Raw genomic sequence first — 115,343 nt, 5'->3', positions numbered from 1 at the left:
AAGATCCCCGTTCACAACCACTTGGTTGTCTCTACGATAAAGCACTTCAACATTAACCATTTGCAGACGGGAGTTATCGTCCATTAGATAAATTTTATCACCATGCAATGCTCGCTCTGGAACCACCCAACTTAGATTCGCGACACCTTCAATTTCAGCTTTAACAAACATGCCATTGACCAAAGGTGTCGCACTGTCTGGTTGCAGTTGTGAGTAGTCTTGAGCGATCTCAAGAATGATCCCTGCCGTCGCTTGGTTTTCATCAACGGTTTCACTGATTCTCGCTACCTTTGCAGGCCAGCTCAGATTCAGACTGCCACTGTTCAGTTGAACACTCGCTTTGATTGGCGCTTGATCAGGCGTTGGAATTCCAGCAGCGTCACGGGGAAATTGAGTAAAACTTGAGGCTAAAGTTTGCATATCGTGAATAGAAAGTTGCGCCTCAACTTCCATAATATTAATCCCATGAGCAACAAACATTTCTTGCTGAAGATTAACTACTTGGTTTTGTTCGATATCGACTTGAGCAATTCGCATGGCTCTAGGTAACGTGATGGTCGTCTTATCCAAAGAACGTTGTGCCTCTTTCACCTTAGAGACATTAACCTTAATCACGGCCTCCGCGACGCGTTTTTCATCAGGCATCAAGGTAATTTGGTTAGCAATATCTAACACCAACTTCTGCTGAGACAATGCGCTTTGCTGCTGCAGATCGACATCAGATTGAGAAGTTAACCCTTTCTTACGTAGATCTTGTTTACGTTGTAGCTCTTTATTGCTGATCACTAAGCGATTCTTTTCGATCTTTAGAGTCTGATTCAGGTTGTCTTCTTCTTGATTCAATTTCGCTAGCGAGGTTTGGCTTGATTTAAGATCAGCTTCCGCTTGTATCAGCTTCAGTTCGTAATCCAATGGATCAATCTTGAGCACGACCGTTCCCGCAGGGATCACCTGACCTTTCTCAAGATCCGGATGGCGATAAACGATCTGTCCTGTCACCTCGGCAATCGCTTTCCATTCGACTTTCGGCACCACTTTGCCAAAACCAACCGCTAACGGTGCTATCAGTTGTTGCTCTAGGCTTACTGTGTCAACTAAGCGAGCTCTATCACCCGCAGGCTTGGTTGGAAGATCCGGCTTCAAGTTAATCGCAACCACAAGGCCAATGACACCAACCGCAAGTGCCGGAAAGAAGAGTAGTTTTTTATTTATTTTCATTATCTTTGGTCCTGCACGGAAGAAGGGCTAGGCGTGTTTATAAAGCCTTCTGTCATCAATTGAATGTTGTGTTCGATTAAACGGTTAAGAAATTCTTCATTAATCTCAATACCATGGATTGCTAATAGAGGGGGCGGTGCAATGAATGGAAATACCATCAAGCTTATATACGACACGCGGCAGAGCTTGGGATCCATCTCTTTTCTCAAGACACCTTGTGCCACCAACTTTTCAAAAATGACATCTTGGGCTGGCTTCGCCACATCGAGGAAAACCTTTTCGAGCAACTCTCTTTGCACTTCCGAGGGAGGCATATTCATCACTTGGGCAATCAAGCGAGGAAACTTGGGCACCTTGACCATCTCTTTGTAGTAAGTCCGCATTAAATCGAGAAAGTTTTCATGACTGCTCTCTTCAACTAACTTCTGCATTTGTAGCTGCATCGGTCGTAGGGTTTCACGTAGCATCGCCTCAAATAATCCAGCCTTACTGCCAAAGTAATAACGGATCATCGCAATGTTCACACCCGCACGCTCGGCGATCAGGCGTGTCGAGACCTTGTCGTATGGCTGAACAACAAACAGATCGCGAGCATGCTCAATCAATAACTGTCGAACATCTAAGTTCTGCTGAGGCCGCCCCGCTTTTCGTGCCGTCATGGCAAAAATCCATCTCTATAATTAATCATCCGATTAATTATAGAGATAAACAGACGTAACAGTAGAAGATTAATTACTCACTATTTAATCAAGTGATTAATTAATTGGGTCACACTTATAATTTTTTTGGTGAATCGTTCCATCAAAAAGATTTACTACAAAGTTTTAACCTACACATCAGCCAAACGATAAACTAACCCGCCAATACAAAACCACCAATCAGTCGATTTAGCCAACGAAGAGATAAAAAACAGCACAAACCAAACCAAAACACTGCCAATGTACGCTGATATTGGATTTTCTTGTTTGACGCTCAGAATAAATTACGGTAAATATGGTGTTAACAGTTTATTTACGGATATTTGTGTAATGATTTTTTCTTCTTCTCTACTGCTGAAACTTCTCCTTATCGTGAACCAATCGCGCGGGTAAGTTGTGGGTCAAGAACTACACAAATATTAAAACCCGCACTGAGCGGGTTTTTTTGTAACTGGCACTTTTAAAAGAACATCATTCTTAATAATAATTTGGATAGCAATCGATTCATTATCGATATAAGGAAGCACCCATGAACGATCAAGTAATAATTTTTGATACTACCTTACGTGACGGCGAGCAAGCATTGGCAGCAAGCCTTACGGTAAAAGAGAAGTTACAGATCGCTTATGCTCTTGAGAGACTGGGTGTCGATGTTATCGAAGCTGGCTTCCCTATCTCTTCTCCAGGTGATTTTGAATCGGTTCAAACGATTGCAAAACACATCAAAGGCAGCCGTATTTGTGCACTTTCTCGTGCAGTTGCTAAAGATATCGACGCCGCTGCAGAAGCACTAAAAGTAGCGGACCAATTCCGTATTCACACTTTCATTTCAACATCGACGGTACACGTACAAGATAAGCTACGCCGCAGCTACGACGATGTTGTCGAGATGGCAGTGAAAGCCGTCAAACATGCGCGTAACTACACTGACGATGTGGAGTTTTCTTGTGAGGATGCAGGTCGTACCCCTATCGATAACCTATGTCGCATGGTTGAAGCCGCGATTAACGCGGGCGCGAAAACCATCAACATTCCAGACACCGTTGGCTACACAGTACCGAATGAGTTTGGTGGCATTATCAAAACGCTATTCGATCGCGTACCCAACATCGATCAAGCGATCATCTCTGTTCACTGTCACGATGACTTAGGTATGTCGGTTGCGAACTCAATTGCTGCTGTGCAAGCGGGCGCTCGCCAAATTGAAGGCACAATCAATGGTATTGGAGAACGTGCGGGTAACTGTTCTTTAGAAGAAATCGCAATGATCATCAAAACTCGTCAAGAGCTTTTGGGGGTTCACACCGGCTTGGATCATAAAGAGATTCACCGTACCAGTAAGTTGGTTAGCCAACTTTGCCACATGCCAATTCAAGACAATAAAGCCATCGTTGGTGCAAATGCATTTAGCCACTCTTCAGGTATCCACCAAGACGGCATGCTTAAGAACAAAAACACTTACGAGATCATGACACCTGAGTCGATTGGTTTGAAAAACAAAGCCTTGAACCTAACCAGCCGTAGTGGCCGTGCGGCAGTTAAGAGCCACATGGACGCAATGGGTTATAAAGATAATGAGTACAACCTAGATTCATTGTACGAAGACTTCTTGAAGCTTGCTGACCGTAAAGGACAAGTCTTCGATTACGACCTAGAAGCATTAATGCACTTCGCGAATCTACGTGATGAAGATGACTTCTATAAACTTAACTACCTAAGCGTACAATCTGGTAGTGTTATGTCTACCACCAGCATCAAGCTGCAATGTGGTGATGAAGAGAAATGCGAAGCGGCTGTCGGCAACGGTCCTGTTGATGCTTTATACCAATGTATTTACCGCTTAACAGGCTACGAAATCGCGTTGGATAAATTCGACCTTACTGCGAAAGGTGAAGGCGAAGATGGCTTAGGTCAAGCTGACATCATTGCTAACTATAAAGGCCGTAAGTACCACGGTACGGGCGTTTCAACGGATATCGTTGAAGCTTCTGGTCAAGCGTTGCTACACGTTATCAATAGCATTCAACGCGCAGACACTATTGCTGAAATGAAGCAGCAAAAATTCGCGACAGTTTAAGCCCCCAATAACAGAGCCCTAGAGCCGATGTTGTTGGCTTTAGGGACAAAATTTAAAACGAGCCAAACCGCTCAGTAACAAGAATTAAAGGATTAACATGACAGATAAATCATACAAAATTGCCGTACTACCTGGTGATGGCATTGGCCCAGAAGTAATGCAACAAGCACATAAAGTGTTAGACGCGATCGAAAAGAAGCACGCGATTAGCTTTTCTCGCGAAGAGTATGATGTTGGTGGTATTGCAATTGATAATCACGGCTGTCCACTTCCAGAAGCGACAGTCACGGGCTGTGAAGAATCTGACGCGGTACTTTTTGGCTCAGTTGGTGGTCCTAAATGGGAACACCTTCCACCAAACGATCAACCAGAGCGTGGTGCCCTACTTCCTCTGCGTAAGCATTTCCAACTGTTCTGTAACCTACGTCCAGCGCAAATCCACAAGGGTTTAGAGTCTTTCTCTCCTTTACGTGCTGATATTTCAGGTAATGGTTTCGACATCGTTGTTGTTCGTGAACTAACAGGCGGTATCTACTTCGGCCAACCTAAAGGTCGTGAAGGCGAAGGCGCAACTGAAAAAGCCTTTGATACTGAGGTTTACCACCGTTACGAAATCGAACGTATTGCAAAGATTGCGTTTGAATCTGCACGTCTACGTAACAAAAACGTTTACTCAATCGATAAAGCGAACGTTCTACAAAGCTCTATTCTATGGCGTGAAGTGGTTGAAGAAGTAGCGAAAGACTACCCAGATGTGAAATTGAGCCACATGTACATCGACAACGCGACCATGCAGCTAATCAAAGACCCATCTCAGTTTGACGTGATGCTTTGTTCGAACATCTTCGGTGACATCATCTCTGATGAGTGTGCAATGATCACCGGCTCTATGGGCATGCTTCCTTCTGCAAGCTTGAACGAAAGCAACTTCGGCCTATACGAACCTGCAGGTGGCAGCGCACCAGACATCGCAGGCAAGAACATCGCGAACCCAGTAGCGCAAATTCTTTCTGCAGCGCTAATGCTTCGTTACAGCCTAGGCGAAGAAGCCGCAGCTCAAGATATCGAAACAGCGGTATCTAAAGCACTTTCTGCAGGCGAGCTAACCGCTGACCTTGCAGGCAAAAACCAAGCGCTGACTACCTCTGAAATGGGTGACAAGATCGCTGAGTACATCTTAGCTTCATAAGCTAGATGCTTAGATTAGAAGTAAGTACATAAGAATAATATCAAGCCAAGTCAGCTTAAACAGTATGACTTGGCTAGAAACAAACACTGGGACTGATGCTCCCAAGGAAGAAAAGCTATGTCGACAAACCAGCAAGCAAAAACCTTATACGAAAAAGTTTATGACGCTCACGTTGCGGTTGCAGCAAAAGGCGAAACGCCAATTCTTTATATCGATCGCCACTTAGTCCATGAAGTAACGTCGCCACAAGCCTTTGATGGTCTGCGTGAAAAAGGCCGTAAAGTTCGCCAAGTAGGCAAAACTTTTGCGACCATGGATCACAACGTATCGACACAAACCAAAGACATCAACGCTTCTGGTGAGATGGCTCGTATCCAAATGGAAACGCTATCGAAAAACTGTGAAGAGTTTGGTGTCACGCTTTACGACCTAAACCACAAATACCAAGGTATTGTGCACGTAATGGGCCCTGAACTAGGTATTACTCTGCCAGGCATGACCATCGTATGTGGTGACTCACACACGGCAACACACGGTGCATTTGGTTCATTAGCATTCGGTATCGGTACTTCAGAAGTTGAGCACGTTCTAGCAACTCAAACGCTAAAACAAGCGCGTGCTAAAACCATGAAGATCGAAGTAAAAGGCAAAGTCGCTGAAGGCATTACCGCAAAAGATATCGTACTGGCGATCATCGGTAAGACAACAGCCGCTGGCGGTACAGGCTATGTGGTTGAATTCTGTGGTGAGGCAATTACTGACCTTACAATGGAAGGTCGTATGACGGTATGTAACATGGCGATCGAGCTTGGCGCTAAAGCGGGTCTAATTGCTCCAGATGCAACAACATACGAATACATCAAAGGTCGTAAGTTCTCTCCACAAGGCGAAGACTTAGAAGCAGCAATTGAATACTGGAACACATTGAAAACCGATGCTGATGCAGAGTTCGATGCGGTTGTAACGCTAGAAGCGGCTGACATCAAACCACAAGTCACTTGGGGTACTAACCCAGGTCAGGTGATCTCAGTAGACACACCAATCCCAGCACCAGGAAGCTTCGCAGACCCTGTTGAAAAAGCATCGGCTGAAAAAGCGCTAGCTTATATGGGTCTTGAAGCGGGTAAGTCGCTATCGGATTACAACGTCGATAAAGTCTTCGTAGGTTCTTGTACTAACTCGCGTATCGAAGACATGCGTGCAGCTGCTGCCGTAGCAAAAGGCCGCCAAGTAGCGAAACATGTTCAAGCATTGATCGTTCCAGGCTCTGAGCAAGTAAAAGCGCAAGCTGAAGCAGAAGGCCTAGATAAGATCTTCATTGAAGCAGGTTTTGAATGGCGCCTACCAGGCTGCTCTATGTGTCTTGCAATGAACAATGACCGTCTAGGTCCACAAGAACGCTGTGCTTCTACATCAAACCGTAACTTTGAAGGTCGCCAAGGCCGTGATGGTCGTACGCACCTAGTTAGCCCAGCAATGGCAGCAGCAGCAGCAATCGCTGGTCACTTTGTCGATATTCGTGAACTTTAATTAGAGGATTTAACATGTCAGGTTTTCAACAACACACCGGATTAGTCGTTCCTCTAGATACGGCCAACATCGATACTGATGCGATCATTCCAAAGCAGTTTCTACAGAAAGTGAACCGTATCGGTTTTGGTAAGCACTTATTCCACGATTGGCGCTTCCTAGATGATGCAGGCCAGCAGCCAAACCCTGAGTTTGTAATGAACGCACCACGCTATAAAGGCGCTTCAATTCTACTGGCTCGTGAAAACTTTGGTTGTGGTTCATCTCGTGAACATGCACCTTGGGCGCTTGCAGATTACGGTATTCAAGTGATGATCGCGCCAAGCTTTGCAGACATTTTCTACGGTAACTCGATCAATAACCAGATGGTTCCTGTTCGTCTTACTGATCAAGAAGTTGATGAGATTTTCCAATTCGTTGAAGCGAATGAAGGTGCTGAGATCGACGTTGATTTAGAAGCAATGGCAGTCAATGCTAATGGAAAAGAGTACTCATTTGAAATTGATGAGTTCCGTCGTCACTGTTTGCTGAATGGTCTAGATAACATAGGCCTAACGCTTCAACACGCAGATAAGATTTCAGAGTTTGAAGCTAAGATTCCTAGCTTCCTGAAATAGCATCACACAGTTTTGTGTACATATAAAAGGTTGGCCTAGTGCCAACCTTTTTTATTTGGCTGAGCTTTTAGCTTAACTTAATGTGCTTATTAAGCTCTGCCCTTTATTTAGAGCAGTTCCACTATTTAACTGAAGAGCTATGAAAGAAAATCGTAAAGCATAAGGTCTAAGTAGTCAGTCATCAGGAGAATGCCATGAAACAACTACTTTTTATTGTCAGCCTACTTTTCTCAACCTTAGCTTGGTCTGCGCCTAAACCTGATCTTTGGCCATACTGGAACCAAAGCAATGAAACCAACCAAGAACAGGTATCTCATCAAGACTGGCAGCAATTTATCGATAGCTACTTAGTTAAACAAGGGCAAAACACCCTAGTTCGCTATCAAGCTGTGAGCACTGTAGATAAGACAAAGCTCAAGCAATACATCAAGAGGCTAGAGCAGTTGAATCCACTCGACTACTCAAAAGCGGAACAATATGCCTACTGGGTTAATCTATATAACGCCGTGACTGTCGATCTAATTCTCGATGCTTACCCAATAAAATCCATCACCAAGCTCGGCGGACTGTTTAGTTTTGGGCCATGGGGAGATGATGTGGTAATCGTTAACGGGAAGTCACTAACACTCAATGATATTGAGCATCGAATTTTAAGACCGATTTGGCAAGATCCGCGCACGCATTATGCAGTGAACTGTGCGAGTTTAGGTTGTCCTAATTTGCAGCCTGAAGCTTTTACCTCTGACAACACTGGAGCCTTGTTAGAACAAGCTGCTAGTGATTTTGTAAATAGTGATAAGGGCGTGTTAATTGAAAACAATAAACTACAACTATCATCGATTTACGATTGGTTTGCTGTGGATTTTGGTACAGAGAAACAACTCATTCAACACTTAGACCAGTATCGAACAAAGCCGGTGACGAACACTGAAAAAATCAGTTATGACTATGATTGGTCGCTTAACCAAGCAAACTAGTTTTAACGCGAGAGTTAATCACTAAAGCTAAACAAAAAAAGAGGCTAGAGGTTTTATTAACCACTAGCCTCTTCTCAATTCTTTGACCGTATCTCCACAATTAAAAGCTTGAGTCTGGTTGCTGTAAGAACTCAATTTCCTCAGGAGTTGAAGTTCGACCTAGTACTTCATTGCGGTGTGGGTAACGACCAAAACGCTCAATGATCACCTTGTGCTTAAACTCAAAATCAAGGTTATTCTCTAGCCCTGTCTGAGAAAAAAGCAGCACCGCTTGTTCATGCATCAGCAAAGATTCACTGTGCATATAAGGCATATACAGGAAGCTTTTCTGTTGTTGATTGAGTTGGTGATCAAAGCCACCCGCTACCGCTTCTTGAGCTAGAACCAACGCCATAGGATCTGCAGTAAACGCATCTGGACTATTTCTACCAAGATTCCGAGAAAACTGGTCAAGCACGATAATCTCAGCCAAGCGACCCTCTGCTGTCTGACGCCATTCAAATAACTCACCTTGAATGGCGGCTTTGTGCAGTTCAGAAAAACGAGACGCTATCAAAGCGTCAATCTCGGCGCCGCCAGTAAACCAATCTTTAAGCGTCAATTCATCGAACCAAAACTCTAGAACATTCTGATACGTTACCGTCATATAATTCCCTTTAATAAAAAAAACCGAGTAATTTTGTTATTACTCGGGTTAGTGTTCGATTACTTAAAACCTTTGACCTTCTTTATCAAGTCATAAGCATTTTGAATTTCTTGCGACTTTTCTTTCGCGACATTCATCATTTCTGGTGGTAAGCCCTTCGCCATCAACTTATCAGGGTGGTGTTCATTCATCAGCTTACGGTAGGCTTTCTTCACCTCTTTACCATCGGCACTTTCACTCACTCCTAACACCTTAAAAGCATCTGCCAACTGGTTTTGCTGTGAAGCTTGTTGCCACCCCGATGAGTGTCCGTGACCTTGATGCCCACCAAAGCTTCCACCTTGCTGTTGAAAACGAAATGCTGCTTCTTGCATCTGTAAACGGCGCTCTAGCTGTTCCGCAGAAAACCCAAGACCTTGCGCTATCTTATGCAAAACCTGACGCTCACTTGGGTGCAAGCTTCCATCGGCAAATGCTGCAGATACTTGTAGCTCAAGAAAAAACTGCAGAAGATCAAAACGACCACCCGATGAGATTTTCACACGCTCAAGTACATCACTTAATGGAAAGTCACTCTCTTTGCCATCGCGGAAAGCATCTTGAGCCGCTTTACGTTGTTCACCATGCAGGTTCATACGCTCCATCATTGTAGAAGCGAGCTGAATCTCTTCTGGTGTAACCTGCCCCTTAGCTTTAGCAACGTGTCCCATAACTGCAAAAGCAGATTTGAAAAACTCGTTTTGTCTTTCAGCTTGGCTTGGACCTCGGCCAAAACCAGAGCTATTGAAGCCCGATTGGCTTAAACGTCGAGCCTTATCAAATTGATGCCCTAAAAACAGACCAAAAACTAAACCGAGCGGCCCTCCAAATAAAAAGCCAAAAAACGCGCCCAAAATTTTGCCAAATATTTGCATTATGTGTTCTCTATCTATGAATTTTATCTGAGTAACGCTGTCTGATGATGCTGAATGCTAATATTTCCTTTATCATAAGGAAAATGCTTTATTAATTGGATTGATACTAGATCAACCCTTCATCTAGTGACACAGGATAGTTCAACTTCATGCAATCTTTTTCCCGCACCTTGTTAGCCGCGTCTATAAGTACGGCATTATACGTGTCGACAACTCAAGCTGAAACAATCACCGATAGTAGTGTGCAGGAAATGCCCTCTATAGATCAATGCTTGATCGAGCCCGCTGCAGAAAACGAGACACAGCTACCCGCTCATGTTGAGTCAGATCGCTTAGAAGCTATCAATGGTGACAAGGCAATCTATTCGGGTGACGTAAGAGTTACGCAAGGGAACAAGATCATCCTTGCTGATAATGTGACCCTACACCAACAAGAAAATATCGTTGTAGCTGAAGGCAACGTAAACTTTAGTGATGGTCAAATAAAATCCATTTCCGATAAAGCGACAAATAATCTAAATACTGATCAAATCGAATTAGAGAACACTCAATATCAGTTTCTTTGTGAACCAGGCCGAGGAGATGCCCAATATATATCTCGCACTGGCAAAGCGGTTTATACCATGGAAGACGGATCTATCACATCCTGCCCACTAGGTGATAAATCATGGAGGTTAAAAGCTTCTAGTATTGAACTCGATCAAGATGAAGAAGAAGCCACATTCTACAATCCGCGTTTTGAAATTCTAGATGTTCCTGTTTTCTATCTACCGTATCTCACCGTTCCAGTGGGTGATAAACGTAAAACTGGCTTTTTGTACCCAACGATTTCATACGGCTCTAGTGATGGTTTCGAAACCGAAGTACCATTTTATTGGAATATAGCACCAAACTACGATCTACTTATCACAACTAAATATATGGCAGAACGTGGAACGCAACTGAATAACGAGTTCCGTCATTTAAGTAATTTTGGTGAAAGTAACTTAAAGTTTGAGTTCCTAGAAAGTGATGATAAATACCCGGAACAAGGCAGTCGTTGGGGTGGGCAGTTCAACTTTGAAGGGATCTATCAACAAGCATGGAAGTTTGACATCGACTATTCAAAGGTTAGTGATGTTAATTATTTTTCAGATGTGGATTCAAATATCGGTAATAGAGAAGACGGTCAGCTTTTACAATCAGGACAAGTTACTTACCGATCTCTAAACTGGGATGCATCCATCGCAGTTCGTGACTTCCAAGTACTTACCGATGGAGATAACCAAGCCTATCGTTTAATGCCGCAGCTAACATTTAACTATTACGCTCCTATTATATGGGACTCTGTAGAGGTGGATATGATTAGTCATATCTCTCAATTTGATACAGATGCAAAAGGAAAACCAACAGCAACACGATTGCACATAGAACCAGGGTTAAAAGTACCATTAAGTACAACTTGGGGTACATGGACAACCGAGGCTCGTCTACTTGGAACATACTATAACCAAGACCTGAGTGGCGTAGATACATCTGTAGCAGAGTATGCTGATTTAGAAGAAAGTGTTAGCAGAGTTATACCCGAATTTAGAAGTCATGCCGGTATTGTACTTGAGCGCGACACTACATTAATGAACGGGTACACACAAACTCTTGAACCACAAGTTCAATACCTTTACGTTCCCGAAGAAGAACAAAATAACATTGCTCGCTACGATACTACTCTTTTACAGACAGATTATTACGGCTTATTTAGAAGTAGGAAATACAGTGGGGTTGATTTTATAGCAGCTGCAAATCAGCTAAGCTATGGTGCGTCTTCTCGCTTCTTTGATGACGAGTACAAAGAACGTCTTAATATTTCTTTCGGTCAAATTTTTTATATCGATAAAGAAACAAAGCAATCAACTGGCAACAACGATTCAACAGAAAAATCTAATTATTCATCTTGGGCAGTTGAGGTCGACTTTAATTACGATGACTACCTTTTTTACCATGGTGGCGTTCAATACGATATCGACTCAGCGGAAATGCAACTAGCTAATAGTACAATTGAATATCGAATAGACAGTAACGGTTTTGTGCAAGCAAACTACCGCTACGTCACTAAAGAGTACATTGAAGATAATGTCGGCGAGACAATTACTAATATTGATGAGATTACACGGGAAGGTATCTCACAAGCAGGTTTAGTCACAGGTTATCAATTCACTCCGAAATGGTACGCCAGCGCCCAGTACTACCATGATATGAACGAAAACATTGCTATCGAGTGGTTAGCTAACCTGCGCTATAAAGATGATTGTTGGTACGTGGGAGTTACCTATAGCAACGAACTCCGAAGCTGGACTGGTAGCGGCTATTCAGACATTAATGCAGACCCTGTCTACGAAAACAACTTTAGTGTCAATTTTGGTATTGTGGGCTTCGGTACATCGGCGGGATCGGGATCAAACGTTTCAGGCTTTGATAGCTCTGGAAACTCTTTAGAATACGGCCGCCCATTCTTCTTAAACAACTAATTTTCTTTACTGATAAAACATCAGTAAATTTAAAGGATTACACATGACATTGTGGAAACGCACATTAATTGCCATCGCAGCGGCTTGTACTGTATCAGTAAGCTACGCAGCGCCGGTAGAACTAGACAGCGTAAAAGTTATCGTTAACGAAGGCGTTATCTTACAAAGTGACATCGATGCTTCAATGAAGACGCTGCGCGCAAATGCTAAGAAAAGCGGCCAAACACTACCATCGCAAGACGTGCTCAATGAGCAAGTGCTTGAAAAGCTAATCATCGATACCATTCAAACACAAGAAGCAGAGCGTATTGGCGTTCGTATTGATGATGCTCGACTTGATCAAGCAATCGAAGGCATCGCGAAAGACAACAACCAGACTGTAGAACAATTAACAGCATCGGTTGCTGAAGAAGGCCTTAGTTACAATGCATTTCGCGAACAAGTAAGAAAAGAGATTGCGGCAAGTGAAGCGCGTAACGCCTTAGTGCGTCGTCGTATAAACATTCTTCCAGCTGAAGTCGATAACCTTGCGGATATCTTGGCGCAAGAGACTAACGCGACCGTTCAATACAAAATCGGACACATCCAACTTCGCTTTAATGATGACCAAACCAAAGAAGAGCTAGAAGCTCAAGCTAAAGAAGTGGTTGAGGAGCTTAACTCAGGCAAAGATTTCAGCACCATGGCTTATACTTATTCAAAAGGCCCTAAAGCGCTACAAGGTGGTGACTGGGGTTGGATGCGTAAAGAAGAGATGCCTACCATTTTTGCAGACCAAATCAAAATGCAGAATAAAGGCAGCATCATCGGTCCTTTCCGAAGCGGCGTTGGTTTCCATATTTTGAAAATTGAAGATGTGAAAGGCTTGGAAACGGTAGCGGTAACGGAAGTTAATGCTCGTCATATCCTAATTAAGCCGACCGTCATCTTAAGTGACGACGGTGCCAAGGAGCAATTAAAGGAAATCACGCGTCGTGTTAACGCGGGTGAAGCGAGCTTTGGTGAACTTGCGCAGCAATACAGCCAAGATCCAGGCTCTGCAGTGCAAGATGGTGAACTAGGCTACCAAACACCGGATTTGTATGTACCTGAATTCAAGCACCAAGTAGAAACACTACCTGAAGGTAAAATCAGTGCACCATTCAAAACCGTGCATGGTTGGCATATTGTTGAAGTGCTTGATCGCAGAGAAGTAGACCGTACAGACTCTGCTTTGAAAAATAAAGCATACCAAATTCTATTTAACCGTAAGTTCAACGAAGAAGCTGGCGCTTGGCTACAAGAAGTAAGAGCGAGTGCTTTTGTTGAAATGGTTGAGGATGACCAAGATGACAACTAAACGCCTTGTTATTACGGCAGGTGAACCCGCAGGAATTGGGCCAGATTTAACTCTCGCCTTATCCCAAGAAAGCTGGCCACATCAGCTCGTGGTGTGTGCGGACAAAACCCTACTAGCAGAGCGAGCTCAAATGTTAGGGATCGAGGTGGAGCTGTTGGATTACGATTCAACCGCGTCCAAGCAACCTCAACGCTCTGGAACATTGGTTGTGAAACATGTTCCACTCGCTGAAGTCGCCGTTGCGGGTCAACTTAATGAAGCGAACGGCCACTACGTATTAAATACATTAGAAACCGCAGCAATTGGCTGTATGAATGATGAATTTGATGCTATTGTCACCGGCCCTGTTCACAAGGGTGTAATTAACCGAGCTGGCGTTGCTTTTAGTGGCCATACCGAGTTCTTTGCAGAGAAGTCCAATACACCGCTCGTGGTGATGATGTTGGCAACAGAAGGGCTGCGTGTTGCGCTAGTAACAACGCACATCCCACTAGCTTATGTATCTCAAGCAGTGACCGAAGACAGATTAGAGCAAATTATTGCAATTCTGAATAAAGATTTGGTTGAAAAATTTGCTATTGAGAAACCAACTATCTACGTGTGTGGCTTGAATCCACATGCAGGTGAAGATGGTTGCTTGGGACGTGAAGAGATAGAAACCATCACCCCGACGCTAGAAAAAATTCGCCAAAAAGATGGCATCAATTTAGTTGGCCCATTGCCAGCAGATACCATCTTTAATGAAAAATATTTGCAAGATGCAGATGCTGTTTTAGGTATGTATCACGACCAAGTACTCCCAGTATTGAAATACAAAGGGTTTGGTCGTTCAGTGAACATCACGCTTGGCTTACCGTTTATTCGAACATCAGTCGACCACGGTACCGCCTTAGACTTGGCAGGGAAAGGCCAAGCCGATACAGGGAGCTTTAGAACAGCGCTCACGCACGCCATTGAATTAGTAGAGAAAAAGCAATGAGAAATGATGTCCACTTAGGGCACAAAGCGCGTAAACGTTTTGGTCAAAACTTCCTTAACGATCCATACATTATTGATGGCATCGTATCTAGCATTAACCCACTACCAGGTCAAAACTTGGTAGAGATCGGTCCTGGTCTAGGCGCAATTACTGAGCCAGTGGGTAAGCTTGTCGATAAATTTACAGTTATCGAATTGGATAGAGACCTGGCTGAACGTCTTCGCAACCATCCCGATCTGGCTGATAAGCTAACGATCTATGAAGGCGATGCAATGAAATTCGATTTCGAACAACTTGTTAAGCCAAACAACAAGCTACGTATTTTCGGTAACTTGCCATACAACATCTCGACACCATTGATGTTCCACCTTTTTGAGTTCCATAAAGACGTGCAAGACATGCACTTCATGCTTCAAAAAGAAGTGGTTAACCGATTAGCGGCCGGCCCAGGTACTAAAGCTTATGGTCGTCTTACGGTAATGGCTCAATACTACTGTAAAGTGACGCCTGTGCTAGAAGTGCCACCAACGGCCTTCGTTCCGCCACCGAAAGTAGATTCTGCAGTAGTACGCCTACAGCCATACGAAGTGCTACCTTACCCGGCAAAAGATCTGAAATGGCTAGATCGTGTATGTCGTGAAGGCTTTAACCAGCGTCGTAAAACGGTTCGTAACTGCTACAAGAGCCTAATCGACAAGGAAGTACTTGAAGAGTTGGGTGTTAACCCAGGCATGCGTCCTGAAAATTTAACGCTCGAGCAGTTTGTCGACATGGCAAACTGGTTGTACGACACTCACAGCGCTGACAAATAATTCTAAAAGGCTCCTACACTTCGGTGAGGAGCCTGTTTTTTATGTAATACTTTAAAGTATACCAACAACAAAAGGTGCGAATATGGATATATCTACGCCTTGTATCAAATGTCAGGTTCACTCTAAATACATAGAGGAACAATCTGAACCAACGAAGAACCGCTACGTCTTCGCCTACATTATTACCATCAAAAATCTCAGTAAAACAACGGTTCAACTAATGTCTCGCCGCTGGCTGATTACCGACTCCAACGGCAAACAACTCACCATAGAAGGTGATGGCGTGGTTGGGCAACAACCCGTGATTGAAGCCAACGACGAATACACTTACACCAGTGGTACCGTCATCGAAACTCCTGTGGGTGTTATGCAAGGTCATTATGTGATGACTGATAACAAAGGCATCGACTTCATAACTGAAGTTGATCCATTCAGACTCGCAATCCCTAATATTCTTAATTAGTCGTACATCCGTATCTACAGGAAATTATTGTGTCGAATTATATTGTCGGAGACATCCAAGGGTGCTTCGACGAACTTCAATTACTGCTTAAAACCGTCAATTTTGATAAGCAGCAAGATACCTTATGGGTTGCTGGTGATTTAGTCGCCCGTGGTCCTAAATCATTGGAGACGCTACGCTTTATTCGTAGCCTAGGTAACGCTGCTAAGGTTGTATTAGGCAACCATGACTTGCATCTACTTGCGGTTTCCTTAGGGCTATTTCCAGCTAAAGCAAAAGACAAGACTCAACCCATTCTTGATGCAGAAGACCGAGAACAGCTGCTCGAATGGTTAAGACAACAGCCTTTGATTCAAGAACATCCAGAGTTCGTAATGTCTCATGCTGGCATCTCACCTCAATGGGATCTAGAGCGAGCGCGTATTGAAAGTCTGGAAATAGCTGATTTATTAAAATCAGAGCAGTGGCAATGGCTTATCGAAAACATGTACAGCAACACGCCTGACTCATGGTGTCAAAATTTAGAAGGGATTGAGCGCTATCGCTATGCGATAAACAGCCTGACTAGAATGCGCTTCTGTTTTACTGATGGCCGACTCGATATGGCCTGTAAACTTCCGCCAAGCGAAATTGCCACTGAGCCGTTAGTGCCTTGGTTTGACCTACCACAACGTATAAAGCTGGATAAAACAGTTATTTTTGGACACTGGGCTGCGCTAGAAGGTTACTCAGGAAAAGATGTGATTGGACTTGATACTGGGTGTGTGTGGGGGGGAGACTTGACGATACTTCGCTGGGAAGACAAACAGTTTTTCACTCAAAAAGCGCTATAGAAACACGAGATACGAGATACGAGATACGAGATACGAGATACGAGATACGAGATACGAGATACGAGATACGAGATACGAGATACGAGAAGCTTGCGCTAGCTGTGCACAGTAACGCAAGCATTTTCAGAGCCTAACTCTTAATAACCACCGTTAACGCTCGAGAACCACAAACTCCATATCGTGCTTGTTTTTCTCATCCGCTTGATAAGTATCATTAAAGCTCTGCTTCCAACCTTCTCCCCAGTCTGGGAATTGAGTATCACCATCCACATCAAAATCGATATAAGTCAGGTATAACTTGTTCGCTCTTGGTAAGCAGGTTTCATAGATTGAACCACCACCGATGATCATCACTTCATCAACATCACTAACCAGCTCTAGTGCTTTTTCAATCGAAGTTACCGTCGTTACACCTTCGATTTCTAAACTCTCGTCACGGCTGATTACAACGTTCAGCCTCCCCGGTAAAGGACGTCCAATTGAATCGTAAGTCTTACGTCCCATCACGACAGGTTTGCCCATCGTTGAACGTTTAAACCATGCGAAGTCTGCAGGTAAATGCCAAGGCATCTGATTGTCTTTACCAATTACACGGTTGTTCGCCATTGCCGCTATCATGCTGATGATCATAAATCGAAAGTCCTGTCCTTACTTGAAAATGAAGTTGAAGCTAGACGATAGGTCTACGACGGTAGAATAACAGCCCAGGTACTGCTAAGCCAACCGCAAGCCCTGCGATAATGAACATCGATTTTAAAAAGTTCTCCATCAACAATGCCAATAGTTCTGGGTTGTATCCGGCTCGGTTAATCTCAACCATGGCAATCATCGCCTTAAAGGCAAACACGCCAGGGACCATCGGAATCAAGGCTGCAACCGTAAATACTTTCGGGTGTGCTAACAATTTATGCGACCAATGCACCCCTATCATGCCTACCAATGTAGCAGCAAAGAACGTCGCCCATTCAATAGGAATACCAAAGTGCATCATCAAATAACGGCTACCGTGACCAATGGAACCTCCCAGCGCACAATAAATTAACGCTCGTTGCGGGACGTTAAACACCAATGCAAAACCAACCGCAGGAATCGCAGCAAAAAACATGTCGTTGAGTAACCCAACAAAAAGTTCAAAAATAGTCATCAGTTCACCCACCCCCATACGTCAGATAGGCTCATCGCTGCGACAATACCTAAGCTTGTCGCTAGAGTTAATAGACTGGCCATGGTAAAACGCGCTAACCCCATATTAATGTGGCCTTTAAGCATATCTGCTACAGAGTTAATCAAAGGAAAACCGGGCACTAGCATCAATACTGACGAAGCCATCACGATGGTGGGCTGACCTCCAATATTGTAGAGCACCGCCTGAGCTGAGATGGTGGTGGTGACAAAAGCGGTAATAGCGAAATTTAATAACGGATTGAAATGACGATGACCGATCTCTTGTCTCACAATCATACCGCAAGCCGAAGCTATAAACGTCATCATAAAGACATGCCAATCTCCGCCAGCAAGACGGCTAAAAGAAGCACACGATAGCCCTATCATTACGACAACTAACCAACGGTTGTAGCGTTCAGGACTGATCCCTTGGATCTTATTATAAGCTAAATCATAATCTAGAATCCCTTTCTCCATCATGATACACACGCGTTGAATCTCGGTTATCACCTGCATATTAATGCCACGATCAGCGCAACTTCGAGTCGTCGTTATGCAATGATCATCCATTACTGTTGTCACAACCAACGCATTGGCTGACAGTGCAACTTCAACCTCATTCACCCCACAAGCAATACCGATGCGGCGCATAATGTCACCGACCAATGTGCTCTCGGCGCCATGAGCTAATAACATTTGTCCTGATTGAGCGACTAACCTTGAGATCGCTCTTTGTTTTGATGCCATGATTTCCTTCCCATAGGCGTTAATTATCTAAAGATAAATTTTGCATAAAAAACAGCAAGACGTCATGATTTAGATACAAAAAAACCGCAATTTTCATTGCGGTTTAATAAAACTATCAGCGTATCTTAGAAAAAGCGACCAAAGTGCTTATAAGAAACTACGAGGATTATTAATCACGAACATAGATAACATGACCGTCATCTTCTTCGTCATCCCAATCATCCCAGTCGTCGTCATCTTCAGTAACGACATTCTTACCGGCCATCGCATCTTTATGGTAGTCATCCCACATAAAGTTAACTTTTTCTTCTTCTTCAATTGCTTCAACTTCACGAGGTAGGTTCTCCATGAACTCACCCAGTTTAAAGCAAAGATCTTTGGTACCGATCTTGTTTACAGCAGAGATCTTGAAGTACTCGCCTTCCCAACCCAAAGCTTCAACGATTTCTTGAATCTTTTCGTCAGCTTCTTCTTCAGGCATTAGGTCAACTTTATTGAATACTAACCAACGAGGTTTCTGTGCAACTTTCTCACTGTATTGCTCAAGCTCATCGATGATCGTCAGTGCATTCTGAATAGGATCAGAACCATCGATCGGCAAAATATCGATCATATGCAGAAGAACGCGACAACGCTCAAGGTGCTTCAAGAAACGAATACCAAGACCAGCGCCATCAGCTGCGCCTTCGATCAAGCCAGGGATATCGGCAACTACGAAACTCTTCTCAGGGACAACACTTACCACACCTAAGCTAGGGATTAGCGTCGTAAACGGGTAATCAGCCACTTTTGGTTTCGCAGCAGATACTGAGCGAATAAACGTAGATTTACCAGCGTTTGGCAAACCAAGCATACCAACATCCGCTAGCAGAAGAAGCTCTAAACGTAGTTCGCGAACTTCACCTTTAGTACCCATTGTCTTTTGACGAGGAGCACGGTTAACAGACGACTTAAAGCGCGTGTTACCAAGACCGTGCCAACCACCTTTACCAACCATAACTTTCTTGCCATGCTCAGCAACTTCAGCAACGATTTCATTCGTGTGGATATCAACAGCGCGAGTACCTACCGGTACTTTCATCGTCATATCTTTACCACGTTTACCAGTACAGTTACCACCGCGGCCATTTTCGCCACGCTCAGCATTGTAAAAACGTTGGAAACGGTAATCGATCAGTGTGTTTAAGTTTTCATCCGCTTGAATGTAAACATCACCGCCATCACCGCCATCACCGCCGTCAGGACCACCTTTAGCGACGAATTTTTCGCGCCAAAAGCTTACTGTACCATTACCGCCATCACCGGCTTCTATTTTTACTGATGCTTCATCAACGAATTTCATTTTTTAACTCCGCACTTACGTTGCGTTACCACTCATCAAGGAGTGATATAAATTCTAGCAGATCCGTGTTTAGATCGATCACCTAAGATCTAGATCGATCTGCAACCAAGGAACAAATAAGGAGAGGTTCTTTGCTTTCTGTATCTTAAAAAACAAACGGCTTCTTAATAAAACCAAACTGTTTTTCAAAAATAGAACGGCTTATCAAAACCAAAACAAGAGCGTCTACTTTTTTATTCTCGCTATAAATAAAAAACCCTGCCGAATCGGCAGGGCTTTTGAATTCAGCTTGAAAGCTAGTATAAATAATCTAATAAAAGATTAAATTACTCAGCTTCGATGCTTACAAACTTACGGTTTTTAGGACCTTTTACTGCAAATTTCACTTTACCTTCAGTAAGAGCGAAAAGAGTATGGTCTTTACCGATGCCAACGTTTGTGCCAGCGTGGAACTTAGTACCACGTTGACGAACGATGATGTTACCTGCAAGAACAGATTCACCACCAAAACGCTTAACACCAAGACGTTTGCTTTCTGAATCGCGGCCGTTATTAGTAGAACCGCCAGCTTTTTTATGTGCCATTGTTAAACTCTCCTAATACTTAAGCGTTAATGCCAGTGATTTTCACTTCTGTGAACCACTGACGGTGACCAGCTTGCTTACGCGAGTGCTTACGACGACGGAACTTAACGATTTTTACTTTATCGCCACGACCGTGTTGTACTACTTCTGCAGTAACTTTGCCACCTTCAACAAGAGGTGCACCAACAGCGATTTCTTCGCCGTTAGCAACAAGAAGAACTTTATCAAATTCTACAGTTGCACCAGTTTCAACGTCTAATTTCTCTAAACGAAGTGTTTGACCTTCGCTTACTCGGTGTTGTTTGCCACCAGATTGGAAAACAGCGTACATATTTTACTCCGCTTTTTCCGCACAGCCTATGGTTGTTAATTCTACAACTCGGGTGTGCGCTAAACTAATCAATAGGGCGCAGATTCTACGGGAATCATGCCGCTATGACAAGCCATATTTTTAAAATATTGGCGAAAACATGTTCGCCAAAGAAAAGTGCGGCAATGATGCCTTTAAGTGATGTATTAATCAACGTTTTTTAGTGTATTATTCAACAATTATATACAACGTATAAGCCTTACAGGGTCTAACTTCAGCCGGATGAACAATGGATTTTAAAGCTATCCAAACGCTTACTGCCAATGATATGGCAAAAGTGAATGAAACAATTCAAGCCCAACTTAATTCTGACGTAAGTTTAATCAACCAGCTTGGTTTTTATATCGTTAGCGGTGGTGGCAAACGCCTACGTCCTTTGCTTGCTCTTTTATCTGCTCGTGCACTTGGTTATCAAGGTGAAGCTCATATCACCTCTGCAGCTTTTATCGAGTTTATTCACACCGCAACCCTTCTCCATGATGATGTCGTCGACGAGTCGGACATGAGACGCGGTAAAGCGACAGCCAACGCAGCTTTTGGTAATGCCGCTAGCGTTTTGGTGGGTGACTTTATCTACACTCGCTCGTTCCAGATGATGACAACGCTAGGATCCTTAAAGATCCTTGAGTTAATGAGTGAAGCAGTTAACGTGATTGCCGAGGGTGAAGTTCAACAATTAATGAACTGTAATAACCCAGACACCACAGAAGAAAGTTACATGCAGGTCATCTACTCGAAGACCGCTCGCTTGTTTGAAGCTGCAACGCAAATCGGTGCAATTCTTAGCGAATCATCACCTGAAATCGAAACGGCTATGCAAAACTACGGTAAATACCTAGGCACTGCATTCCAATTGATTGATGATGTGATGGATTACACTGCTGATGGTAAAGAGATGGGTAAGAACGTTGGTGACGATCTTGCAGAAGGCAAACCAACACTGCCTCTACTTTACGCAATGCATAATGGTTCTCCTGAACAAACCAGTATGATTCGAGAAGCGATTGAAAAAGCCAATGGTATGGAGCGTCTCGACGACATTATGGCTGTGATGAAAGAGACAGGCTCGTTAGAGTACACAACAAATAAAGCCTATGAAGAAGCAGATAAAGCGATTGCTGAGCTTTCTGTACTTCCTGATTCAGAATATAAGCAAGCGCTAACCACGCTCGCACACTTAGCTGTTAAACGTAGCAAGTAAGCAGGTTAATAGACAACTCGCTTCTAGCTTCTAGCTTCTATATAAATAACAAAAAAGGGCCTCAGGGCTCTTTTTTAGTTTTGAACAAATATTTGTAAGAGAATCAAATTCAATATCGGCTCGCTTCTAATGACAGCGGCAGTTGTACTTCAATTTCTTCAAGTTCTTCCATTGGCACTGCGTATTGCTCATGCCCATTGTAAGTCTCTACCAAGGCGTACTGCTCTTGCTCATCAATGACCAATATTTTTCCTAAGCGCCCCAAATAGTGGACATTCATACCCTTTTCAACAGTAGCCATAAACTTTACCTCGACCTTGGTTATATAGACAGATACGAGCAACTTGAATTTTAGGATCAAAAAAGCCGATCATAATGATCGGCTCTTATTAACTATCTTTTGGCTGAGTTAAATGGTGTCCCGCTTATTTAGCGAATTCAACACCGATCTCAATATCGCCATTTAGCGTTTCAAGCATGCTATCTAAAGCATTACGTTCGAAGTCGCTCAGTTCACCGTAGCTAAGAATCGCTTCTGCGCCCTCTTTGCCTAGCTTAACTGGCTGTGCAAAGAACGGTGCGTGCTCGCCTTCACCTTCAACGTATGCACATTCAATTACGTTCTCTTCGCCTTGAAGCGCTTTCACTAGAGCAAGACCGAAGCGACAAGCCGCTTGACCCATCGATAGTGTTGCACTGCCGCCGCCAGCTTTAGCTTCTACTACTTCAGTACCCGCATTTTGGATACGAGTTGTTAGCGCTGCGATTTCTTCATCAGTAAACTCTACGCCTTCAACTTGAGAAAGTAGAGGAAGGATCGTTACACCTGAGTGACCGCCGATAACAGGAACACGGATGTTGCTTGGATCTTTATCTTTCAGCTCAGCAACAAACGTTTCAGAACGAATAACATCAAGAGTAGTAATACCGAATAAACGACGCTTGTCGTAAACGCCCGCTTTCTTAAGTACTTCAGCAGCGATTGGTACTGTTGTATTTACTGGGTTAGTGATGATACCAACACAAGCAGTAGGACAAGTAACTGCGATTTTCTCTGCAAGAGACTTAACAATGCCAGCGTTCACATTGAAAAGATCCGCACGATCCATACCAGGCTTACGAGCAACACCCGCAGAAATAAGCACAACATCCGCACCTTCTAGTGCTGGTGTTGGATCTTCACCCGCGTAACCTTTGATCGAAACAGGTGTTGGGATATGGCTAAGATCGGCAGCAACACCCGGAGTTACCGGAGCGATGTCGTAAAGTGCAAGATCTGAACCAGCAGGCAGGCGGTTCTTTAGTAGTAGGGCTAGGGCTTGACCGATGCCACCAGCGGCACCAATAACAGCTACTTTCATTGTTATTCTCCTTGAGAGCTTTCTCTTATAAATTCTTGGTAGGGTAGTTCTTGAGCTAAATTATCGTTAAAAAAATATATTAATCACAAAGTGATTACAATCAATTAACGCCAGCTTTGCGACTTCGCGCAAGTCAATAAAACCGTGCTACACAGCAAGTTCGCATTATGGCGATAATCGACTGAAATAACAAAATAAGTCGACACTAATAACACATTATTCTATTAAATTTTTACAGTGATATGACTAACAAATTGCCGTGATATTTTAGCTAAAATTGAATATGTATGCGAGAATATGCAAACATCTTTGTTAATGAATAAGAATGACATATGCGCAATACAGAAAAACAAGACAACTTAGTTCGTGCTTTTAAATCATTACTAAAAGAAGAACGTTTTGGTTCGCAAGGCGAGATTGTCGATGCCCTCAAACATGAAGGTTTTGAAAGTATCAACCAATCTAAAGTTTCGCGTATGTTAACCAAGTTTGGTGCTGTTCGAACTCGTAATGCAAAAATGGAGATGGTTTACTGTCTTCCTGCTGAACTTGGTGTTCCGACAGTTTCTAGCTCTCTAAGAGAATTAGTATTAGATATTGACCACAACAATGCATTGGTGGTGATACACACTGGCCCAGGTGCGGCGCAACTTATTGCTCGTTTATTGGACTCACTGGGTAAGTCGGAAGGTATACTAGGTGTTGTTGCAGGCGATGATACTATCTTCATCACTCCCACCCTGTCCGTTACCACTAAGCAATTGTTTGATTCTGTGTGCGAACTGTTTGAATACGCAGGATAATTGGTCACTGTTTCATAACCATCAACCTGATTAATGGATCACGAACACCGATTCGCTTCGTGATCCAAATCACATCCTAGAATATCTATTACCCCCTCCTCAAACACCACTAAACCATTGATTTTAAAAAACTCAGTAGCAAATCAAACATAAGATCTAAGCGTCATTTGTTAGATTTTTTAGCTATATCTTTTAACATTTGAGTAATTTTCTGCCAATTTTTGATATTATTCAGCCACTTTTTCATCACATGGATTGAAAAAGGTGCCGTTTCCAAATAGGAAACTCCAGAAACGACTACACTTGTTTCAGGGTTAATAATGAATAAAGGAAGGGAAATTCATGGCATTTACCAAACTTATTAAAGTTGGGGCTATTGCAGCTGCTGTAATGGGCGCTGGCGCAGTTAACGCTCAAGAGTTCATCACAATTGGTACTGGTTCAGTAACGGGTGTTTACTACCCAACTGGTGGCGCTATTTGTAAGCTAGTGAACAAAGGCCGCAAAGACCACAACATTCGTTGTTCTGTAGAATCTACTGGTGGTTCGATCTACAACGTTAACACCATCCGTGCTGGTGAACTAGATTTCGGTGTTGTTCAATCGGACTGGCAATACCACGGCTACAACGGTACAAGTAAATTTAAAGATCAGGGCGAATACAAAAAACTTCGCGCTATGTTCTCTCTACATACAGAACCGTTCAACATCATCGCTCGTACCGATGCTGGTATCAACAATGTGTCTGACCTAGCAGGTAAGCGTGTAAACATTGGGAACCCAGGCTCTGGTGACCGTGCAACCATGGGTGTTGTAATGGACGCTATGGGTTGGACTAACGATAGCTTCAAGCTTGCTTCTGAACTTAAAGGTTCTGAGCGTTCACAAGCTCTTTGTGACAACAAGATTGATGCATTCATCTACATGGTTGGTCACCCGAACGGATCAATCAAAGAAGCAACGACTTCTTGTGATGCAAAACTAGTTTCAGCAACTGGTCCACAGATCGACAAGATCGTAGCTGAAAACCCATACTACGCATACAGCACAGTTCCAGCTGGCATGTACCGTGGTACAGATGCTGACGTAAACAGCTTCGGTGTTGCAGCAACTATGGTAACAACGTCTGACGTTTCTGATGAAGTCGCATACAACGTTGCTAAAGCGGTATTTGAAAACTTCTCTACATTCAAACGCCTGCACCCAGCATTTGCAAACCTGAAGAAAGAAGACATGGTTAAAGCGGGTATCTCAATCCCTCTTCACCCTGGCGCAGTAAAATACTACAAAGAAGTAGGCCTTCTAAAGTAATTCTACTTTAAGCCTGCTCTACCAATAAGGAGGCATGTCCTCCTTATTGGCTTTTCACGTTTTATAAAAATAACCCAAGTGAAAAGAGACAAACCTTTAAGTTTCTCCAATTTGGCGAACTTACCTTCGTATCAAGCCTAAGACAGAGACGAACAAAAAACGCATTTCCCTATCCATTCGCTACACTAGATAGGAAATAAATAACGTCTCGTTGTTCGTAAGAAAGGCAGACCATCAATAATAAGGATAAAGTACATGACGCAGACAACATCACCGTCTCCAGATGTGCAAGAAATGGTGGCACAATCAGACACTGGTGCGCGTAGCCCTCGCGGTATCCAAGGCCGTATTTTATGGTTTGTGCCTCTATGTTGGTCACTGTTCCAACTTTGGTATGCATCTCCGCTGCCGTTCATTTTTAACTTCGCAATTTTAAACGACACTGAAGCTCGAGCAATTCATCTTACGTTTGCCATCTTCCTAGCCTTTACCGCTTACCCAGCCATGAAAAATTCGCCTCGGGATAGAATTCCTGCGGTCGACTGGATATTAGCGCTGGTTGGTAGCTTTTCAGCTTCTTATATCTATATTTTCTATACTCAACTCGCTGAACGTTCAGGCGCACCAACAACATTCGATATTGTTGCTGCTGTATTTGGTATGGTTCTACTGCTTGAAGCAACACGACGCGCTTTAGGTCCACCTCTTATGGTTGTGGCTGCAGTATTCCTACTTTACACCTTTGGCGGTCCACACATGCCAGACGTTATCGCCCATAAAGGTGCAAGCCTGAACAAGGCAATGTCGCATCTGTGGCTAACAACTGAAGGTGTATTCGGTGTTGCTCTTGGCGTCTCTACGTCATTCGTATTCTTGTTTGTACTGTTTGGTGCAATGCTAGAACGCGCAGGCGCAGGCGCTTACTTCATCAAGGTTGCGTTCTCTTTACTTGGCCACATGAAAGGCGGCCCAGCGAAAGCAGCCGTTGTTGCATCTGGCCTATCCGGTCTTGTGTCTGGTTCATCTATCGCTAACGTGGTAACCACGGGTACTTTCACGATCCCTCTCATGAAAAGAGTCGGATTCTCAGGTGAAAAAGCCGGTGCTGTAGAAGTTGCCGCTTCAACCAATGGTCAATTAACTCCACCAATCATGGGTGCTGCTGCATTCTTGATGGTTGAATATGTGGGTATCTCGTATGTAGAAGTGATTAAAGCAGCGCTATTGCCTGCTCTTATCTCTTACATCGCCCTGATTTACATTGTTCACTTAGAAGCATGTAAAGCTGGTATGACTGGCCTACCTCGTCGCCACACACCAACTATCGTACAAAGCCTACTGTCTTTCACTGGTACCATTCTTGGGCTATGTGTCATCAGTGCTGCGGTTTACTACGGTGTCGGCTGGACGAAAGATGTCTTTGGCGATGCAGCGACACCTATTGTTACCGTTGCTCTATTGATCTCTTATGTAGCCTTGGTTCGAGTATCAGCAAAATATGCCGCTGAAGGTGGCATGGACATCGATGCCGAGCTAACAGAAGTACCCGATCCAGGCCCAACCATTAAATCTGGCCTGCACTTCCTACTGCCTATCGTGGTTCTTGTTTGGTGTCTAACTGTAGAACGTTTCTCTCCAGGTCTTTCAGCCTTCTGGGCAACGGTATTCATGATCTTCATTTTGATCACACAGCGTCCTTTGATGACTCTGATGAACAAATCGGACGATCTTGCAGAACAAACTAAAGCCGGTTTCGTTGACTTATTAGAGAGCTTGGTTTCAGGCGCGCGCAACATGATCGGTATCGGTGTAGCAACAGCTGCAGCGGGTACGGTTGTCGGCGTGGTGACTCTGACGGGTATCGGCTTGGTAATGACGGACTTCGTTGAGTTTATCTCAGGCGGTAGCATCATTCTTATGCTGCTATTCACTGCGGTAATCAGCTTAATCCTAGGTATGGGCTTACCAACAACGGCAAACTACATCGTTGTATCAACGCTGATGGCTCCGGTAATTGTTACCTTAGGCGCGGCGCATGGCCTGATCATCCCTCTGATTGCGGTTCACTTGTTCGTGTTCTACTTCGGTATCTTAGCCGATGATACGCCTCCAGTTGGCTTGGCAGCCTTTGCGGCCGCCGCGATTGCAAAATCAGACCCGATCCGTACTGGTATTCAAGGCTTTACCTACGATATTCGGACCGCGATCTTGCCATTCATGTTCATTTTCAATACCCAACTACTGTTGATGGGCATTGATTCTTGGTGGCATCTATTCCTCACTATTTTCTCTTCTGTAACTGCGGTACTTATCTTTGCCGCTGCAACGCAAGGTTGGTGGTTTACCAAGAACAAATGGTGGGAAACGATCCTATTATTGGTTCTAACTTTCTCTTTCTTCCGCCCTGGCTTCTGGTGGGACATGATTTATCCAGAGAAAGTTCTTTCACCTGGAGTTGAGATCGCTCAAATCACAGAAGGTCTATCTGTGGGACAATCTCTTGAGTTAAGAGTGGGTGGCGAAAACTTAGAAGGTGACTATTCTGAGAAAACGGTTCGCCTTCCATTTGAAGATTCTGCGACAACAAGTGAAGACCGCATTGCTTCAATGGGCTTAATGCTGACGAAATCTGAAGGCAAGATGATTGTCGACATGGTTGAGTTCGGTAGCCCAGCAGAAGCGGCTGGCATTGACTTTGATTGGGAAATTAAATCAGTTATCCAAGACGCAGAAAGACCAATGAAAGAGTGGGTATTCTTACCATCCCTACTGATTCTAATTGGCTTAGCGATGAACCAAAGAAGGCGTGCTCGTAAGGATGAGATTAGCGCGTAATGGATAGAGCCAAGTAGTGCTCACTCTATTTGGCTTTATTACATGGAAAGGATAATCACAGCGTTTGGTCAATACTAAGCGCTGATAAAAAAGAGAAAAACACATGTATAAACAAATCCTTGTTCCTGTTGATCTTAACGACAAAGGCTTTTCTGACAAAGCTGTTGAATTAGCGGTATGGCACGCAAAGCACAGTAATGCTGAAATCCACATCTTGAACGTATTGCCGGGCATTCACATGTCGATGGTTGCGTCTTACTTCCCGAAAGATGCAGCAAACCAAATGAAGCTCGATGTGAAAAATCAGCTGAAAGAGTTTGCAGACAAGTACATCGACGATGAAGTGGTTTATAAGGTTCACGTTGCAGAAGGTAAAACCTACACAACGATTCTAGATTACGCAGAAAAGCTTGGGGCAGACCTGATTGTGATGCCTAGTCATAAGCGCTCGAAAATCGACAAAGTGGTACTGGGTTCAGTGGCGAGTAAAGTCGTACAGAATTCACCAATCAATGTATTGGTCATCAAACCTCAAGGCTAATGGCTTCTGGCAGATAAGCTAAGTCGAACTAAAGACAAAACATCTAAAAAGGTTGGCCTCAAAGCCAACCTTTTTTATGTATGAAGCTGAGTGTATAACCGCTTACTGCGAATTAACTGACGAGATTCTGCGGCTTACCAGAAACAAAGGCATCAATGTTATCGATTAAGATATCAGACAGCTTTTGAATTGAGCTATCACTGCCCCACGCTACATGTGGCGTTAATAGTAAATTTGGCAAATGACTGTTAGCCAGTAATGGATTCGAGTTGTCAGCCGGTTCTTGTGTGAACACATCCATACCCGCGCCCGCAATCTCTTGATTTTTCAAAGCTTCAACTAAGGCTTGTTCATCCACGAGTCCACCGCGGCCAGCATTAACTAACACCGCATTTGGTTTCATCATGGCTAGCTCTCGCTCTGAGATCAGGTCTCGAGTCGCTTTGGTCAATGGGCAATGTAAGCTGAGTACATCTGCTTGTTGTAACACTGTATCAAAAGGCAGATACCCTTCTCGACAAGAGTCAGCCCCTTTACGCTCAGCAAAGATAACATTCATACCAATCGCTTTAGCCAATGCCGCCGTTGCTCGTCCTAAGCCACCACTACCGATTAAGCCTAATGTACTGCCTGCAACATCTTGAATCGGATGAGTAAAGAAGCAGAATTGCTGATCCTTTTGCCACTCGCCGGCTTCGATGTCTTGATGGTAACCAACGAGATTACGCTTTAACGCAAATAGCATCGCGATAACATGCTCAGGTACCGATTGAGTCGCGTAACCTTGCACGTTTGTCACTGCGATATTGTTACTCTTACAGTAGCCAACATCGACATTATTCACACCCGTTGCTGAAACGGCTATTAGCTTAAGCTGTTGTGCTTGAGCTAAATTCGATTCGTTGAGCACCACCTTATTGGTAATAACCACATCAGCGCCTTCAATTCGTTCAGACACTTGCTCCGGCGAAGTAAAATCATACTCAACCCACTGATGTTCAAAGCTGATAGGTTTTAAATGAATTTGAGATGGGATGGTGGCTCTGTCAAGAAAGACCACTTTCAACTTCGGCATTGTACGTCCTTGTATTGGTATTGATTTAACCATTCTAAGCTTTTAGCTTACTGTAGTCTGGAAGCTCTGGCGCAATTTCAAAGTGCTGTTCAATTTGCGGTGATGCTTGAGAGTAAAACTCACACGGAACAAAGGCTTTGAAAAGCTGATTATTAGCCGGATGATAAAAGCTCAGCTCACACGCGTGCAGAGCTAACCTATCACTATAGTTAAATGCATCTGACGTTGCATAAAACTCGTCGCCCACAATTGGATTCCCTAGTTCCATGCAGTGAACACGCAACTGATGAGAGCGACCAGTGATCGGCAGCAACTTCAATAATGTCGTTTGAGGCTCTTGTTGCTCCACCACATAGCAAGTCTGAGATGATTTGCCATCCTCGAAGCACACTTTTTGTTTTGGTCGATTTGGCCAATCACAAATGAGTGGCAGATCAATCAAACCTTCTGCTTCTTCTACTGAACCCCATACTCGCGCGTAATAGAGTTTGTGTGTCAGTCGATATTGAAACTGCTTCTTCAAATGACGCTCAGCTTGTTTGTGTTTAGCGAGCAGCATCAAGCCCGATGTCGACATGTCCAGTCGATGCACCACCTGAATATCCGGAAAATCCACAACCAACCGACTCCACATACTGTCGTAATGCTCGGGCAACCTTCCCGGAACAGAAAGTAGGCCTGCAGGCTTGTTCACCACAAGAATATCGTCATCTTGATAAACAATATCAATCCACGGTTCACACGGTGGTGTGTACTGTTCTAACGCCATTAAAGCCTCTTAATTACTGGTTAATAAATAATTTACGGTTGATTCGTTTATTAATAAATACAATTTTCAACATTTCCGTACATAAAAGTTGACGACCTTACAAAACATGGTATTGATAGGGTAACGGATAACAAGAAGTCAGCATCAAAGGAAAAATGATGGAAAGTACGGTTAAAACCACCAGCACAAAAACACTAACTTCAGCTCCCCTATCAAGTTTAATTAAGTCTCTTGGCCCAGGCATTATGATGGCCGCAGCAGCCGTAGGTGGCTCTCACTTAGTAGCCTCAACCAAGGCTGGTGCGATTTATGGTTGGCAGCTAGCCGCGCTTATTATCCTCGTAAACATATTTAAGTACCCATTCTTCAGAGCCGGTATCCAATACACACTAGGAACGGGTCAAAGCTTGGTGGAAGGTTACTCTAACCTAGGCCGCCCATACCTTGTGATCTTTTCGATACTGAGTGCTATTTCCGCAGTCGTGAATACCGCAGCCTTGCTGTTATTCAGTGCAAGCCTACTTAGCTACTTTATTCCTTTTGATTTAGCCACCAGCACCTTATGCATGATCGTTTTAGCGACCTGTTTGATCATTCTTTTTGCAGGTCATTATCGTGCTCTCGATACGCTATCTAAAGCGATCATGGCTGTCCTGACCATCACCACTCTAGCCGCTGTTGCGATTGCTATTGGCTCTCCAGTCGAACCTGATGCCGCTTTTGTGCCACCATCACCTTGGTCATTGGCTGCTATCGGATTTATCGTGGTGACTATGGGTTGGATGCCTGCGCCTATCGAGATCTCAAGCATCACTTCTATGTGGCTAAAAAGCCAAAAAGAGAAACAAGACGTGACCGCTCAATCAGCACTGTTCGATTTCAATGTAGGCTACATTGGTACGGCATTGCTTGCATTGGTATTCGTTGCTTTAGGTGCTCTGGTACTTCACGGCTCAGGAGTTGAATTGTCTCGCTCTGGCGTTGGCTTCACTCATCAGTTGGTCGGTATTTACGCCTCAACAATTGGTGAATGGTCTCGTCCACTGATCGCAATCGTCGCCTTCTTCTGTATTTTTGGCAGTACCATTACCGTTATCGATGGCTACTCACGCGTACTTGCTGAATCACAGCGTCTACTGCTTAAAAAAGAGAGCAGCCCAAGAATGCTACAAGGGTGGGTAATCATCGTATCTATCGCTGCGCTAGCAATCGTAATGTTCTTTAGTGCAGCCTTGATGCCAATGCTCGATTTCGCGATGATACTCGCCTTTATCACGACCCCATTCTTCGCATTACTGAATTTCATTTTGGTGAGCAAAGCAGAGCTACCTAAAGCGCTTGCGATTGGCACTAAGCTAAAATGGTTGTCTGTAGCAGGTCTGGTTTACCTATTTGGCTTCTTAGCTCTGTTCGTTTGGTGGAAATGGTTGATGTAATCAGCTCTCCAAATTATTAGCCAAACTGCTAACCGAACTCTGAACTAAACTGTTAACCAAGCTACAGATACAAATAAGGCCTTCGTGATGAAGGCCTTATTTCGTTAAAGCGTCAAGCTAGCGATATTCTAGTTCTGGCTTAGTTGTGAGAAACCACAATCAAGCGTAACGAATCCAGCTGAACCTGAGCTTTACTGATGTAACCGGTCAGTTCATTGATTTGAGCTTCGATAACTTCTAGCTCTTCATCACGAATGTTAGGGTTCACCGCTTTAAGCGCTTGTAGACGCTCTAGCTCACCGTTCAAGTTGGTTTGCATATCTTTCTGGGCTTGCTGACGAACTTCTTCAACCTTCGGCAGTACATGCGTCTCACCAGCTTCAATTAGCTTGTGAATTTCACCCTGTACTGAATTCACCAACTTGCTTGCCAAGTGACGGTTCACAGGGCTTAGCTGACGGTTAAAGCTATCGAACTCAACCTGAGCAGATAAATCGTTACCACGACCATCCATCATCAAACGAATCGGCGTCTTAGGTAAGAACTGGCTGATACCGCTGCGCTTTGGCGCTTGTGCATCAACAAGGTAAACCAGCTCAAGCAGGATAGTACCAACAGGTAACGCTTTGTTTTTCAATAGCGATACCGCAGACGCACCCACACCTTCGCTCAATAGCAGATCAATACCGCCCTGAATCATTGGGTGTTCCCAGCTAATGAAGTTCATGTCTTCACGAGACAGCGCAGTTTCACGATCAAACGTGATGGTTGCACCTTCATAAGGTAGGCCTGGGTAGCTTGGAACCATCATGTGCTCAGATGGCGTCACAACTAGCGCATTTTCACCCTTATCGTCTTGGTTCAAACCAATGGTATCGAACAGACTCAGTGCAAAAGACACTAGATTAGTATCACCGTCAGTCGACGCGATCTTTTCTGCAATCTCATGCGCTTTTTCGCCGCCATTTGAGTGCATTTCTAGTAGGCGATCTCGGCCTTTCTCTAGATCCGATTTCAGGCTTTGGTTTAGCTTGGCTGATTCTTCAATCACTTCATCAAGTTGCTCAGTGTTACCAGAAGCCAACATCTCAATAAGAACATCAGAGTACTTGTCGTAAACCGTGCGACCTGTAGGGCACGTCTCTGCAAATGCGTTCAGACCTTCATCGAACCAACGCGCTAGAATCGCTTGCGATGTGCCTTTTAGGTAAGGAACGTGAATGTCGATATCACGCAGCTGACCGATACGGTCCAAACGACCAATACGTTGCTCAAGCAAGTCTGGGTTGAATGGCAAATCGAACATCACTAACTGGTTAGCAAACTGGAAGTTACGACCTTCAGAGCCGATTTCGCTACAGATAAGAACCTGAGCGCCACCCTCTTCTTGAGCAAAGTAAGCCGCCGCTTTATCACGCTCTAAAATCGACATGCCTTCATGGAATACGGTTGCACGCACACCTTCACGCTCACGCAGAGCTTGTTCCAATTGCAGAGCGGTACTCGCACGCGACGCAATCACTAGGATCTTTTCGCTGCGCTTGTCTTGGATCTTTTCAATCAACCAGTTCACACGTGAATCGAACTGCCACCAGCTTGAGTCTTCACCTTCAAACTCTTGGAAGATCTCTTCTGGGTACAACATCTTCATCGCTCGAGCTTCTGGTGCCATCTTGCCACCGATCATGCCCGATACACGCATCGAGGTTGTGTACTGCGTTGGAATGTCCATCGGCAGTAGGTTTACATTACGCTTAGGGAAGCCTTTGATTGCAGCACGCGTGTTTCTGAAAAGAACACGGCCAGTACCATGGCGATCCATAAGGTTATCAATAAGTTCTTGGCGAGCTAAGGCTTGCTCTTCTTCGCTGCTATCACCTTCAATAACACGGAACAGAGGCTCAACATCTTGCTCAAACAGAAGCTCTGTGATCTGGTTCTTTGCGCTGTTTTCAAGCTTCACGCCAGAGAACAATGCCGTTACTGCATCAGCAACAGGGGCATATTGGTCCTCTTCTTCAACGAAAGCTTCGTAATCGTAAAAGCGATCAGGGTCAAGCAGACGCAGACGTGCAAAGTGACTCTCACGACCCAGCTGTTCAGGGGTTGCTGTCAGTAGCAGTACGCCAGAAGTATTTTCAGCTAATCCTTCAACCACTTGGTATTCGCGGCTCGGTTTATCTTGGCTCCACTCAAGGTGGTGCGCTTCATCGACAACCAACAAATCCCACTCACCTTCAAGTGCTTGCTCGTAGCGCTTACGGCTCTTACGTAGGAAATCTAAAGAACACAGAACGTATTGCTGTGTATCAAATGGGTTATCTGACTCCGCGAAGGCTTCAATACAACGCTCTTCGTCAAAGATAGAGAAGTGCAGGTTGAAACGGCGCATCATCTCTACTAACCATTGGTGTTGCAGAGTTTCAGGGACCACAATCAGAATGCGTTCAGCACGGCCAGACAACACCTGTTGGTGAATGATCATGCCTGCTTCAATGGTTTTACCTAGACCCACTTCATCAGCTAGTAAAACGCGCGGAGCGTGACGACGACCCACTTCATGAGCAATGTACAACTGATGAGGAATCAAACCAGCGCGCATACCACACAAGCCACGCATCGGGCTCTTATGTTGCTGGTATTGATTGCTTAACGCACGGTAACGCAGTACGAAGTTATCCATACGGTCGATTTGACCTGCGTACAGCTTATCTTGTGGTTTGTTAAAGCGGATCTGGTTGCTTAAGAATATTTCACGCAGAGTCACCTCTGTCTCTTGAGTGTCTTCACGAGTACCCAAATAAGTCAGTAGCCCCTTATCTTCGATAACTTCTTCGACAGATAGAGACCAACCTTCTTGGCATTCGATGACATCGCCAACATTAAACGTTACTCGGGTTACGGGAGCATCAGTGCGTGCATAGACACGATTCTCTTCTGATGCTGCAAACATTACTGTCACTGTTCGAGCGTCCATTGCTACAACGGTACCTAAACCTAAATCGCTCTCCGTATCGCTTATCCAGCGTTGCCCCAAAGCAAATGTCATGAATCGACTACCTCAATCTTATAGTTGGAATTTGGTCATGTTAACTGCAGTTTTAAACAAGAGCGTTATCGCGCTTGAACTAAAAATATAGCCAAAGATGCCTAGTTTGCAGCCACTTTTTAAGTGCGCTCTTAATAATAAATATCTCGAGAAAATGGTGCAGAAAAAGGTCGCTAATCTTACTCGATGCTGTGATTTAGGTCACGCCTAAAGGAGATGATTTCATACTTTTTTTCTGTTTTCGCCAGTGCAATCAAACTGTCAAAAAATCATGGGTAATCTATAGGTAGCAGATTGCTGCTCTCAAACGAATACACCATATTCATTCACAACGATATGGCGATATTTCTCTAGATGAAGTTTAGGTGAGTAGTTGACTATCACCGGAATGAGATACTAATCTTTATATGAGCTTTATCTACGTTCAATGAATGCAAGGCAAGCCGCACGTCGGCAAGGAGATGCTATGGGCGAGACCAACCGGAAGCTATTTGTTTTAGACACTAATATCCTACTTCACGAACCCTTCGCTATATTTTCTTTCCAAGAGCACGATGTCGTTATCCCCATGACGGTGCTAGAAGAACTCGACAGAATCAAAGACAGTAAAAGAGACGTTGCTCGAGATGCGAGAATTGCGATTCGAACGCTCGAAGACTTGTTCAGGGAAGCCACACCAGACCAAATATCGGAAGGCATTCCTTTTTCTAAAGACATAAACGCATCTGGCAGTATTTCAATACTCGCTGATTACGAACTTCAAGAAAGCATCAAAGCCTTCGCCGATGACAAGGCAGGCGATAACCGAATCCTCAACGCAGTCCTCTACCTTCAAAACAAACGCGCGCCACGCGAAGTGGTTCTTATCACTAAAGACATCAACATGCGCTTACGAGCCAAAGGCGCTGGGGTCCGCTTTGTTGAAGACTATCAAACCGACCAATTGATTGATGACATCCAATACCTCACTAAAGGCTTTCAACAACTCGAAGGCTCATTCTGGGATGGCGTCGATAACGTCGAGAGTAGAAGTTTAGGCGGAAAAACGCTGCACACGCTAGCAAGAGCACCTTTCGATCCAACCTTCCTCAACCAATATGTGATTGACGAAGAAAGTGACTTTGCTGGTCGTGTAGAAGAGATTGAGGCCGAACGCATTACGCTGAGAGATCTCAGTCGAGAAAGGTTAATGAACCGCAAGACATGGGACATTACACCTAAGAATGTCTATCAAGGGATGGCGATTGATGCACTGCTCGACCCTGATATTGATCTGGTGATTCTCACCGGCGCAGCAGGTAGTGGTAAAACACTGTTAGCCATGGCTGCCGCACTTGAACAAACCATAGAGCGCAAACAATTCGATAAGATCATCGTAACCCGAAACACACCCGATATCGGTGAGTCGATTGGGTTCCTTCCCGGCACTGAGGAAGAAAAAATGCTGCCTTGGTTAGCGGCGGTGACCGATACACTGGAAGCTCTGCACAAGAACGATCACTGCACCGAAGGGTCAATGAAGTACATCTGTGACAAAGCCAATATCCAGTTCAAATCGATTAACTTCATGCGAGGCCGCTCAATTCAAAATGCCTTTGTCCTTTTGGATGAGTGTCAGAACCTCACCGCTTCACAAATCAAAACCATCATCACCCGCTGTGGTGAAGGCACTAAGATCGTCTGTTCAGGAAACCTAGCTCAGATAGATTCATCCTACTTAACCCCTGTGACTTCAGGCTTAACCTACATGGTCGAGCGTTTTAAAGACTTCGAAGGCAGTGCCAATATTCACCTCAATGGTGTGGTACGAAGCCGACTGGCCGAGTTTGCTGAAGAAAATATGTAACTGTTCGGTTTAGTAAATAGCGCTCCAGAAACAGAAAAGCGCCTCACATTGGAGGCGCTTTTAACTTTTAACTTTTAACTTCTAACTTCTAACTTCTATTTTCTATTTTCTAAGAAACTGAAACTCTAATCAAACGGGGTTAGCCTGAATTACTCAGTACCACCTACTGTAAGAGAGTCTAGCTTCAATGTTGGTTGACCAACACCGACTGGAACGCTTTGGCCGGCTTTACCACACACACCAACACCACGGTCTAGGCTAAGGTCGTTACCCACCATAGACACTTGCTGCATCGCTTCGATACCCGAACCGATTAGCGTTGCACCTTTCACTGGGTGAGTGATCTTACCGTTTTCAATCATGTACGCTTCAGAAGCGGAGAACACAAACTTACCAGAAGTAATATCAACCTGACCGCCACCGAAGTTTGGCGCGTAGATGCCTCTTTCAACCGTTGAGATAATCTCTTCAGGAGTATGTTCACCCGGCAGCATGTAAGTGTTTGTCATGCGCGGCATAGGAAGGTGCGCGTAAGACTCACGACGACCATTACCTGTAGGCGCTACACCCATTAGACGAGCATTAAGCTTATCTTGCATGTAACCTTTTAGGATGCCGTTTTCGATTAGTGTGTTGTACTGACCATTAACGCCTTCATCATCGACGTTCAATGAACCACGCAGATCCGTTAATGTACCGTCATCAACAATCGTACATAGGCTTGATGTGACTTGCTCGCCCACTTTGCCAGAAAATACTGAAGACTCTTTACGGTTGAAGTCACCTTCCAAACCGTGGCCTACCGCTTCATGCAGAAGAACGCCCGGCCAACCCGAACCAAGAACGACAGGCATTGCACCAGCAGGTGCAGCAACCGCTTCAAGGTTAACTAACGCTTGGCGGATTGCTTCATCAGCAAATTGGTAAGCAACCTGAGAGCCATTAGCATCGCTTAGGAAGAAGTCGTAACCAAAACGACCGCCACCGCCAGCACTGCCGCGCTCACGACGATCGCCTTTTTGTGCCAGTACGCTGATAGACAAACGAACAAGCGGACGAATATCACCCGCGAAAGTGCCGTCAGTAGCAGCAACAAGCATCTGCTCATGCACACCGCTTAAACTCACTGATACTTCAGTAACCATAGGCTCTTTGGTACGAATGTAAGCATCAAGCGCTTTTAGTAATTCTGTTTTTTGTTGTTTTTCCCAGCTTGCTAGCGGATTAACAGCGTCATAGTAAGCTTGGTTCGAATTGCGTTTGAAAGCGTGAACCTTGCCGTTTTGACCTTGCTTCGCAATACCACGAGCAGCAATCGCACTTTGCTTCAGACCCTCTAATTGGATTTGATCAGAGTACGCAAAACCGGTTTTTTCGCCAGATACCGCTCGAACACCAAGACCGCAGTCGATGTTGAAAGAACCGTCTTTAATGATGCTATCTTCTAGCACCAAAGATTCATGCCAGCTTGACTGGAAATAGATATCAGCATAATCAATTTGGCGGGTAGCAATGCTCGCCAATGTATCTGCGATATTTTGCTCCGTAAGCCCTGTCGGGTTCAGTAGTGCTTCTTCAATTTGATTAATGCTCATAAATGGCTCTTGTTTGTAATTAAAATTGATTGGTGAATCGAGAATGTTGCGCTATTGGCATATTTTGCCTAATTGACTCACAACTGGATGTGTCTATCTCAACCACCATACTTTTAGGCTCTTGGTCCAATTGTGCGACCACTCGTCCCCATGGATCAACCACCATTGAGTGTCCCCATGTTTCTCTTTGGCAAGGATGTTTGCCACCTTGCCCTACCGCGACAATCCACGATTGTGTTTCGATCGCACGGCACCTTAATAAGGCTTCCCAATGCGCTTGACCAGTCACTGCTGTAAACGCCGCTGGAACGATAATGATCTGCGCACCTTGCTTACGTAACTCTGAATACAAGTGTGGAAAGCGCACATCATAACAAATACTCAAACCTAAGCGACCAAAAGGCGTTTCTGTCGTCACAACTCGGTCACCCGGAGTGAAAATATCGGACTCTCGATAACACTTATGCGCATCGGCCACATCAACATCAAACATATGTAGCTTGTCGTAATGAGCCACTAAGCTGCCAAAATCATCAATCACCAATGTTGTAGTAGTCACGCCTTTAGTCATACTTATCGGCATGCTACCGACAATAATCCAGATTCGATGAAGCGTAGCTAACTCAGACAGTTTCTTCTGTAATGGGCCATCATTTAAGGGCTCTGCATACTGGTGATAATCGGCTTTGCTACCAAAAACTAATGCGTTTTCAGGGCAAACAACCCACTTAGCCCCTAACGCTTTGCACTTTGCTACTTCTTGAGCAAGGTAAGCAAGGTTCAATTCAGGGCTAGGGCCAGATGTCATTTGAATCAACCCAACACTATCCATGTGTCTCGCTCCTCTATTCATTATGATTCAGAAATCGGCATTTGACCGTATATTAACCGACTGGCTTGTTAACAACTACTCAGCTAGTTTTCTCAATTTTTCGGGTAGCTGGAACTCGCCAGAACTACGAGAAAGCTCACTCACCGTAGGTGAATCCAATGGGCCTTTTACCGAGTAATTCACTTGAGTAAAGACTTCAACCACCGGCGATATAACCGTAGTCACCGCCAATACATACAGCGCCGTTTGAGGCGTTACCGCAAAGGCCGTCAATACTGGAATGCCCGAGGTAATATCAGGAGTAAAGTTCACTTCAGCATCAACCTGACGCGTATTCAGGTTAGCGATACCTTTGATCTGCATCTCGCCTGCGACGGCATCCATGTTTAAGTCATTCGTCAGGAATATGCCATTTTGAATTTTACCCGTACCTGTGATGCTGTTGAACGCCATGCCTTTATCAAACACATCAGAGAAATCGAGCTGCATCTTACGAATGATTGAATCTAGACTAAACAAACCAAGCAATCGAGCAGCACCACTTACGTCTGAAATAATGCCTTTGCCAAATTTGGTTTCAACGTTTCCATCAAGGGTATCCATTTTAATACCCCAAGGAGATCCATCCCACTGCAGTTGACCTTCCAGCGCGAAAGGCGCTTTTTGAATCCCTGAAGTAATACCAAAACGTTCCATTAATTCACTGTTGTTTTCGCCTTCAACATCAACGGCGAGCGATGAATGACTCTTATCGCCTTTCAATTCCCACCAGCCACTCACATCCGCTTTGTTTCCGCCGCTTCGAACCTGAATCTTCTTCCACTCAATACGATCGTCTTGCCTAGCCAGTTCAACATCGACCTTACCGACCTTATAGCCTTGCAACCAAAAATCGTTAAGGGTCAATTTTAGATTTGGCATCGCATCATGGATCTTTCTATCCAATTCAGAGATCAATGGGGCTTCTTGCTCTTTTCGTTGAAGCAATTGTTCTTGGTTTTTCTTGTCACTCCACTCAGGAACGAACAAATGTAGGCGATCCAGCGAAACCGTTAAATCGTATGGAGGCAGATAATTAATATCCCCTTCGATCTCTTGGCTAGACACTTCCATCTGCCACGCCTGTTTGTTCTTACGAGCGCTAAAATCGACATCATTCCAAGGAATACCACCTAAGATCAGCTCCTTACTCTCGAACGTAATGCGACTTGGTGCAGGAATGGTTGGCGTGTTCATTTGACTGAGCACAGCATCTGAAGGCTTCACCGGTTCCATAACAACCGATAACCAATCATCGGCATTGAACTTGTCAGTGCGAATTAACGCATGATGGCCAACGACAGGACTAATTTTATAACCACCCCGACCAAGCACTAAGTTAGTCGCCGTTAACTTGGGAACATCGCCTGTAATATCAATTTCAGCCTGATACTTGGTGCTAGGGAGCTGTAAACGTGCAGTAATCGCTTCTTGGTTACCCGATGCTTGTAGCCTTGCTGAGCCACTTTCTAATGATTTTTTCGCCAATGGGTATGGGTAATCACTGGCCAAATACTTAAGATCTGACTGCAAATCCAGTTGGTAACTAAAACCGATATCGTTGAGCTGAATATCAATCTGACTTTGCCACTGAGCATGACCCGATAAACGGCTTAACCATTGCTCGCCAATATAAGGCTCTAGAGGCTTAACGTCCCAATCGCCCAATACATCGATATCAACGGTATATCCAGGCCCATCATTGAGCCCTTTAAAGTCAACGGAAATACCTTGCTTTAATAAATCGGCAGCGAGACCGTTGGCCGTAATCACATCATTATCAAATTCAATACGCCCAGTGGTATTTTCAAGCACCATTGGCGGCGCTTCAATCTCTACATGGTTATCTTTGAGATCAGCATAACCCCACGCTCTTGGCTCTTTTTCGGAATCAAAAGGAATATTGAGTTGGAATTCAGACGATACATCGCCACTCACTTGCAGCGCCGTTAAGGCGGCACCCACAGAATCAACCAATGGTGAAGCCGTCATGTAATCACGAACCGCATTACCTGACGCCGTCGCTTTAGCTTCAATTTCAATATGGCCGCCTTCCCCTAAATAAGGAATGCGTCCTGTGATTCGGTCGGCTGTCACATCCATCAGTTGAGCGGAACGAGAATCCAGATGCATCGCATCATTTTCAAACAACAGATCAAGTTGAAGATCGGTAATCAATGGCCATGCGGTATCAAAACTGAACTTAGCGTCCTCTAAGCCAACCCAAACTTGGAAAATGCCATCGTGGTTGGTGTAGGGGTACTGGGCTAATTCACCATGCCAAAGTAACTTAACAGTGTCGGCTTTACCCGCTTGAATCGCAGTAGAAAGGTAGTCGGTGAGATCTTGTCCAAGTGCCAATGTGGGTAAGTAACGCCATGTTTCGCCGACATTGTAAGCATCAGCTTCGCCGTAGAACGATAAGAATGGGCTAGCATCCTTTGGGAAGTCCAAGCGAAATGCGCCTAGGACTTGTAAATCTGGCGTGGCTGCTGTGATTTTATCTGACCAAAGCTTCCAACCGTTTTCATCTTGCTGCCAAACAATGTCAACCTGACCTTGTTTGATATTCAAAGGCGCTTGAAAGACGTCACCATAAGGAAACACATCATCAATCACATGCAGACTGGCTTTCGCTTCAGATGCAGAGCCAAACACACTGCCTGAAACTTGGCTAAAGCCCGGAACCAACTCCCATTGCTCAATGGCAAGCTCACTAAAACTCGCTGAATAACGTAAGCTTTCGATGCCAGAATCCATTGAGACCCGAATATCAGAAACGGAGCCACCCGGCGCCAGTACGTTAATCATTTTGGTTGATTGCTCAGAATCCGGCAGCAACTTAATCAACGGCGTCAGAGTTTCGATATCGAGCTCAGAAACATTGAGCTCCCAAGGGCCGCTATTCCACTTGAAGGCAATATCAAGTTCAGGCCATGGTCTATCGTCGGTTCTTAGGTTAAGTGAGTGCCCATTTACTTGCCAACCTTCAGCGAGTGGAGACAGTTTAAACACCCCTGACTCAATCATCAGATCATGTTGGCCATCTTCGTTCCAAGTCAATTCAGAAGGTAACACCTCAACATACGCACTCACTGGTTGGCTGTTTCTCAAGGTCAGCCAGCTATTTAAACTCACAGTACCGGTTTCAACACCAGACTCAGCCTGCATGTAACGGGTTAGCCATGGTTTAACCGAAATGTTATCTGCACTCACATAGAACTCACCGGTTACATCGGTTAATGAGCCACCATCGATAAAGTTAGCACTTACTGACAACGAGTTAAGATTGGCGTCTTTAATGCTAACAACCCCTTCAGCAAGGTGATGTTTATCTGTGTTTTGCCATTTTAAAATGTCGATATCGAGCTGACGATCTTCGCCCGAGACTGAACGATAGAGAAGTGAAGAATCTTTAGCGGTCACATCCACCAAAGTTTTCAATAGTAAATTATCCAGCTCTTGCATCACTCGCTTCGAAGAGCCGGGGTCTTTAGGTTCGTCTGTACCGTTTTTTCCAGCAAACAGATCAATTGAGCGAATATCAAGGTACATTTGATTCATGACCAGATCGGCCACAACTGGACGCATCTGAACCAGCGATTGAATCAAGTCAAACTCGACTTCAACACGCTCAACAGAAAAGGTCACATCTTCTGCATTGGGAAGGCTAGCTTTAACGCCTTGCAGAGCAATAGAGGGGTGAGTGTTACGCCAAAAACCACCCACGTCTTGAATAGAAAAATCAAAACCGGAATGTTGGTTTACCCAAAGCTCAATTTCAGATTGATACTTATTTAAATTGGGTAAGGCTACACGCAGTGTAGTAACAGCAATGGCTAGCGTTACTAAGAGAGTAACCACTAACCATAGACATGCACGAAGAATCAGAGTAACGCTTGAACTCACAAAATATCCATTACATCATAACAACATCAAACTGCTCTTGTATGTACAGAGGCTCAGCTTGGATTTTAACTTGTTTACCAATAAACACTTCAAGCTCCGCAAGCGCATGTGACTCATCGCCCTCTAGCGCTTCGGCAACGGCAGCTGCCGCATAGACCACAAACTTATCAGCGTCATACGCACGATTCACTCGTGTGATCTCTCGAAGAATTTCATAACAAACGGTTTCAACTGTCTTCACACTGCCGCGGCCTTCACAGGCAGGACAACTCGAACACAGAATATGCTCAATACTTTCACGAGTACGTTTACGCGTCATCTCAACCAAGCCAAGCTGTGTGAAGCCATTGATATTGGTTTTCACACGATCTTTGTCTAGCGCCGCCTCTAAAGAAGTTAGTACTCGCTTACGATGTTCCTCAGACAGCATATCGATAAAGTCGATAATGATGATGCCACCTAAGTTACGTAAACGCAGCTGACGAGCAATGGCTTGCGTCGCTTCTACGTTGGTGTTGAAAATTGTCTCTTCTAGATTACGACGACCGACAAAGGCACCGGTGTTGATGTCGACAGTGGTCATCGCTTCCGTTTGGTCGATAATCAGATATCCACCCGATTTTAATTCGACTTTACGATCCAAAGAGCGTTGAACTTCGTTCTCGGTATCGTACATATCAAAGATAGGCTTGTCGCCTTCGTACAACTCAAGCTTTTCAGTCAGCTCTGGCACGTACTCAGAAGTAAATTCTTTTAGGTTTTCATATTCTAAACGCGAATCGACCTGGATTCGGCTCAACTCAGTACCAACAAAGTCACGTAAGATACGTTGGCTTAGGCAAAGTTCACCGTATAGACGAGTACGAGCTTTGTGTTTACCACGACGCTCTAACACTTTTAGCCACAATCGCTTCAAGAATGCCGCATCTTGTGCCAACTCATTCGAGTCTGCACCTTCTGCTGCAGTACGGATAATAAAGCCACCATGTTCGTCACAGTAACGAGACACCACTTTTTTAAGGCGGTTACGTTCAGACTCACTGTCGATTCGTTGAGATACGCCAACATGGCTTGCGCCCGGCATAAAGACCAAATAACGAGACGGTAAAGTAATATCAGTCGTTAAGCGGGCACCTTTGGTACCAAGAGGATCTTTGACGACTTGAACCACAATGTCTTGTCCTTGGCGAACAAGCTCAGAGATGTCACGAACCTGAAATTGCTTCTTTTCGTTTTCAGCGACACATTCAGTGTGTGGAACAATATCAGAGGCGTGTAGAAAAGCTGCTTTCTCAAGGCCTATATCCACAAAAGCTGCCTGCATTCCCGGAAGAACACGGCTTACACGTCCTTTATAGATATTTCCTACGATACCGCGTCGAGCATCTCGTTCGACATGGATCTCTTGAAGAGCCCCCCCTTCAATCATGGCCACGCGAGTTTCACTCGGGGTCACGTTCAGCAACAATTCAGCACTCATGGTGCACCTCAGATTAGTAATTATAAGAATTCTTGCAGTAGCTGGTCCGTTTCATATAAAGGCAAGCCGACAACGGCGTAATAACTACCTTCGATTCGGGTAACAAAGCGCCCACCCAAACCTTGGATCCCATAGCTACCGGCTTTATCGCATGGCTCCCCTGTTTGCCAGTATTGTTCTATTTCTTGTTCACTGAGGGGTTTAAACCATACGTCGGTAATAATGATTTCTGTTCTTTGTTTTTCTTCTGAAACCACAGAAACTGCCGTCATCACTTGGTGACGCTCGTTTGCTAACTGAGTAAGCATGCGCTTAGAGTCGGCAAAATCGGTGGGTTTCTCGAGCACTTGCCCTTGGCTTACGACGACAGTGTCAGAACCAAGAACGACTGTTTCAGAATCAAGAGAAATAGCATCAGAGTCAAGAGCTACGATGCCAGAGCCAACAGCTACATGATCAACACTAGAAACTACATTATCAGAACTAGGAACGACATGCTGCTTTTCAGAAGGGTTATCTTTCAATAAAGACAACGCAGCTAAGGCTTTATCTAAAGATAGTCGCTTAACGTACTCTTCGGCGGTTTCTTGGGCGTGTTTACACTCTTCAACATCAGTTACAAGGACAGAAAACTCATAACCAAGTTGAGATAGCAGTTCTTTGCGGCGTGGTGAACCGGATGCCAAAACTAAATGCTTCTTTTCCATTGTCACTCTACCTTACATGCCAATGACGACGTACGCGTCTCATTAATAGAAACATCCAAGGCCAAAGTATACAGTTTATCAATGCGCTCCATAACGATAATGGATTGAAAACGACATCTTGGATCAAATATTCACCAAAGAAGATCAACACCTCAAACAATACCGTTAACGCAGCAATAATCATCGCTTGTTGCCATAGCGCCATATTACGAATGACTAGGAAATTCATCGCAATAATGTACATAACGATTGCCATCATCATCCCGCGAATACCTAACGTCGAGCCTATCAATAGATCCCACAATAAGCCAAGAATCAAAGCGCTACCCACGTTAACACGGTGAGGTAGAGCCAAAACCCAATAACAGGTAACCAGTAGCAACCAAGATGGTCTAAATAGATCCAAGCTACCAGGCCAAGGAATCGTTTGCAGAATTAGTGCTACTAAAAATGAGCAGCCAATGACTACCTTGCTTCTTAAAACGCTATTGGCCATCTTCGCCCTCTAACAATGCTTGTTCTATGCTGGATTGATCCGCTTGCATCTGTTTGTTTTCATCAGGCCATACTAGCAGCAAGTATCTGAGCTTATCGAACTCAACCACAGGCTCCGCTTTGATAACGGCAAACTCACGTTTCGGGTCGTAATCAACGGCAGTAACGTAGGCGACTGGGTAACCTTCTGGATATACTCCACCGAGTCCAGATGTCACCAATAGATCTTCTTCTTGTATATCGGTACTGGTTGGGATGTGCTCTAGTTGGATCTCATCAATCATGCCATTGCCCGAAGCTATCACTCGAATATCGTTACGGATGACTTGAACAGGAATCGCATTGTTTGCATCAGTGAGTAGCAGGACACGACTATTGTGAGCAGCAACAAAAGTCACTTGGCCGACAATTCCTTTTTCGTTGATCACTGGTTGACCTTCATACACCCCATCAATCTGACCTTTGTCGATCACAACTTGATGACGATATGGTGAAGTGTCTACCGCCATAACTTCTGTGACGACTTTCTTCTCATCACGGATAAACGGAGATCCTAACAACTTACGGAGGCGCTTGTTTTCTTCTTGGTATTGCTCAAGCAGAATCAGCTCGCTCTTCAGGCGCAAGACTTCTCGTTTAATATTATGGTTGGATTCGATAAGGCCTTTACGAGTACTAAAACGGTCATAGACACCATCGAACATAGTACGAGGTAAATTGGCTGCATATTGAATAGGTGCAACCATGCTGTTCAATAGATAGCGTACATTTGAGAAAGCATCTAAACGACTATCAGCCAGCATAAGGCTGGCTGATAAAATTACAGCAAAAAACAGGCGCAATTGTAGAGAGGGACCTCTACCAAAAATTGGCTTCATTCTATATTTGGTCCTAGAGCTACATTTGATCCTATAGACAAGGTCCTAGGCTCTTTACATAAAACTAGATAAGAAAAGAGCCTAACACTAGATATTATTCTTCGCTGAACAGGTCGCCGCCGTGCATGTCGATCATCTCTAGAGCTTTACCGCCACCTAGAGCAACACACGTTAATGGCTCTTCTGCCACAACAACAGGGATACCCGTTTCTTCAGTAAGCAGACGATCAAGGTCTTTAAGCAGTGCACCACCACCTGTCAGTACCATACCGTTTTCTGAGATATCAGAAGCAAGCTCTGGCGGACACTGTTCTAGTGCAACCATCACTGCAGATACGATGCCAGATAGCGGCTCTTGAAGTGCTTCAAGAATTTCGTTTGAGTTCAGGCTAAAGCTACGAGGTACACCTTCAGCAAGGTTACGACCACGTACTTCGATCTCATCGACTTCATCGCCAGGGTAAGCTGAACCGATTTCGTGTTTGATCTTCTCTGCTGTCGCTTCACCGATCAAGCTACCGTAGTTACGACGAACGTAGTTGATGATCGCTTCATCAAAACGGTCACCACCGATACGTACAGAAGACGAGTAAACCACACCGTTTAGTGAGATAACCGCAACTTCAGTCGTACCACCACCGATATCAACAACCATTGAACCTGTTGGCTCAGATACACGTAGGCCAGCACCAATCGCAGCAGCCATAGGCTCATCGATTAGGTAAACCTCACGAGCACCAGCACCTAATGCTGATTCACGGATAGCACGACGCTCAACCTGAGTTGAACCACAAGGTACACAAACCAAAACGCGAGGGCTTGGTTTAAGCACACTGTTGTCATGCACTTGCTTAATAAAGTGCTGAAGCATTTTTTCGGTTACGTAAAAGTCAGCAATTACACCGTCTTTCATTGGGCGGATCGCTGAAATGTTACCAGGCGTACGACCAAGCATTTGCTTAGCAGCGTGACCAACAGCAGCTACACTCTTTGCAGACCCCGTACGATCTTGGCGAATAGCGACAACGGAAGGCTCATCAAGAACAATGCCTTGGCCTTTTACATATATAAGGGTATTGGCTGTACCTAAATCAATCGATAGGTCGTTTGAAAACATGCCACGAAGTTTTTTAAACATATTCTTCGCTCATCCTGCAAGAATTAGAAGACAAAAATTGCACTAAATGTACCAATGCCTTGCTGTCACGGCAAGGCATTGAAGTATAAACATGGACTGAAACCCGCAATTTCTTACAGATTCCTAACTTAAGGGGCAAAAATTATATTTTTACTGACCTGTTAACCCACTTTCACCTCGGTAGATCACTCGATCGTTACCGCGGTAGATGCCAAATGTGACGACGGTGGAGGGATCTTCATCACCTAGCTGTCTCCAGTTGTAGCGCAGCCATGGCTGATCTTGATCGCTGCCTGAGCATGCAACAGGATTCTCGCCAGATTTAGCCTGTGGTGTCGACGCATCCATTCTTAACCACAATCGTACCTGATCACGTGGCGCATCTGCACCAGCAGGCGTATTTTGATTCGCTGTTACTTCTTCTTCGCCATCATCAACACTTCCACTGCCATTGAGTGAAGCTAGTGTAGTTTTGACTGTATTACTGGTCCAAATGACTTGCTTACAGAAATTTGAACCATTAAAGGTGCTGCGATCATCATCGTCATTCACAACAAAGTCACTACCATCCCAAAACTCAGCACGAAGTGGAATCGTCAAAGTACTACCGGAGTTACCGCCAATATCATCAAGCGCCATTCGGCCATAGCGGGCAGGAGGTTGAACTGGGAATGCTGCCGAACTGGTAACAGGGTCAGAATCTGTAAATGACACAGGATCCGTTCCCTCGATCGTTAAACCAAAGTTTGTAATCGTCGAGTTAGCATCTGATGTATTAAACGGTGTATCTCTTCGGCTAACACCATCTAAATCCACAACTCGTTGAAGCTCAGCTGCATTGTCATTCAGCAACCAATGTTTACGATCAGTTGACCATGTTCCAGAGCCCGTATCTAACAAGAAGCCGTTATCAGTGTTGCTATCATCTAAAACACCAAACTTTGCTTGTAACTCTGCATTAAAGAACCGGTAATTATTAAGAACATTATCCGTATCATCTTCACCAGAAGCCATTGGATATACTTGGTGAACTGTAGAATCATAAGGTTGACTTAGGTATGCGATATCATTTTGATTGGCGACATTCCATTCCGGAGTAGCTTGCACAAAGTATTTAGGGTAAAAGCGACCTATCGATTTGCTGCCAGAGAAGCCACCAAGAATTTTGCCATAAAAGCTGTTCGAGTCTTCAGTCACTTCAAAATTAAAACTACCCGCTTCTGAGTACTTCAAACTATCGAACTTATAACCTTTACTCGCCTGGTCATTCGACGAAATTTGTTTAGTTAGCTGGGCTACAGGGGTTAAATCACCTAACTTAGCGTCAGGATAAACCGTAATTAGAGGTGTATCTAAAGTCGTTGTAACTTCGACGCTTGCTGTCGACTTAAAGTAGTTGTTCGTCAACAAGTTATCATTAGTGCAAACTGCAGATGAATCGGTATGCTTTATTGGACGAGCATAAACATCAAATGGCGCTCCGGCAGCAGCAAAACTATCTGAGTCTTTCTCGTTGCTGTTTCCATCTGAGCTCTTGTTGGTGCAAATAGCAAATTTCCAAGGGCGAGAGTAGACCGAGAAACTTCCCTCTACATCATAATTCCCATCTTCGGGACAACCAGCGAAACCAGTACAATCAAAGCTACTATCTTTTAAAGTAACATTGAAAAGACCTGATTCAGAAATAGTTAAGTCTGTTGAGGCGCTGCCTTTTTTGAACTCAGGTAAGTAAGTCAGCGAACCATCGGAACCACTCCAAGAGCTATCAAGCTCATGAGCAATAGTAACTTCATCCCCAGCTTCACCCACATAGTTTTCAGCAACTACGATTGAATCACCAGAATCACACGCTAAAACTTTAGTTACTGTCGGTGTAGCCTGCCCCGCAATAACGTCAAGGCGATTTGTTGGAGTATTGCCATCCACTAAAGAGAATTTAAATGGCACGAACTTGAACTGACTTTCGACCTCTTTGCCAGAATCATCGACTAATGTCGCTGTTAGCTTATAACCTGTATCAAAATCAATATTGGCAGTATCTTTAGCGACAACTTTTAAAGTTAATTCACCATCGTCATCTGAAACATAATTCGGGTAAGTACCTGAACCTTGTAGCAGAGAAACGTCGAATTCATCAGCGTCTGGCGTAATAACTACGGTAACGCCTAGACTTTCAGCCACACCATTATTAGAGGTATTAATGGTAAATTGAGGGGAGTCGTCGCCACACATCAAAGCTAAATCGGTTGCCGGGGAAATATCAATTTCATAGTCATCCGAAGGTTGAAAACAATGATTGTCAGTCGCAATAATCTGAGCTGAATTCGCCATATAAATTTCATTCGCAGTTACCGCACCGTAAACAATGCTCGAATTACTTAACCGTACAACAGATTCACTATAGATAAGCCCGGTAAACACGGCATTTTGACTTAACGTCAGGCCGCCACCTGACTTTGCATGGACCAAAAGAACGAACTCAGCTTCACCTAAAGCACTGAACGAGCTATTATTATTGCTCACGCTCACCTTACGTGCGTGAATCGTAACCTTATGCCCGTCAGGAATTTCAATATTACCCGCGTTATTGATATCAATCTCATCAATCCAATAAGTGCCAGAAGTAAAAGTTACGGTACCTTTACCTACACTTAACTGACCAATGATCTCATCATTAGAGAAAGTACGATCTTCTTGCCAAACATTAATGACCTCTGACGATACTTTAAAGCTTTCCAACTCCTGCTTATCAACCATCAAACCGGAGTCCCCAGAACACCACAAACCATCACACCCAGGGGTATTCTCATCGGTAATACTCTCCTGGCTAAAACCAACAAAGCGTTGCCCACCAGACATTGGAGCTCCAGAGATGTTTGATTGATTAGATAAACGCAATGCAGCTGAACTACTACTTGCCCATGTTTGGGCTGGAGATGGAAATAGCTCACAGATCTCAGATATAGGTGGCTTATCAAATAGGAAATAAGAAAAAGGTTCAACAACATGCCCTCTCTCAGGGTCTTTGGTCATATCCTCTTCGTTGATAAGAGAAACCCCTGCTTTGCTTACCGAACATCTACGTAGCCAACCACCATTGTTACCGTTCCGAGTTCTTTTAGATGCAAGTAAAGTCGGTGTAGAAGTAAAGCCTGATACTGAAAAAGGGCTAACAAGTTTGCACCCTTCAGTAATCGGTTTAATTATATTGTCATTCAAGGTTGTTGTTTGTTTAGTGGAACCTTGACCAAGCCAGAATTTACGACCATTAACAAAACCTTGTCCTAATCCTGCGACAAAACCAACCTTTTCTGGAGTTATTGAATCACTATTACGACTAACCTCAGATCGGTCAAGTACCAAAGAAAACGAAGAACGAGAGGGGTTTAATGCTATAGGAGTCAACCACAATGGAGAACCATTAGTGCGATTCTGAACTGTTTGAATTTGAACTAACACACCTGGAGAGCTATTAAAGCTTTGGTTTAATCCAAAATCACTAAAACGCACTGTCTTATTCTTATTTCCCAAGCCCCCGGCATTAGAATATGTTTTATCGTAGCTAACTTCACCCGCAACGATTTTTGCACCGTTATCGAACTCAAGCACTCCCGGTTCAATAACTAAATAATCGATATTTTCCATGGGTGCATCAACATAATTAACTACTTTATGTCCACTGTTATTAGGGTTGCCACATTTCCCACCGGGCTTCATTCTTACACACGCCTTCGTGGTAGGAGGGAGAAGTTGCTTCACAGATGCTCCAGATGTCGATACTGACATAACACGCAAATCTGAGGGATATTCAGTTGTGTTTGAATTAAAATTTGAGCGACTAGAATTGACAGTTGCCATAACAAAAACAAGCGGAGGTGACGTATAAGTATTACCAAAATCAAGGTTGCAACTTACTGACGGTCCTGAAATAGTACATTTATCGGTGGGAATCGTACCGAACTCAAACTGAGGGTTAGTATTAATATTAGCTTGAACTAATGGAGATAAAAAAAGCGCAACTAATAATATTGAAAAATGCTTTATCATAACTACTCCCTCACCCAAACTTCTTGAATTCGTTGCACTTGGTTAATACCCGAACCACAAATGGCTGTTGATTCTATTTTGAAAAAGCCAACGCCATCTAAAGTTCCAATCTGGTTACAAGTTAATTCTCCGACAGTACAGATAGTCGACATGCCGCTGCTCAATTGATTTGAATTTAAATTGCTACAGACAGCGCTAACACTTGTTGAAACCGCAGGTGATACCGTCAAAGGGTAAACTTGAGTAAGTGCCCACTCATTCGCTGAATGTGCTAATAGCCAAGCCTGTGTTCCAAGCTGTTTACGCGTTAATGTATCGTGATTTGACCACTGAACTTGTACTAAAGAGGTCGCAAGAAAGCCCATCACCACAATAACAAATATCGCGACGACCAAAACACTGCCTTGTTGAGATGATTTTCTATGGCGCATTGAGTACCTGCACATCTTGTTGGTAAACGCTTACTTCACTGTTTTGCTCAAGCACAAGATCGATGTGAATCACGCCACCTCGCTGCAAGCTTGGCTCTTCGTAGCGGAAGTTACTTTGAGCATAATTGATGCTATCCGCAACGGTGATTCCATTGCGCTGAATTAAGCCTTGATTCTGAACAGTATCATTCACTAAACAGTAACTCACCGAGGCACTACTATCATAAATATAGTGGCGTTGAGCAATTGACTGACTACTAAGGCTTACGGGAGAAGCGGTAAACACATTATTCGTGGAAACTAAACCTGAGACCGAAATCCGTTTAATCGAACCAGCTTCTAGCTCGGAGTAGTTGGTTGGGTTAATAATTAGGAAATCGTCTGCATCAAGTATTGGGGAGTCTTGCCCGATGATAAAATTGAGCTCATTGGTCGCTTCATCTAAATGATAAAAGCCCGAATACTTGATTGGATAGAACGTTAAACACTTTTGCGTATAAGCAGAGACAGGCGCGATGCTTGTATCAAAGCTGTTGGGAACTGCATGACTGATTTCTCGCGACATCTTTTCTACAACAAACTGCCCTTTAACCTGAACCTTTTGTCGGTCAATTGTTTCAACATACCCTTTCATGCCATATTCAACAAAACCTGCGATAGCGAGACCGATGACGGCAACCACAACAATGGTTACGATCATTTCTATAAGAGTAAAACCACGTTGTTTCATTAGTAGTTCCCCTTATAGGCAATCACGCTGTAGCGGTTATTACCACCAAAGATTTGTATTTCAACGCGCTTCATCGTGCCAATAGTATTATCGTTAGTTCCGTCCATGTTTTGATCATACGCCACCGAAATCTCAACACGAAAATTGGCATAACTGTCTTCAATATTTTCGTCTAGGATATTAGCGAGCGGGTACTTCGTTGATGAGACACACGCAGACTCCGTCGTATCGGTGTACCAACAACCGATATAGTCATCGACATCATTGAAAGCTGCGGGGGTTGCCTCTGAACCATCCACTCCGAGTTCATTGGGAGCAGAACAAGCGGTCGCACCTGCATCCCCACAGCGCACCAGGCCACCATCAAAGTCACTATGTTCGTCAAAGCCACGCGCCAAAATTTGATTCATCAAACTCTGCCCTAACGCCACTGAACGATTTTGATATTGCGGGTCGGCCGAGCTTGCCACTTGAGGTGCCAAAAAGCTGGTAATCGTGACCATCGCAATGCCTAATACGATAATCGCAACAATGCTTTCAATTAGAGTAAAGCCACGTGAGCGAATCATAGGCACGTACCTTCACGCACATAGCCTTGAGAATTAATACACACCTGAGCGCTATTACTGGAGGTATTTGAATTAATAGTAATATTAACCCCAGCTCTCACCGAAGGGTTACCCAATAGATCAAAGTCGATAATGGTATTCGCAGGGGAAAATGAGATGTCGGATTCTCTCACATAATCACTACGGGCATCGGCTTGTGCTTCTTGAGCGCTATTCGATAGATTCAAACTGCAAGCAGTTACTGAACCTAGACAATTACTATTAATAGCAAGACGAAAACTATCATTAGCAGCCGAAACATTCGATTGCATTCGGTTCACTTGAATTTGGCGAATAACGGAGATGGCCTGCTCTTGCGCAGTAAAAGTAGAATAGCTAGAAGTACCAGCGAAGCGACTCGCGGCAAAAGTTGAAATAATACCGAGGATAATGATAACGATGATCAGCTCTACCAGAGTAAAGCCTTTGGATATGGGGCTGTTATCCATAATGAGCCTCTAACTGCTTAGCGAATACTTATTATACAAGATAACGAAGCTTACGATATTATGTATGTGAATAGCTTTGATCTTTGTGTGCTTTGGATAGAAAAAAGGCCAGCAGGTGCTGGCCTTAACAACAATGACTATAAATTAATCACATGCAGTTGCTGGTTCATTATCATCACCAGGAACAACAATAATAGTTGTAGCTGGAGCATTGGCCGCTGTCGCTTCTGAGTATCTTACACAGCTACCATTGAAGTTTTGAATACCATAAACAAGCGTAGCGTTAGTACCGACAGTACCACCCGAGCTTAATTCTACAAACTCACCAGATTGATCAATAGTTGCGCCAATACCAGCTGAAGTTGCAATAGGGTAACCAAAAGAATGAGCAATCCCATCGATAGATGTTGCTGATGCGCTTGCCGCTACATATTGTTGACCTTCAATACCTTCAATTGCAGCCTTACCATAAGAGATCCCCATAGCACCAGAAATCGCCCCACGTAAACCTTGTAATGTCGAGTTCTTCGCATCATCTTGCAGATTTAGGAAACGTGGTGCTGCAGTTACAGCAAGAATACCTAGAATAACAATTACAACCACTAGTTCGATTAGGGTGAAACCGCCTTGTCTTTTCATAGTTAAGCTCTCTCTATGTTTAATTTTACGCAGACTTACTGCAAAGTTACGGTCACACGACCAGTTTTAATTTCGTAAACAAATTGGTGCTCGGTATTACCTTCTAATTGAATGTAAGTACACGTTGCATCACCTGAATTCGCTTGCGCTGAATATTTGTAATTTGAGTCGCTAGCAACATCTGAAACCGCACCTACTTTAGGTGGGTTTTGCAGTAAGTTTTCCATCAACTCAGAACAGGTTTCATCTGAAATATCTTGTGGTGCAGTGCTCGAATCGTTGTTCAGAGTCCATGGGTAGCCATCTCTAAAATCGGTATCGACATTGTTACTGTTCTTTGATCTTGTTAACCAAAAATCAACACCATCATAATTTACAGTATTGTATGTTTCAACACCTATATTCTCTGACGGCCTAGCTTCTGCTTCCCACTGTGCTCTTGCCGACAAAACGGCGGTTGCAAAACCACCTGCGACACCTTCAATACTTGATTTCTTGGCTGCATCCGTCACATCTAAGAAACGAGGTAAAGCAGCAACCGCCAATAAACCAACGACAACAATCACTATAACCAACTCGACTAGGGAGAAACCCTTTTGATTTTTAAGCATTTTCTACCTACTCATCTAATTGCTAACGCGCATTATACATTTGCACACGTATAAAACCACAGAAAAACTGTCAATATTCTCACAAAGCCAAAATATTGGCTTTTACACTAAATCTTTCTTTTTCGAGCAATATATCTATCTGATACTTATCACTATAATGATAACGACAATGAAACTGTATGTTATCACTTTTATCTTCAATACTCGGTGAACTGAGCCCTAAAATGCTCTCTTGAGGGTATAATTCCTCAAGCCAATAATGACAGTCTCGCTCATCTCCTTGAATCGGCATTATCCAGCCTGTTCGGCTATAACTTTTAGGATGTTCCGAGCTATTGTTTTGCTCAGCACCCGATAACAAATACTGTTGCTTGAACAAATTCGCTTGCTCTAAAATTCGCTTGCTCGCGACGATCAATGCCGTATTAGTCGCTTCTTCTTCTACCGTTTTAAAGGCAGAGAGCACCCCCACGATAAGAAAAAGAATAACGACACTCCAAATAACAAAACGTGAGCGTTGTAGGTTATTTAGCATTCCCTAGCCTTTGATTGCATCCAGCATTCCCCACATAGGTAGGAAAATACCCAGAGCTAAGATCAGCACCATACCAGCCACAACCACCAATAAAATAGGTTCGATCCTTGCGGTTAAGGTCTTTAAGTCATAATCGACTTCTCGATCATAAAAATCGGATACCTCAAGTAGCAGCTCATCAATACGGCCGGTTTCTTCACCCACCGAAATCATTTGTATCACCAGAGGGGTGAAAATTTCGCTATTGATCGCTGTTGAAGAAACCGTACTACCGGCTTCTATTGCGGCTTTCATAGCTTGTACTCTCAACTCAAGGAATCGGTTATCCAACGCTTCCGCAGACAACGACAGTGATTGGTTCAGTGGTACACCGGCTTTTAGCATCAAGGCGAATGTGCGTGAAAAACGCGAAAGTAGCGCTCGATTCACTACCCCACCAATCACGGGTATTTTTAAGCGTAACCTGTCCCACTTCTCCAATCCTTTGTCTGTCTTAACCCATGCTTTGAAAGCAAAAATAAGACCAAAGATAACCGCGAGCATTAAGCCCCAGTAATTAACAAAGAACTCCGACATACCAATTAAGATACGAGTTGGGAGCGGCAGGTCGACACCAAAGCGCGCAAACATACTAGAGAACTGTGGAATAACCTTAATATTGAGAATGAACATCGCGACCAAAATAAAGCTGATCACAAAGGTTGGATAACGCATCGCAGTCTTGATTCGTTTGCGAGTCTCTACTTCTTGCTCATAGTATCCAGCCAATTGCAGCAAAGCTTGGTCTAAACGACCGGTATTTTCACCAACCCCAATCATTGAGACGAACAGCGGACTAAATACCTTGGGATGCATCTGCATCGATGCGGCTAATCCACGGCCATTGGTTAGCTCAGCAACCACTTCTTCTAGCGCTGCTTTCAGCTGCTTGTTTTCACAGTTTTGAGTCAGGCCTTTCATCGACCTTAATAGTGGTACGCCTGCCTTGGTTAGGCTGTATAACTGTCGACAAAACAGAACCAAGACTTCAAGCGGAACATTGGGTGAAAACAGGCTAGATACATCCATATCCAAGACTGAACCACCACTTTTACCCAGCTTGATTGAGGTGGGAATAATTCCCTTACTCATCAAACTTTCTGCGGCAAGATCTTCGTTATTCGCCTCTAACTGACCCGTAACCTGGCTGCCATCAGAACTGCGACCTACATAACGATACGTTGGCATATCACTCTACCCCTACAGATAAATTGGGTCAGTGGCACCGGAAGCATCGCCTTCACCAAGGTGCATGATCTCATCGAGGCTCACGACACCTTGCAAAGCTAGCTCCATCGCAGAAGCCAACAACGGTTTGTAGTTTTTAGACCGCCTTGCCGTTTGAGCAAAGCCAACCGCATCATTCGCTCTGAGTGCATCCATCATGTCTTGCTCTAGCTCCAACATTTCAAATACACCAATACGCCCGCGATAACCGGTTAGGTTACAGTTCTGGCAACCACGACCTTTCATGAATGGCACAGCCACTTGATTAGGGAAACGTACGCTCAACCACTGCTTACGAGGTTCATCCAATTCATCCTCAACCTTACAATCAGTACACACTTTACGAACTAATCGCTGTGCCACCACCGCTCTCACGGCACTTGCCACGAGATAACCGGGAGCACCCATGTCCATCATACGCAGCGCACTGTCTACTGCATCGTTGGTATGCAGCGTACTTAAAACTAAGTGACCTGTCAGTGCGGCTCTCAAGCCAATCTCAACGGTTTCGTGGTCGCGCATCTCACCAATAAGGATGATATCGGGATCCTGACGAAGGAAAGTTCTGAGGATAGTAGAGAAATCGAGATTGATCTTAGGGTTTACCTGAACTTGGTTCACTCGAGGGAGGCGGTATTCCACCGGGTCTTCCGCGGTAATGATCTTTTTGCCCGGCTCGTTTAATTCGCTTAGCGCACCATAAAGGGTGGTTGTTTTACCTGAACCCGTCGGGCCAGTGACCAAGATCATGCCATGTGGACGGCGTAATTGTTGGCGAAGACGAACAAGAAGATCATTGGGAATACCCGATGCTTCTAGCTTACGTAAGCCTGCTGATTGGTTAAGCAAACGCATCACCACAGACTCACCATGTTGCACGGGCATGGTCGACATACGAATATCAACAGACTGGCCTTTGGCTCGAATATTAAAACGACCATCTTGAGGAAGACGCTTCTCTGAGATATCGAGGTTTGCCATTAACTTCAAGCGCAGTACGAGTGCAGAGGCAATATTGACTTCATTCAGCAGTGTTTCATGCAGCACGCCATCAATACGCTGACGAAGACGCAATACGTTTGAATCTGGCTCAATATGAATATCAGATGCACCGACTTGGATTGCATCTTCAAATAACGAGTTGATCAGCTTAACGACCGTCACTTCGTCACTGTCTTCACCAGCAATATCAAAATCAAAGGCGTCATTGACTTGGTGTTCGGCATGAAGCTGCTCGGCGAAAGACGCAATTTCTTTGGTTCGGCGGTAATAGCGATCAAAGCCATCCACTAATTGTCTTTCTTGAGCGACAACGAACTCAAGCGCGTAGTCACCTAGTTGCCCAAGTAATGATTCCTGAGCAAACAGATCCGCAGGATCACTCATGGCTACACGTAACGTATCGCCTTGGCGCCCAATCACCAATGCACGAAGGCGACGAGCATGTACTTCAGGTAAAAGCTGCACCGCTTCAACATCAACAACCGCTCGACTTAAATCAATGAGAGGAATAGCGAGTTGCTGGGACAAGAAACTCAACATCTGTTGTTCTGATAAGAAACCAAGTTCAATCAGCGCATCACCCAGCTTACGACCGGTACTTTTTTGAGCAGAAAGAGCTTGTTCAACTTGGGCCTCTGTGATGATTCCCTCTTCGACGAGCAAATCACCTAGCCTTTTTCTTAATCTAATTTGCATCGCCACTCTCCTCTAAAGCTTTGATTATGTTTAAGCGGTCACGCACAAAGTTTTGCGATTGAGATGAGATTCCAACTCTGGTTAAGGCACCTTGGTATGACTCTTTTGCAGCAGAAAAATCAAGTTGACGCTCTTGTTGAATCGCAAGGCCAAGCCACCAGCGAGCATTATCTGAATCAACCTCGACTAACTTTTGATAACTCTCGAGCGCGATGTCTTCTTGCTGAGATTTTTGACTCAATGCAGCACGCATTGCCAAATAATCTTGAGTAGGATTTGGTGGCATGTGGATTAACGGGCTTAAAGCCGCTTCTGCTTGGTTAGCTTTAACCAGCAGTTTAGATAAGCCCAACCGTAGCTTTTCGCTGTTGATATTAAGTTTGATACCAGATTGAAACAGCTCGTAGGCTTTGCGAGTGTCACCCTTGCCAAAATAGAGAATCGCGAGTTTCTGACGAACCTCTTCATTTCGTGGCGTATAACGCAAGGCTTCAGTGTAACCTTTCAAAGCACCAGTAAGATCATTCGCATCAAGTGCTTTCTGAGCTCGCCCTTGTGCATTCACTGATAATTGCTCAGGCGTTAGCTCTACCTGCTCAATCAACATTTCGCTATTTTCTGAACTGTCAGAAGATTCTTTCTCATTAGTGATAGGAGCCAGATCTTTTTTTGCCACGCTAGCAACGTAAATCGGCTTTGGAATGTCAGTATTAGTCGCTTTAGCCGTGCTTAACGGTTTAGGCGTAACGTTAGGGGTTGTCGTTTTAGAAGTACTCGACCTTGTCGTTGGCTTAGCTTGAACGTTATTGGCCACTACTGTGTTTTCTGCTGAACGGGGCGTTAAATCTAGCGTCACTAATTTCTTGGTTGGCGATGAGAGTGTTTGAGTGACAACATCCTGCATTTCTCCAGAACTCTCTACGACAGAGACCTGGACTTGAGCATCTCGAGTTGAGATTGAATGTTCAACGGCTGGGCCTTGTGATATTGCCCAACCGCCCATCGCTAAGCTCAAAGTGAAACCTGTCACTAACCAAACCAATGGGGAGCGTGTTTTCACTTTAGGCACCACTGCCGCTTCAATCGACGTCGCTGACTTTTTCTTTGCCAATTCAGACAAGGCGTTATTTATGACGCTCATAATTAATTCCAACCCCACAGTATTGGCGTTTTAAATTTAGGCTTACATACATCGTAAGTTTCATGCATGGCTGAAAACAGGTGCTGATTGTCGATACTTTTTTCATCTTCACTGAACGAGAGCAAAAGAGCCTTATGGCATAGTTGATTTATCAATCTTGGAATACCTAACGAGGAGCGACAAATCGCCTTTTTTTGATTCAAACTGAACAATTCAGGATTACCACCAGATTTAACAATCCGATTATCAATATACGCCACCGTTTCATCGAGAGTCAGCGGCCTCAGTGTTGAACTAAACGTGATTCTTTGACGAAACTGCCTAAGGTGATAAGCCTCTAATCGAGCATCCAACTCAGGCTGCCCTAATAAAACAATTTGCAGCAGTTTTTTATCTTCAGTTTCAAGGTTACCGAACAACCTTAATGTTTCGAGAGCTTCATCCGATAGAGCTTGAGCCTCATCAAGAATCGCTACCACTCTTAAACCTGAGTTGTGTAACTCAATGAGCTTATGCTGAATGTTATCAACTAAGGTTGCTTCATTATCGATAGTCAAACCCAGCTCTTTAGCAACGGCTTGGCGTAAATCAACACCAGAGAGCATAGGGTTTGGTAGGTAAATAAGAGCTGTACAATCATTTAGGTGATTGACCAACATCCGACAAACCATGGTTTTTCCAGTACCAACCTCTCCGGTGACCTTAATCACGCCCTCGCCCATTTCTAACGCCGAGATCACCGTTTGAATCGCTTCGAAATGAGGCGCTAAACCATAAAATAAATCGGTATTCGGCGTTAAAGTAAATGGCAGTTGTTCAAAACCAAAGTGAGCTTGATACATAAGTGACCTAGCTTAGTTAGATGCTGCCAATCTACATTGAGAAAATAAGCGATTACTCTTCATCAGGGAACCACTGCTGCAGCAGATCTCGAGAGCGTTCTAACTCAGTTTGCCAAGTATTCACGCCAACAATCGTTGGTTTTAGTAAGATCACTAACTCAGTTTTTTGCGTCAACTGACTGGTATTACGGAACAAATGACCGAGTGCTGGGATATCGCCAAGGAATGGTACTTTCGACGTGATATCACTGGTGTTTGATTTCATTAATCCACCAATCACCACAACATCACCATCTTGCGCACGAATCACTGAGTCAGATTCACGAATAGAGCTTTTTGCCAATGGAAGTGAAACAATACCTGTAGTTGAACCAAGGTTAAGCTCTTTCACCTCTTCTGCAACCTCAATAACGGCAGGATGGACATGCAAAAACACACTGCCTTTATCATCGATCTGAGGGGTCACATCCAGAGAAATACCAGAGAAGAATGGGGTTAACTCAACCTCAGGGGCCACATTCGCGTTATCACCACTACCAACTGCACTTGATAAGTCAGTTACGTAGTATTCGTCGGTACCCACTTTTATCACTGCTTTTTGGTTATTCGCAGCAGTCACCCTTGGGCTAGATAAGACGTTCAAGTCACCCTGTGTACCCATGAAACTCAATACCGCCTCAAAGCTACCACCAGAGACAACAAGGTTAGATTGACCACCTAAAGCAGCGCCGATTGGGTCCATGCCTGGCAATGTACTTGGGATAATCGCACCAGCGGCATCTTTAACAATAGAGCCCATACCTATCGTATAGTTAGTACCATTCGACGAGAACATCTTGGTCCAGTTGATGCCTTGTTGATAGCCATCACTTAAGGTCACTTCCATGATTTTGGCTTCCAAGATAACTTGGCGCTGCAAACGCTTCTGAGAAATACCTAAGAACTCTCGAACCTCACGAATTTCGTCAGGGTAAGCACGAACCGTAATCACACTGGCTTGCGGCGTTACCACTACACTTTGCCCATCACCAGAACCAATGAGGTGAGCAACTGCCGCTTCAAGCTGTGGCCAGAAATCACTTTCAGAGGTCGTTTCAATCTCTGTACCGCCGTTCGATGTAGAATTCGATGAGTTAGAAGAGTTGGATGAATTTGACGAGTTTGAGTTCGAGCTTGAAGAGCTCGATGAATTAGAGTCAGAAGTCGTGATCGTTCCGGTGGTGATGGTCGTCAATGAACGACCTGAACGCTTCACTTGTAAGTAATCAACTGGGATCGTCACTGTGCGTAGACCAGCAGGGTAAATCTGAATAACTTTGCCACGTTTTTCTATATCGTAGCCATACATATCCTGAGCAACAGCCAACACTTCATCTAACGTCACATCTGTCAGGTTTAAAGTCAGCTTCCCGGCAACGCTTGGGTGAATAGCCGCGCTGTATTCAGTGCCTTTTACCAAGCTAGCAAAAAAGGTTCTCGCTTCAACACCTTTAGCTTGAATACGAAAACGCTTAACGGTTTCCATACCCGGAGACATGGCATCCGTATTAAGCTGAGGCATCAGGTCATCTTGTACCGACGAAGGAAGATCACGAAGCGCTTTGCTATTCGCTTCATTAATTGATTCGTTTAAAGACTCTTTAATCTCAACGGGATCTCTATGTCCCATCGAACAGCCGACTAAAGATGACACTAGGATTGCTACTACAAGTTTACGCATGTCTTCACTCTAACCTTAATTATTCTTAACATCTAAAGAGAACATCTCTAATTTCCACTGCTTAGAGCTTCTCTGCAGAGTGACGTATTCTGGATCTATGTTCTTAACTCGGTACCCTCTGATCGTTTCTCCTTGACCGAGAATCTGACCATTCATAATGGCATAGCAAGGTGTATCGCCTTTGCACACAATGCTTTCTAGAGAAGGTAAGCGATAACGAGTTGGCGCCTTTTTAGCTGACGTTATTTTTTGTTGTGGCGTCAACCAGCCTAATGGCGCCGTAGGATCCTGTTCGGCCCAAGCCATTTGGCTACTAAAAAGTAATGACAACAAAAGAGTTCTAACCACCGATAAACTCCTGTCTAGTACCTAGTGTGTAAACCTCAAACACCAGTCGAGCTTTAGGATATTCTTCAACCGAATACTGAAATGTGCGCCAGTAATAACTGACAGGAAGAGACTCAAGCGCTTGAAGATAAGCGGAAATATCAAAGTAACTGCCCGTTAATTCCATTCTTACAGGGTGAAGAAAGTAGCCTGAATATTCACTGGTCTCTTGATTATTCGAAATTGCTTCTGGTTTTAACGACTCTAGCGATTCGAGCTTAAGTCCATTTCCGGCATTAAGAACACTCTCCAATAGTTGAGACATTTGAGAAGGCGTGATCAGTCCATCGACAATCTGGGAAAGCTGAAGTGACAGATCTTGGCTCTCCACCAGCAGTTTTTTGTACTCTCGATTAATGTCTTTGTCTGGATCTTTGTTTAACTTAGCTTGAAGAACGAGCAACTCACCTTGCTGTCTCTGGTTTGCCTGAGTCAGATTCATCGTCTTAGCATTTTTAGCCTGTAAATCGAGATACGCTGGCTCAACCAACAAGGTGAACAACAACATAGATAGGCCAACAAAACCACACACGAAAAGTAGCCACTTTTCTCTCTGACTTAATGCAAGAAACTTATCGCTGAGCTGGTTCCACTGCTGCATTATTTACTCTCCCTGCGAGTACTTAGCTCAAACGTCACCACATCCTGATCATTGCGCCCAATTTTTAGTTTTTCAAAAGCACGTCCAACTAAATTAAGCTCACTTTTAAACTGACCAATCCAGTTAGGAACCACATTTGCGTTACGAGCAAAGCCACTAAGATCTAAAGTATCGTGAGTCATGTAGATGTGCGAAAGAGAGATATCATTTCGGCCTAATTTAGCTAAGGAATTCATGACGCCAGAATACCCGACTTGTTGTGATTCGTCGTATTGTCCTACCGCCTTCAAAGCCTCTTTTTTAGCCTGAGTCTCACGTTTGAGACGCGCAACTGCCGCCACTTTCTCTGGAGACGGTTTATGCTGAGTTAACTTACTATTCAATTGGTTAACTTGCTTGTTAAGCTGGTTCGAGTCATGTTGCAAAGCTGTTAGGGTTTTATCTAGATTAGAAGCTTGATACTGCATTACAAAGTAACCACCAAGTAGCAGCACACAAACGAGCCCCCAGCTCGCAACAACATTCGTCAGCGTAAAATATTCTTTCTTAGGCTTGAGATGTTCAGGGTAAAGATTGACATTAAAAGCCTCTTTTTCAGCCGCAAGCTTAACCAACAAACTCTCTGAATTATCACGCTCACCTTCAACGAGCAGAGAAACTGTCGAACTCAATGTATTATTTAACGCGCCTTGTAGCTCAGACTCATCTTCCTCATCACAGCAGATTTTCAACTGATGAAGTTGAGTACCTTTAATTTGAGAAGAAAGGTAATCAATCGAGCGTTGGAGTTCTAGAGCAAGGCCATCTAACTGGAGAGCGCTTGATGCAACACCCGTTAAAGGTGGAACAACACTACGGATGGTTCTTTGAAAGCAAACGGTATTTTCAACAAACGCACCCAGCTTAAAGTGTGAATTGGCGCTGCGCTGTAAAAGGATGAAATTAGACAGTTCGCCAGCACTGTAACCCCAGATTTCATCTTCAGGAGCAACACCTATTAATTCAACCTGAACCGAATTAGCAATATTCAAAAGCTTGTCTAACAGTTTTTTAGGTAGAACATACACTTGCAGCTTATTCGACGTCGGTAACGCGACCGCACTTGCAATAATTTCGGTCACTCTTTCAGATACAAGATCTTTGAGTAAAAAAGGCAGGGCAACCGACCATTCACTCTCTGGAATATCCGGTTTATCAATTTGGTAGGTTTGGTAGTAGTTAGCACAGACAATCAGCTGGAGGCTATTACTAGTAAACGCCTCACTGCTAAGCGATTTTTTTAGCGCACTCTCCCAGTCCCCATTAACCACGGGAATGCTAGTTACTTGAGGTTCTTGTTCTGTCGATGAAATATAAATGGCATCGTTGCCTAACATGACAACTTGAGAGCTGCCTTTACTATTAGTTGGCTTTATCTTGTCTAAAATCGCTTTAAAATTCATTGTTAACTACTACTCTTACGCCATCGATTTCTTCGTCCAACTTTCACAACAGATTCCGCTTTCGCGACCTTTTCAGCTTGATTAGGCAAAGGGATAATTTGTTGTTCTTCGTCGAAATATCTCCCTTGATAGCCGTTAATGCCTAACTCTATCAAGGTGTTCTTTTCTTGTTTTGTCTCGACTCCAACAGCAATAACTTGAGTTGGAGAGTCACCGCATGCCCCAATTAAGCTTCGGACAAACAGTTGATTCTCATGCCTTTGATCGATTTTCTTTATTAAGCTTCGATGAAGCTTAATGTAATTGACCTTCAAGTCCTTTATATAGTGAGTGCTAACAATGGTTCGTCCAGCTTGGCCAACCACCACTTTACACCCTAAACCTCGCAGCATCTTTGCCACCGGTCTCATATAATCAAGGTGGGCAATCAAGTGCCCTTCAGGAAACTCAAACGCAAGCTGAGAGCGATGCTGAGCAGAGAGCTGTAATAGCTCGCTTCTAAACCACTTAAAATGCTGTTTATTCGCAAATGGAGTAACATTCAGATTCACCGAATAGTTGAGAGGCTGAGTTGACTCTTTCAGCGATTTCAACAAAACCTTTAGAACCGATTGGTCCATTTGAGCTTGATAACCCACTTGCTCTACCGCAGGCATAAATCGAGACGATTTCAATAAACCTTTATCAGGGTCCTGAATTCTAGTGAATATTTCTCTATGTAATTCATTGGCTTGACCAGATTCCGGCATAAGATAACATCGCTGAGCAAAGATTACTAAATTTTCAGGAAGCAGCGCTTTATCCAATAATGTTCTCCAACGAACACTGCCTCTATCCAACTCATTTGTATTCTGCTTAGGGTAACGGCTCCAGTTATTAATACGCTCCAGCTGGGCACTCTTTAATGCCGTTTCCGTTTCATCCATGATCTGACTGTGACGCTCACCTTCGGTATACATGGTTACGCCAATATGGCACCAATTATCAGAATCTAAAGGTTCCGGCGGGGTTATCTTGTCTAACTGCCTTAAACACTGAGCCGCCAAGGTAGCAATATCTTTAGCCCCTTGATGCGGAATAAATACGGCAAAATCAGCATCGTAATAACGAGAAAAAATAACATCAGGATAGCGTTGAACAATATTCGACAATACTTCGCCAACTTCGATAATAAAGCCGTCAGTGATTTGCTTGTCATTAGCATCACGGACTTGCTCCCATTCGTCGATACGTATCAATAACACACCACCTCGAGCACCGCTTTCATGCAAAGCCGATTCAAGCTTGTTATCGAATAAGACTCGATTTGCCGTGCCTGTGAGTTTGTCTAGGAAGGTATGGGTACGGATAAAGGTATCGAAGCGGCTTCTTTCTTGACGAGCATCTTGCAGCTCTTCGATCAAGACATCCAAGGCTTCACTTGCCGTGTATGGCCATTCAAGTTCATCTCCCTTTGCATGAGCCTCAACTTGCCCAGCGAGGATCATTCTTCCTCGCTCTTCCAAGATCTCAGAACCCATCAACTGTTCCTTCAACCAACGAACACCACGAGCCAGACAGAAAAGGATCAATGCAACCGCCAAAGTAATTGACCACATTGCTTCCATTGAGTAGCTATAACCAATATAAGGAGGCAGTGCTTTAAACTCGATTCGATAACCTTCATTGCGCTCTAGAATGAAGCTTCTTTCATAAAGACGATTGGGATCAATTTGTGGGGAGGTATCTTTGAAGCGATAAACGATGCCAGTCTGGTTCGAGAGTTTCATCTCAACAATATTGCTCGCCTGCAACATCTTAGGCATCCAACGCTGCATCGAATACGCGGCGTCAGGATCTTCCATCTCTTTATCTACAACGTCGACAATACCAACCAAATAATGGTCTAAATATTCCTGTCCGATACGCTTAAAGGAAAGTGTGCCACCAATAAAAAGAATGAACATCGCACTGATCACTATCACAGTGACAAATGCGACCAATCGAGTGCTCAATTTTAGTGTCGGGGTATATCTCATGAATAACGAAATCCTTTTCAACTCACATTATACCGTATTGCTACTTATACTATAAATTGACATTGTAAATAAAGCGTTAAGAATTCTAGGTAACAAAAAGCCGCGATAAACGCGGCTTTTTCCAATTTAATACTGTCTTTATAATATATTAAAAACAGGGCTTAAAATGGGATGTCATCATCAAAATCCATTGGCGGCTCATTATATTGAGGTTGAGCCTGCTGAGGAGCTTGTTGAGGTGCTTTCGGCTGCTGTTGAGCTGGAGCACTGTATTGTTGCTGTGCTTGTTGCTGTTGTTGTGGCTGTTGTGGCTGACCCCAACTACCTTGCTGTTGGTTGTTACCCATACCACCTTGAGCAGGAGCACCGCCTTGAGCACGACCGCCAAGCATTTGCATTACACCGTTGAAGCCTTGAACAACGACTTCTGTTGTGTAGCGATCTTGACCGCTTTGATCTTGCCATTTACGCGTTTGAAGTTGACCTTCAATGTAAACTTGAGAACCTTTACGTAGGTACTCACCAGCAACTTCCGCCAGCTTGCCAAACAGAGCAACACGGTGCCATTCTGTTTTTTCACGCTGTTCGCCAGTTGCTTTATCACGCCATGACTCTGACGTTGCAATGGTAATGTTCGCTACTGCACCGCCATTGGGCATGTAACGAATTTCAGGGTCATTACCTAGGTTACCCACTAATATAACTTTGTTAACTCCACGGCTAGCCATGATTTGCTCCGTCTAAATTCATAGTCTCAGAAAATTTTAGCGCACAAGAATAGCATGCTTTTCTGCAGTGATAAATCGCATTCCTATTCTCGCCTCACTACAAAGAATAAAAACGTAACAAATCATGATATTCAGAGCGATGTTGCTTTTTTCTCCACTTACAAACCACTCATTTACTTTGATAATTGATATTCAACGCAAGTCACTATTAAGGCGGTAGAGAAGCGAAGGCCTGCATGACAACGTGGAATCTAATTCTACTTAAACAGGACGTTTCAATGAGAAAATCTCGATACGCTCGCACTTTGCATTTTCTGTGCATCGACCCAAACGACACCTATCTACATGTAAAAGAGATAGAAAAGCACTTATCTATTATTCTCTACAAAATGACACCGGACGACTTGATGTTATTTGATCGTAAGCAGAGCAACCGAATTTTACTGGTTGATTACAAAGAGGTGCCTCGATTAATCAACCTTCATCCAAATCTACCTGTGATGTGGAAAAATCATGAGATCATTTTATTCAATGTCCCCAAAGCTCTTCCCACATCGGAGTTGATTACGTTTGGCGTATTAAAAGGTCTCTTTTACAACTCTGAAGAAAAAGCCAAAATAGCGAAGGGACTTGAAGAGGTCATTAATGGAGACAACTGGCTACCTAGAAAAGTGGCAAGCCAATTACTCTTCTACTATCGAAATATCGTGAGCACCAATACCACCCCAACCAATGTCGACTTAACCATTAGAGAACTGCAAGTAATTCGCTGCCTTCAATCAGGCTCATCAAACACGCAAATAGCCGATGACTTGTTTATTAGCGAATTCACCGTCAAATCTCATCTTTATCAAATATTTCGTAAGTTAGCCGTTAAGAATAGAGTCCAAGCTATTGCATGGGCAAACCAGAACTTGCTTGCATAATTGATCAGCCTCTTAAACTGACGATAATTTTGAGGAAAACTCTAGTGAACCATACGGATTGTTGCTGAATTTTCGACATAACTTATGCTAGAGTTGCCCTCAGAAATATCAACCATTCAGGTTGAATCCATAATTATTATAGATAAAGGGTCTTACCATGATCAAAAAGTGCCTTTTCCCGGCAGCTGGCTACGGTACACGTTTTTTACCTGCAACTAAGTCAATGCCGAAAGAAATGATGCCTGTCGTCAACAAACCTCTGATTGAATACGGTGTTGAAGAGGCGATCGAAGCCGGTATGGACGGCATGTGCATCGTGACTGGCCGTGGTAAGCATTCATTGATGGACCACTTTGATAAGAACTACGAGCTTGAGCACCAGATCAGCGGCACCAATAAAGAAGATTTGCTGATCAATATCCGTGAGACGATTGAAGCAGCAAACTTCACGTACATTCGTCAACGTGAAATGAAAGGCCTTGGCCACGCTATCTTAACGGGTCGCGAACTTGTGGGTGATGAACCTTTTGCAGTAGTGCTTGCTGATGACCTTTGTGTTAACGAACAGCAAGGTGTACTGGCTCAAATGGTTGCACTATACAAACAGTTCCGTTGCTCAATTGTGGCAGTCCAAGAAGTTCCAGAGGAAGAGACTCACAAGTACGGTGTTATCTCTGGCGAAATGATTAAAGATGATCTTTTCCGTGTTGATGACATGGTAGAAAAGCCAGAACCAGGCACTGCGCCAAGCAACCTAGCAATCATTGGCCGTTACATTCTGACTCCAGATATCTTTGAGCTTATCGAGCAGACTGAACCAGGCAAAGGCGGCGAAATCCAAATCACTGATGCATTGCTAAAACAAGCAAAAGCAGGTTGTGTATTGGCTTACAAATTTAAAGGCCAACGTTTTGACTGCGGTAGTGTTGAAGGCTACATCGAAGCAACAAATTACTGCTTTGAAAACCTATACAAAAAAGACCAGCAACAAATCGAGCTAGGTAAGCACTCAACAACAAAAGAAGCTTAATCGCTAATTTTGGCTTGCTCGCTGTTTAGCTATTTAGCTATTTAGCTATTGAGTTAACAGCAATTAGCGGTTGGTTAACAGCACATTAAATGATTCCAAGGGTGACTCAAAAGAGTCGCCCTTTTTTGTTTACTGTTTTTTTATCCAGTAAAACTTTGCACAAATCTCACTCTATGTAATACTTTAGCCACTTAAAATTACATGGTCTATTGAGATGGATAAAATAGAAATTAGAGGCGCTCGTACGCATAACCTCAAAGACATTAACCTAACCATACCCCGTGATAAGCTGACGGTTATCACCGGTTTATCAGGTTCAGGAAAGTCGTCACTTGCGTTTGATACTCTCTATGCGGAAGGTCAACGTCGTTATGTAGAATCTTTGTCTGCCTATGCTCGCCAATTTCTATCTCTTATGGAAAAACCCGATGTCGACCACATCGAAGGTTTATCTCCAGCCATCTCGATAGAACAAAAGTCGACCTCTCACAACCCTCGCTCAACCGTCGGTACCATCACTGAGGTCTATGATTACCTAAGACTGCTTTACGCGCGAGTTGGCGAGCCACGCTGTCCTGATCACAATATCCCCCTCGCGGCGCAAACCATCAGCCAAATGGTCGACAAGGTATTAGAACTGCCTGAAGGCTCAAAGATGATGCTGATGGCACCGATCGTCAAAGAACGTAAAGGTGAGCATGTAAAGACACTGGAAAACCTAGCTGCGCAAGGCTTTATCCGAGCTCGTATTGATGGCGAGACCTGTGATTTGTCCGATCCACCCACATTGGAACTTCATAAGAAGCACACCATTGAAGTCGTGGTAGACAGATTTAAGGTTCGTCCTGATCTTCAACAACGTTTAGCCGAATCGTTCGAAACCACATTAGAGCTATCTGGTGGCATTGCAGTTGTCGGTTGGATGGATGATAAAGAACAAGAAGAGATCGTGTTCTCAGCTAACTTTGCTTGTCCAAAGTGTGGCTACAGCATGCAAGAACTTGAGCCGCGCCTATTCTCATTCAACAATCCTGCAGGTGCATGTGGTACTTGTGATGGACTTGGTGTTCAACAATATTTTGATCCAAGTCGAGTGATTTTAGATGAGAACCTAAGCATTGCAGAAGGTGCAATAAAAGGCTGGGATCAGAAGAATTATTACTATTTTCAGATGCTAACGTCGCTATCAGACCATTATGGTTTTGATCTGTATGTGCCATTCAACTCTCTACCTAAAAAGACTCAAGAGATTATTCTTAAAGGATCAGGGCGTACTGAAGTGGAATTCAAATACATCAATGATCGTGGTGATATCCGAGTCAAGCGTCACCCATTTGAAGGTATTTTAAATACGCTGGAACGCCGTTACCGCGATACTGAATCTAGCGCGGTGCGTGAAGATCTTGCCAAGTACATATCAACAAAGTCGTGTTCTAGCTGTGATGGCACGCGTTTAAGATTAGAAGCTCGAAATGTCTTCATTGGCGATACCACACTGCCCGAAATCGTTGAGCTCAGCATTGCTGATGCACTCGAGTTTTTCCAAAACTTATCGCTCAGCGGTCAGCGTGGTCAGATCGCTGATAAAGTAATGAAAGAGATCAATGACCGTCTGCATTTCTTGGTGAACGTTGGTTTGAATTACCTTAATTTATCACGCAGTGCGGAAACACTGTCTGGTGGTGAAGCGCAACGGATTCGTCTCGCAAGTCAAATTGGTGCTGGTTTAGTGGGTGTTATGTATGTACTCGATGAACCATCAATTGGCCTCCACCAGCGTGATAATGAACGTCTACTGCAAACTTTGGTTCACCTCAGAGACTTAGGAAATACCGTGCTTGTTGTTGAACATGATGAAGACGCAATCCGTTGTGCTGACCATGTTATCGATATCGGCCCAGGTGCGGGTGTGCATGGTGGACACGTGGTCGCAGAAGGCACCATGCAAGACATAATCGAAAACCCGAATTCTTTAACCGGGCAATACCTCAGTGGCGCCAAAGAAATTGCGATACCAAAACAAAGAACGCCTATCGACAAGAAAAAGGTCGTCGAGATCGTTGGCGCAACGGGGAACAACCTAAAGAATGTCACTGCGACGATCCCTGTAGGCTTGTTCAGCTGTATTACGGGGGTATCGGGGTCAGGTAAATCTACACTAATCAATGACACCTTCTTTAAAGTTGCCCACACTCAATTAAACGGTGCTACAACCGCAGTTCCGGCGCAGCACAAAAAGATAAAAGGCTTAGAGCATTTCGACAAAGTGATCGATATTGATCAAAGCCCTATCGGTCGCACCCCTAGATCAAACCCTGCAACCTACACTGGTATTTTCACGCCAATTCGTGAGTTATTTGCCGGTACCCAAGAATCACGATCTCGTGGCTACAAGCCAGGTCGATTCAGTTTTAACGTTCGTGGTGGTCGCTGTGAAGCGTGTCAGGGAGACGGTGTCATCAAAGTAGAGATGCACTTCTTGCCAGATGTGTATGTGCCGTGTGATGTGTGTAAAGGTAAGCGTTATAACCGTGAAACTTTAGAAGTTCGCTACAAAGGCAAAACCATTGACGAAGTTCTAGAGATGACAGTGGAAGATGCTCGAGAATACTTCAACCCTGTTCCTGTTATCGCTCGTAAGCTGCAAACATTGATGGATGTTGGCCTTTCCTACATTCGCCTCGGACAAGCAGCGACAACCTTATCTGGTGGTGAAGCGCAGCGTGTTAAATTAGCGCGTGAATTGTCTAAACGAGACACGGGAAAAACCTTATACATTCTTGATGAACCAACAACAGGTCTTCATTTCCACGATATCCAGCAGCTATTGACGGTATTACATAGGCTGCGTGATCACGGTAATACGGTTGTCGTGATTGAGCACAACCTCGATGTCGTCAAAACAGCAGACTGGATCTTAGACCTTGGTCCTGAAGGTGGTCAAGGTGGTGGTGAGATTGTTGCAGAAGGTACACCTGAAGATGTGGCGTTAGTCGAAGGTTCACACACTGCTCGCTTCCTTAAGCCTATGTTAAATTTGAAGTAGGTGTAAAATAGCGCCCTGCGAGCAGACAGAAAAATGTTAAAGTAACAGAGCTTGTTTCAGAAGGAACAAGCTCTGTTTTTATAAGGTTAGGGATTTATGGCAACAATACACACTAGCGGTACCCAACTAGAAAATCAGGTAACTCAGCTACCACTCAATAAAGCATTTCTGGCTTCTTTAGCTGTTGTATTCTTGTTAGCCATGCATTTTTTCATGCCGAATCCTGGAGGCTCAGGCCTTGCGTTATCGTTTAACCCAACCACTTGGTTAGCTCTTAGCTTTACGTTAGCAATTGGCTTCTACCAACTCGCGACTAACCGAGTACTCAAATATTCCAAGTTAACCGTTGGCTTGCTGATCAGTTGCGTGATACTTACGCTACCCACGCTCTACAGTAACGCCTTTCCTCAAGCAGCATCTGGTCGACTACTTGGATTATGGGCGGGCTTTGCCTTATTCGTAGTCCTTCAACAATTCAAATTCAGCAATAAACACAAACAACGTATATTGTGGTTCATTGTGCTCGCTGTCGTCATTCAAGCATTGTTTGGTTATGTGCAATATTTTGTATTAGAACCAGGGAACCCATTTGGCTACAACACAGCAGCTAATCGACCTTACGGAATCTTCCAGCAACCCAATGTTATGGCCAGCTTCCTAGCCACTGGATTTGTACTTTCTGCTTATCTTTTGGCGAGGCAACCTGCGAAATATAACCATAAGATTAGCGAATCGATTTTACTTTATTTAACCCCAACCTTAACCGTACCGCTATTAATTATTATTGCATCACGAACTGGCTGGTTGGCCGCCGTAATAGGGTTAATATGTATTCTGCCTTACCTATACAAATTCTCGACTAAGAAGCGATGTTACGGATGGTGCAGTTCAGTTCTACTTGGGGTTGTTGTTGGTTTTACCATCATTAGCTTACAATCTGTAGATAGTTTAGCGAGCCAAAAAGCCAGTCGTTCTCATTTAGAAGATGCTCGAGGATATATATTCCCACAAGCGTTGGACATGATGATAGAAAAGCCATTTACAGGGTATGGCTACGGGAAATTCGAATCCGAGTACACGCTATACACGGCTCGCCAGCATCAACTCAACTCAAATTATCACCCCGGCCTTCCTTCAATGGATCACCCGCACAATGAATTCCTGTTTTGGGGAGTTGAAGGTGGAATAGTACCAATTATCGGGATCTTAATTGCTGCGTTTTTAGTCATGTCACGTATAGCAAGCTCAACGAAGGGAACACGTCTAGCACTGCTCGCACTATTTATACCGATACTCTTACATTCTCAGCTCGAGTACCCTTTTTACCACTCAGCGATTCACTGGATAACCTTTATCATTTTGATTTACTGGGTCGATCAACGAGCTTCTCGTCACTACCAACAGCCGTTTAGTATCATCAGTAAAACCCTATTTAGAGTATCGAGCTTAGTCGTCCCTATCTTGGTCAGTTTTTATATGTTGAGTGCCTTACACACCAATTATGTCCTGACTCAATTTGAACTTTCTAAACCCAGAAACCCGGATATTCTTAAGCAGGTAACGAACCCTGTAGTCTGGAAAGATCGCTATGATTGGGACGTATACAGCACCTATCTAAATATCGGCCTCTACAAAGCTGATCCTAGCTTGATCCAACCTTATATAGATTGGTCGTTAGAGATCATAAAACGTAAGCCAAGGCCTGCTTTCTACAGTAACCTGATTCTTGCGTATCAAGGATTGGGCGATCACAGTAAAGCAGAACAAATTCGTAGTGAAGCGAGCTTCTTGTTCCCAAATAGAGACTTTTCCAAGGTTCAATATAAGAAGATATCGGAAGCTGAAAATAATATTTCTTCTGCTAAATGACGCCAAGGAATCTAGAGTTAATTCACCATATTGACGTTTAGTCTAGACACAAAAAAGCGCACGATCTCTCGTGCGCTTTTCTTTTGAACTTGAGTTTATTGCCGCTATTTTAAAACGTCTTGCAACGCTTTTAAGCACAAAGCGACATTCTCTTTTCGAGCGCCATAACCCATTAAACCAATACGCCAAGCCTTGCCAGCCAAAGAACCAAGTCCCGCGCCAATTTCAAGGTTATATTCTTCTAGAAGTTGTGTTCTGATTTTGGCTTCATCGATTCCTTCAGGGAAATAAAGCGCATTGAGCTGCGGAAGACGACTCTCTTCATCAACCACAAACTTTAATCCTAGTGCTTCTACGCCTTCTTTAAGCTCTTGGTGCATCGCATGGTGACGTGACCACGCATTATCCAGGCCTTCATTTTTCAATAAAACCAACGACTCATGCAAAGCATACAGGCTATTCACGGGTGCCGTATGGTGGTAGCTACGCTTGCCTTCTCCACTCCAGTAACCCAGTACTAAGCTTTGATCTAGGAACCAGCTTTGTACCGGCGTTTGACGCGCCTTCATCTTCTCAACCGCACGTTGAGAGAAAGTCACTGGAGACAGGCCAGGAACGCAAGATAGACACTTTTGACTACCTGAATACACCGCATCGAGTTGCCATTCATCAACCAACAATGGCACACCACCTAATGACGTCACCGCATCCACAATCGACAACGCATCAAACTGACGAGCGACTGCTGAAATCGCTTGAGCATCCGATAACGCTCCAGTAGACGTCTCTGCATGCACAAAAGCGACAGCAACAGCATCAGGGTTTTCTGCCAATGCTTTTTCTACCTTTTCAACGGAAACGGGCTTGCCCCACTCGTCATCAACAAGGATCGCTTCACCACCACAACGCACAACATTCTCTCGCATACGCTCACCAAAAACGCCATTGCGACAAACAATCACCTTCTCACCGGGCTCAATCAAGTTAACAAAACAGGTTTCCATACCTGCACTGCCGGGCGCAGAAACAGCAATAGTAAATTCATTCTCTGTTTGGAATGCATACTTAAGAAGTTGTTTCAGTTCATCCATCATCGCGATAAATAACGGGTCGAGGTGACCAATAGTAGGACGGCTTAAGGCCTGTAAAACTTGAGGAGAAATGTCTGAAGGCCCCGGCCCCATTAACGTTCGGTGTGGCGGATAAAAGCTCTCGATAGCAGTAGTGAGTGTTAAATTAGACATGTACATCCCTTACGTTAATGTTGTGAACAATCCACCCTAAAGCAAATCGATACCGTCATCAATTAGCTAAAAGTATTGAGGTCACACCAGTGTCACATAATTGTTAAAATTATTTTTTAAATATCTCCAGTTACGGATTGACATTGTTACCGCAAACACGTTCAATGAAATGGCTATCTAGCAGAAGAGGAGCACTGCCCAGGCAGATGTTTTGTGGAACCGCATTTCCAATACAAAGCATCAAGGGGGAGCAGTGCCGAGATAATAAAAGGATGCAGGACCTTTATTATCGGTTGAGCGGGCTGAATCCCGGCAACTGTCGCCATTTCTATATGGTGAAGAGCTTCTGAGGTTACTATTCTAATAATTCCTCTCTTTTTGCTCTAAATACTCTCTTCGAAAAACATCGGACGTTGGATTACCCAACCGTAATTTTATTTTAGGAAGTCGTGGGAGATATATCGTGAGTGCATCTAATGTAGCTGGTTCTTTTAATGTCGCTAAGTTTGGTGGAACAAGTGTTGCCAACTTTGAAGCAATGAGCCGTTGTGCTGCCATTATTGAAAATAACTCGAATACGAAACTGGTTGTGAGCAGCGCGTGCTCAGGCGTCACCAACTTGCTGGTTGAACTAGCGAATGGTGTCCAAGACAAAACTCGTCGTCAGGAATTATTGACGCAATTGACTGACATTCATAACGCGATTCTTGATCAGCTAGCTGACCCAATTAGTATTGAAAAAGATGTGCACAGCATTCTCGATGACATTGCGAGTGCAGCCGAAGCGGCATCATTCCAAGCCAGTACTAAACTCACCGATCACCTAGTGGCATGTGGCGAACTAATGTCGACACATATCCTCGCTCAAATCATTCGCGAGCGTGGCACACCCGCTGTCCGTTTTGACATCAGAGAAGTGATGCGCACCAATGATGACTTCGGCAAAGCTGAACCACTGTTAAAAGATATTGCAGCCTTAGCTCAACAGAAATTGATTCCACTATGCCAACAGCAAGTTGTCGTTACCCAAGGCTTTATCGGCGCCGATAGCGAAGGTAACACCACAACGTTAGGTCGTGGTGGTAGTGATTACTCAGCGGCACTGATTGCAGAATCTGTACAAGCGATTGGTTTAGAAATCTGGACTGATGTTCCGGGCATCTACACCACGGATCCACGGATCGCATCGAAAGCATCCCCTATCCCAGAGATTAGCTTCAGCGAAGCATCGGAAATGGCAAACTTTGGCGCGAAGATCTTGCACCCATCGACTCTAGTCCCGGCACTACGCCACCAAATTCCGGTATTTGTCGGCTCGTCAAAAGCACCAGAGCTCGGTGGCACATGGATTCGTCAACAAGTTGAAAGCTCCCCTCTGTTCAGAGCGCTTGCCCTACGCTGCAATCAAACCATGGTTACGTTACGCAGCGCCAATATGTTCCATGCTTATGGCTTCCTCGCAAAAGTGTTCGAGATCCTGGCTAAGCATAAGATCTCTGTCGATCTTATCACTACCTCAGAGATCAGTGTCTCACTCACTCTCGATCAAACAGATACATCAGGTGGTGCTCCTCAGTTACCAGAAGCCGCTCGAATTGAGCTTGAAGAGCTGTGTTCTGTGGATATTGAACACGACCTATGCCTTGTTGCTCTTATTGGCAACAACATGAGTGAAAGCAAAGGCTATGCGAAGCAAGTATTCGGCACGCTTGAAGATTTCAACCTACGTATGATTTGTTACGGAGCGAGCCCACACAACCTGTGCTTCTTGCTTGATGAATCTGTCTCCAAGTTAGCGATTCAAAAGCTGCATCAAGAGCTGTTTGAATAAAACGATGGTTGCTCGATTAGTTTAAAATCACCAAACGACAGATACAAAAAGGGTTGCTCTTAAGCAACCCTTTTATTTTTACGAATCAAAGCCCGTCATAGATTCAAACTAGTTAATGTTTGGACCTAACCACTTCTCAGCTTCCAACATATCCCAACCTTTACGATCAGCATAGCTATCCACTTGATCCTGTTGAATCTGAGCAATCGCAAAGTATCGTGAATCAGGATGCGAGAAGTACATACCAGACACAGAAGCACCTGGCCACATCGCATAACTAGTTGTTAGTGACATGTCGATCGCTTTTTCAACATCCATCAACTCCCACAACGAACCTTTTTCAGTATGCTCAGGACAAGCTGGATAACCCGGAGCTGGACGAATACCTTGGTACTTCTCTCGAATCAAATCGTCATTAGACAAATCCTCATCAGGCGAGTAACCCCAAATGTCCTTTCTCACTTCTTTATGCAGGTATTCAGCGAACGCTTCTGCCAATCGATCAGCCACAGCTTGAATCATAATCGCGTTGTAGTCATCACCATTGGCTTTGTATTCATCAGCAAGTTCTCTCTCACCAATACCACCCGTCACCGCAAAGCCACCAATCCAGTCCGCTTTACCGCTATCTTTCGGCGCAATGTAATCTGACAAACAGTAGTTAAAACCTTTTGGCTTTTCGGTTTGTTGACGAAGGTTGTGCAGAACCTTTAATACCTCGGTACGAGATTCATCGGTATACACTTCAATATCATCACCAACACTGTTCGCTGGGAACATAGCGCACATACCACGAGCTTCAAGCAACTTCTCTCTTTGTACTCGATCCAATAAATCATTGGCGTCTTTAAATAAGCGCTTCGCCTCTTCGCCTACTTCTTCATGATCAAAAATTGCCGGGTACTTACCAACCAAAGACCACGTCATAAAGAATGGGGTCCAATCGATGTACTTACGTAAAGTAGCGACATCAAAATCCTTGAAGATGTGCACTCCTGGCTTAGCGGGTGCTGGCGGAGTGTAAGCATTCCAATCAATGGCCACTCTGTTAGCACGCGCTCTCTCAAGCGAGACTGGCTTAGTGCGCGGCTTCTTGCGGTTGTGTTGATCACGAACGCGGTCGTAATCTAGAACCAACTTCTCGACGAATGCGGGCTTCAATTCATTAGATAACAATGAGGTACATACACCAACAGCACGTGATGCGTTATTGACATAAACAACGGGCTCAGAATAGTTCTGTTCAATTTTAACCGCTGTATGTGCCTTAGACGTGGTTGCGCCACCAATCAACAAAGGCAACTTAAAGCCTTGTCTTTCCATCTCTTTCGCAACATGCACCATTTCATCGAGAGAGGGAGTAATCAGACCCGAGAGACCAATGATGTCGACGTTTTCTTCTTTGGCTACCTTGAGAATTTTTTCACATGAAACCATCACGCCTAGATCGATAATTTCGTAGTTATTACACTGTAAAACCACGCCAACGATATTCTTACCGATGTCGTGAACATCACCTTTCACTGTTGCTAACAGTATTTTCCCGTTAGTCGCACCGACGTCTTTAGTTGCATTAATAAATGGCTCAAGATGGGCGACAGCTTGCTTCATTACACGGGCAGATTTCACTACTTGAGGAAGGAACATTTTACCTTCACCAAATAAGTCACCGACCACATTCATACCATCCATCAAAGGACCTTCAATCACTTCAATAGGGCGAGAAGCATTAACACGAGCCTCTTCTGTGTCTTCAATGATGAAATCAGTAATGCCTTTCACCAAAGAGTGCTCTAAGCGCTTTTCTACTGGCCAGGTGCGCCACTCTAACGCCGATTTATCTTCAACCTTTCCAACTGCACGCTCTAAGTATGCAGTCGCAATATCCAATAAGCGCTCCGTCGAGTCATCACGACGGTTAAGCACCACGTCTTCAACAGCTTCACGTAAGTCTTCAGGCACATTATCGTAGATCTCAAGTTGACCCGCATTAACGATGCCCATATCCATACCGTTTTTAAAACAGTGATACAGGAATACCGCGTGAATAGCCTCACGAACGTAGTTATTACCGCGGAAAGAGAATGAAACATTCGACACACCACCCGAGATCATCGCATGAGGAAGATCACGTTTGATATCACTTACCGCTTCAATGAAATCCACCGCGTAATTGTTATGATCATCAATACCCGTAGCCACTGCGAAAATGTTCGGGTCAAAAATAATATCTTCTGGCGGGAAACCTACTTCATCAACAAGAATGTTGTAGGCATTAGTACAGATCTCAACCTTACGTTCTCGAGTATCTGCCTGACCTAGTTCGTCGAACGCCATCACGATGACTGCTGCGCCATAACGACGAACCAGTTTCGCTTGTTCGACAAACTTCTCTTTCCCTTCCTTCAATGAGATAGAGTTAACGATGCCTTTACCCTGAATACATTTCAGACCCGCTTCGATAACTTCCCATTTTGAAGAGTCGACCATGACTGGCACTTTCGAGATCTCAGGCTCAGACGCACATAGATTAAGGAATTTAACCATGCACGCCTCAGCGTCTAGCATCCCTTCATCCATGTTGATATCGATGATCTGAGCGCCGTTCTCAACTTGCTCTCGAGCAACACTCAAGGCTTCATCGTAAAGCTCTTCTTTTATCAATCGCTTAAATCGAGCAGAACCGGTAACGTTAGTACGCTCACCCACGTTCACAAATAGAGATTCTTTGTCAATCGTTAATGGCTCCAAGCCAGATAAACGGCAAGACACTGGCAAATCAGGTAGTTGACGCGGAGTTACGCCTTCAACGACATCGGCCATTTGGCGAATATGTTCTGGCGTCGTACCACAACAACCGCCAATTAAGTTCAAGAAGCCACTTTCAGCCCACTCCTTAACGTGTTCTGCCATCTCTTCCGGAGATAGGTCATATTCACCGAACGCGTTGGGTAAACCTGCATTAGGGTGAGCAGAAACATTGCATTCAGAGATACGAGACATCTCATTGACGTATTCGCGGAGTTCATCAGGACCTAACGCACAGTTCAATCCAAATGAGATAGGTCTAACATGACGAAGGGCGTTATAGAATGCTTCTGTTGTCTGCCCTGAAAGCGTACGGCCTGATGCGTCAGTTATGGTGCCGGAGATCATTACTGGCAATTTAATACCAATTTCTTCAAAAACCGATTCAACAGCAAAAGCACATGCTTTCGCGTTTAGCGTATCAAAGATAGTCTCGATAAGAATAAGATCCGAACCACCCTTGATAAGAGCACGAGTCGATTCAGAGTAAGCTTCAACCAATTCATCAAAGCTAACGTTGCGGTAACCCGGGTCATTGACATCAGGAGAGATAGAACAGGTTCGGTTAGTAGGGCCTAAAACACCGGCAACGAAACGAGGTTTGTTCGGAGTCTTTGCTGTCCACTCATCAGCAGCTTCACGTGCCAGTTGAGCAGCCGTAAAGTTAATTTCTTCGCTAAGGCTTGCCATATCGTAGTCAGCCATAGCGATGGTTGTAGAGTTAAAGGTGTTGGTCTCGAGGATGTCGGCCCCAGCTTCCAAATATTCCGAATGGATATCTTTGATAAGCTTAGGCTGTGTAAGTACTAAAAGGTCATTGTTGCCTTTTAAGTCACTATGCCAATCAGCAAAGCGTTCACCGCGATAGTCTTGCTCTTCCAATTTATAATCCTGAATCATGGTACCCATGCCACCATCGATCAGTAAAATTCGTTGCTTCAACAGAGCTTCAATCTTTTGCCTTACATTACTTCCCACAATACAACCTCATTCCTTTAATTATCTCTCCATCCTATCACACATTTAAAAGGAGTCTAGACGTCTAAAAAAGGAAATTGATTACCGACTCATAACAAAAAAATGTTTGCTATTTGAGCATGAGACAACGAAAATTAATATTCATACTTTGTTACATGTTGGGATCCCAATGTCGGTCTACTACACCTTATGCTTCTTGTCCGCTGCTGCCATGCTTATTGCTTTCGTGAATACCAAAATTGGTAAAATGCAGACAACCATCGCCATTACAGCTGGTTCAATGATGTTATCTCTATTGATTATCATTGCGGGACAAAACAATTGGTTTCAATTGGCTGACATCGCCTCAGAAACTGTTGCCAGTATCAACTTTGAAGATTTCCTCCTGAAAGGAATATTGGGATTCTTACTCTTTGCTGGTGGTCTTGGGATTAAGTTACCTAATCTAAAAGATCAGAAATGGGAAATAACAGTACTGGCTCTTGGCGCTACACTGTTTTCGACATTCTTTATTGGTTTTGTGCTCTATGGATTCTGTCAATTCATCGGCATTCAATTTGATTTGATTTATTGCTTACTCTTTGGCTCTCTAATCTCACCAACCGATCCCATTGCGGTGTTAGCTATAGTCAAAAAGCTCGACGCTCCCAGACGAATCTCTACTCAAATCGAGGGAGAATCTCTATTCAACGATGGTTTTGGCCTAGTGATCTTCGTTACCCTATTTACCATTGCGTTCGGTACAGAAGCACCGACCGTAGGTAGCGTGACCATGTTATTCGTCCAAGAGGCTATCGGTGGTATCGTCTATGGCTTTGTTCTAGGTTTAATATTCCATTACCTAATCAGCAACACCGATGACCACTCGATGGAGTTGCTATTAACCATAGGTATTCCGACAGCTGGTTATGCCTTTGCTGAAGTCCTACATGTATCAGGACCGTTAGCAATGGTGGTCTCAGGTATCATGATTGGTAACTGGACGCGCTTTATTGGATTCTCGAAAGAGAGTGAGGATCACCTAGACCACTTCTGGGAATTGATAGATGAATTCTTAAATGGCGTATTGTTCTTATTGATCGGTATGTCGATGTTGTTATTCAAATTCCACCAAGAAGACTGGATCTTAATGGCGTTCGCAGTACCTCTAGTGCTAAGCGCACGCTACCTAAGTGTTTTCTTGTCTTATATCGGATTCAAACGCTTTAGAACTTACAACCCTTGGTCAATCAAGATCTTAACTTGGGGTGGGTTGCGTGGTGGACTAGCTCTAGCCATGGCACTTTCAATCCCTTCAGGTATCTGGGTGATTGAAGACAAGGCAATAGATGTTAAAGAGATAATCCTCGTCATGACATACGCTGTTGTTGTGTTCTCAATCTTAGTTCAAGGTTCAACAATTACTCCGATGATAGAGAAAGCGAAACAAGCTGAGAAAGAGTTAGATTAACATCTCAAAATATTAAACTAGGCTGCCTAATATAGGTGGCCTTTTTTGTGTCTGATGAAAATCAGATTCACCAATTTCCTAACTGAAGCTCTAGCTGAAAGGTATATGTTACACATCGATCGTATCTCGACATTTGATGAACAATAATTAGAGTAGTCAAAGCTTAATCGGGGAATTTAGATTTGGCCTGAACCAAAGCGAAGACAAAGGATGTTTAATCATGATGCGAGCGACGTGATGAACAGCGATCTTAGCCAAAAATCTTACTGGCAGTGAAGCATACAAAGAACTCGTTCTTCTACAACACTAGCGAGTCTACCCACTAGAAAAGAGTTCCGTTGCATAAGCATTCCTTCCGGAAAAAATAATGAGACTCAAGGCCTAACAGCAATAGCTTTAGTCACTACCAGAAACTACGCAGCCAGATCAGTGCTGAACAGAAAGCTCTAGTGTTCGACTAAGTCTTCAAATACAGCAAGGTTGTATTCAATAGGTATTAAGCGATTCGACTAAATAGGGGGAGCTAAAGGAGCACTTAATACTTCTAGCGTTACATTAAAGGTGACAGGCATAAAAAAGGCTCTAGCATTTCTGCTAGGACGCGCAGTCTAGAGCCTTAAATATCGCAGGGGTGGACTGAGCCAGCACTCCGGAGATTAGACCGGGCTGGCGATCCAGCTCCCAACATTGCTCCGTAGAAGCAACAGATGCAAAAAAGCCTCAGCATTTCTGCTGAGGCTTCGTATATGGCAGGGGTGGAGAGATTCGAACTCCCAACACGCGCTATTTTGGTAAGTCGGAGAATCCGCTACTTTGCTAATAGCGTATATATTAGATTCAGAAAGCAAAAAGGCTCTAGCATTTCTGCTAGAGCCTTAAATATGGCAGGGGTGGAGAGATTCGAACTCCCAACACGCGGATTTGGAATCCGCTGCTCTGCCAATTGGAGCTACACCCCTAAAACTTTTTACTACGTCAGATTCGAAAAAACCTCGCACTAGGCGAGGTTATCGAATAAGTGGCGGAGTGGACGGGACTCGAACCCGCGACCCCCGGCGTGACAGGCCGGTATTCTAACCAACTGAACTACCACTCCGCAGTGGTCAACTCACTAAGTGAGCGTCCATATCTCCAGGTCGGTCAACCTAAAGATTTAATTTAAAGCCTGGCGATGTCCTACTCTCACATGGGGAAGCCCCACACTACCATCGGCGCTATTGTGTTTCACTTCTGAGTTCGGCATGGAATCAGGTGGGTCCACAATGCTATGGTCGCCAAGCAAATTTTAAAATTCGGAAAGCTTATCTAAAAGTATTTCTCTTCAAACTCATTCAAGGTCTGTCTTTCTATTGAGTCCACAAAACCCCTTGGGTGTTGTATGGTTAAGCCTCACGGGCAATTAGTACAGGTTAGCTCAATGCCTCGCAGCACTTACACACCCTGCCTATCAACGTCGTAGTCTACGACAACCCTTTAGGACACTTATAGTGCCAGGGAAAACTCATCTCAAGGCTCGCTTCCCGCTTAGATGCTTTCAGCGGTTATCGATTCCGAACTTAGCTACCGGGCAATGCCATTGGCATGACAACCCGAACACCAGAGGTTCGTCCACTCCGGTCCTCTCGTACTAGGAGCAGCCCCTTTCAATTTTCCAACGCCCACGGCAGATAGGGACCGAACTGTCTCACGACGTTCTAAACCCAGCTCGCGTACCACTTTAAATGGCGAACAGCCATACCCTTGGGACCGACTTCAGCCCCAGGATGTGATGAGCCGACATCGAGGTGCCAAACACCGCCGTCGATATGAACTCTTGGGCGGTATCAGCCTGTTATCCCCGGAGTACCTTTTATCCGTTGAGCGATGGCCCTTCCATTCAGAACCACCGGATCACTATGACCTGCTTTCGCACCTGCTCGAATTGTCATTCTCGCAGTCAAGCGGGCTTATGCCATTGCACTAACCACACGATGTCCAACCGTGTTTAGCCCACCTTCGTGCTCCTCCGTTACTCTTTGGGAGGAGACCGCCCCAGTCAAACTACCCACCAGGCACTGTCCGTAATCCCGATTCAGGGACCAACGTTAGAACATCAAAACTACAAGGGTGGTATTTCAAGGACGACTCCATCACATCTAGCGACGCAATTTCATAGTCTCCCACCTATCCTACACATGTAGGTTCAATGTTCAGTGCCAAGCTGTAGTAAAGGTTCACGGGGTCTTTCCGTCTAGCCGCGGGTACACTGCATCTTCACAGCGATTTCAATTTCACTGAGTCTCGGGTGGAGACAGCGTGGCCATCATTACGCCATTCGTGCAGGTCGGAACTTACCCGACAAGGAATTTCGCTACCTTAGGACCGTTATAGTTACGGCCGCCGTTTACCGGGGCTTCGATCAAGAGCTTCGTCCGAAGACTAACCCCATCAATTAACCTTCCGGCACCGGGCAGGCGTCACACCGTATACGTCATCTTACGATTTTGCACAGTGCTGTGTTTTTAATAAACAGTTGCAGCCACCTGGTATCTGCGACTCTCGTCTGCTCCATCCGCAAGGGACTTCACTGATAAGAGCGTACCTTCTCCCGAAGTTACGGTACCATTTTGCCTAGTTCCTTCACCCGAGTTCTCTCAAGCGCCTTGGTATTCTCTACCCGACCACCTGTGTCGGTTTGGGGTACGATTCCTTACAATCTGAAGCTTAGAGGCTTTTCCTGGAAGCATGGCATCAATGACTTCACTACCGTAGTAGCTCGACATCGTATCTCAGCGTTAAGAAAGTCCGGATTTACCTAAACTTTCCGCCTACATACTTGAACCTGGACAACCGTCGCCAGGCCCACCTAGCCTTCTCCGTCCCCCCATCGCAATTGTAAGAAGTACGGGAATATTAACCCGTTTCCCATCGACTACGCCTTTCGGCCTCGCCTTAGGAGTCGACTTACCCTGCCCCGATTAACGTTGGACAGGAACCCTTGGTCTTCCGGCGAGGGAGTTTTTCACTCCCTTTATCGTTACTCATGTCAGCATTCGCACTTCTGATACCTCCAGCAGCCCTTACAGACCACCTTCAACGGCTTACAGAACGCTCCCCTACCCCACATATCCTAAGATACGTAGCCGCAGCTTCGGTGTATAGCTTAGCCCCGTTACATCTTCCGCGCAGGCCGACTCGACCAGTGAGCTATTACGCTTTCTTTAAATGATGGCTGCTTCTAAGCCAACATCCTGGCTGTCTGAGCCTTCCCACATCGTTTCCCACTTAGCTATACTTTGGGACCTTAGCTGGCGGTCTGGGTTGTTTCCCTCTCCACGACGGACGTTAGCACCCGCCGTGTGTCTCCCGGATAGTACTTACTGGTATTCGGAGTTTGCAAAGGGTTGGTAAGTCGGGATGACCCCCTAGCCTTAACAGTGCTCTACCCCCAGTAGTATTCGTCCGAGGCGCTACCTAAATAGCTTTCGGGGAGAACCAGCTATCTCCAGGTTTGATTGGCCTTTCACCCCTAGCCACAAGTCATCCGCTAATTTTTCAACATTAGTCGGTTCGGTCCTCCAGTTGATGTTACTCAACCTTCAACCTGCCCATGGCTAGATCACCTGGTTTCGGGTCTAATCCTAGCAACTGTACGCCCAGTTAAGACTCGGTTTCCCTACGGCTCCCCTAAACGGTTAACCTTGCTACTAAAATTAAGTCGCTGACCCATTATACAAAAGGTACGCAGTCACACCACGAAGGTGCTCCTACTGCTTGTACGTACACGGTTTCAGGTTCTATTTCACTCCCCTCACAGGGGTTCTTTTCGCCTTTCCCTCACGGTACTGGTTCACTATCGGTCAGTCAGTAGTATTTAGCCTTGGAGGATGGTCCCCCCATATTCAGACAGGATATCACGTGTCCCGCCCTACTCGTTTTCACTGATTATGAGATGTCGATTACGGGGCTATCACCCTTTATTGCGGCACTTTCCAGAGCCTTCATCTGTCTCACTAAAAGCTTAAGGGCTAATCCAATTTCGCTCGCCGCTACTTTCGGAATCTCGGTTGATTTCTCTTCCTCGGGGTACTTAGATGTTTCAGTTCCCCCGGTTTGCCTCCTGTTGCTATGTATTCACAACAGGATACTTGCTTATGCAAGTGGGTTTCCCCATTCAGGAATCCCAGACTCAAAAGGTTATTACTACCTAATCTGGGCTTATCGCAAGTTATTACGCCTTTCATCGCCTCTGACTGCCAAGGCATCCACCGTGTACGCTTAGTCACTTAACCATACAACCCGAAAGGGTTTCTATTTACTTTCACTTTAAAAAGTGAAGACAAATAAGCGTATGGCAACTAACCAAGGTTTTTGGTTGTCATCAAGAAGGGTTAATTCTTGATAACTGTTTGCCGGACTCAATTGTGAATCAAACTAACGTTTGATTCGAATACAAGACACTTGAATGTGTTTGTTGTGTTTATCTAAAAGATAAACATTGAGAACTTTTAAATTTGATTTGAATTACTCGTAAGTAATCAAATCAGTCAGCTTTCCAAATTGTTAAAGAGCATAAAGCAAAAAGCTTTAATCAATAACTTACGTTATTAATTAAAGCTCTTGCTTTAACTAAATCTAAACCATCAATCTGTGTGGACACTCATCGTAAGTATCTTCGTATAAGGAGGTGATCCAGCCCCAGGTTCCCCTAGGGCTACCTTGTTACGACTTCACCCCAGTCATGAACCACAAAGTGGTGAGCGTCCTCCCCGAAAGGTTAAACTACCCACTTCTTTTGCAGCCCACTCCCATGGTGTGACGGGCGGTGTGTACAAGGCCCGGGAACGTATTCACCGTGACATTCTGATTCACGATTACTAGCGATTCCGACTTCATGGAGTCGAGTTGCAGACTCCAATCCGGACTACGACGCACTTTTTGGGATTCGCTCACTATCGCTAGCTTGCTGCCCTCTGTATGCGCCATTGTAGCACGTGTGTAGCCCTACTCGTAAGGGCCATGATGACTTGACGTCGTCCCCACCTTCCTCCGGTTTATCACCGGCAGTCTCCCTGGAGTTCCCGACATTACTCGCTGGCAAACAAGGATAAGGGTTGCGCTCGTTGCGGGACTTAACCCAACATTTCACAACACGAGCTGACGACAGCCATGCAGCACCTGTCTCAGAGTTCCCGAAGGCACACCTGCGTCTCCGCTGGCTTCTCTGGATGTCAAGAGTAGGTAAGGTTCTTCGCGTTGCATCGAATTAAACCACATGCTCCACCGCTTGTGCGGGCCCCCGTCAATTCATTTGAGTTTTAATCTTGCGACCGTACTCCCCAGGCGGTCTACTTAACGCGTTAGCTCCGAAAGCCACGGCTCAAGGCCACAACCTCCAAGTAGACATCGTTTACGGCGTGGACTACCAGGGTATCTAATCCTGTTTGCTCCCCACGCTTTCGCATCTGAGTGTCAGTGTCTGTCCAGGGGGCCGCCTTCGCCACTGGTATTCCTTCAGATCTCTACGCATTTCACCGCTACACCTGAAATTCTACCCCCCTCTACAGCACTCTAGTTCACCAGTTTCAAATGCAGTTCCGAGGTTGAGCCCCGGGCTTTCACATCTGACTTAATGAACCACCTGCATGCGCTTTACGCCCAGTAATTCCGATTAACGCTCGCACCCTCCGTATTACCGCGGCTGCTGGCACGGAGTTAGCCGGTGCTTCTTCTGTTGCTAACGTCAAGATGCGCAGCTATTAACTACACACCCTTCCTCACAACTGAAAGTACTTTACAACCCGAAGGCCTTCTTCATACACGCGGCATGGCTGCATCAGGCTTTCGCCCATTGTGCAATATTCCCCACTGCTGCCTCCCGTAGGAGTCTGGACCGTGTCTCAGTTCCAGTGTGGCTGATCATCCTCTCAGACCAGCTAGGGATCGTCGCCTTGGTGAGCCATTACCTCACCAACTAGCTAATCCCACCTAGGCATATCTTGACGCGAGAGGCCCGAAGGTCCCCCTCTTTGGCCCGTAGGCATTATGCGGTATTAGCCATCGTTTCCAATGGTTATCCCCCACATCAAGGCAATTTCCTAGGCATTACTCACCCGTCCGCCGCTCGACGCCCATTAACGCACCCGAAAGATTGTTAGTGTCGTTTCCGCTCGACTTGCATGTGTTAGGCCTGCCGCCAGCGTTCAATCTGAGCCATGATCAAACTCTTCAATTTAAGATTTTGTGACTCAACGAATACTGACTTCAAAACTATTCTTTATAAATAAAGAGTGTAATTTTAAAGCTATTACCATTCCAACAGAATGGTAATGAATTGACTGTGCCAAATAACCGAAGTTATTCGTATTGGTCACTCAGTTCATTGAAATCAAGTTTGTTACCGAAGTAACTGTTATTACGCTCTTTCGAAAAAGAACCAATAACGTTTTGATATTCATCAACGAGTGCCCACACAGATTGATAGGTTTAAATTGTTAAAGAGCTTTGCTTTCAGTACCTTAGCACTTAAGCAGGACGCGTATAATACGCTTTCCACTTTGAAAGTCAACATAAAACTCTAAGAAACTTAGAACTCTATGGTGACTTGTCTAGAAACTAGACAAAGTCGAAATTAAAGCCTGGCGATGTCCTACTCTCACATGGGGAAGCCCCACACTACCATCGGCGCTATTGTGTTTCACTTCTGAGTTCGGCATGGAATCAGGTGGGTCCACAATGCTATGGTCGCCAAGCAAATTTTAAAATTCGGAAAACTGTATTTAAAAGTTATTTCTCTTCAAACTCATTCAAGGTCTGTCTTTCTATTGAGTCCACAAAACCCCTTGGGTGTTGTATGGTTAAGCCTCACGGGCAATTAGTACAGGTTAGCTCAATGCCTCGCAGCACTTACACACCCTGCCTATCAACGTCGTAGTCTACGACAACCCTTTAGGACACTTATAGTGCCAGGGAAAACTCATCTCAAGGCTCGCTTCCCGCTTAGATGCTTTCAGCGGTTATCGATTCCGAACTTAGCTACCGGGCAATGCCATTGGCATGACAACCCGAACACCAGAGGTTCGTCCACTCCGGTCCTCTCGTACTAGGAGCAGCCCCTTTCAATTTTCCAACGCCCACGGCAGATAGGGACCGAACTGTCTCACGACGTTCTAAACCCAGCTCGCGTACCACTTTAAATGGCGAACAGCCATACCCTTGGGACCGACTTCAGCCCCAGGATGTGATGAGCCGACATCGAGGTGCCAAACACCGCCGTCGATATGAACTCTTGGGCGGTATCAGCCTGTTATCCCCGGAGTACCTTTTATCCGTTGAGCGATGGCCCTTCCATTCAGAACCACCGGATCACTATGACCTGCTTTCGCACCTGCTCGAATTGTCATTCTCGCAGTCAAGCGGGCTTATGCCATTGCACTAACCACACGATGTCCAACCGTGTTTAGCCCACCTTCGTGCTCCTCCGTTACTCTTTGGGAGGAGACCGCCCCAGTCAAACTACCCACCAGGCACTGTCCGTAACCCCGATTCAGGGGCCAACGTTAGAACATCAAAACTACAAGGGTGGTATTTCAAGGACGACTCCATCACATCTAGCGACGCAATTTCATAGTCTCCCACCTATCCTACACATGTAGGTTCAATGTTCAGTGCCAAGCTGTAGTAAAGGTTCACGGGGTCTTTCCGTCTAGCCGCGGGTACACTGCATCTTCACAGCGATTTCAATTTCACTGAGTCTCGGGTGGAGACAGCGTGGCCATCATTACGCCATTCGTGCAGGTCGGAACTTACCCGACAAGGAATTTCGCTACCTTAGGACCGTTATAGTTACGGCCGCCGTTTACCGGGGCTTCGATCAAGAGCTTCGACCGAAGTCTAACCCCATCAATTAACCTTCCGGCACCGGGCAGGCGTCACACCGTATACGTCATCTTACGATTTTGCACAGTGCTGTGTTTTTAATAAACAGTTGCAGCCACCTGGTATCTGCGACTCTCGTCTGCTCCATCCGCAAGGGACTTCACTGATAAGAGCGTACCTTCTCCCGAAGTTACGGTACCATTTTGCCTAGTTCCTTCACCCGAGTTCTCTCAAGCGCCTTGGTATTCTCTACCCGACCACCTGTGTCGGTTTGGGGTACGATTCCTTACAATCTGAAGCTTAGAGGCTTTTCCTGGAAGCATGGCATCAATGACTTCACTACCGTAGTAGCTCGACATCGTATCTCAGCGTTAGTAGTGGTCCGGATTTACCTAAACCACCCGCCTACATACTTGAACCTGGACAACCGTCGCCAGGCCCACCTAGCCTTCTCCGTCCCCCCATCGCAATTGTAAGAAGTACGGGAATATTAACCCGTTTCCCATCGACTACGCCTTTCGGCCTCGCCTTAGGAGTCGACTTACCCTGCCCCGATTAACGTTGGACAGGAACCCTTGGTCTTCCGGCGAGGGAGTTTTTCACTCCCTTTATCGTTACTCATGTCAGCATTCGCACTTCTGATACCTCCAGCAGCCCTTACAGACCACCTTCAACGGCTTACAGAACGCTCCCCTACCCCACATACCCTAAGGTACGTAGCCGCAGCTTCGGTGTATAGCTTAGCCCCGTTACATCTTCCGCGCAGGCCGACTCGACCAGTGAGCTATTACGCTTTCTTTAAATGATGGCTGCTTCTAAGCCAACATCCTGGCTGTCTGAGCCTTCCCACATCGTTTCCCACTTAGCTATACTTTGGGACCTTAGCTGGCGGTCTGGGTTGTTTCCCTCTCCACGACGGACGTTAGCACCCGCCGTGTGTCTCCCGGATAGTACTTACTGGTATTCGGAGTTTGCAAAGGGTTGGTAAGTCGGGATGACCCCCTAGCCTTAACAGTGCTCTACCCCCAGTAGTATTCGTCCGAGGCGCTACCTAAATAGCTTTCGGGGAGAACCAGCTATCTCCAGGTTTGATTGGCCTTTCACCCCTAGCCACAAGTCATCCGCTAATTTTTCAACATTAGTCGGTTCGGTCCTCCAGTTGATGTTACTCAACCTTCAACCTGCCCATGGCTAGATCACCTGGTTTCGGGTCTAATCCTAGCAACTGTACGCCCAGTTAAGACTCGGTTTCCCTACGGCTCCCCTAAACGGTTAACCTTGCTACTAAAATTAAGTCGCTGACCCATTATACAAAAGGTACGCAGTCACACCACGAAGGTGCTCCTACTGCTTGTACGTACACGGTTTCAGGTTCTATTTCACTCCCCTCACAGGGGTTCTTTTCGCCTTTCCCTCACGGTACTGGTTCACTATCGGTCAGTCAGTAGTATTTAGCCTTGGAGGATGGTCCCCCCATATTCAGACAGGATATCACGTGTCCCGCCCTACTCGTTTTCACTGATTATGATGTGTCGGTTACGGGGCTATCACCCTTTATTGCGAGACTTTCCAGACTCTTCACCTGCATCATTAAAAGCTTAAGGGCTAATCCAATTTCGCTCGCCGCTACTTTCGGAATCTCGGTTGATTTCTCTTCCTCGGGGTACTTAGATGTTTCAGTTCCCCCGGTTTGCCTCCTGTTGCTATGTATTCACAACAGGATACTTGCTTATGCAAGTGGGTTTCCCCATTCAGGAATCCCAGACTCAAAAGGTTATTACTACCTAATCTGGGCTTATCGCAAGTTATTACGCCTTTCATCGCCTCTGACTGCCAAGGCATCCACCGTGTACGCTTAGTCACTTAACCATACAACCCGAAAGGGTTTCTATTTGCTTTCACTTTAAAAAGTGAAGACAAATAAGCGTATGGCAACTAACCAAGGTTTTTGGTTGTCATCAAGAAGGGTTAATTCTTGATAACTGTTTGCCGGACTCAATTGTGAATCAAACTAAAGTTTGATTCGAATACAAGACACTTGAATGTGTTTGTTGTGTTTATCTAATGAAAGATAAACATTGAGAACTTTTAAATTTGATTGAATTACTCGTAAGTAATCAATCAGTCAGCTTTCCAAATTGTTAAAGAGCTAGATTTCTTTCGAAACCATTTTTAAATACTCTGATAGAAGAGAATACTTAAAGATGGTATCCCGTAGGGGAGTCGAACCCCTGTTACCGCCGTGAAAGGGCGGTGTCCTAGGCCTCTAGACGAACGGGACACTAGTATCTCTTTTACTTTCTAAACCTAATCAATCTGTGTGGACACTCATCGTGGTATCTTCGTATAAGGAGGTGATCCAGCCCCAGGTTCCCCTAGGGCTACCTTGTTACGACTTCACCCCAGTCATGAACCACAAAGTGGTGAGCGTCCTCCCCGAAAGGTTAAACTACCCACTTCTTTTGCAGCCCACTCCCATGGTGTGACGGGCGGTGTGTACAAGGCCCGGGAACGTATTCACCGTGACATTCTGATTCACGATTACTAGCGATTCCGACTTCATGGAGTCGAGTTGCAGACTCCAATCCGGACTACGACGCACTTTTTGGGATTCGCTCACTATCGCTAGCTTGCTGCCCTCTGTATGCGCCATTGTAGCACGTGTGTAGCCCTACTCGTAAGGGCCATGATGACTTGACGTCGTCCCCACCTTCCTCCGGTTTATCACCGGCAGTCTCCCTGGAGTTCCCGACATTACTCGCTGGCAAACAAGGATAAGGGTTGCGCTCGTTGCGGGACTTAACCCAACATTTCACAACACGAGCTGACGACAGCCATGCAGCACCTGTCTCAGAGTTCCCGAAGGCACACCTGCGTCTCCGCTGGCTTCTCTGGATGTCAAGAGTAGGTAAGGTTCTTCGCGTTGCATCGAATTAAACCACATGCTCCACCGCTTGTGCGGGCCCCCGTCAATTCATTTGAGTTTTAATCTTGCGACCGTACTCCCCAGGCGGTCTACTTAACGCGTTAGCTCCGAAAGCCACGGCTCAAGGCCACAACCTCCAAGTAGACATCGTTTACGGCGTGGACTACCAGGGTATCTAATCCTGTTTGCTCCCCACGCTTTCGCATCTGAGTGTCAGTGTCTGTCCAGGGGGCCGCCTTCGCCACTGGTATTCCTTCAGATCTCTACGCATTTCACCGCTACACCTGAAATTCTACCCCCCTCTACAGCACTCTAGTTCACCAGTTTCAAATGCAGTTCCGAGGTTGAGCCCCGGGCTTTCACATCTGACTTAATGAACCACCTGCATGCGCTTTACGCCCAGTAATTCCGATTAACGCTCGCACCCTCCGTATTACCGCGGCTGCTGGCACGGAGTTAGCCGGTGCTTCTTCTGTTGCTAACGTCAAGATGCGCAGCTATTAACTACACACCCTTCCTCACAACTGAAAGTACTTTACAACCCGAAGGCCTTCTTCATACACGCGGCATGGCTGCATCAGGCTTTCGCCCATTGTGCAATATTCCCCACTGCTGCCTCCCGTAGGAGTCTGGACCGTGTCTCAGTTCCAGTGTGGCTGATCATCCTCTCAGACCAGCTAGGGATCGTCGCCTTGGTGAGCCATTACCTCACCAACTAGCTAATCCCACCTAGGCATATCTTGACGCGAGAGGTCCGAAGATCCCCCTCTTTGGCCCGTAGGCATTATGCGGTATTAGCCATCGTTTCCAATGGTTATCCCCCACATCAAGGCAATTTCCTAGGCATTACTCACCCGTCCGCCGCTCGACGCCCATTAACGCACCCGAAGGATTGTTAGTGTCGTTTCCGCTCGACTTGCATGTGTTAGGCCTGCCGCCAGCGTTCAATCTGAGCCATGATCAAACTCTTCAATTTAAGATTTTGTGACTCAACGAATACTGACTTCAAAACTAATATTCATTCGAAAATGAACATGTAATTCTAAAGCTATTACCATTCCAACAGAATGGTAATGAATTGACTGTGCCAAAATTAAGTAAACTTAACTTTGTATTGGTCACTCAGTTCATTGAAATCAAGTTTGTTACCGAAGTAACTGTTTTACTTCTCTTAATAAAAAGGGAAGATAAAACGTTTTGATATTCATCAACGAGTGCCCACACAGATTGATAGGTTTAAATTGTTAAAGAGCGTGTTCTCTAAAAAGAGAACGCTTTCAGTGCCTTAGCACGTAAGCAGGACGCGTATAATACGCTTTCCACTTTGAAAGTCAACATAAAATACTAAGAAAACTTAGAACTCTATGGTGACTTGTCTAGAAACTAGACAAAGTCGAAATTAAAGCCTGGCGATGTCCTACTCTCACATGGGGAAGCCCCACACTACCATCGGCGCTATTGTGTTTCACTTCTGAGTTCGGCATGGAATCAGGTGGGTCCACAATGCTATGGTCGCCAAGCAAATTTTAAAATTCGGAAAACTGTATTTAAAAGTTATTTCTCTTCAAACTCATTCAAGGTCTGTCTTTCTATTGAGTCCACAAAACCCCTTGGGTGTTGTATGGTTAAGCCTCACGGGCAATTAGTACAGGTTAGCTCAATGCCTCGCAGCACTTACACACCCTGCCTATCAACGTCGTAGTCTACGACAACCCTTTAGGACACTTATAGTGCCAGGGAAAACTCATCTCAAGGCTCGCTTCCCGCTTAGATGCTTTCAGCGGTTATCGATTCCGAACTTAGCTACCGGGCAATGCCATTGGCATGACAACCCGAACACCAGAGGTTCGTCCACTCCGGTCCTCTCGTACTAGGAGCAGCCCCTTTCAATTTTCCAACGCCCACGGCAGATAGGGACCGAACTGTCTCACGACGTTCTAAACCCAGCTCGCGTACCACTTTAAATGGCGAACAGCCATACCCTTGGGACCGACTTCAGCCCCAGGATGTGATGAGCCGACATCGAGGTGCCAAACACCGCCGTCGATATGAACTCTTGGGCGGTATCAGCCTGTTATCCCCGGAGTACCTTTTATCCGTTGAGCGATGGCCCTTCCATTCAGAACCACCGGATCACTATGACCTGCTTTCGCACCTGCTCGAATTGTCATTCTCGCAGTCAAGCGGGCTTATGCCATTGCACTAACCACACGATGTCCAACCGTGTTTAGCCCACCTTCGTGCTCCTCCGTTACTCTTTGGGAGGAGACCGCCCCAGTCAAACTACCCACCAGGCACTGTCCGTAATCCCGATTCAGGGACCAACGTTAGAACATCAAAACTACAAGGGTGGTATTTCAAGGACGACTCCATCACATCTAGCGACGCAATTTCATAGTCTCCCACCTATCCTACACATGTAGGTTCAATGTTCAGTGCCAAGCTGTAGTAAAGGTTCACGGGGTCTTTCCGTCTAGCCGCGGGTACACTGCATCTTCACAGCGATTTCAATTTCACTGAGTCTCGGGTGGAGACAGCGTGGCCATCATTACGCCATTCGTGCAGGTCGGAACTTACCCGACAAGGAATTTCGCTACCTTAGGACCGTTATAGTTACGGCCGCCGTTTACCGGGGCTTCGATCAAGAGCTTCGTCCGAAGACTAACCCCATCAATTAACCTTCCGGCACCGGGCAGGCGTCACACCGTATACGTCATCTTACGATTTTGCACAGTGCTGTGTTTTTAATAAACAGTTGCAGCCACCTGGTATCTGCGACTCTCGTCTGCTCCATCCGCAAGGGACTTCACTGATAAGAGCGTACCTTCTCCCGAAGTTACGGTACCATTTTGCCTAGTTCCTTCACCCGAGTTCTCTCAAGCGCCTTGGTATTCTCTACCCGACCACCTGTGTCGGTTTGGGGTACGATTCCTTACAATCTGAAGCTTAGAGGCTTTTCCTGGAAGCATGGCATCAATGACTTCACTACCGTAGTAGCTCGACATCGTATCTCAGCGTTAATGAAAGTCCGGATTTACCTAAACTTTCCGCCTACGTACTTGAACCTGGACAACCGTCGCCAGGCCCACCTAGCCTTCTCCGTCCCCCCATCGCAATTGTAAGAAGTACGGGAATATTAACCCGTTTCCCATCGACTACGCCTTTCGGCCTCGCCTTAGGAGTCGACTTACCCTGCCCCGATTAACGTTGGACAGGAACCCTTGGTCTTCCGGCGAGGGAGTTTTTCACTCCCTTTATCGTTACTCATGTCAGCATTCGCACTTCTGATACCTCCAGCAGCCCTTACAGACCACCTTCAACGGCTTACAGAACGCTCCCCTACCCCACATACCCTAAGGTACGTAGCCGCAGCTTCGGTGTATAGCTTAGCCCCGTTACATCTTCCGCGCAGGCCGACTCGACCAGTGAGCTATTACGCTTTCTTTAAATGATGGCTGCTTCTAAGCCAACATCCTGGCTGTCTGAGCCTTCCCACATCGTTTCCCACTTAGCTATACTTTGGGACCTTAGCTGGCGGTCTGGGTTGTTTCCCTCTCCACGACGGACGTTAGCACCCGCCGTGTGTCTCCCGGATAGTACTTACTGGTATTCGGAGTTTGCAAAGGGTTGGTAAGTCGGGATGACCCCCTAGCCTTAACAGTGCTCTACCCCCAGTAGTATTCGTCCGAGGCGCTACCTAAATAGCTTTCGGGGAGAACCAGCTATCTCCAGGTTTGATTGGCCTTTCACCCCTAGCCACAAGTCATCCGCTAATTTTTCAACATTAGTCGGTTCGGTCCTCCAGTTGATGTTACTCAACCTTCAACCTGCCCATGGCTAGATCACCTGGTTTCGGGTCTAATCCTAGCAACTGTACGCCCAGTTAAGACTCGGTTTCCCTACGGCTCCCCTAAACGGTTAACCTTGCTACTAAAATTAAGTCGCTGACCCATTATACAAAAGGTACGCAGTCACACCACGAAGGTGCTCCTACTGCTTGTACGTACACGGTTTCAGGTTCTATTTCACTCCCCTCACAGGGGTTCTTTTCGCCTTTCCCTCACGGTACTGGTTCACTATCGGTCAGTCAGTAGTATTTAGCCTTGGAGGATGGTCCCCCCATATTCAGACAGGATATCACGTGTCCCGCCCTACTCGTTTTCACTGATTATGATGTGTCGGTTACGGGGCTATCACCCTTTATTGCGAGACTTTCCAGACTCTTCACCTGCATCATTAAAAGCTTAAGGGCTAATCCAATTTCGCTCGCCGCTACTTTCGGAATCTCGGTTGATTTCTCTTCCTCGGGGTACTTAGATGTTTCAGTTCCCCCGGTTTGCCTCCTGTTGCTATGTATTCACAACAGGATACTTGCTTATGCAAGTGGGTTTCCCCATTCAGGAATCCCAGACTCAAAAGGTTATTACTACCTAATCTGGGCTTATCGCAAGTTATTACGCCTTTCATCGCCTCTGACTGCCAAGGCATCCACCGTGTACGCTTAGTCACTTAACCATACAACCCGAAAGGGTTTCTATTTGCTTTCACTTTAAAAAGTGAAGACAAATAAGCGTATGGCAACTAACCAAGGTTTTTTGTTGTCATCAAGAAGGGTTAATTCTTGATAACTGTTTGCCGGACTCAATTTACTTTTTGTTTCCACTTTTAAAAAAAGTAGAATCAAAAAATGAACAATCATTTCTGATCATTCGAATACAAGACACTTGAATGTGTTTGTTGTGTTTATCTAATGAAAGATAAACATTGAGAACTTTTAAATTTGATTGAATTACTCGTAAGTAATCAAATCAGTCAGCTTTCCAAATTGTTAAAGAGCATAAAGCAAAAAGCTTTAATCAATAACTTACGTTATTAATTAAAGCTCTGGCTTTAACTAAATCTAAACCATCAATCTGTGTGGACACTCATCGTAAGTATCTTCGTATAAGGAGGTGATCCAGCCCCAGGTTCCCCTAGGGCTACCTTGTTACGACTTCACCCCAGTCATGAACCACAAAGTGGTGAGCGTCCTCCCCGAAAGGTTAAACTACCCACTTCTTTTGCAGCCCACTCCCATGGTGTGACGGGCGGTGTGTACAAGGCCCGGGAACGTATTCACCGTGACATTCTGATTCACGATTACTAGCGATTCCGACTTCATGGAGTCGAGTTGCAGACTCCAATCCGGACTACGACGCACTTTTTGGGATTCGCTCACTATCGCTAGCTTGCTGCCCTCTGTATGCGCCATTGTAGCACGTGTGTAGCCCTACTCGTAAGGGCCATGATGACTTGACGTCGTCCCCACCTTCCTCCGGTTTATCACCGGCAGTCTCCCTGGAGTTCCCGACATTACTCGCTGGCAAACAAGGATAAGGGTTGCGCTCGTTGCGGGACTTAACCCAACATTTCACAACACGAGCTGACGACAGCCATGCAGCACCTGTCTCAGAGTTCCCGAAGGCACACCTGCGTCTCCGCTGGCTTCTCTGGATGTCAAGAGTAGGTAAGGTTCTTCGCGTTGCATCGAATTAAACCACATGCTCCACCGCTTGTGCGGGCCCCCGTCAATTCATTTGAGTTTTAATCTTGCGACCGTACTCCCCAGGCGGTCTACTTAACGCGTTAGCTCCGAAAGCCACGGCTCAAGGCCACAACCTCCAAGTAGACATCGTTTACGGCGTGGACTACCAGGGTATCTAATCCTGTTTGCTCCCCACGCTTTCGCATCTGAGTGTCAGTGTCTGTCCAGGGGGCCGCCTTCGCCACTGGTATTCCTTCAGATCTCTACGCATTTCACCGCTACACCTGAAATTCTACCCCCCTCTACAGCACTCTAGTTCACCAGTTTCAAATGCAGTTCCGAGGTTGAGCCCCGGGCTTTCACATCTGACTTAATGAACCACCTGCATGCGCTTTACGCCCAGTAATTCCGATTAACGCTCGCACCCTCCGTATTACCGCGGCTGCTGGCACGGAGTTAGCCGGTGCTTCTTCTGTTGCTAACGTCAAGATGTGCAGCTATTAACTACACACCCTTCCTCACAACTGAAAGTACTTTACAACCCGAAGGCCTTCTTCATACACGCGGCATGGCTGCATCAGGCTTTCGCCCATTGTGCAATATTCCCCACTGCTGCCTCCCGTAGGAGTCTGGACCGTGTCTCAGTTCCAGTGTGGCTGATCATCCTCTCAGACCAGCTAGGGATCGTCGCCTTGGTGAGCCATTACCTCACCAACTAGCTAATCCCACCTAGGCATATCTTGACGCGAGAGGCCCGAAGGTCCCCCTCTTTGGCCCGTAGGCATTATGCGGTATTAGCCATCGTTTCCAATGGTTATCCCCCACATCAAGGCAATTTCCTAGGCATTACTCACCCGTCCGCCGCTCGACGCCCATTAACGCACCCGAAGGATTGTTAGTGTCGTTTCCGCTCGACTTGCATGTGTTAGGCCTGCCGCCAGCGTTCAATCTGAGCCATGATCAAACTCTTCAATTTAAGATTTTGTCGGCTCAATGAATACTGACTTCAAAACTACAAAAAGTAATTCTAAAGCTATTATCTTTCCAACAGAAAGATAATGAATTGACTGTGCCAAATACTTTCTTTCTACAAGAGAAAGTAGTTATTCGTATTGGTCACTCAGTTCATTGAAACCAAAGTTGATTCCGAGGAATCTGTTTTACTTCTCTTAATAAAAAGGGAAGATAAAACGTTTTGATATTCATCAACGAGTGCCCACACAGATTGATAGGTTTAAATTGTTAAAGAGCTTCTCTTCGTTGTGACTTACATCACTTCGGAAGAGGCGGCCATTCTAGCGTTTTAATTCTCAGTGTCAAACACTTTTGAAAATTAATTTCTACTTTTAAAAAGTAGAAGCGAATAATCGCTTAAAGCTAGTTGCCTTACTAACATTCTTCGCTGAAGCCTTGTGGCGTCTACCGTGTCAGTGAGGCGGCATTATAGAGATGTTCCTCACATTGGCAAGTGTTTATTAAAGAAAAATGTAAAAATAACGGTTAGATGACGAATAAACATTCAAAGCCTTATTTGTGCAAGTTTAACTACAAAGTACCTACAGAATAACCACAGACTTATCCACAATTGCTCTAATTTTCACCCTAGAAAACAAAAAAGCTGCCTTATGGCAGCTTTTTAAATGGCAATGAGTCTAAATCCCAGAGCCATATTGCTCTCCATCGTCTTCATGGAGACCACATTCTCGTTTTAGACCATTAAAACGGGTTTCTTCTTCAGTCATACCCGGTTCCCATTTCTTAGTAGTATGAGTATCTCCAACAGAAAGGTACCCCTGCTCACGAAGTGGGTGATAACTGAGACCATGCTCTTCTAAGTAATAATGAACATCTTTATTTGTCCAATCAATTACTGGCAAGAACTTAAACACACCATTTTGGATAGATAAGATAGGCAAGTTTGCACGCGATTGAGATTGCTCTCTTCTCAACCCAGAAAACCAAGTGCCCGCCTCGAGCTCATCCAGCGCTCTTCTCATCGGTTCAACTTTATTAAGCTTGTTGTACTTCTCTATCCCTTCTATACCTTGATCCCAAAGTTTGCCATATTGCGCTTCTTGCCAATTAGGGCTCTGTTGTGCGCGAAATACTTGAAGGTTCAGAGTCAACTTCTTACTTAACTCATCTATAAATCGATATGTTTCAGGGAACAAATATCCAGTATCCGTCAGAATAACCGGAATATCTGGTTTCGCCTGAGTAACTAAATGCAACATCAAAGCCGCTTGGATTCCAAAACTAGAAGACACCACATGTGTCCCTTCTAAATTGTCTAAAGCCCACTTAACTCTTTCTAATGCCGTTAGCTGTTCTAACTCAGCATTAATTTGTCCAAGACGAAGTATTTGCTCCGTCTTAGTCAATGCGAGTAGCTCTGCTAACTTCAGTTTTGAAGTGACAGAATTATGCATGCAAATCCCTCTTTGAAATGATCACCTCTTCGATGATGCCAGCTCGGATTGTAAAATCACCGAACCCTTCATTGTCGTTACGTTCTGTAGCCCAACGTCCCACCAGCGAATCAATCTCTTCTAAAATCTGAGCTGATGTGATGTTCTCTTTATACATCTTAGGAATACGAGTTCCGGCTTTGTTGCCACCTAAGTGCATGTTGTAACGCCCCGGAGCCTTACCGACTAACCCCAGCTCAGCCAACATTGCACGACCACAACCGTTTGGACAACCCGTGATACGAAGGATGATGTTATCTTCTTCTGGTAATCCATGTTTCTTCAGAATGTCTTCAACATCCGTTACAAACTCAGGAAGAAAACGCTCAGCTTCTGCCATTGCTAAAGGACATGTTGGGAATGCCACACAGGCCATTGAGTTTTTACGCTGCTCGGAAACGGCATCATCCATCAGACCGTATTGACGTGCCAGCTTTTCAATTTTTGCCTTTTGGCTCTTAGGTACACCAGCAACAATTAGGTTTTGGTTCGCTGTCATACGGAAGTCACCTTTGTGGATCTTCGCTATTTCAGCAACACCTGTTTTCAGAGCTTTACCCGGGAAATCAAGTAAACGACCATTTTCGATGAATAACGCTAAGTGGTGCTTACCATCAATACCTTCCGCCCAACCGATACGATCGCCACGGCCAGTAAACTCATAAGGACGGCTTTCAGAAAACTCAACGCCTGCACGTTTTTCTACTTCTGCTTTGAATACATCAATACCAACACGGTCTAGTGTGTATTTGGTTTTGGCGTTCTTACGGTTCGAACGGTTACCCCAATCACGCTGAGTCGTTACCACCGCAGCTGCTACATCTAACGTTTTCTCTAACGGCACAAAACCGAAATCGTCAGCTTTACGTGCATAAGTAGAAGTATCGCCGTGCGTCATTGCAAGACCACCACCCACTAATACGTTAAAGCCCACCAGCTTTCCGTCTTTAGCAATCGCGATAAAGTTAAGATCGTTAGCATGAACATCTACGTCATTTTGTGGAGGAATTACAACCGTCGTCTTGAACTTACGTGGTAAGTAGTTGCTACCTAAGATAGGTTCTTCATCCGTTGTTGCTAGCTTTTCACCATCTAACCAGATTTCGGCATAAGCACGAGTCTTAGGTAATAGATGTTCACTGATCTTCTTCGCCCACTCGTAGGCTTCTTGATGGAGCTCAGACTCAACCGGGTTTGTGGTACACAAAACATTTCGGTTTACGTCACCCGCCGTCGCAATAGAATCAATACCAATACTGTTTAGTGTTTGGTGCATCAATTTAATGTTCGGCTTCAACACGCCGTGGAACTGAAAGGTTTGACGAGTTGTGAGACGGATAGAACCATAAGAGGTGCTTTCATCTGCAAATTTATCAATCGCTAACCACTGCTTCGGAGTGATAATGCCGCCAGGCATACGCGCACGCAGCATGACATTATGTAAAGGTTCTAGCTTTTGCTTGGTACGTTCATTACGGATGTCACGGTCATCTTGCTGATACATACCGTGGAAACGAATTAACTGAAAGTTATCGGCAGTAAAGCCACCCGTAATTCTATCTTGGAGATCTTGTTCAATCGTACCGCGAAGATTTTTACTTTCACGCTTAAGACGTTCATTGTCAGCCAAAGGTCCCAGTACTTGACCTAGCACTTCTTGCTCTATTACTTGCTTGCTCATTAGTACACATCCCTTTGGTAACGTTTCGCTTTACGTAAATCATTAATATATTGTTCAGCTTGCTCGCGGCTCTGATTGCCATGTTTTTCTGCAATTGTAACTAACGCTTCATGAACATCTTTCGCCATTCGAGTCGCATCGCCACATACATAGAGGTAAGCGCCCTCTTGAAGCCATTGCCAAACCTGATCTGCTTGTTCAATTAAGCGGTCTTGAACATAAACCTTTTCTTTTTGATCTCGACTGAAGGCAACATCAAGCTTGGTTAGCGCACCAGACTTAAGGTACTTCTGCCATTCAACTTGATATAAGAAATCTTGAGTGAAAGTTCGGTCACCAAAGAACAGCCAGCTTTTGCCTTCAGCATCATTGTTTTCACGCTCTTGAACAAAACTGCGGAACGGTGCGATACCGGTACCCGGGCCGACCATGATGATTGGTGTATTGTCGTCTTGTGGTAGTTTGAAGTTATTGTTGTTCTCAACAAACACCTTCACTTCACCGCCTTCTTCCAAGCGCTGAGCTAAGAAGCTAGAAGCTCCGCCTAAACGAGATTCATCGCCTTTTTGGTATTCAACCAAACCAACCGTCAAGTGAACCTCTTCATCCACTTCAGCTTGGCTTGATGCAATAGAATAGAGGCGCGGTGTCAGCTTACGTAGTAGACCAATCAATTCATCAGCCGATAGCTTAGTTTTCTTCTCAGCTAAAACATCGACAACTTGAGTATTACCCGCGTATTCACGAAGCTTGTCTTTATCTTCCACCAGCTTAATCAACTTCTTGCTGCCCGATAGCTCAGCAAACTTAGTCACTAGTTGAGGATTTGAAGATGTAATTTCGAATTTACTGACGAGTGCGCTGTGGATAGATAAGTTGTCACCATCGACATCAACACTTTCGATACCAGATAACCCAACCTTAGAAAGGATCTGATTAGCGAGTTCTGAACTGTTTTCAAACCATACGCCTAGCGCATCACCCGGTTGGTAAGTAATACCCGACTCATCAAGATCAATCTCGATATGACGAACATCTTTGCCCGAATCACGGCCGGTGATCTTTTGGCTCGTCAATAGTGTCGCGGTGTATGGATTTTGTTTAGTGTATTGCGAATGACCGGCAGCCGCTTGACCGACTGGTAATTGAACCACATCGGCTTCAGTGCCTGTCGATAGCGTCTCTTTTACTTGCTCTAATGCTTTAGCGCGCCATTCCGTTGCTGACTCTTCGTAATCAACATCACAATCAAGACGGTCGACAAACGATTTAGCACCAAGCTTAGCGAGAAAGTTATCGAAGTCTTTAGCCGTTTGGCAGAAGAACTCATAACTTGAGTCACCTAAACCAATCACACCGTATTGTAGGTTTGATAATTTTGGCGCTTTCTTCGATTGTAGGAATTCATGCAACTCAATAGCGTTATCAGGAGCTTCGCCCTCACCATTGGTTGAAGCCACAAAAATGACGTGTGTCTCTTTGGCTAGATTCTTACCTTTATAATCACTGGCATCGAAAAGCTCGACCGCAATACCCAAGGCTTTAGCTTCTGCCTCAAGCGATTCAGCGACGCCTTTAGCATTACCTGTTTGAGATGCGAAGATAATGCTGAGCTTACCCGCTGGTTTAGCCGCTACTGCAGCGGCCGCTTGAGCGATTGGCGCAGCTGCACCGACAGGCTGAGCTTGGCTCACTCCCCAAAGGTAACCACTGACCCATGCCAGTTGTTGTGAAGATAACTCAGAAACAGTGTGTTGAAGATGACCCAATTGTTGGTCATTAAGTGGTGCTGCTAGCCCAGGTAACTCATTAGCCCCAGACTGTGCATTATTATTTTGTGAAGACTCTTTCTTATTTAAAGACATGGTCACGACATCCCTAATCATTGCGTGACGATAGATTAACCACTCCTTTTAATAACAAGAAAGAATAGAAAAGTATGTTTTATAACTTTTTGGAAGTAAAAACCGATTGAAACCTAAATTGACTTACTGGTTTTCAATACGCACTTGCTGAAAGCCAACCGCCATTGCCGATTTAGATGCTAAGTCTAAATCCGCGTAATGGCACTCTTCACCATGAACATCAGTAAGCAGAACAAAGCCACCTCCCATATGGCGAAACTCCACAACCCAAGACCCTTCTTGAATTGAGGGCTCTATGATCGCTTCAACTAACAGATTTTCTCTATATAAATTTCGTAATTCATTGAGTGTCATATTCCATCCCTTGCTTTGACCTCACAACATAGACCTTATAAGAATAGACGCTAATTAGCTCTCTGTATAAAGGATGGTCGAAAGTGATGAATGTGCTAACTAATTCCAGAAGGATATAACCAATAGATATAAAAAAACGCCACTTAATAAAGTGGCGTTCTCAAAATTCGTTCTAAATTTGCTTTATATGGCCTAGAAGCGCACTTCAGCGCCAGCAAACCAGCCATCAACCATGACAAACTCTTTGCCAACCTCTGAAGAGAAGAACTCTTCCGAATCAAGGTCGATCACGCGGTAACCACCACGCAGTGCTATCTCAGTTTCTGCTACAGGAATTCGGTACTGAACACCTGCCATCAAATCCGTGCTCTTAATACCACTGCTATCACCGAACTCCATCGTACCGATGATATCGAAATTGGTCTCAGGAACGTTGATCTCTGCGTTGCCGTAGAAGCTCCAAGTGAACTCATCAAAGCTTGTTTGAGTGCCATTTTGAGGCTCGATGTAATTCGAGTTTGAATACTGAGTAAACGTCACACCCGCATCGAAGTTCATCAACTTGTGATCTAACAACGTGTAATAGAAGGTGTAGTCGTACTTATCGAAAGCCAATGAATCTGCATCAACAGAAGTATAGCGAAAGCTAGCGTTTGGTAGCATCGGGGCATTATGCTCAAATGCGAGATACAACGAAGGTGAGTTAGAATCATCATCTTGTCTAACTTCGTTTAGCTTTGTACTTCCCCACCACATATCGGCACCGACTTTAGCCGTGTAAGAAAACTCTTCTTCAGCAGACACTGCCGAGCTTAAAGATAGCATTCCCACTAAAGCAATTAATGGCATTTTATTCATTTGAGATAGCTCCAATTCCATATCGTTGTGCTAATTGTATGCACATTCATAGATTATTGGGGAAAATTCTATCACACATCTTAAATTCTAAAACGATAAACCGATGACGATCAAAGATTTGACGACACCATGACCTTAGTAACGTCTTTGGTTAGAACTGTGTACAAAGTTTTTGAAAAACCAGATACCCAATGCAATCACAATTAACCAAGGCAGCAACTTAAACACAACCCCCATCATACCCAAGACCAACATGACGACTAACGCGATTCCGGTTGCAGCCAATACCGTCATAAACGTGATACCAGTGACAAGTAGAGTTGCGACGAAAATAAGAACAAAGATTAATTCAAACATAATGGTCTCCCTAATGAGTTAATGACCTATCTTTCCTACTTTCTAACATTGCAGCTTCCATACCAAGTTAGTAAAACCAATAAAACCCTTATTTATCAGGTAAATAAAAAGCCACACATCTAAATGCGTGGCTTTTAAAGAAACTATCAATGGCAAATTTAGCCTCTAGTGGCGAATTTAGCCTTAAGTTTTTAAGCTTAGGTTTTTAAGCTTGGGTTTTTAGCTTGGGCTTTTAAGCTCGAACTTTTAACCTCGAGGGAGGTTATACGTTTAGCTCTTTAGGGATCTTAGCCAATGCTGTCTGCATCACTTCGATACCTGCACCTTTCTTATGTGCGTTTTCACTGATGTAGCGACGCCATTGTCTTGCACCCGGCATACTTTGGAACAAACCAAGCATATGACGAGAGATGTGTCCTAAGCTTGCACCATTTGAAAGCTCACGCTCTATGTACGGGTACATCTCTTCAACCACTTGTGAGCGCTTCTTAATTGGCGTGTCTAAACCAAAGATCTGCTGATCAACTTCAGCCAAGATAAATGGGCTATGGTAAGCCTCACGACCGATCATCACACCATCAAGGTGTTGCAAGTGCTCTTTAGTTTGCTCAAGAGTCGTAACGCCACCATTCACGGCAATCACAAGATCAGAGAAGTCTTTCTTGATTTGGTATGCACGATCGTAATCTAGCGGTGGGATCTCTCGGTTCTCTTTCGGGCTAAGGCCACTCAACCATGCTTTACGCGCATGAATAGTAAATTGCTCACAGCCGCCTTTTTCAGAAACCGTCGAAACAAACTTAGTTAAGAACTCATAAGAGTCTTGGTCGTCGATACCAATACGCGTTTTCACGGTAATTGGAATATCTGTGACTTCTCTCATCGCCGACACACAATCTGCCACCAACTCGGGCTCAGCCATTAGGCAAGCACCAAATCGACCATTCTGAACTCGGTCTGAAGGACAACCGACATTAAGGTTGATTTCATCATAGCCACGCTCCCCAGCAAGCTTGGCACAAGCAGCTAGATCAACCGGGTTGGAACCGCCGAGTTGAAGTGCAAGAGGATGTTCTTGCTCGTTATATTCTAGAAAGTCGCCCTTACCATGTAAGATCGCACCTGTTGTTATCATTTCCGTGTACAGAAGCGTCTGCTGAGAGAGCAAACGGTGAAAGTAACGACAGTGGCGGTCAGTCCAATCCAACATGGGTGCAACGGATAAGCGGTTAGCCGCGTATTTACTGGTATTGTCAGGTTTCATAAAGCGTTACTCAAAATCTATACACTGCATATATATACAGAAACTCGCCAGCTCAGCCGCAAGCTCACCCACTCAGTACGCCTATAGTACGTATTGATGAAGTGAAACGAAGGCATCATTTAGCATTAAAAAAAGAACACTTCAAAGCGGTGAATCACGCTTCACAGTGGACATTGTAGTCAAAAATAATTGGGCGATTATACACAGGGAATCGAAAACATTCAGGAACAAAGACGAACTTATTTTCACTTACAACTCACGAAGTGTAAGCGCAGGCTTTCAGCGAGTTCGAAACGAATTAGGCATAGAAGATTTGAGATATCACGATTTACGAAGAGAGGGAGCAAGTCGGTTGTTTGAAAAGGGCTACTCAATTGAAGAGGTATCTCAAGTGACAGGACACCGAAATCTGAACATTTTGTGGCAGGTTTATGCTCAACTATTCCTGCATTATTTACATGAAAAAGCACAACCTTAAATATATTTTCTTTATATGTATTAGGACATTATTAGATATACAAGTTTTGTTGTAGTTTTGGTGGGATCTGGAAGGCTAATTTCAACATTTACGGGCGATAAGTTTTTAGGCCCTGTCGCACAACAATACACTTTCACGCTAGTTAACCATAAAAAATCAATAAAACTTAACAACTTAAATGCAATACCAGCTAAATAATAAGGTTATGGGTTTTGAACAAAGATCAAGGGATTTTTTTTTATGGATGCGCAAAAGTAAAGCATCATTAAAACACAGTTTTTATACAATCAAGCCGCTCGTATCACCGTCAGTAAGTAGTCACTTACAGTTTTTTTTCAATCAAACACTTATCCACAGACCACCCCATTTCTTTACCTTGAAAATAGTGGCTTGCAGCTCTATCTTGTAAACCTTGAAAGAAAAAACACAGGATATTGTGTTTTTTATTCACCGTTTAGAGAGGAGAGTTGTACAGGGAATCTGATTTATTTTAACCAGAAACGAAGAACCCCACCAAAAGGCAGGGTTCGAATTCGAAGCCAAGTCTAGAGTAACGCCAATTACTCAAAAAGTGACTACTAGATATCTAAGTCTCAATATCTGACAACGAGACTATAGAACGTGGATACAGGCTTGGCAATCAAATTAACACAACCATATAGGTGTGATTATGTTGCCCAAAAGCGTCCAAGCTTTGCTACGTAAGGTCTTCAACACTGGCTTTACTATTTTCAAATTAAGACCTAATTTTTTTGTCAAAGGTCTGATTTACTTTGTCAATACAGTCGCAGACTTGATTAAAGAATAACTTAAAGAGACAGTCGCAAGGCTGTCTCTTTTACCCATTACAATTTTCAAGCCTTGTAATTCGCTCGTCCATTTTCTCCATCATCAAGCGCAGCCACTTAACATCCGTTTTGAGTGTGAGCCCCACACCCACACCGCTAGATAAAGCACTAACAATTGCGATGATTAGTGTTTGATACTCTGCCATCACTTGAACTCATTGCGTAGGGTTTCCCATAGGCCAAATACTATTGGAGCACTTGCGCTAATAATGCCACCGAATTGAACATCGTCTGCCGATACGCTCGCGGTGACAAGTTCAGGGTGACCAGCTACCAAAGCCGCTCCCGCGCCAAGTAACGCTAAACCTTTCTTAGTCGATGACAAGCCAATGTCGATTGAGAGTATTTTATAAAAGCACCTTATTGCACATTTTTTTATAAACACATTCACCAGATCTCTAATTCAGCCTCATTAATCAGTTATGCCTTGAGTCACACTGTCATTTTGAGTTACCTTGTCTTATTCAAAGTCGTGGGTCACAATACGCTCTGTACCTGACTTTAATAGAAATCATTGGCTCCCAAAACGTAGTAACCTAGAAATAGGGTTTGAATAGGGATGTCCGATTGAATGGTGAAAAATTTGGACCACACATTAATAGAGCAAGTTGAAGGGATATGCGCATCTCGAGGCGTTAGATTAACACCTCAGAGAAAGCGAGTGTTTGAGCTCATTTTCTCTAATAAAAAAGCCTCCAGTGCTTATGAATTATTAGAGCAGTTGAAAGTCAGTGAACCGCAAGCCAAGCCTCCTACAGTTTATCGTGCTTTGGATTTCTTGTTGGAACAAGGTTTCATTCACCGAGTTGAATCAACCAATAGCTTCATATGTTGCTGTTCTTGCAATGCAAACAAACATTTCTCCCAACTACTGATCTGCGATAAATGTGGCACTGTGATAGAATTGCAAGACGATGCGCTTGTCACTCTACTCGCTAGTAACGCTGAGAAGCATGGCTTTCAATTGACCAATCATGTCATTGAATCGCATGGCATTTGCCAATCTTGCTCCTCCGAAATGAAAGAATAAGATTATAGAAGAACATTATGCGCGCTGAATTTGTAAACCCGTTTTTAGCTTCTTTGATGAATGTACTAAAAACGATGGCTTCTCTTGAATTGAAGCCACAAAAACCAAGAGTTAAGAAAGATGAGATCGCTCGTGGTGATGTATCCGGCCTAATTGGTATGGTTGGCACACAATCTCGTGGCTCAATGTCGATCACTTTTGATGAAGGTCTTGCCCTAGAAATCATGGAAAACATGTTGGGTGAACGACCAAATGGCTTGAACGAAGAAGTGACCGATATGGTGGGTGAAATCACTAATATGGTGACTGGTGGTGCAAAACGTATTCTTGCAGAAAGCGGCTTTGATTTCGACATGGCAACGCCAATCGTCGTTTCAGGCAAAGGCCACACCATTCGTCATAAGTGTGAAGGTGCTATTATCATCATGCCTTTCACATCTCAGTGGGGTAACGCCTTCATCGAGATCTGTTTCGAATAGAGACAATCGAGTAAATAAAAAATGAAAGGCTGACGTACATACGTCAGCCTTTTTTATTGCCGTAAAATCAACGGACATAAAAAACGCCAACCGAAAGGTTGGCGTTTACAGTTATTACTTGGTGTTACTCAAACAGTCTTAAGCTTTCAACGTTTTAAATGCGTTGATTAGACCGTTAGTTGAGCTGTCGTGAGATGTTACTTGAGCATCATCAGCAAGCTCAGGAAGAATTTGGTTTGCTAGTTGCTTACCAAGTTCTACACCCCATTGGTCGAAGCTGAAGATGTTCCAGATAACGCCTTGAACAAAGATCTTGTGCTCGTACATCGCGATTAGGTTACCTAAAGAGCGAGGGTTGATTTGCTTAACAAGAATAGAGTTCGTTGGACGGTTACCTTCAAATACTTTGAAAGGTACAAGCTCAGCCACTTCTTCAGCTGTTTTGCCAGCCGCTAGGAATTCAGCTTCCACTGTCTCTTTTGTCTTACCGAATGCTAGTGCTTCAGTTTGAGCAAAGAAGTTAGACATTAGCTTCTGGTGGTGATCAGATGCTGGGTTGTGGCTGATAGCAGGAGCAATAAAGTCTGATGGGATCAGCTTAGTGCCTTGGTGAATCAGTTGGTAGAAAGCGTGTTGGCCGTTAGTACCAGGTTCACCCCAGATGATAGGACCTGTTTGGTATTCTACTGGGTTGCCTTCACGGTCAACAAACTTACCGTTTGATTCCATGTTACCTTGCTGGAAGTAAGCAGCAAAACGGTGCATGTACTGATCGTAAGGTAGAATAGCTTCTGACTCAGCGCCATGGAAGTTGTTGTACCAAACACCAATAAGCGCAAGAATCACTGGAATGTTGCTTTCAAACTCAGTTGAAGCAAAGTGGTTATCCATCTCGTGTGCGCCGTCTAGTAGCTCAGCGAAGTTATCGAAGCCGATAGAAAGAGAGATAGAAAGGCCGATTGCAGACCATAGTGAGTAACGACCACCAACCCAGTCCCAGAATTCGAACATGTTGTCAGTATCGATACCAAACTCAGCAACTGATGTTGCGTTAGTTGATAGCGCTGCGAAGTGCTTAGCTACGTGTGCGTCATCACCCGCTTCAGCCAGGAACCAATCACGAGCAGAGTGTGCATTCGTCATTGTTTCTTGAGTCGTAAATGTCTTCGATGCTACTAGGAACAACGTTGTTTCTGGGTTAAGAGGCTTAAGTGTCTCAACAATGTGAGTGCCATCTACGTTAGAAACGAAGTGCATGTTCAGGCGAGTTTTGTATGGCGTAAGTGCTTCAGTCACCATGTATGGACCAAGGTCCGAACCGCCGATACCGATGTTAACTACATCAGTGATCTCTTTACCTGTGTAACCTTTCCACTCACCAGAAACGATGCGGTGCGTGAACAGTTCCATTTTCGCTAGTACTGCGTTCACTGCTGGCATTACGTCTTTGCCATCAACCATTACTGGGTTGTCGCTACGGTTACGTAGAGCAGTGTGAAGTACTGAACGACCTTCAGTCTTGTTGATTGCATCACCGCCGAACATTGCTTCGATTGCAGACTTAACTTCAGTCTCGTTCGCAAGAGCAAATAGGTGCTGCATCGTTTCAGCATCGATAAGGTTCTTAGAGTAATCCACTAAGATGTCAGAACCGAAACGAGTAGAAAAGCTCTCGAAACGCTTTGCATCTTGAGCAAACAGCTCTTTCATATCCATATCTTGAGCAGACTCAAAATGTGCAGTTAGAGCTTTCCACGCTTGTGTTTGCGTTGGGTTGATATTTTTCAACATGGTATCTATCCCGATGTTACTGTAGGTTTTATTCTAAACGTCACCTGGGTGATGAATAGAACCCCCGATTAGGCGAAAGTTTATATTTTTCTGTGATGACCAAACCGCGTCACCACTGAAAGATTCTTTGTAATTTTTTTTCACGACGTATTATGCCGCATATGAAGAGCTGTACCTTGAGATAAATCAGGATTCGATTTCCTGATACAAGAATCGGTACAGACTCTAGCTCTAACATAATTAAATGTGAGCGATACCTGATAAATTCAAGTTCAAAAGATAGCGTTAAACCACTTTTTTTCCAAATACATTATAAAGGATGGCGTATGTGGATTCAGAAGACTATACACCTAAATGCACGAAAGCGTGGATTTCATCTCATTACTGATGAAATTGAACAACAGATACACGATATCAATTCTCTATCTGTTGGTTTATTACATCTTTTTATCCAACATACCTCTGCCAGCCTCACGCTAAACGAGAACGCTGATCCTACCGTCCGTACCGATATGGAATCACACTTTAATAAGTTTGTACCTGAGCGAGCACCCTACTACAGACACACCTATGAAGGCGATGATGACATGCCAGCCCACATTAAAGCATCGACACTTGGCACCAGTGTGACAATACCTATCACTAATGGTCGTTTAGCTTTAGGAACATGGCAGGGCATTTACTTAGGTGAACATCGAGATTGTGGTGGCAGCCGTACGGTTGTTGCTACGATTCAAGGTGAATAACTTTAAGTTATCCAGCTATAAAACATTATTAAAAACATAATGATAGAAAACAAAAAAGGGTGACACAGTTATGTGCCACCCTTTAAAAACATGAGATATTCGAGTTAGTAAACCCAGATTAGAAAGGCTGGTTTATCATGACCCTAAAGGTCCCTTCATCACCACCTCGAGCTAACTCAGCACGAACAACAATACCCTCTACTTGGAAACGAACCGCGCCACCTAGGCTCCATTTCATATCCGAGTGCAGTGTTTTTATATCGTACTCATCAGCAACGCGCCCGACTTCGGCAAACGCCACCCATTGCCACCAAGGCAAATCGTAGTAGTTAATCAGTGGGATATCACCCAAAGGTTGCCAGTCAGGAATCACTCGGTACTCAGCAGAGTAATGAACCGCAGAACGTCCGTGGTAGCGACCTCCGGTATAACCTCGTAAGCGATATAAACCACCCAATCGAGCTTGTTCAGTTTCCGGTGGACGAGCACAATCTTGCCCAGAACAGTTATCCCATGTTGGTGTATCAGCGGTATAGAAATCGAGTGCCACGACTTGTTGGTCGAACAGGTCACCTAAAGGGCCTAATGCGAAGTACTGGCTATTTTGGAACGTCCACTTCAACCATAAATCATCGTTAGACCAGCTTTCTGCGCCGGTCGTGAATTCCAGGTTAGTATGAGAGCCCGTGGTTGGGTTACGTGTGCTATCACGGTTATCCCAATCCAATGCCAGACTAAAGCCTGTCGCCTCTTCAGTATTATTTAAACCTTCCAGTTCACGAGCGGTATAAAAAGGCGTGAAGATAATCGAGCTGACACCTGACTCGACGGGCGAAGCAAAGCTCACATCTTTGATTGGCTGAAAAGCCCCTAACAAGCCATGTTCTGCAACATTGCCCCAAGGTAGCAAATACTTAAATTCAAACTGATAGTTTTGCTCTAAGCCATCGGCAATGGTTTTATCATCAATAGATGAATCGTTGTCGCCTTGAGAGCCAATGTAATAAGGATTGTCGTTGAAGCGCGCTTGGTACATCTGAGTACTGAATAAAACATTCTCAGACAAAGCGTAGTTAAAAGCAGATAGAAAACCGACGTAACTGTCTTTGTCTGAATAAAGCGCCATACCAAACAGAGCGGCTTGAGGTTGCCAAACACCCTTTGCGACACCCGCAACCCCAAAGGTATTACCCAATGTTTCAGTACTAAAATAGAAAGGGACAAAGGCTGAATCTTTTTCTTCACTCAAGACAGAAGAAGAAAAGCTAACACCGAGCAATGCCATAGCTGACGTTAACCAGTGTCGAGTCGTTCGCTTGAACATCATTTAGTTTACAAGATCCATAGCTACTTCACATACTCCATCGCAACACGTGAAGTCAGCTTAGTGACTAACTCGTACGCGATAGTGCCGATATGATCTGCTACTTCTTCTGAAG

General features: G+C 44.6%; 82 protein-coding genes, 3 tRNA genes, 9 rRNA genes and 1 riboswitch (2 of these 95 only partly in view). Of the genes, 28 read left to right on the top strand and 66 right to left on the bottom strand.

The annotated features are described in order from the left end of the window. A protein-coding gene (locus tag AC3CH4_RS01815) for an efflux RND transporter periplasmic adaptor subunit (protein WP_488543215.1) crosses the window boundary here: on the bottom strand, window positions 1–1,218 show its 5' portion. 120 nt of this gene lie to the left of the window's left edge; only the first 1,218 of its 1,338 coding nucleotides appear in the window; its start codon is at window positions 1,216–1,218; its stop codon lies beyond the left edge, outside the window. Continuing rightward, entirely contained in the window at window positions 1,218–1,877 is a 660-nt protein-coding gene (locus AC3CH4_RS01810; protein ID WP_065207192.1) for a TetR/AcrR family transcriptional regulator, read from the bottom strand. Before AC3CH4_RS01810 ends, AC3CH4_RS01815 begins: the two co-directional genes overlap by 1 nt. Before the next feature lie 568 nt (window positions 1,878–2,445). Between AC3CH4_RS01810 and leuA the strand changes: the two genes are divergently transcribed. The 5 genes from leuA (at window position 2,446) to AC3CH4_RS01785 (ending at window position 8,306) form a co-directional block, all read left to right on the top strand. Further along, the gene (gene leuA, locus AC3CH4_RS01805; protein ID WP_065207191.1) at window positions 2,446–3,993 is read left to right on the top strand and encodes a 2-isopropylmalate synthase; all 1,548 of its coding nucleotides are present in this window, start codon (window positions 2,446–2,448) and stop codon (window positions 3,991–3,993) included. A 97-nt stretch (window positions 3,994–4,090) separates the two neighbouring features. Then, complete coding sequence (leuB, locus tag AC3CH4_RS01800) at window positions 4,091–5,182, top strand: 3-isopropylmalate dehydrogenase (RefSeq protein ID WP_102298541.1); 1,092 nt, start codon at window positions 4,091–4,093, stop codon at window positions 5,180–5,182. A gap of 117 nt (window positions 5,183–5,299) precedes the next feature. Further along, complete coding sequence (gene leuC / locus AC3CH4_RS01795) at window positions 5,300–6,712, top strand: 3-isopropylmalate dehydratase large subunit (RefSeq protein ID WP_488543214.1); 1,413 nt, start codon at window positions 5,300–5,302, stop codon at window positions 6,710–6,712. A 14-nt stretch (window positions 6,713–6,726) separates the two neighbouring features. Next, window positions 6,727–7,329 carry a 3-isopropylmalate dehydratase small subunit gene (gene leuD, locus AC3CH4_RS01790; protein WP_488543213.1) on the top strand — a complete coding sequence of 201 codons (603 nt, stop codon included), beginning with the start codon at window positions 6,727–6,729 and terminating at the stop codon, window positions 7,327–7,329. A 194-nt stretch (window positions 7,330–7,523) separates the two neighbouring features. Continuing rightward, window positions 7,524–8,306 (top strand): DUF547 domain-containing protein, encoded by a 783-nt coding sequence (locus AC3CH4_RS01785; protein WP_488543212.1) that lies wholly within the window; start codon window positions 7,524–7,526, stop codon window positions 8,304–8,306. A 100-nt stretch (window positions 8,307–8,406) separates the two neighbouring features. Here AC3CH4_RS01785 and AC3CH4_RS01780 read toward each other — a convergent pair whose 3' ends face one another. Next, on the bottom strand, window positions 8,407–8,952 hold the full coding sequence (locus AC3CH4_RS01780; RefSeq protein ID WP_488543211.1) for a DUF924 family protein: 546 nt from the start codon (window positions 8,950–8,952) through the stop codon (window positions 8,407–8,409). A gap of 59 nt (window positions 8,953–9,011) precedes the next feature. After that, complete coding sequence (djlA, locus tag AC3CH4_RS01775; protein ID WP_488543210.1) at window positions 9,012–9,866, bottom strand: co-chaperone DjlA; 855 nt, start codon at window positions 9,864–9,866, stop codon at window positions 9,012–9,014. A gap of 149 nt (window positions 9,867–10,015) precedes the next feature. On the opposite strand from djlA, the gene lptD reads away from it, so the two are divergent. The 6 genes from lptD (at window position 10,016) to apaH (ending at window position 16,796) form a co-directional block, all read left to right on the top strand. Further along, a complete protein-coding gene (lptD, locus tag AC3CH4_RS01770; RefSeq protein WP_171329006.1) occupies window positions 10,016–12,370 on the top strand; it encodes an LPS assembly protein LptD in 2,355 nt (784 codons plus the stop codon). Window positions 12,371–12,413: 43 nt separating this feature from the next. Further along, window positions 12,414–13,709, top strand: coding sequence for a peptidylprolyl isomerase SurA (surA, locus tag AC3CH4_RS01765; protein WP_237291173.1), 1,296 nt, complete (start codon window positions 12,414–12,416; stop codon window positions 13,707–13,709). Further along, window positions 13,699–14,688, top strand: a complete 990-nt coding sequence (gene pdxA / locus AC3CH4_RS01760; RefSeq protein WP_488543209.1) for a 4-hydroxythreonine-4-phosphate dehydrogenase PdxA — start codon at window positions 13,699–13,701, stop codon at window positions 14,686–14,688. The genes surA and pdxA overlap by 11 nt, the downstream gene beginning before the upstream one ends. Beyond that, the gene (rsmA, locus tag AC3CH4_RS01755; RefSeq protein ID WP_004735898.1) at window positions 14,685–15,500 is read left to right on the top strand and encodes a 16S rRNA (adenine(1518)-N(6)/adenine(1519)-N(6))-dimethyltransferase RsmA; all 816 of its coding nucleotides are present in this window, start codon (window positions 14,685–14,687) and stop codon (window positions 15,498–15,500) included. The genes pdxA and rsmA overlap by 4 nt, the downstream gene beginning before the upstream one ends. An 82-nt stretch (window positions 15,501–15,582) precedes the next feature. Further along, window positions 15,583–15,963, top strand: coding sequence for a Co2+/Mg2+ efflux protein ApaG (gene apaG, locus AC3CH4_RS01750; protein WP_004735899.1), 381 nt, complete (start codon window positions 15,583–15,585; stop codon window positions 15,961–15,963). A 29-nt stretch (window positions 15,964–15,992) separates the two neighbouring features. Beyond that, entirely contained in the window at window positions 15,993–16,796 is an 804-nt protein-coding gene (gene apaH / locus AC3CH4_RS01745; RefSeq protein ID WP_488543208.1) for a bis(5'-nucleosyl)-tetraphosphatase (symmetrical) ApaH, read from the top strand. A 150-nt stretch (window positions 16,797–16,946) separates the two neighbouring features. Here apaH and folA read toward each other — a convergent pair whose 3' ends face one another. The 6 genes from folA to rplU form a co-directional block, all read right to left on the bottom strand. Further along, the gene (folA, locus tag AC3CH4_RS01740) at window positions 16,947–17,426 is read right to left on the bottom strand and encodes a type 3 dihydrofolate reductase (protein ID WP_065207181.1); all 480 of its coding nucleotides are present in this window, start codon (window positions 17,424–17,426) and stop codon (window positions 16,947–16,949) included. 40 nt (window positions 17,427–17,466) lie between these two features. Continuing rightward, window positions 17,467–17,940: a threonine/serine exporter family protein gene (locus tag AC3CH4_RS01735; protein WP_009847830.1), complete on the bottom strand. Its 474-nt coding sequence runs from the start codon at window positions 17,938–17,940 to the stop codon at window positions 17,467–17,469. Continuing rightward, on the bottom strand, window positions 17,940–18,707 hold the full coding sequence (locus tag AC3CH4_RS01730) for a threonine/serine exporter family protein (protein ID WP_114632943.1): 768 nt from the start codon (window positions 18,705–18,707) through the stop codon (window positions 17,940–17,942). The genes AC3CH4_RS01735 and AC3CH4_RS01730 overlap by 1 nt, the downstream gene beginning before the upstream one ends. A 169-nt stretch (window positions 18,708–18,876) precedes the next feature. Further along, complete coding sequence (cgtA, locus tag AC3CH4_RS01725; protein WP_009847831.1) at window positions 18,877–20,049, bottom strand: Obg family GTPase CgtA; 1,173 nt, start codon at window positions 20,047–20,049, stop codon at window positions 18,877–18,879. A gap of 326 nt (window positions 20,050–20,375) precedes the next feature. Continuing rightward, window positions 20,376–20,633: a 50S ribosomal protein L27 gene (gene rpmA, locus AC3CH4_RS01720; protein ID WP_004735905.1), complete on the bottom strand. Its 258-nt coding sequence runs from the start codon at window positions 20,631–20,633 to the stop codon at window positions 20,376–20,378. A 19-nt stretch (window positions 20,634–20,652) separates the two neighbouring features. Beyond that, window positions 20,653–20,964: a 50S ribosomal protein L21 gene (gene rplU / locus AC3CH4_RS01715; RefSeq protein ID WP_004740823.1), complete on the bottom strand. Its 312-nt coding sequence runs from the start codon at window positions 20,962–20,964 to the stop codon at window positions 20,653–20,655. A gap of 268 nt (window positions 20,965–21,232) precedes the next feature. On the opposite strand from rplU, the gene ispB reads away from it, so the two are divergent. Then, window positions 21,233–22,204, top strand: coding sequence for an octaprenyl diphosphate synthase (gene ispB, locus AC3CH4_RS01710; protein WP_004735906.1), 972 nt, complete (start codon window positions 21,233–21,235; stop codon window positions 22,202–22,204). Window positions 22,205–22,313: 109 nt separating this feature from the next. On the opposite strand, the gene AC3CH4_RS01705 is transcribed toward ispB, so the two are convergent. Together AC3CH4_RS01705 and mdh are read right to left on the bottom strand one after the other, a co-directional pair. After that, window positions 22,314–22,505: a hypothetical protein gene (locus AC3CH4_RS01705; RefSeq protein ID WP_054547893.1), complete on the bottom strand. Its 192-nt coding sequence runs from the start codon at window positions 22,503–22,505 to the stop codon at window positions 22,314–22,316. A gap of 124 nt (window positions 22,506–22,629) precedes the next feature. Beyond that, window positions 22,630–23,565, bottom strand: a complete 936-nt coding sequence (mdh, locus tag AC3CH4_RS01700) for a malate dehydrogenase (protein ID WP_102487784.1) — start codon at window positions 23,563–23,565, stop codon at window positions 22,630–22,632. Between the two features lie 332 nt (window positions 23,566–23,897). Between mdh and argR the strand changes: the two genes are divergently transcribed. The 4 genes from argR (at window position 23,898) to AC3CH4_RS01680 (ending at window position 29,055) form a co-directional block, all read left to right on the top strand. Next, window positions 23,898–24,368, top strand: coding sequence for a transcriptional regulator ArgR (gene argR, locus AC3CH4_RS01695; protein WP_004735909.1), 471 nt, complete (start codon window positions 23,898–23,900; stop codon window positions 24,366–24,368). Window positions 24,369–24,710: 342 nt separating this feature from the next. Then, complete coding sequence (locus AC3CH4_RS01690) at window positions 24,711–25,679, top strand: TAXI family TRAP transporter solute-binding subunit (protein WP_004735910.1); 969 nt, start codon at window positions 24,711–24,713, stop codon at window positions 25,677–25,679. A gap of 255 nt (window positions 25,680–25,934) precedes the next feature. Continuing rightward, entirely contained in the window at window positions 25,935–28,514 is a 2,580-nt protein-coding gene (locus AC3CH4_RS01685) for a TRAP transporter permease (protein WP_017078820.1), read from the top strand. 103 nt (window positions 28,515–28,617) lie between these two features. After that, on the top strand, window positions 28,618–29,055 hold the full coding sequence (locus AC3CH4_RS01680; protein WP_004735912.1) for a universal stress protein: 438 nt from the start codon (window positions 28,618–28,620) through the stop codon (window positions 29,053–29,055). 112 nt (window positions 29,056–29,167) lie between these two features. On the opposite strand, the gene AC3CH4_RS01675 is transcribed toward AC3CH4_RS01680, so the two are convergent. Continuing rightward, on the bottom strand, window positions 29,168–30,130 hold the full coding sequence (locus AC3CH4_RS01675; protein WP_171312733.1) for a D-2-hydroxyacid dehydrogenase: 963 nt from the start codon (window positions 30,128–30,130) through the stop codon (window positions 29,168–29,170). A gap of 34 nt (window positions 30,131–30,164) precedes the next feature. Beyond that, window positions 30,165–30,899 (bottom strand): bifunctional tRNA pseudouridine(32) synthase/23S rRNA pseudouridine(746) synthase RluA, encoded by a 735-nt coding sequence (rluA, locus tag AC3CH4_RS01670; protein WP_474355898.1) that lies wholly within the window; start codon window positions 30,897–30,899, stop codon window positions 30,165–30,167. 158 nt (window positions 30,900–31,057) lie between these two features. On the opposite strand from rluA, the gene AC3CH4_RS01665 reads away from it, so the two are divergent. Beyond that, complete coding sequence (locus AC3CH4_RS01665) at window positions 31,058–32,335, top strand: NRAMP family divalent metal transporter (protein WP_488543207.1); 1,278 nt, start codon at window positions 31,058–31,060, stop codon at window positions 32,333–32,335. A gap of 139 nt (window positions 32,336–32,474) precedes the next feature. On the opposite strand, the gene rapA is transcribed toward AC3CH4_RS01665, so the two are convergent. Then, entirely contained in the window at window positions 32,475–35,384 is a 2,910-nt protein-coding gene (rapA, locus tag AC3CH4_RS01660) for an RNA polymerase-associated protein RapA (RefSeq protein WP_488543206.1), read from the bottom strand. A 466-nt stretch (window positions 35,385–35,850) separates the two neighbouring features. On the opposite strand from rapA, the gene AC3CH4_RS01655 reads away from it, so the two are divergent. Further along, on the top strand, window positions 35,851–37,230 hold the full coding sequence (locus tag AC3CH4_RS01655; protein ID WP_004735919.1) for a PhoH family protein: 1,380 nt from the start codon (window positions 35,851–35,853) through the stop codon (window positions 37,228–37,230). Window positions 37,231–37,379: 149 nt separating this feature from the next. Here the strand turns inward: AC3CH4_RS01655 and tldD are convergent, their stop codons facing one another. The 26 genes from tldD to AC3CH4_RS01525 form a co-directional block, all read right to left on the bottom strand. Then, on the bottom strand, window positions 37,380–38,825 hold the full coding sequence (tldD, locus tag AC3CH4_RS01650; RefSeq protein WP_171314871.1) for a metalloprotease TldD: 1,446 nt from the start codon (window positions 38,823–38,825) through the stop codon (window positions 37,380–37,382). Between the two features lie 19 nt (window positions 38,826–38,844). Continuing rightward, on the bottom strand, window positions 38,845–39,657 hold the full coding sequence (locus AC3CH4_RS01645) for a carbon-nitrogen hydrolase family protein (protein ID WP_341635984.1): 813 nt from the start codon (window positions 39,655–39,657) through the stop codon (window positions 38,845–38,847). 75 nt (window positions 39,658–39,732) lie between these two features. Next, window positions 39,733–43,605: a YhdP family protein gene (locus AC3CH4_RS01640; RefSeq protein WP_488543205.1), complete on the bottom strand. Its 3,873-nt coding sequence runs from the start codon at window positions 43,603–43,605 to the stop codon at window positions 39,733–39,735. A gap of 10 nt (window positions 43,606–43,615) precedes the next feature. Next, window positions 43,616–45,085 carry a ribonuclease G gene (gene rng, locus AC3CH4_RS01635; protein ID WP_004735923.1) on the bottom strand — a complete coding sequence of 490 codons (1,470 nt, stop codon included), beginning with the start codon at window positions 45,083–45,085 and terminating at the stop codon, window positions 43,616–43,618. 20 nt (window positions 45,086–45,105) lie between these two features. After that, the gene (locus AC3CH4_RS01630) at window positions 45,106–45,792 is read right to left on the bottom strand and encodes a Maf family protein (RefSeq protein ID WP_102571773.1); all 687 of its coding nucleotides are present in this window, start codon (window positions 45,790–45,792) and stop codon (window positions 45,106–45,108) included. Window positions 45,793–45,799: 7 nt separating this feature from the next. Further along, on the bottom strand, window positions 45,800–46,288 hold the full coding sequence (gene mreD / locus AC3CH4_RS01625) for a rod shape-determining protein MreD (RefSeq protein WP_004735926.1): 489 nt from the start codon (window positions 46,286–46,288) through the stop codon (window positions 45,800–45,802). Further along, entirely contained in the window at window positions 46,278–47,165 is an 888-nt protein-coding gene (gene mreC / locus AC3CH4_RS01620) for a rod shape-determining protein MreC (RefSeq protein WP_004735927.1), read from the bottom strand. Before mreC ends, mreD begins: the two co-directional genes overlap by 11 nt. Window positions 47,166–47,259: 94 nt before the next feature. Further along, on the bottom strand, window positions 47,260–48,303 hold the full coding sequence (locus AC3CH4_RS01615) for a rod shape-determining protein (RefSeq protein WP_004735928.1): 1,044 nt from the start codon (window positions 48,301–48,303) through the stop codon (window positions 47,260–47,262). Between the two features lie 150 nt (window positions 48,304–48,453). Beyond that, entirely contained in the window at window positions 48,454–52,350 is a 3,897-nt protein-coding gene (locus AC3CH4_RS01610) for a DUF6701 domain-containing protein (RefSeq protein ID WP_488543204.1), read from the bottom strand. Window positions 52,351–52,352: 2 nt separating this feature from the next. Continuing rightward, window positions 52,353–52,781 carry an MSHA biogenesis protein MshP gene (locus tag AC3CH4_RS01605; RefSeq protein WP_146453696.1) on the bottom strand — a complete coding sequence of 143 codons (429 nt, stop codon included), beginning with the start codon at window positions 52,779–52,781 and terminating at the stop codon, window positions 52,353–52,355. After that, window positions 52,771–53,511: a prepilin-type N-terminal cleavage/methylation domain-containing protein gene (locus AC3CH4_RS01600; protein WP_102456358.1), complete on the bottom strand. Its 741-nt coding sequence runs from the start codon at window positions 53,509–53,511 to the stop codon at window positions 52,771–52,773. Before AC3CH4_RS01600 ends, AC3CH4_RS01605 begins: the two co-directional genes overlap by 11 nt. Further along, on the bottom strand, window positions 53,511–54,080 hold the full coding sequence (locus AC3CH4_RS01595) for a type IV pilus modification PilV family protein (protein ID WP_102456359.1): 570 nt from the start codon (window positions 54,078–54,080) through the stop codon (window positions 53,511–53,513). Before AC3CH4_RS01595 ends, AC3CH4_RS01600 begins: the two co-directional genes overlap by 1 nt. Beyond that, on the bottom strand, window positions 54,077–54,568 hold the full coding sequence (locus AC3CH4_RS01590; protein WP_102456360.1) for a prepilin-type N-terminal cleavage/methylation domain-containing protein: 492 nt from the start codon (window positions 54,566–54,568) through the stop codon (window positions 54,077–54,079). Before AC3CH4_RS01590 ends, AC3CH4_RS01595 begins: the two co-directional genes overlap by 4 nt. Before the next feature lie 144 nt (window positions 54,569–54,712). Beyond that, the gene (locus AC3CH4_RS01585) at window positions 54,713–55,207 is read right to left on the bottom strand and encodes a type II secretion system protein (RefSeq protein WP_102456361.1); all 495 of its coding nucleotides are present in this window, start codon (window positions 55,205–55,207) and stop codon (window positions 54,713–54,715) included. Between the two features lie 35 nt (window positions 55,208–55,242). Further along, on the bottom strand, window positions 55,243–55,818 hold the full coding sequence (locus AC3CH4_RS01580) for a prepilin-type N-terminal cleavage/methylation domain-containing protein (RefSeq protein WP_017096097.1): 576 nt from the start codon (window positions 55,816–55,818) through the stop codon (window positions 55,243–55,245). 79 nt (window positions 55,819–55,897) lie between these two features. After that, complete coding sequence (locus AC3CH4_RS01575; RefSeq protein ID WP_280600155.1) at window positions 55,898–56,353, bottom strand: MSHA biogenesis protein MshF; 456 nt, start codon at window positions 56,351–56,353, stop codon at window positions 55,898–55,900. 3 nt (window positions 56,354–56,356) lie between these two features. Next, complete coding sequence (locus AC3CH4_RS01570) at window positions 56,357–57,580, bottom strand: type II secretion system F family protein (protein ID WP_065207165.1); 1,224 nt, start codon at window positions 57,578–57,580, stop codon at window positions 56,357–56,359. Window positions 57,581–57,592: 12 nt separating this feature from the next. Beyond that, window positions 57,593–59,317: an MSHA fimbrial ATPase MshE gene (gene mshE / locus AC3CH4_RS01565; protein ID WP_473576726.1), complete on the bottom strand. Its 1,725-nt coding sequence runs from the start codon at window positions 59,315–59,317 to the stop codon at window positions 57,593–57,595. Then, the gene (locus AC3CH4_RS01560) at window positions 59,307–60,458 is read right to left on the bottom strand and encodes a tetratricopeptide repeat protein (RefSeq protein WP_488543203.1); all 1,152 of its coding nucleotides are present in this window, start codon (window positions 60,456–60,458) and stop codon (window positions 59,307–59,309) included. Before AC3CH4_RS01560 ends, mshE begins: the two co-directional genes overlap by 11 nt. A gap of 2 nt (window positions 60,459–60,460) precedes the next feature. Beyond that, window positions 60,461–61,300 (bottom strand): AAA family ATPase, encoded by an 840-nt coding sequence (locus AC3CH4_RS01555; RefSeq protein WP_372244440.1) that lies wholly within the window; start codon window positions 61,298–61,300, stop codon window positions 60,461–60,463. 52 nt (window positions 61,301–61,352) lie between these two features. Continuing rightward, window positions 61,353–63,020: a pilus (MSHA type) biogenesis protein MshL gene (mshL, locus tag AC3CH4_RS01550; protein WP_372244439.1), complete on the bottom strand. Its 1,668-nt coding sequence runs from the start codon at window positions 63,018–63,020 to the stop codon at window positions 61,353–61,355. 15 nt (window positions 63,021–63,035) lie between these two features. Beyond that, entirely contained in the window at window positions 63,036–63,368 is a 333-nt protein-coding gene (locus AC3CH4_RS01545) for an MSHA biogenesis protein MshK (RefSeq protein WP_372244438.1), read from the bottom strand. Continuing rightward, complete coding sequence (locus tag AC3CH4_RS01540) at window positions 63,361–64,008, bottom strand: type IV pilus inner membrane component PilO (protein WP_004735949.1); 648 nt, start codon at window positions 64,006–64,008, stop codon at window positions 63,361–63,363. The genes AC3CH4_RS01545 and AC3CH4_RS01540 overlap by 8 nt, the downstream gene beginning before the upstream one ends. After that, window positions 64,008–65,450, bottom strand: a complete 1,443-nt coding sequence (locus AC3CH4_RS01535; RefSeq protein WP_488543202.1) for an MSHA biogenesis protein MshI — start codon at window positions 65,448–65,450, stop codon at window positions 64,008–64,010. The genes AC3CH4_RS01540 and AC3CH4_RS01535 overlap by 1 nt, the downstream gene beginning before the upstream one ends. Before the next feature lie 2 nt (window positions 65,451–65,452). Further along, on the bottom strand, window positions 65,453–67,468 hold the full coding sequence (gene csrD, locus AC3CH4_RS01530; RefSeq protein ID WP_054547883.1) for an RNase E specificity factor CsrD: 2,016 nt from the start codon (window positions 67,466–67,468) through the stop codon (window positions 65,453–65,455). A gap of 161 nt (window positions 67,469–67,629) precedes the next feature. Next, entirely contained in the window at window positions 67,630–68,196 is a 567-nt protein-coding gene (locus AC3CH4_RS01525; RefSeq protein ID WP_017078845.1) for a single-stranded DNA-binding protein, read from the bottom strand. A gap of 278 nt (window positions 68,197–68,474) precedes the next feature. On the opposite strand from AC3CH4_RS01525, the gene AC3CH4_RS01520 reads away from it, so the two are divergent. The 4 genes from AC3CH4_RS01520 to AC3CH4_RS01505 all read left to right on the top strand — a co-directional run bounded on the left by AC3CH4_RS01520 (window position 68,475) and on the right by AC3CH4_RS01505 (window position 75,067). Continuing rightward, window positions 68,475–69,122, top strand: coding sequence for a LuxR C-terminal-related transcriptional regulator (locus tag AC3CH4_RS01520; protein WP_017084684.1), 648 nt, complete (start codon window positions 68,475–68,477; stop codon window positions 69,120–69,122). Between the two features lie 157 nt (window positions 69,123–69,279). Further along, entirely contained in the window at window positions 69,280–70,152 is an 873-nt protein-coding gene (gene galU / locus AC3CH4_RS01515; protein WP_065606690.1) for a UTP--glucose-1-phosphate uridylyltransferase GalU, read from the top strand. 214 nt (window positions 70,153–70,366) lie between these two features. Next, window positions 70,367–73,198, top strand: a complete 2,832-nt coding sequence (uvrA, locus tag AC3CH4_RS01510; RefSeq protein WP_114632925.1) for an excinuclease ABC subunit UvrA — start codon at window positions 70,367–70,369, stop codon at window positions 73,196–73,198. 96 nt (window positions 73,199–73,294) lie between these two features. Continuing rightward, window positions 73,295–75,067, top strand: coding sequence for a PglL family O-oligosaccharyltransferase (locus AC3CH4_RS01505; protein WP_488543201.1), 1,773 nt, complete (start codon window positions 73,295–73,297; stop codon window positions 75,065–75,067). Window positions 75,068–75,171: 104 nt separating this feature from the next. On the opposite strand, the gene AC3CH4_RS01500 is transcribed toward AC3CH4_RS01505, so the two are convergent. Next, window positions 75,172–76,311, bottom strand: a complete 1,140-nt coding sequence (locus AC3CH4_RS01500; protein ID WP_004735978.1) for a pyridoxal-phosphate-dependent aminotransferase family protein — start codon at window positions 76,309–76,311, stop codon at window positions 75,172–75,174. 176 nt (window positions 76,312–76,487) lie between these two features. Then, window positions 76,488–76,665: riboswitch (Lysine riboswitch) on the top strand. Between the two features lie 109 nt (window positions 76,666–76,774). Here AC3CH4_RS01500 and lysC point away from each other — a divergent pair. Next, on the top strand, window positions 76,775–78,142 hold the full coding sequence (gene lysC / locus AC3CH4_RS01495) for a lysine-sensitive aspartokinase 3 (protein WP_488543200.1): 1,368 nt from the start codon (window positions 76,775–76,777) through the stop codon (window positions 78,140–78,142). Window positions 78,143–78,250: 108 nt separating this feature from the next. Here lysC and metH read toward each other — a convergent pair whose 3' ends face one another. Then, window positions 78,251–81,928: a methionine synthase gene (gene metH, locus AC3CH4_RS01490; RefSeq protein ID WP_488543199.1), complete on the bottom strand. Its 3,678-nt coding sequence runs from the start codon at window positions 81,926–81,928 to the stop codon at window positions 78,251–78,253. Between the two features lie 169 nt (window positions 81,929–82,097). Between metH and AC3CH4_RS01485 the strand changes: the two genes are divergently transcribed. Further along, window positions 82,098–83,378 carry a cation:proton antiporter gene (locus tag AC3CH4_RS01485; RefSeq protein ID WP_017078851.1) on the top strand — a complete coding sequence of 427 codons (1,281 nt, stop codon included), beginning with the start codon at window positions 82,098–82,100 and terminating at the stop codon, window positions 83,376–83,378. Window positions 83,379–84,260: 882 nt separating this feature from the next. Here the strand turns inward: AC3CH4_RS01485 and AC3CH4_RS01480 are convergent. The 19 genes from AC3CH4_RS01480 to dusA all read right to left on the bottom strand — a co-directional run bounded on the left by AC3CH4_RS01480 (window position 84,261) and on the right by dusA (window position 108,532). Continuing rightward, window positions 84,261–84,337, bottom strand: a tRNA-Trp gene (locus AC3CH4_RS01480). A 60-nt stretch (window positions 84,338–84,397) separates the two neighbouring features. Beyond that, a tRNA-Asp gene (locus tag AC3CH4_RS01475) sits at window positions 84,398–84,474 on the bottom strand. Between the two features lie 67 nt (window positions 84,475–84,541). Then, window positions 84,542–84,657 (bottom strand): 5S ribosomal RNA (rrf, locus tag AC3CH4_RS01470). Window positions 84,658–84,756: 99 nt separating this feature from the next. Beyond that, a 23S ribosomal RNA gene (locus tag AC3CH4_RS01465) occupies window positions 84,757–87,649 on the bottom strand. 388 nt (window positions 87,650–88,037) lie between these two features. Beyond that, a 16S ribosomal RNA gene (locus tag AC3CH4_RS01460) occupies window positions 88,038–89,592 on the bottom strand. Between the two features lie 401 nt (window positions 89,593–89,993). Then, window positions 89,994–90,109: ribosomal RNA gene (gene rrf, locus AC3CH4_RS01455) — 5S ribosomal RNA — on the bottom strand. A gap of 101 nt (window positions 90,110–90,210) precedes the next feature. Continuing rightward, window positions 90,211–93,104 (bottom strand): 23S ribosomal RNA (locus AC3CH4_RS01450). 336 nt (window positions 93,105–93,440) lie between these two features. Beyond that, window positions 93,441–93,516: transfer RNA gene (locus AC3CH4_RS01445), tRNA-Glu, on the bottom strand. A gap of 66 nt (window positions 93,517–93,582) precedes the next feature. After that, a 16S ribosomal RNA gene (locus AC3CH4_RS01440) occupies window positions 93,583–95,137 on the bottom strand. 428 nt (window positions 95,138–95,565) lie between these two features. Then, window positions 95,566–95,681, bottom strand: a 5S ribosomal RNA gene (gene rrf, locus AC3CH4_RS01435). A gap of 101 nt (window positions 95,682–95,782) precedes the next feature. Further along, window positions 95,783–98,676, bottom strand: a 23S ribosomal RNA gene (locus AC3CH4_RS01430). Between the two features lie 430 nt (window positions 98,677–99,106). Further along, a 16S ribosomal RNA gene (locus AC3CH4_RS01425) occupies window positions 99,107–100,661 on the bottom strand. Together the 16S, 23S and 5S rRNA genes with 3 tRNA genes alongside form the textbook arrangement of a ribosomal RNA operon. 676 nt (window positions 100,662–101,337) lie before the next feature. After that, window positions 101,338–102,114: a phosphoadenylyl-sulfate reductase gene (locus AC3CH4_RS01420; RefSeq protein ID WP_488543198.1), complete on the bottom strand. Its 777-nt coding sequence runs from the start codon at window positions 102,112–102,114 to the stop codon at window positions 101,338–101,340. Further along, on the bottom strand, window positions 102,107–103,834 hold the full coding sequence (cysI, locus tag AC3CH4_RS01415) for an assimilatory sulfite reductase (NADPH) hemoprotein subunit (protein WP_102539921.1): 1,728 nt from the start codon (window positions 103,832–103,834) through the stop codon (window positions 102,107–102,109). The genes AC3CH4_RS01420 and cysI overlap by 8 nt, the downstream gene beginning before the upstream one ends. Further along, complete coding sequence (locus tag AC3CH4_RS01410; RefSeq protein ID WP_171317383.1) at window positions 103,834–105,699, bottom strand: assimilatory sulfite reductase (NADPH) flavoprotein subunit; 1,866 nt, start codon at window positions 105,697–105,699, stop codon at window positions 103,834–103,836. The genes cysI and AC3CH4_RS01410 overlap by 1 nt, the downstream gene beginning before the upstream one ends. A 123-nt stretch (window positions 105,700–105,822) precedes the next feature. After that, complete coding sequence (locus tag AC3CH4_RS01405) at window positions 105,823–106,053, bottom strand: hypothetical protein (RefSeq protein WP_004735813.1); 231 nt, start codon at window positions 106,051–106,053, stop codon at window positions 105,823–105,825. A 192-nt stretch (window positions 106,054–106,245) separates the two neighbouring features. Then, window positions 106,246–106,932 (bottom strand): TIGR04219 family outer membrane beta-barrel protein, encoded by a 687-nt coding sequence (locus tag AC3CH4_RS01400; protein WP_171317385.1) that lies wholly within the window; start codon window positions 106,930–106,932, stop codon window positions 106,246–106,248. A gap of 114 nt (window positions 106,933–107,046) precedes the next feature. After that, on the bottom strand, window positions 107,047–107,268 hold the full coding sequence (pspG, locus tag AC3CH4_RS01395) for an envelope stress response protein PspG (protein ID WP_004735816.1): 222 nt from the start codon (window positions 107,266–107,268) through the stop codon (window positions 107,047–107,049). Between the two features lie 262 nt (window positions 107,269–107,530). Then, window positions 107,531–108,532, bottom strand: coding sequence for a tRNA dihydrouridine(20/20a) synthase DusA (gene dusA, locus AC3CH4_RS01390; protein WP_076645760.1), 1,002 nt, complete (start codon window positions 108,530–108,532; stop codon window positions 107,531–107,533). A 166-nt stretch (window positions 108,533–108,698) separates the two neighbouring features. Here dusA and AC3CH4_RS01385 point away from each other — a divergent pair, with 166 nt between their 5' ends. Next, window positions 108,699–109,010: a tyrosine-type recombinase/integrase gene (locus tag AC3CH4_RS01385; protein ID WP_488543197.1), complete on the top strand. Its 312-nt coding sequence runs from the start codon at window positions 108,699–108,701 to the stop codon at window positions 109,008–109,010. Window positions 109,011–110,003: 993 nt separating this feature from the next. Here the strand turns inward: AC3CH4_RS01385 and AC3CH4_RS01380 are convergent. Continuing rightward, complete coding sequence (locus AC3CH4_RS01380) at window positions 110,004–110,183, bottom strand: hypothetical protein (protein WP_488543196.1); 180 nt, start codon at window positions 110,181–110,183, stop codon at window positions 110,004–110,006. A 246-nt stretch (window positions 110,184–110,429) separates the two neighbouring features. On the opposite strand from AC3CH4_RS01380, the gene zur reads away from it, so the two are divergent. Both zur and AC3CH4_RS01370 read left to right on the top strand, forming a co-directional pair. After that, entirely contained in the window at window positions 110,430–110,888 is a 459-nt protein-coding gene (gene zur / locus AC3CH4_RS01375) for a zinc uptake transcriptional repressor Zur (protein WP_017078243.1), read from the top strand. A 17-nt stretch (window positions 110,889–110,905) separates the two neighbouring features. Next, window positions 110,906–111,367 carry a chemotaxis protein CheX gene (locus tag AC3CH4_RS01370; protein WP_004735847.1) on the top strand — a complete coding sequence of 154 codons (462 nt, stop codon included), beginning with the start codon at window positions 110,906–110,908 and terminating at the stop codon, window positions 111,365–111,367. 138 nt (window positions 111,368–111,505) lie between these two features. Here AC3CH4_RS01370 and pgi read toward each other — a convergent pair whose 3' ends face one another. After that, window positions 111,506–113,158: a glucose-6-phosphate isomerase gene (gene pgi, locus AC3CH4_RS01365; protein WP_488543195.1), complete on the bottom strand. Its 1,653-nt coding sequence runs from the start codon at window positions 113,156–113,158 to the stop codon at window positions 111,506–111,508. Between the two features lie 326 nt (window positions 113,159–113,484). On the opposite strand from pgi, the gene AC3CH4_RS01360 reads away from it, so the two are divergent. Continuing rightward, window positions 113,485–113,904 (top strand): secondary thiamine-phosphate synthase enzyme YjbQ, encoded by a 420-nt coding sequence (locus AC3CH4_RS01360; protein ID WP_065205749.1) that lies wholly within the window; start codon window positions 113,485–113,487, stop codon window positions 113,902–113,904. Window positions 113,905–114,022: 118 nt separating this feature from the next. Here AC3CH4_RS01360 and AC3CH4_RS01355 read toward each other — a convergent pair whose 3' ends face one another. Both AC3CH4_RS01355 and alr read right to left on the bottom strand, forming a co-directional pair. Further along, window positions 114,023–115,228: a BamA/TamA family outer membrane protein gene (locus tag AC3CH4_RS01355; RefSeq protein ID WP_029224181.1), complete on the bottom strand. Its 1,206-nt coding sequence runs from the start codon at window positions 115,226–115,228 to the stop codon at window positions 114,023–114,025. 23 nt (window positions 115,229–115,251) lie between these two features. Next, on the bottom strand, window positions 115,252–115,343 hold the 3' end of the coding sequence (gene alr, locus AC3CH4_RS01350; protein ID WP_017078240.1) for an alanine racemase. Its footprint extends 994 nt past the window's final position; the window shows 92 of its 1,086 coding nt (coding positions 995–1,086); the start codon falls outside the window, past its right edge; its stop codon occupies window positions 115,252–115,254.

It is taken from the genome of Vibrio sp. QJM3NY_26 (assembly GCF_057786005.1).
The sequence above is the reverse complement of the archived record's forward strand: the minus strand, read 5'-3'. Positions and strand labels throughout refer to the sequence as shown.

Bases quoted from the DNA above. Each gene is read 5' to 3' on its own strand.
- pspG (WP_004735816.1), bottom strand. From the start codon at position 107,268: ATGTTTGAATTAATCTTTGTTCTTATTTTCGTCGCAACTCTACTTGTC.
- AC3CH4_RS01520 (WP_017084684.1), top strand. From the start codon at position 68,475: ATGAGAAAATCTCGATACGCTCGCACTTTGCATTTTCTGTGCATCGAC.
- lptD (WP_171329006.1), top strand. From the start codon at position 10,016: ATGCAATCTTTTTCCCGCACCTTGTTAGCCGCGTCTATAAGTACGGCA.
- AC3CH4_RS01525 (WP_017078845.1), bottom strand. From the start codon at position 68,196: ATGGCTAGCCGTGGAGTTAACAAAGTTATATTAGTGGGTAACCTAGGT.
- mdh (WP_102487784.1), bottom strand. From the start codon at position 23,565: ATGAAAGTAGCTGTTATTGGTGCCGCTGGTGGCATCGGTCAAGCCCTA.
- ispB (WP_004735906.1), top strand. From the start codon at position 21,233: ATGGATTTTAAAGCTATCCAAACGCTTACTGCCAATGATATGGCAAAA.
- mreD (WP_004735926.1), bottom strand. From the start codon at position 46,288: ATGGCCAATAGCGTTTTAAGAAGCAAGGTAGTCATTGGCTGCTCATTT.
- AC3CH4_RS01605 (WP_146453696.1), bottom strand. From the start codon at position 52,781: ATGCGCCATAGAAAATCATCTCAACAAGGCAGTGTTTTGGTCGTCGCG.
- uvrA (WP_114632925.1), top strand. From the start codon at position 70,367: ATGGATAAAATAGAAATTAGAGGCGCTCGTACGCATAACCTCAAAGAC.
- AC3CH4_RS01735 (WP_009847830.1), bottom strand. From the start codon at position 17,940: ATGACTATTTTTGAACTTTTTGTTGGGTTACTCAACGACATGTTTTTT.
- AC3CH4_RS01540 (WP_004735949.1), bottom strand. From the start codon at position 64,008: ATGCAGCAGTGGAACCAGCTCAGCGATAAGTTTCTTGCATTAAGTCAG.
- AC3CH4_RS01420 (WP_488543198.1), bottom strand. From the start codon at position 102,114: ATGCATAATTCTGTCACTTCAAAACTGAAGTTAGCAGAGCTACTCGCA.
- AC3CH4_RS01675 (WP_171312733.1), bottom strand. From the start codon at position 30,130: ATGCCGAAGTTGAAAGTGGTCTTTCTTGACAGAGCCACCATCCCATCT.
- AC3CH4_RS01665 (WP_488543207.1), top strand. From the start codon at position 31,058: ATGGAAAGTACGGTTAAAACCACCAGCACAAAAACACTAACTTCAGCT.
- AC3CH4_RS01405 (WP_004735813.1), bottom strand. From the start codon at position 106,053: ATGACACTCAATGAATTACGAAATTTATATAGAGAAAATCTGTTAGTT.
- AC3CH4_RS01705 (WP_054547893.1), bottom strand. From the start codon at position 22,505: ATGGCTACTGTTGAAAAGGGTATGAATGTCCACTATTTGGGGCGCTTA.
- rluA (WP_474355898.1), bottom strand. From the start codon at position 30,899: ATGGCGTTAGAACAGTACACACCACCGTGTGAACCGTGGATTGATATT.
- AC3CH4_RS01580 (WP_017096097.1), bottom strand. From the start codon at position 55,818: ATGCTTAAAAATCAAAAGGGTTTCTCCCTAGTCGAGTTGGTTATAGTG.
- AC3CH4_RS01780 (WP_488543211.1), bottom strand. From the start codon at position 8,952: ATGACGGTAACGTATCAGAATGTTCTAGAGTTTTGGTTCGATGAATTG.
- cysI (WP_102539921.1), bottom strand. From the start codon at position 103,834: ATGAGCAAGCAAGTAATAGAGCAAGAAGTGCTAGGTCAAGTACTGGGA.
- cgtA (WP_009847831.1), bottom strand. From the start codon at position 20,049: ATGAAATTCGTTGATGAAGCATCAGTAAAAATAGAAGCCGGTGATGGC.
- AC3CH4_RS01610 (WP_488543204.1), bottom strand. From the start codon at position 52,350: ATGATAAAGCATTTTTCAATATTATTAGTTGCGCTTTTTTTATCTCCA.
- AC3CH4_RS01785 (WP_488543212.1), top strand. From the start codon at position 7,524: ATGAAACAACTACTTTTTATTGTCAGCCTACTTTTCTCAACCTTAGCT.
- apaG (WP_004735899.1), top strand. From the start codon at position 15,583: ATGGATATATCTACGCCTTGTATCAAATGTCAGGTTCACTCTAAATAC.
- leuC (WP_488543214.1), top strand. From the start codon at position 5,300: ATGTCGACAAACCAGCAAGCAAAAACCTTATACGAAAAAGTTTATGAC.
- AC3CH4_RS01400 (WP_171317385.1), bottom strand. From the start codon at position 106,932: ATGGAATTGGAGCTATCTCAAATGAATAAAATGCCATTAATTGCTTTA.
- AC3CH4_RS01575 (WP_280600155.1), bottom strand. From the start codon at position 56,353: ATGCTAAATAACCTACAACGCTCACGTTTTGTTATTTGGAGTGTCGTT.
- pgi (WP_488543195.1), bottom strand. From the start codon at position 113,158: ATGTTGAAAAATATCAACCCAACGCAAACACAAGCGTGGAAAGCTCTA.
- dusA (WP_076645760.1), bottom strand. From the start codon at position 108,532: ATGAAACCTGACAATACCAGTAAATACGCGGCTAACCGCTTATCCGTT.
- rplU (WP_004740823.1), bottom strand. From the start codon at position 20,964: ATGTACGCTGTTTTCCAATCTGGTGGCAAACAACACCGAGTAAGCGAA.
- pdxA (WP_488543209.1), top strand. From the start codon at position 13,699: ATGACAACTAAACGCCTTGTTATTACGGCAGGTGAACCCGCAGGAATT.
- argR (WP_004735909.1), top strand. From the start codon at position 23,898: ATGCGCAATACAGAAAAACAAGACAACTTAGTTCGTGCTTTTAAATCA.
- zur (WP_017078243.1), top strand. From the start codon at position 110,430: ATGGTGAAAAATTTGGACCACACATTAATAGAGCAAGTTGAAGGGATA.
- AC3CH4_RS01360 (WP_065205749.1), top strand. From the start codon at position 113,485: ATGTGGATTCAGAAGACTATACACCTAAATGCACGAAAGCGTGGATTT.
- djlA (WP_488543210.1), bottom strand. From the start codon at position 9,866: ATGCAAATATTTGGCAAAATTTTGGGCGCGTTTTTTGGCTTTTTATTT.
- leuD (WP_488543213.1), top strand. From the start codon at position 6,727: ATGTCAGGTTTTCAACAACACACCGGATTAGTCGTTCCTCTAGATACG.
- AC3CH4_RS01485 (WP_017078851.1), top strand. From the start codon at position 82,098: ATGTCGGTCTACTACACCTTATGCTTCTTGTCCGCTGCTGCCATGCTT.
- rpmA (WP_004735905.1), bottom strand. From the start codon at position 20,633: ATGGCACATAAAAAAGCTGGCGGTTCTACTAATAACGGCCGCGATTCA.
- AC3CH4_RS01685 (WP_017078820.1), top strand. From the start codon at position 25,935: ATGACGCAGACAACATCACCGTCTCCAGATGTGCAAGAAATGGTGGCA.
- AC3CH4_RS01410 (WP_171317383.1), bottom strand. From the start codon at position 105,699: ATGTCTTTAAATAAGAAAGAGTCTTCACAAAATAATAATGCACAGTCT.
- AC3CH4_RS01680 (WP_004735912.1), top strand. From the start codon at position 28,618: ATGTATAAACAAATCCTTGTTCCTGTTGATCTTAACGACAAAGGCTTT.
- rsmA (WP_004735898.1), top strand. From the start codon at position 14,685: ATGAGAAATGATGTCCACTTAGGGCACAAAGCGCGTAAACGTTTTGGT.
- tldD (WP_171314871.1), bottom strand. From the start codon at position 38,825: ATGAGCATTAATCAAATTGAAGAAGCACTACTGAACCCGACAGGGCTT.
- AC3CH4_RS01645 (WP_341635984.1), bottom strand. From the start codon at position 39,657: ATGGATAGTGTTGGGTTGATTCAAATGACATCTGGCCCTAGCCCTGAA.
- AC3CH4_RS01585 (WP_102456361.1), bottom strand. From the start codon at position 55,207: ATGAAAAGACAAGGCGGTTTCACCCTAATCGAACTAGTGGTTGTAATT.
- AC3CH4_RS01730 (WP_114632943.1), bottom strand. From the start codon at position 18,707: ATGGCATCAAAACAAAGAGCGATCTCAAGGTTAGTCGCTCAATCAGGA.
- AC3CH4_RS01615 (WP_004735928.1), bottom strand. From the start codon at position 48,303: ATGTTTAAAAAACTTCGTGGCATGTTTTCAAACGACCTATCGATTGAT.
- surA (WP_237291173.1), top strand. From the start codon at position 12,414: ATGACATTGTGGAAACGCACATTAATTGCCATCGCAGCGGCTTGTACT.
- AC3CH4_RS01355 (WP_029224181.1), bottom strand. From the start codon at position 115,228: ATGTTCAAGCGAACGACTCGACACTGGTTAACGTCAGCTATGGCATTG.
- rapA (WP_488543206.1), bottom strand. From the start codon at position 35,384: ATGACATTTGCTTTGGGGCAACGCTGGATAAGCGATACGGAGAGCGAT.
- galU (WP_065606690.1), top strand. From the start codon at position 69,280: ATGATCAAAAAGTGCCTTTTCCCGGCAGCTGGCTACGGTACACGTTTT.
- leuA (WP_065207191.1), top strand. From the start codon at position 2,446: ATGAACGATCAAGTAATAATTTTTGATACTACCTTACGTGACGGCGAG.
- AC3CH4_RS01560 (WP_488543203.1), bottom strand. From the start codon at position 60,458: ATGAGCGTCATAAATAACGCCTTGTCTGAATTGGCAAAGAAAAAGTCA.
- mshE (WP_473576726.1), bottom strand. From the start codon at position 59,317: ATGCAAATTAGATTAAGAAAAAGGCTAGGTGATTTGCTCGTCGAAGAG.
- AC3CH4_RS01600 (WP_102456358.1), bottom strand. From the start codon at position 53,511: ATGAAACAACGTGGTTTTACTCTTATAGAAATGATCGTAACCATTGTT.
- leuB (WP_102298541.1), top strand. From the start codon at position 4,091: ATGACAGATAAATCATACAAAATTGCCGTACTACCTGGTGATGGCATT.
- AC3CH4_RS01500 (WP_004735978.1), bottom strand. From the start codon at position 76,311: ATGTCTAATTTAACACTCACTACTGCTATCGAGAGCTTTTATCCGCCA.
- AC3CH4_RS01505 (WP_488543201.1), top strand. From the start codon at position 73,295: ATGGCAACAATACACACTAGCGGTACCCAACTAGAAAATCAGGTAACT.
- mshL (WP_372244439.1), bottom strand. From the start codon at position 63,020: ATGCGTAAACTTGTAGTAGCAATCCTAGTGTCATCTTTAGTCGGCTGT.
- AC3CH4_RS01555 (WP_372244440.1), bottom strand. From the start codon at position 61,300: ATGTATCAAGCTCACTTTGGTTTTGAACAACTGCCATTTACTTTAACG.
- AC3CH4_RS01590 (WP_102456360.1), bottom strand. From the start codon at position 54,568: ATGGATAACAGCCCCATATCCAAAGGCTTTACTCTGGTAGAGCTGATC.
- AC3CH4_RS01570 (WP_065207165.1), bottom strand. From the start codon at position 57,580: ATGCCAACGTATCGTTATGTAGGTCGCAGTTCTGATGGCAGCCAGGTT.
- AC3CH4_RS01595 (WP_102456359.1), bottom strand. From the start codon at position 54,080: ATGATTCGCTCACGTGGCTTTACTCTAATTGAAAGCATTGTTGCGATT.
- folA (WP_065207181.1), bottom strand. From the start codon at position 17,426: ATGATCATCAGCATGATAGCGGCAATGGCGAACAACCGTGTAATTGGT.
- AC3CH4_RS01810 (WP_065207192.1), bottom strand. From the start codon at position 1,877: ATGACGGCACGAAAAGCGGGGCGGCCTCAGCAGAACTTAGATGTTCGA.
- rng (WP_004735923.1), bottom strand. From the start codon at position 45,085: ATGAGTGCTGAATTGTTGCTGAACGTGACCCCGAGTGAAACTCGCGTG.
- mreC (WP_004735927.1), bottom strand. From the start codon at position 47,165: ATGAAGCCAATTTTTGGTAGAGGTCCCTCTCTACAATTGCGCCTGTTT.
- AC3CH4_RS01655 (WP_004735919.1), top strand. From the start codon at position 35,851: ATGGGCGAGACCAACCGGAAGCTATTTGTTTTAGACACTAATATCCTA.
- AC3CH4_RS01370 (WP_004735847.1), top strand. From the start codon at position 110,906: ATGCGCGCTGAATTTGTAAACCCGTTTTTAGCTTCTTTGATGAATGTA.
- AC3CH4_RS01690 (WP_004735910.1), top strand. From the start codon at position 24,711: ATGGCATTTACCAAACTTATTAAAGTTGGGGCTATTGCAGCTGCTGTA.
- csrD (WP_054547883.1), bottom strand. From the start codon at position 67,468: ATGAGATATACCCCGACACTAAAATTGAGCACTCGATTGGTCGCATTT.
- AC3CH4_RS01535 (WP_488543202.1), bottom strand. From the start codon at position 65,450: ATGAATTTTAAAGCGATTTTAGACAAGATAAAGCCAACTAATAGTAAA.
- AC3CH4_RS01630 (WP_102571773.1), bottom strand. From the start codon at position 45,792: ATGGAAAAGAAGCATTTAGTTTTGGCATCCGGTTCACCACGCCGCAAA.